The following is a 115343-nucleotide window of genomic DNA, read 5'->3' on the forward strand; positions in this document are numbered from 1 at the left end:
TTTTTAATCCAGACCATTGCAGCCTGTTTTGCAAGCAGTTCCTCTTTGCCCGCATATCCGCTCATCAGGATATTATCGTCAGGAAAAGAGGCTATCACCCTGCGATCCATGTCAAAATAGGGAATAGAGGTTGTGAAAACCGGGTTTCCACGATGGAAAACTGCAACTTCGTTAGGCATCCCATAAGTGAGGGCGTGGCCTTCATTCAGTTTCATCCTGAGCGCCGCTCCAGGAATTTCCAATTCTTTTTTAGCAAGGTCGCTTCCTATGTTTCGGAAGGGTAACTGAAACTCTTCTTTTTCATTTCCTTCTCCAATGCTAAGCATGCCGGTGAACAAATCAACCGAACGACCCCATGAAAGCACTGTACCTCCCTGTTTTACGAAATTGAGAATATTTTCAACTCCCTTTTTGCCCATGCCTTTTGAAAACGCCGGTTCATAGCGGGCTGGAGAATATGTTCCTTCCGAACCATATTTTCCTTCAAGCAGAACAGATTTGGCCTCATCAGTCAGAATAAGTACATCAAACTGATCCTTAAGATTTAAATCCTGCAATTCGCCGGGTCGTACAACAGTGTATGCAAGATGATAGGTATCAAAAAGATATCGTAGCCAGCCTGCATCCATTGCATGAAACCAGCTTTCAACAAGGGCGATGCGCGGAACTTCGAGTGTAGTGGTCTCGGGAATTTTATCGTCCTGGACAAGAACCGGGCTCACATCAAGCTTGCTGATAAAATCCTCCGAGCTTTTTCCCCGTTTGATTATAAAACTCCCGGCTGGATAAATAACTTCGCTATAAACAAATGGGCTTTTGGATCGCAAAACCTCCAGGCCTAGCTCATCAGCCATGAAAGCGGCCTTGTAACTTTCGTTGCTGTTAGCAGTAAACAAAATGTGGCTGTAGCGTTGTGGAACCAAATCCATAAGCTGAAAAGGAATTTTGTTTTCCAACATTTGCTTTTCAAATCCCCGAATTATGCTGTTAACTTCAACGGCTTCCAGCCCTTTATGCAGTGGCAGCGACCATGAAGTCACATCATAGGGTCGGATCATTTCGCCATCGGGTGTATAATGCCTGGCAGGGAATTTCTGGTTTTCCATCACTTCCTTAATAAAAGCCCTGTAAGGTTGTGCCAGCGGAATCACTATATCGCCTTTTTGATACATTCGTTTCTCAACTGCAATATCCTCAAGTAGATGATAGGTTTTTATGCCATGCTCGTCCATCAGGTTTACCAATGCCACCAATTCACTTTGGTCGTGCTGTTGCAAAGGCAAAATGTAATAGTGTGGCGCTTCCTGCTTGCCTCTTTCAATTTCCCGCCGCGTGTAGTCGTTCCTGAAGGTCAAAATCTCTTTCTTATGTATCGCAGCGGTATGCAGATAGCTGAAAGTGTTCGCACGTTCATACGCAATAATGTCACTCAGCCTCCACCAGCCACCAGGCCAGGGTTCGGGCATGTTAATGCTCTTCGCATATTCGCCAAGGCCTTTGCCAATGGTTCTGAACTCGTTTGGTTCAACATAAATAGGCGAAGCGGTATTTACTCCGGCAGCTTCCGAAAGCATGCCGATGACACCTTTCCAGATGCTCGTAGTGGTAGCGCCAGGCCAGTAATCATCGAAAAGGTAATTTACGGAAATGCCCTGCAAACCTTCATTTGTCATGTCAGTAAGGGCGCGCGATCCGAAAACACGCATCCAGTTCCAAATGGCTGCATCAATGTTTTCAGCAATAGGATCGCTGGGCGGAGAAACAAAATACCTGGGCCCGTTTGAACCCATCTGGTGCTTTTCGACCATTACCTGTGGGAACCATTCGGTGTTGTAGAAAGCAGCAACGGCTTTGTTCTCCTTCTGCGTCAGTGTGATAAAATCGCGGTTAATATTATGACCCACGTATTTATGGTAAACACCGGGAAGGGAACTGCCCTCGTAAGCTGTATTTTTTGTTTCATTGTAGTGTTCCACAATCATGTTCATTCCATCAGGATTGTGGCAAGGAACCATTACACAAACCGTGTTTTCAAGCATGAACCTGATATCCGGCGCATTGGAAGTAAGCAATTCGTAAGCAATTACCGGCGCTGCCTGTGAAGGCCCCACCTCATTGGAGTGCATGGAGAGTGTGAGATACACAAAAACTTTTCCATCGTTGATCATCGTTTCGCGCTCGCTTGCCGTAAGATCGCCGTTCATCGCCAATTCGCGGTTAATGACTTTTAGTTCTTCCAGCCGCTGAATATTTTCAACTGACGAGATAAACACAGCATACATCGGTTTTCCCAACCATGATTCGCCAATCTGCTCCACATGCATGTTGCCCGAAAGCCTGAACAGCCGCATCATATAATTGGTCAGGTCTTCGTAGTTGAAAAGCATTTTGTCTTCCCCGGGCTCGAACCCAAAATGTTCTTTGGGCGAAGGCAAAGCGGTTTGCGCTGAGGAAGAAAAGATAAACATAACGCATGCAAACATTACGAGTAATCTTTTTGACAAAGAAATTGGGAATAGACTTTTTGTCTTCATAGTGATACGATTTAACACTTTACTTAAATATATGCAGAGTGGGTAATAGGACTGAAAAGAATCGTTAAAAGTAGAATTTAATTTTTATCAAAGAAAATTTATCCTTTTATTTGTTTCAATGCTTCAACACGAGCTCTTAATTTTCAACTTCAGGATTATAATATGATTACCGAACCTGTTCTTGCGATTTCGACTGAAACATTCCTTCACCTTTTGTTGTTAAATTCTATGAAAAACAACGTTTAGGAATGAAAAAACCAAACCGACTACAGTCACTGATAACATTGATTTTCATCGGGACTTCTTTCGTTAACACATCAGCATTTTCATTTTACTCAAAACATACTGCCATGAACACCAATCCTGCAGCCGGAAAAATAATCTACGTTTACGACGCCCTCTGTGGATGGTGTTATGGCTTTTCGCCGGTGATAGATCAGCTTTATGATAACTTTGGCAATCAACTTGAATTTGAAGTAGTTTCCGGAGGTATGGTCACCGGTGAACGCATTGGACCGGTATCGGATATGGCAGATTATATAAGCAAGGCCTACATTGACGTGGAAAATGCTTCGGGAGTGAAATTTGGGAAAGTTTTCATTGATACAACGCTGTATCGTGATGATGTGGTTTTCTCTTCTGTGGAACCTGCCATTGCTTTATCAGTTTTTAAAACCTTGCAGCCTCAAAATGCAGTAAAGTTTGCTTCGGCAATACAAAAAGCCATTTATTTTCATGGTGCAGAACCTGCGCTTTTAGCCACATACGCTGATCTAGCTATGGATTTTGGGATAAACCGTGGAGAATTTCTCGAAAAAATGAGTGATCCAAAGTCTATAGCTCTTGCCGAAGCTGATTTCCAGCGATCGCGCACGCTTGGAGTCAATGGTTTCCCAACAACATTCTATGAAGATTCCAATGGCAATCTCGTTCAGCTCAGCCGCGGGTTTACAAGCTATGAGAAAATTTCTGCCCGCCTCAAACCCTTGCTTGAGGCTGAATAAATTCAATTCTTGATCTCAATCCGAAAAGTCATTTTTCACCACTGTTGCACTAATAACACTTAGGCTCACTAAGTGTAGTTTATCATTTTCTTTTAGTGATCGTTGACTCTTCGTGCCTTAGCGGTATTTTTCCTGGCGCACCAATGTTTTTCCTATCTTTACCCACTCATTATCTGAGCCTGCAACAGATATCCGGGTCATTTACTTGCCTTAAAACACTGAATAACGGCTTTCTATGAATTATAACTTCAATACAATTAACCATGAACAATTATCAACCTGATTTCGATCCGGCAAAAGTCCAGCGCTGGATCAGGAAACACCTGCGAAACGTGATCCTTATCCTGATCGTAGTTGTAGCAGGCCTCACTTCAGCCCGAACCGTTGGGCCGGAAGAAGAAGGTGTGGTGCTCATCTTCGGGAAATATAACCGGACGGTGCAGCCCGGCTTGAATTTTATCGCACCATTTGGGGTCGAAAAAATGTACAAGATACCCGTGCAGCGCCAGCTCAAACAAGAGTTTGGCTTTAGAACGGATACACCTGGAACCCGCACAACTTACTCAAAAGAAAATTTTTCGGATGAATCGCTGATGCTGACCGGCGATCTTAACCTTGCTGATGTAGAATGGGTGGTTCAGTACCGGATCAGTGATTCCTATCAGTACCTTTTCAGGGTTCGTAATGCGGAGAAAACCTTACGCGATATGGCTGAAGCTGCCGTGAGAAAAACTGTTGGCGATCGCACTGTGAACGAGGTGCTTACTGTTGGCCGTCAGGAAGTTGCATCCAATGTGGAAGTATTGCTTCAGGCCATGTGCACTGAATATGAAAATGGGATTCGTATTGACCAGGTGGTGCTTCAGGATGTGAACCCGCCGGAATCGGTCAAGCCAAGTTTTAACGCTGTGAACCAGGCACAACAGGAACGCGAAACACTGATCAATCGTGCCGAGTCGGAATATAACCAGGTAATTCCACGCGCCCGTGGCGAAGCCGAAGAAACCATTCAACTTGCAGAAGCATACGCTCTGAACCGTGTGAACCGTGCAACCGGCGAGGCTGACCGTTTCACATCAATTTATGAAGCCTACATCAAAGCTCCTGAAGTAACAAAAAAGCGTATTTACCTCGAAACCATGGAGCGTGTGTTGCCCAAACTCGAGAACAAAATTATTCTTGACGAAAGGGGCAACAACATACTTCCGCTTTTAAATCTAGGAACCACTAAAAAAACTGCCGAATGAAAAAGATATACATCCTCATCATCGCAATAGTTGTTATTGCTATAATAGTGATTGGAAGCGGGTTTTACATCCTTGATGAAACCCAGCAGGCCGTTGTGACCCAGTTTGGTAAACCTGTTGGAGAACCCAGGACAAAACCTGGAATGCAGTTCAAAGTTCCCTTTATTCAGAAAGTACAGTTTTTTGATAAGCGCTACCTCGAATGGGATGGCGACCCAAACCAGGTTCCAACCAAAGACAAGCGTTTTATCCATGTTGACACCTATGCCCGCTGGGAAATCACCGACCCCTTGCAGTTTTTTATCCGCTTGCGCGATGAGCGCTCGGCACAATCGCGGCTGGATGACATACTCGATGGTGAAACCCGCATAGCAGTGGCCAGTCATGATTTACTGGAAATTGTACGATCCACCAACCGTGAACCAGAAGTTGTTGAAGACTTTATGGAAGCATTGGAAAACCTGGAAGATATTAACGTTGGCCGCGATAAAATTGAGGCTTTGATCCTTCAAAAAGCAAACGAACGCACTACCGATTTGGGCATCCGTATTCTTGATTTCCGTTTCAAACGTATGAATTATGTAGAAGAAGTCCGCGATCGTGTTTATGATCGCATGATCAGTGAAAGGAACCGTATTGCCGATCAGTTTCGCAGCGAAGGGCAAGGCGAAGCCCGTAAATTGCTTGGCAACAAGGAACGCGACCTTGCCCAGATTCAGTCGGAAGCCGTTCGTGAAGCAGAACAGATACAGGGACGTGCTGATGCTGAGGCAACCAATATTTATGCTGCAGCCTATAACCGCAACCGCCAGACACGTGACTTGTACGATTTCCTGCGAACCATGGAAAGCTTTGAAAAATCACTGGATGATAAAACAACGTTGATCATCACAACCAACAGCGATTTTTATAAGTATTTGCAGAAGATTGATTAGGGGAAAGGCGAAGGCTGAGGCGAAGGAAAAGCAGGATTCAAAGGTTCGATGGTTCTTCTGTTCAAATGTTCTAATGTTCTATTGTTGGTTCGAGGTTTATAAGGTTTAGGAGTTTATAGGTTTAGTTTCGTTTGAGTTCTTTACTCGGTGCTCTACGCTCTTCGCGCTGTGCTTTTTTATTCAAAATTTAATATTTAAGATTCAGGGTTTGGGGTTCATAATTCAATTGTTCTATTGTCCCCACCTAATGAACATCGTTCGGGCCTGCATTACTCCATCACTCCCATCACTCCATTACACTACTATCTAACCAATCGACTATTTAACCAATTAACCATTCACTGCTCAACTACATCATTGTTCTAAGACTTTAAAAGCGCCCGCATCCGTTGTAGTAGAGTCGGGTGCGAGAAGTGAAAGAAAACATAGAGTGGGTGAGGGGTGAGGTTGCTGAGATTTTTACGGGTCAATTTTTTAAGTCCTTCGATTAATTCTTTTCCATATCCATATTTCGCTGCGAACCTGTCGGCCTGGTATTCTGCCTTACGGGAATACAGGTTCATAAAAATACCCAGCACAAAGGAAACCGGACTGTACAAAATACCAAAAGCCACCAGCCCGATATGAAAGGAGTGTTGCTCAACACCAAGCGCAGCGCTGAGTAAAGGACTATTGATAAAAAGCGAGAGAAGATAAAGCGTAGCCCCTGTTTGGATGATCGAAACTACAAGGTTGGTAAGCACGTGTTTTTTCTTGTAATGCCCTGTCTCATGCGCAAGCACGGCTACAATTTCATCATTGCCAAGGTCGTTGATCAGCGTATCGTAAAGAACAATCCGCTTTTTTGGCCCAAAACCCGTGAAGTAAGCATTGGCTTTGGTAGAGCGTTTTGAGCCGTCAATCACAAAGATATTTTTGAGTTTGAAACCGGCTTTATTTATGAAGCCTGTGATTTTCTCGCGAAGTTCGCCTTCTTCCAACGGCGCCTGTTTGTTAAACAAGGGTACAATCAGGTTTGAATAGAATAAGGTCATAAAAACTGTGAAAGCCGTAATCACAATCCAGGCATAAACCCAGAACAATTCCGGAACTTTAAGGTAAATATAGATAATGAGTGCCAGCAAACCGCCGCTAATAAGAATACCCAACAACCATCCTTTTAGTTTATCCAATATAAAAGTTCCCGGACTTGTTTTGTTGAACCCAAAGCGTTCTTCAATTACAAAAGTCTGGTAAACTGAAAATGGCGTTCCAATTAGATCTGAAGCAAACATCAGAATTCCAAAGAATAGCAGCGCCATGAGGATTGGGTTTTCGGTTATATTTCGTATGATTGCATCGAGCCACGGAAATCCTCCAGCCAGCAAAAAAACCATCAACACCACAAAACTGAAACTACCGGAAATAAAACCAAATCGGGTATTCACTTTTTTGTATTCCTGCTGTTTCTGGTATTGCTGCTGATCATAAATGCCCTGCAACTCTTCGGGAATGCTCGTTTTCCGATGCCTGTAATTCAAATAATCGAGCCACAAACCAAATATAAAATCGAAAACGAGAATGGCAATGATGATATAAAAGAGTCTTTCGGGAGACATTTTGTGCGTAGTTTAAGTTCCAAATTCCAAATCCCAAGCCCCAAGCCCCAGGGAAGTTCAAAGTTCAAGGTTCAAAGTTCAAAGTTGGCAGGTGGCAGTCGGCAGTTGGCAAAAGGGAAAGCATAATCCGAAATTATATTGGCAAACGATCAGTCAGACAGAAAATGCAAGTTGTCCGACCTGGTGGAAATCGGAACCGGAAATCGGAAATCCCAATACTCCGTCACTCCATAACTCCAACCAATTTCCCAATTAATCAATTAACTATTTGACAAATTAACCAATCAACGCCCCCATTACTCCATTACTCCATCACTCCACTAATCAACTAATTAACCAATTTACCAATTCCACACCGCATCACAGCATCACAACCCCTACTTAACGCTTCTAAAAACCTTGTTCCACCTGATCTTACCCCCGAACCAGGATTTATTCGGATCGAGCGAAAGCCAAACAAAAACTGCCTTGCCAACAATGTGGTCGTTCGGCACGAAGCCCCAGAACCTTGAATCGGCTGAATTATGGCGGTTATCGCCCATGAGCCAGTAATAGTCAAGCTTGAATTTGTAATACTCTGTTTCTTCACCATTGATAAAGATGCGGTTGTTGCGAACCTCGAGGTCGTTGAGTTCGTAAGCGGTTATGATTCGCTTGTAGATACTGATGTTTTCAACCGTGATGTTCACGCTATCGCCTGCTTTTGGCATGTAAAGCGGCCCAAAATTATCCATGTTCCAGTTGTAGCGGGCATCGAACGGAAATATGAATTCCTGGCGTTGTCCTGCAGGATGTACAATTTTCTTCACCTCAAGTACTTCAGGGTTATTGGCCAATTCGTCAGCAGCGTGCTGGCTCAGTGTAAGATAGTAATCTCCCGGCCCTGACATCATCACATCTTCGGTAATGTCAAGGCGATCGAGCAAACGGGTACTTAATCTTGCACCATTGGTCTTAACATAGTATTTCGATTGAGAATTGGCAGGGTTGTCTTGTGCAGCACCATTGATATGCACAACCTGGTCAATAATCTGCAACGTATCGCCCGGTAGCGCTATGCAGCGTTTTATATAATTTTCACGCTTGTCAACCGGTCTTGCAACTATCTCACCAAAATTGAATTCATCGGTATGCACGCGTTGCCTTCCATAATCTCTGATCAACGCATAATAGCTCTGGTTCTGAATTTTAAGCGCCACTGTATCACCGTCGGGATAATTAAAAACTACAGCATCGCCTCGCATTACTTCAGTCAGACCGGGAAAACGGTAAAAAGGCAGTTTAATCCACTCCACGTAAGATTTACGGTTTTGAGAAAGGGGCATGGTATGATGCACAAACGGGAAAGCAATAGGGGTATTTGGTATTTTGGGGCCATAACTTATTTTAGAAACAAATAGAAAATCGCCAACCAGCAATGATTTCTCCATGGATGATGTAGGTATCGTGTAGGCTTCGAACCAAAACATGCGTATGATGGTGGCCGCAATTACTGCAAAAAGGATGGCATCAACCCATTCCCTTACAACAGTTTTCTTAATTTCAGGAAGCTTTGATGGATGTGTGTAAATTTTATCTTTCGATCCAAGCCAGGGCAGCACTACTATGGGCAATATCACTCCGGCTGCCTGATGGTGCAGGCCACGCAAACCATAACATTTCAAGATTTCAACAATCATAAGCATCACCATGAAAACGTTGATAAACGGAAGCAAAATGAAAATATACCACCAAACTGGTTTATCAATTATTTTTAACCAGAAATAATAATTCACGAATGGAATTACAGAATAATATCCTTTGTAGCCGGCTTTTTCGTAGGTTGCCCAAAGTAACACAGGGAAGAAGGCAAAAAGAATCAAGAGTAGAGTTAATACGCTCATGGTTTTTTTATTTAATGTTCTGCGAAAATATAAAGTTATTGTTTACGGTCAGGGTTTAAAAGATCACTCATGCCAAAGCATCCCTTTTTGCCGATGATCCATTCCGCAGCCATTACGGCTCCCACAGCGAATCCTTTGCGGTTTTTGGCATCATGGTGGATTTCAATTTTATCAAACTCGAACTCATAGGTAACCGAATGTGAGCCGGTGATATTCCCTTCGCGGATGGATGTAATTGGAATTTCTGATTTGTCCGGTTCCTGTCCGGTCCAGCCTTTCTTATGTTCAATTTCTTTAATAATATCATCGGCAAGCCTTATGGCGGTTCCGCTTGGGGCATCGGCCTTTTGAGCATGATGTGCTTCTGTTATCGAGATTTCATATTCCGGGAAATCTTTCATGAGTTGAGCCAGCCGGTGGTTAAGCTCGAAAAAAATATTAACACCAATGCTATAATTGGGTGCATAAAAAAACGCCTGGTTCTTTTGAATACAAATATTTTTTATTTCGTCTATCCGGTCAAGCCAGGCAGTTGTGCCGCTCACAACGGGTAGTTTTTTTTCAAAGCACCGGAGTATATTATCGGGAGCGCTTGATGGAATACTGAACTCAATGGCAACATCTGCGGTCTGAAGCAATTCTGCTTGTTTCTCCCAATCTGATACGTCATCAATAAAAGCGACAATCTCATGTCCTTTTTCAAGGGCTGCAGATTCAATTTCCCTGCCCATCCTTCCGTATCCAATGATTGCTATTTTCATTTTATTTTTTGTTGATTTAGAGCCCTAAACTCCGCCTTGTCCTGATTCCTTTTTCTTTGCTTTAGCTCCGCCTTTGTCTCAACATATGCTCTTGTCTTTCCTTCGCCTTAGCCTCAGTCTTTGCCTTGTCTTTCACCTCAGCCTTAGCCTCAGAATTTCAAAGTCAACGCCAAACCCGAAACCTTCCTGGCCGCCAGCGGGTCATGAAGCAATGCAGGTTCCACCTTCAAACTGAGGTTCTCACCAATATCGTAATCAAATAAATGAGCATCCACTGAGGCATCAAGTATATTGATCAGATACAACACCCCAGCCAGGATATAACCTATTTCAAGGTTGCGCCTGTAAAGGTTTTTGCCACTAAGCAACTGTTGCTCATTGTAACGTCCGACGTAGTCATTATTTATTGGAACCGTATCCTTGTTTGCAACATAACGATATGCCTCCAGAAATTTTCGGTATTCCTTGGTATTTTCGCTGGTGATATAATAGAGTGCTCCAAAACCACCATATAAAATAGGTATTTTCCAGTACTTCCGGTTGTACGCCTGCCCAAGGCCTGGAAGAACCGCAGAATAAATGCTTGCTTTGCGCGGGGAATGTACTTTTTGAGGTTCGGCAATTGTGTCGTTTAACTGAGCGGAGACAAAAACGGGAAAAAGCACACAGCAAATTAATATTGAAAATGTTAGTCTTGAAAATGAACGTTTGAACCTCATGAAATGCCACAAGTTATCCTTGCTCAGGTATTGGTTCGCAACAAAAGTTGCCTTGTTTGATTTTTGCATCCGTGCGGATGAAAAACAGTTCATAAACAATTTGAAGTAATTATTTTTCCAGGATCATGGCAATGCGATCAATCTCTGCCTCATTCCGGAACTCAATAACGATGCTGCCTTTGCCTTTATTATCAATATTGACCTCCACCGGCGTACCGAAACGGCTGAAAAGCGAGTTTTTAAGATTTATTAACTTATCTGGTAATGCCCTGGTTGGTCGGACAGGCTTCAATATTGCTGGTTTGTCCAGGTTGCGAACCATTTCTTCTACCTGGCGAACCGATAGCTCGAGAGCCAGGATTTTCTCCAGGATGGCCAGTTGTTTTCCCGGGTCGCTCACATTAATAATAGCTCTTGCATGCCCCATGCTGATCTTATTGTCACGCAAAGCCACCTGAATTTCAGCAGGAAGTTTGAGCAAGCGGATATAATTGGTGATGGTGCTTCTGCTTTTACTCAATTTATCGCTGAGTTGCTCCTGGGTGATATGGCACTCATCAATCAAACGCTGAAAACTAATAGCGATAGCCAATGGGTTCAGATCCTGACGCTGAATGTTTTCAACAAGCGCCATTTCAAGCATTTGCTGATCATTGGCAACCCGAATATAGGCCGGGATTCTTTCGAGGCCAGCCATGATTGATGCCCGTAGCCTGCGTTCTCCTGATATAAGCTGGTAGCGGTCGTAACCAAGTTTCCGGACTGAAACTGGCTGGATAATTCCTTGTTCTGCTATGCTGTCGGCCAGTTCACGCAATGCGTCTTCTTCAAATTTATCGCGTGGCTGGAAGGGGTTGGCATCAATGTTTTCGATTTTAATTTCAGCAATAGCTCCTGCAACAAATTCGCCTGAAATATCTCTTGAAGTGATATCGGTGTCCGGACTTTCAAGGATGGCGTTCAAACCACGCCCAAGTGCACGTTTTTTAGTGTTCATCTTGAATTGGAATTTGTTTGTCAGCGTTTTTGATTGAGGTCATATCGTTTTTCTGAAGAATCTCTCTTGCAAGGTTCAGATAATTGATGGCACCGGTGCTGTTTACATCATGCATCATGATTGATTCACCAAAACTGGGCGCTTCGCTCAGGCGGATATTGCGGTTGATAACCGTATTGAACACCATTTGCTGAAAATGTGTTTTAACTTCTTCAACAACCTGGTTTGCAAGGCGAAGACGCGAATCGTACATCGTAAGCAATATACCTTCAATATCAAGTGCCGGGTTCAAACGAGCCTGAACTATCTTAATTGTGTTTAACAGTTTGCCTAAACCTTCGAGCGCGAAGTACTCACATTGTACCGGGATGATCACCGAATCTGCTGCTGTAAGGGCGTTTACAGTTATGAGGCCAAGTGATGGCCCGCAATCAATAATAATGAAATCATATTCTCTGCGAAGCTGATCGGTAACCTTGCGCATCATCTTTTCGCGGTTGGGCAGGTTGATCATTTCTATTTCTGCACCCACCAGGTCAATATGCGCCGGGATAAGATCAAGGAAGGGCGTATCGGTATTGAGGATGATGTTTTTTGGCTCAACTTCATCAATGATGCATTCGTATATGCTGGTTTTAATATTTTTCGGGTCGAACCCAATGCCTGATGTGGCATTGGCCTGGGGATCGGCATCAATGAGCAGTGTTTTGTATTCAAGCACAGCAAAACCTGCACCCAGGTTAATGGCTGTGGTGGTTTTTCCTACGCCTCCTTTTTGGTTGGCTATGGTAATTACTTTCCCCATTTGTGTTAGAGCTGCTTTTTCAGGTAGTAAATAATAAGTTGCTGATTGTCAATGCGTATTGAAGAAGTTCGACTTACAAAATTACAATAATAATGAAAGCCCCAAAGACAGGCTTTGCATTTGTTAATAAGTTTTCACATTGAGATTAGCTCAAGGAATTGCAGGGCAAATAGTTGTGAGTTTGTAGCGGATTAATTGTCGTCATCAGCTCCCAGGTCTTCGAATTCAATCCCGGATTTTAATTTCGGTGATTCCGGTTCCGGAGCATCAACAACTTCGGGCATGACGCCAGTTTCAATAAATTCAAGCGCTACGTTAAGACCGTCAATGAATTTCTGAAAGTCTTCCTTATAGAGAAATATCTTGTGTTTTTCGTAGAAGAACTTACCCTGGTCATTGTTAAAACGCCTTTTGCTTTCGGTGATTGTTAAATACTTTTCTTCTGAACGGGTTTCTTTAACATCGAAGAAGTAGGTTCTTTTTCCAGCGCGTACAGTTTGTGAAAAAATTTCTTCTCTTCTCTCGTTTTTCTCATTGTTATCCATCTCTTCCATTATGCGGTAATTTAATTACACAAACGACTTATGAGTAACGCAAAGGTAAAAATATTATTTTAGCCACAGTTTGTGGCATATTTTTTAAAAACCAAAGCCAACCGGCTCTGAAATAAATATTTATGATGTTTATTGATTCAAAGAGATCACGGTTTATGATTTATTCCCTACTTTTGCGGCCTGAAAATAGCACCCTAAGTGCGTTAGTTATTAATTTTATTTCATTGCATGTTAAGCAGAAGGCTGATCAGGGTTAAGGTAATGCAGGCATTGTATGCCTTTTTTCAAACAGAGGATAACGATTTGCCTGCTGCTGAAAAGCAACTTATCAGAAACATCGACAGGATATACGAACTCTACATCTGGCAGCTTGCCTTTCTTGTTGATTTGTTCAGTTATTTCAGGCAGCGTGCTGACGAAGCCAAACAGAAGTTTCTACCCACCGAAGAGGATCTCCACCCCAGTACAAGGTTTATTGATAATAAGCTGATTGCACAGCTTGAGGAAAGCAGGGATTTTCATAAGCAAATCGAGCGCTTTAAAGTAAACTGGGTGGACGAGAAGGAATTGTTTCGTGTAATGTATAATGATATCCGGGCAGGTGAGGAATACAAAAAATACATGACTGCAGAGAAGAGCAGTTACGAAGACGATCGCAGTATTCTTATAAAGCTCATCCGTGCTCAATTTTTTCCATCAGAATTGCTCCAGGGATTTTTTGAAGAACGCAATATCCATTGGGTCGATGATTTTGATACCGCCATGCTTATGGTGATGAAAACTTTGAAATCGCTTAACATAAAGCAGGATGCTACAGCGCCGCTTCCAGGATTGTATGAAGATGATGAGGCTGAAACCGAAGACAAGGAATTTGCGAGGAACTTGCTCCGAATAACGATTTTCTACAGTTCGGAATATGCAGAGATAATTTCGGCAAGGGCAAAAAACTGGGAATTGGAAAGGATTGCCATGCTTGACATTATTCTGATGAAGATGGCCATTGCCGAACTGGTTCAGTTTCCATCTATTCCTGTGAAAGTTACGCTGAATGAATACATTGAGATATCAAAGCAATACAGCACACCCAAGAGCAAGGTGTTTATCAACGGTTTGCTTGATAAGCTGATTGTTGAGTTCAAACAGGAAAATAAAATCAAGAAAACCGGAAGAGGGTTAATTGATAATTAAGCTTTTTATGACCCCGGAACCAGCCAGCCTGAAAAACCTGGTGGCCATAAAAATTGTAAATTTGCACAATTATAAAAAATATGAACTTCATTAATACCATACCTAAATTCTTTTCTCTTGCACTTGTTGTGGCTTTAATTGTATTGTCTTCCTGTGGCGGCAATTCTTCCGGCGAAGGCCGCTTGCCGACTGATCTGATCCAAAACCCACGCAGTGCGGAAGGGAACAAAGAAAACGTAGATATGCCTGCTTTTGAATTTGCCAAGGAATTTCATGATTTCGGTAGGATCATACAGGGAGAACAGGTATCATTTGGTTTCAAATTTAAGAATTCAGGCGATGCCATGTTGCTGATCTCAAGTGTGAGTTCTTCCTGCGGTTGTACAGTTGCATCTTTCCCCGATAAACCCATGAGACCGGGTGAGGAAGGTGTTATTACCGTAAGTTTCGATAGCCGCGGCCGCAGAGGTTCGCAGGTTAAAACAGTAACCTTGATGGCAAATACACAACCCAACACAAAGCAACTATCGGTTCAGGCTAATATAATCACACCTGAAACATCAAATTTCTGATCACAAATATTTTAACAGGAATACCTAACATAAACTAACCATTTTAGAACGCTTTAAATTAACACTTTAATTTCAATTTTATGAACATTACAACTTTAAACAGCATCCTTCTCATGACACCTCAAAGTTCAGAAGGAGGCGGAGGTTTTGGGTCTATGATCTTTCTCTTGCTCATCATTGTTATCTTCTACTTGTTTTTTATCAGGCCACAAATGAAAAGGTCAAAGGATCAGAAGAAATTTCGTGAGAACCTCAAGAAAGGTGACAAAATTATTACCATTGGTGGATTGCACGGAAAAATTGTTGAAGTACAGGAAACAACTTTTACTATTGAAGTAGCTGATAACTTGAAGCTCAGGGTTGAAAAATCGGCCATAGCTATGGATGGCACTGCACAAATCGCAGAACAAAAATAGTTTCAAACAAAACCTTACTGAAGTTGAAAACTGGTTTAGCAAACAATGCCGGAACTAATCCGAACCCTGCGAAAACAAGGTTTAGGAACCAGTTTTCAATCTTTTTTGTTTTTGTAGTTTTTTCTGCTACCGTTTGGGTGATTGCCAAACTATCGAAGGATTTCACTTCCGCGATAACTTATAACGTTGAATACGAAAATCTGCCAGCCGGTAAAACACTGGTGTATGCAAGTGATACAGCTATAACCGTTGGCCTCGATGCAAGTGGGTTTAATCTTATCAACTACCATTTATTCAAGAAGAAACCGGTTGTAAGCATTGATCTCTCAGGAATGAGATTATACCCTGATGGGATCAATTTCTACGGTTTACTCCTGACGTCAGGACTAACAGGAAAACTAGCCTCACAGGTGGGTTCGCACAATGAACTCATCTTTATCACACCCGATACCCTCAGGTTTGAGTTTAAGGCAGAGCATAGCCGGCGTGTGCCAGTTTTGCCAAGGGTTCAATATCAGTTGAGCGCCCAACACATGCTTTATGACTCAATACAGGTTGTTCCCGACAGCATCTGGGTTTACGGGCCACATGAAATTATTGATACATTATTCTTTGTGGAAACAAGTCTGCAGACCTTGAATGAAATCAATGAAAATCTGCAATTAAATCTTGCACTTCAGAAGAAACCTGATTTGCCGTTAACTTACTCGGATAACGAGGTAGAAGTAAGAATAAACGTCGAGAAATTTACTGAGAAATCATTCGATCTGCCCATCATCGTCAATTGCCCTGACAGCCTTTTTACATTGCGCGTTTTCCCTGAAACGGTGAAAGTACATTGCCTTGTTGCATTGAAGGATTATAAACGTATTGATCCTGCGCTGTTTGAGGCTGCTATTTTTTGCAGTCCGGGGGAACTGCAATCAAGCAACAAACTCCGTGTTGAGATCAGGCAGCATCCATCGTATGTTCGCATCGCCCGCATAGAGCCTGAGCGGGTTGAATACATCATGGTAAAAACCCTGCAGTAAACATTCTTCATGCTGAAAGTTGGCCTCACTGGAAATATCGGAAGTGGAAAAACCACTGTTGCAAAAATTTTCAGCATCCTTGGCACCGCAGTATTTAATGCCGATGAAGAAGCAAAAAAGCTGCTTAATGAACCCTCTCAACAATCCGGATTAGTTAACTATTTTGGCAACGACATTCTAGGTTCCGACCACAGAATAGACCGCACAAAACTTGCTAACCATATATTCAACAACAAGGGAGCGCTCAGTTTTATCAACCAACTGATTCACCCTTTGGTAAGGCAAAACTTCAGTGAGTTCTGCCACTTGCATAGCAATTATCCTGTTTGTATATACGAAGCAGCCGTAATCATTGAAACAGGCTTTTATAAACAATTGGATAAAATTATCCTGGTCACGGCGCCAGAAGAAGTACGCATTCAACGGGTCGTTCTGCGAGATCATACAAGCGCTGAACTTTTGGAACCGCGTATGAAAAACCAATGGCCCGAAGAACTTAAAATTCCACATGCCGATTACGTAATCAACAACGATGGCCTGACACCGCTTCTTGAGCAATGCCAGGCAATATTTGCTGAAATCTCCTAAGCTGATTTTCCTACGGCCGCCAGAATCTCTTGTTAAGTCTTCGCAACGGCCAATTTATTCCCAATAATTTTTTGCCATTTTTCAAGGAGTATCTGCTCTCCGTTCATGTGTAGGCTTGTTGATTCCTCGTAAAACTCCAGCCGGTAGGTGGTATGCATTGCATCGTTATGGATCAGTTTCAGGTCAAGGCGGTCTGTTACTGTTTCCTGGTGTTTTCCGTTTCCTGATTGATGCGTTTTCCTTTCAATGCTGCACTTTTCCAGCGTATTGAGGTCAACAACCATGACTTTCTCACCGGCTGGTTTATGAGCAAGGTAAAGCAATTTGTTGCTTTTCTCATCAACCCCAATACCATACATATTAGCCCAAAAATCGGATGTTGAGATTGAAAGTCCTTGGGTTGAAGCGGCTTGTTTAAATGATTTTGATAAAGTTCCTTTGCTTTTGTTTTGAGATCGCTGGATCAACCAAATTGGAACTATAAATAATGCAACAAAGAATAATCCTATAATAATTGAAGTAGTATCCATGATTAAGTGTATTAAATGTTATAAATATGAATCACTGCAACAGCATTAAAACCAATGCTGCAATGGGTGATCAGATGAAAAGAAAATTGTTTGTGTGAAACCGGGATGGAAAATTGCCTTATTTACCAGTGATAATCAAATGGGAAGATGATTGCTGAAATATTTAACTTGAGAAAGATCTGATCGCAAATCCCAAAATATTCAACTGCTGAATGCAACTTTCCATAGGTTTCGAGAGTAAAAGATGAAAAAGTTGGGCGAATCAGACGATTTTCAGTTACAGGTTTTTTGATGGAATGAAACGGGTTGATTTCGTTTTCCGGAAGCAAACAAGACTGGAAAATATTTTCGGGAGCGTAAATTATGGCCACATTGCGGTAATTATCCGGTGGGGTTACTGCTAAATCAATGGAAGTACTGCTCAAACCGTTTCGCAGTATTGATAGGAGTAAGATGATTACCAGGAATCCGGTGGTGAGAAATTGCTTCACGGCGCAAAATTACACTGAGATTTCACAGCTTTATCAGCTTACTGAAAATAAATTAAACGAACCTCGGATCTTTCTTCATTGGTAGTTTTTCCATTTTTTCCACTTCGAGGCTTGCGAAGCCGAATTCCTCTACTACTTTACCGCTGAGCAGATAAACGCCTTTGCCGCGGAAAGGAAACTTCTTAACAACCGGCGGAAAATGCACCGTATCAAAAAACTGTCCGCTGCGGTCGAAAAAAGTTCCGAAATGCATGATCTCTTTGCGAATGGTGCTTACGTATTTGATGCAGACGAAGGAGCCGGCAATTTGCACGCGTTTTCCTGTCTGCTTCGCAGTAAAATTCCAAATTCCAAATTCCAAATTCCAAGACCCAAGAGAATCCGACTTGTCCGCCGTGGTGGAAATCCGAAATCGTAAATCCGAAACTCCTTCTCCCTGTCTCCCTATCTCCTTTTCTCCTTGTCTTTCCTCATTCGTCCCTCGCCCCTCGTCCCTTGTTTCCAGCATCTCAAAATAACTCAACGTAACCGGAAAACCAAGCAACTCAATCTCATCATACGCATCCTCAATTTTGCTGTGTTCCAGTTCGGGCAGGGTGAAGGTTTTTTCCTCTTTTTCAAATAATGTGTTGCGGGATATTTTGGGAGTCGTATTTGCGCCAGCCATGTGGGCTTCCCATAATAATTGCTGTTTGCTTCTTTCTGTGAACCTGAAAGCGCCGGTGCGGATTAGTAAAAGCAACTGCTCTTTTCCCATCGGAACACGGTTCACAAAATCCTGAAGGTTTTTAAATCCCCCCTTTTTGACACGATCCTCTTCAATGCTTTGGGCCACTTTGCTTTCCAGATTCTGAATGTGAATAAAACCGGTGTAAATGGTCTGACCCGAAAGCGATGTCTTGTAATGGCTGTGGTTCACACAAGGCAGCTCAATCTTTGCACCACAACGTTTGGCTTCATTAAAATACACCCAGGTTTCGTAAAACCCGCCGAAATTATTGATGACGGCCACATGAAACTCATGTGGGAAATGAGCCTTCAAATAAAGGCTCTGGAAACTTTCCACGGCATAGCTCGCTGAATGCGCCTTAGAAAAGGAGTAGCCTGCAAACGATTCAATCTGCCGCCACACTTCCTGGGCGATGGCTTCGGAATGACCACGATCCTTGCAATTTACGAAAAAGCGGTCGCGGATGCGTTCAAATTCCTGTTTGGATCGGAACTTGCCACTCATGGCGCGGCGCAAAATATCGGCATCGGAAAGATCCAGCCCTGCAAAATGGTGGCAAACTTTCAGCACGTCTTCCTGATACACCATTACACCGAAGGTTTCCTTCAATTGTTCTTCCATCACCGGGTGTATGTATTTGAAAACGCCGGGTTTGTGGAAACGCTGGATATATTCTTTCATCATGCCCGAACGCGCCACACCCGGCCTGATAATGGAACTTGCTGCCACCAAAATGGGGTAGGTATCGCAACGCAATTTTTTAAGCAGGCCGCGCATAGCCGGACTTTCAATATAGAAGCAGCCAATGGTTTCGCCGGTTCGCAGTTGGTGTTTAATCTGCGGGTCTTTCATGAATTCATCAACCTTGTGCACATCCAAGGTGATGCCGCGGTTCTGCTGCACAATTTTCGCACATTCATCAATATGGCCCAGGCCGCGCTGGCTCAGGATATCCAGCTTTTCGAACCCAATGGCTTCGGCCACGTACATATCCCATTGCACGGTAGGAAAATTTTTGGGCGGCATATCGAGAGCGGTGTAACACGTAATGGGTTCTTCTGAAATCAAGACCCCGCCGGCATGGATGCTGCGGATGTTGGGAAAGTTGGTCATTTGTGTTCCCACAGCCATTATTTTATTAATAAGCTCGCCTTCCATGTTGGGATTTTTGCGATCCTCAACCAGATCGTCAATTTCGTTTTTGGGCAAGCCATACACTTTGCCAAGCTCTCTCAAAATTGATTTACCTTTAAATGTGGACATGGCTCCGAGCAAAGCAGTATGCTTATGCCCGTAACGCTTGAAGATATAATCCAGCACTTCGTCGCGCTCTTTCCAGGAATAGTCAATGTCAAAATCGGGTGGCGAGGTTCGCAGCGGGTTGATGAAACGCTCAAAATACAGATTAAGGGTGATGGGATCCACATCTGTAATGCGCAGACAATACGCCACAATGCTGTTGGCGCCGCTGCCACGCCCCACATGGTAAAAACCCCGCGACATAGAATAGCGGATAATGTCCCAGGTAATCAGAAAATAAGCCGAAAATCCAAGTTTATCAATAATATCAAGTTCATGTTTTACGCGGCGCAGGGCTTCTTTATTATGCGAACCATAACGGTAAGCCAGCCCATCCTTGGCTAGTTTCTCAAGTAGGATGCGATCGTCGTAACTACTGCCGGTAAATGTTTTTTTGTTTTTGACAATTTTGAAATCAAAGCTCAGTTCGCATTGCTCCAGCAATTTCTTTGCGTTGCTCAGCAGCTGCGGGTATTGGCTAAAAAGCCTTAGCGCTTCTGCTTCCGAAAGAAAAACTTCGTTTCGATTTGCAAGTTGCGAATCAGACAATTTGCTGAGCAAACAATTATTATCAATGGCCCGTAAATGCCGGTGTAATTCAAATCCGTCAGCATCGGCGAAAGTGATGTTATGCCATGCCAGCAGCTTTTCAGGATAATTGCGCAGGGGAGAGGTGAGGAATTTGTTCAGTTCGTAGTGGCAGATTCCGATGTATTCGTTGGGTTTTAGTTGTGATGCAGTGATACTGTGATGCAGTGATGCAGTATTGGAGTCCCGATGGCTATCGGGATGGAGTGATGAACTTTCAAGGGATGCAAGCCCCGAGGCACGAGGGGATGGCATCCCTGATTGACTTTGAATTTTGAATTTCAAATCTTGAATTTCAATTCTTGAATCTTGAATAAGAAACGAACTCATTGGATATACAATGAAAACCGCTTCGAACTCCGGCGCCCTCTCCGGCAGTTCCAGCCCATTGATGTTGAGCTCGCTAAGGAAATCGTTGATATCGCGGAAGCCTTGGTTGTTGCTGGCGATGAGGGTGTAGAGGTGGCGGCCTTCGTGGTGACAGCTTACACCGGCAATGGGGCGGATGCCGTACTCATTGCATTCCCGTATAAAATCTGTGATGGCCGACGTATTGTTGATGTCCGCCAGCACCAGTGTTTTCAATCCATAGGATTTTGCTCCCGCCACCAACTGTTCCACAGGCATGCTTCCGTAGCGCAGGCTATAATAACTATGAGCGGTAAAAAGCATGACGGTAACGATTAGATTGTAGTCAAAAGGCGGGATACAATGTAATCATTTTTACAGGTGCACGATGTTTTAGAAGAAAAATTTGTAAACCGATTTTGAATTTCAGCGTAATAACAACGTGTATAAAAATTAGCCACGAATGCACGAATGGATTGTCTTTATTCGTGCATTCGTGGCTACAAAACGGTAGGTTCAGACTGGAGAAAAGATGTAGTCCGTAGCCTTACGGTTTCAGATACCGACCAAGCCAGTCATGAACTTCTTTATACCAGAAAATTGAATTTTGTGGGGTCAGAATCCAATGGTTCTCATCGGGATAGTAAACAAGGCGTGCATCAAGCCCCCTGGATTTATATATCCCATAAACAAGCAAGGCATGTGCAACAGGAACTCTGTAATCTCCTTCGCCATGAATTACCATCATGGGCGATTTGAAATTTTGTGCAAACTCAGCAGGGTTGTGCGCATTCAGCTTGTCATAATCCTGCCAGGGCGTTCCACCATACTGGTAGCCGCGATTTCCGGAATAATCGGAGGCAAACTGCAGGTGCAGGTTATACACACCAGCATGATTGATCAGGCAGGCAAAGCGATCGGTTTGGCCGGCGATCCAGCTAACAAGATAGCCACCGTAACTTCCACCGGCAGCAGCCATTTTATTTTCATCTACTAATCCGCGATCTATCAGATAATCGGCGGCTTTCATCACGTCTTCAAATGGTTTTGTGGAATGCTCACCATGAATGCTGATGGCAAAATCCTGCCCAAAACTGGTGCTTCCATGAAAATTCGGCATTGCAGCTATATAACCTGGTGCAGCAAATAAATGAGCATTCCAGCGGAAATGAAAATAATCGCCAAAAGTACCGTGCGGGCCACCATGGATCAGCATCACCAACGGGTATTTTTTTGATGGGTCGTAATCCGGTGGATAAACAATAAACATTTGAACATCTGCATTGCCGGCTCCCTTGTAATAAACATCTTCCACCTTTCCCCAATTGGTATTACTGACTATTTCATCGTTATGCGAAGTCATTTTTACGGATTTGACGGTTTTCAGATCAACTTTGTAAAGTTCCGGCGGAGCGCTGATGTTATGATGGTTAAACACCAGATTGTTTGCACCGGCAAATGCTGCGCCGTTATTGGTTCCCGATCTGAAAATTTCTTTATGGTTCCCACCTGAAGCAGGAATACTGAAAATGGAATTCATGGCCTTGTCTTCGGCAATGAAATAGATGGTTTTATCATCTGCTGACCAGAACCATTGCTCACAACTGAGGTCTATGTGGTCTGACAAGCGTTTCATGGTTTTGGACTGTATATCGTAAACTGTCATCACCACCTTATCGGCATAAAAATGAGAAATTGCCTGTTGCCCGAACAGTAGATATTTCCCATCATTGCTGAACACGGGGCTTGAATCGCTTGCCTTGTTATCAGGCGTGATATTGGTCATTTCGCCGCTGCCGTCAGTATTGAGAAGGAAGATATCACTGTTTGTGTCATCATAAGGCGGTTCGGTAACATTCTGGCTCACAGCAATAATTTTCCCATCGGGTGAAATATCGTAAGAAACACCGCCCATCATATTGAAATAATTGGAAGTATTGGGCATGAGGTCGGTTACGGTTTTTGTGTTCACATCAATAGAAAACAAACGCGGATAATATCCATCGGTGAGCCAGCGATCCCAGAACCTATACATTGCATTCTCAGTGACTTTAGCCGTCACTTTGCTCTTTTTCTTTTCGTCTTGCAGTTTCTTCAGTTTGTCCCAATCACCGCCATATTCAGGAAGGATATTGGCTGCAAATGTTATTCGTTTTCCATCGGGGAACCATTTTGGCGCATAGATGCCCACCGGCAAATCGCTGACTTTTTGTGCCTCTCCGCCTGAAAGGTTCAGGATATAAAGCTGTGCTGGGCCATCATGGCGTCGGGAAACGAAAGCCAGCTTTTTCCCGTCGGGGCTCCAGGTAGGTGAGCCTTCTTTGCCGCTGAAAGTTAGTTGTTGCTGAGAACCGGTTTCATTATTCAGAATAAAAATATCTGTTGAAGATTTGTTTTCATCAGTATCGTATTCGGTTACGGTGAAGGCAGATAGTTTGCCATCGGGCGAAACCACGGGATTACCTACCCGTTTCATCTCCCACATTTTTTCGGCAGTGATGGTTTGCTTTTCCGGCGCATTTAAATCACTTGCCAACAAGGATGAAAATCCAATCGCGCTGAAGATGGCCATTATCAAAAAAATCGTTCTCATGTTTCTCATATTCTTTGATTTAGTTTTACGGAAATTGAATGATATCGTCTGAGAATACTTCTGGTAACGAAGCACGATTGCAAATTTAATAATTCTATGGAATCTGGCATTAAAGCGTCCTTGGAAGAGTAACTGGTGGCTCTGGCAGCCACGAACAAGTTTCAGCGAGGGAGGGTTCAATGAATCGTGAGAGCCATAAAATTTGATTTTCAAATCCTGAACACATTTTTGTAGTTTTACGGCATGAAAAATTTTGGCCCGGCATTCACTGCGTTAGTACTTATATCACTGCTGTTCAGTTGCCGTGGCCCGTTTGAGCAACTTGATGAAAACACCGTTTTCCGCTACAACGAATCGTCCAACATTACTTCTTTAGATCCTGCCTTTGCCCGCAATCAGGCCAATATCTGGGGTGTGAACCAAGTATATAATGGTTTGCTGCAACTCAATGATAAACTTGAAGTTGAACCCTGCATTGCTAAAAATTTTGAGATCTCCGAAGATGGAAAAACTTACACTTTCCATCTTCGAACCGATGTATATTTTCATGATTCACCATGTTTTCCGGCTTCGCAAGGCAGAAGGGTAGGGGCGGAGGATTTTGTTTACAGTTTTCGCCGGATTCTCGATCCGGCCGTTGCTTCGCCTGGAGCCTGGGTTTTCAGAAATGTGAAACTCATATCCAATGACCAACCTGCTATTCTTGCATTGAACGATTCAACGCTGGTAATCGAGCTTGAGCAAGCGTTTCCACCGTTTCCAGGATTACTAACCATGCAGTATTGTTCTGTAATCCCACATGAAGCCGTAAAATATTTTGGCACTGATTTTCGCAGAAATCCGGTTGGAACCGGGCCATTCCGCTTTGGGATGTGGAAAGAAGGGGTGAAATTGGTGCTTCTGAAAAACCCTTCTTACTTCGAAACCGAAAACGGAGAGCCTTTGCCATACCTCGATGCAATCGCTATCACTTTTGTTGTTGATAAGCACACCGCCTTTCTTGAATTTATCAAAGGCAAGCTTGATTTTATGTCGGGAATTGATGCCAGCTACAAAGATGAATTGCTCACACGTAGTGGCGACCTGAATCCCAAATACAACGATCGGATTCAAAAAATAACCCAACCATATCTGAACACCGAATACCTGGCTTTTCAGGTGAATCCTGAACTTGCGGTAAGTAAGGATAATCCGTTGATGATCAAGGAAATTCGACAGGCAATTAATCATGGGTTCGACCGCAAAAGAATGATGCGTTTTTTGCGCAATAATATTGGAGAACCAGGCCTTTTCGGGTTTGTGCCGCCTGGGCTTCCTTCTTTTGACAGCAACGCAGTGAAAGGATATAATTACAATCCTGTTCTTGCACGTGAACTTCTGGCAAAGGCTGGATATCCAAACGGACGCGGCTTGCCTGATATAACCATTGCAACCAACGCTTCCTATCTGGATCTGACAAGGTATATCCAGCACCAGCTAAACGAATTGGGCTTTAATATCTGCATTGATGTGAACCCGCCTGCAACTTTGCGCGAAATGATCGCACAGGCGCGCGTTCCGTTTTTCAGGGCTTCATGGATTGCCGATTACCCGGATGCCGAGAATTATCTGTCGCTATTTTATTCCCGGAATTTTACACCAGCCGGCCCTAACTACACTCATTTTAATTCCAAAGACTATGACCTGCTTTACGAAAAAGCAATGACTGAAACAATTGATAGTGTCCGCTACAGCTATTACAGACAAATGGATCAGATAGTTATGGATCAGGCTCCTGTTGTGGTATTGTATTACGACCAGGTACTGCGGTTCGCACAAAAAAATATTCGTGGACTTGGAAGCAATGCCATGAATCTGCTGGATCTGAAGAAAGTAAAGAAAACCCGGGTGAATTAAAAACTTAACAAACCAAACTTCAAACTATCAGAAAATTCTTCACTACTTTTACGGGCCGTAGATTCAGCAATTTGTTTTAATGTTTTTTGATCCAAAAACAAGCTGCAATAAGCCGGGGAACATACCATACTTACATTATCTGTTGTGAGATTTTTAAAAGAAATACGCCTGAAAATCGGATTATATTTTCTGCGGAAACATGCAGGGAAAATAATACGCGATAAAAAAACCATTGCTTTCGAAGAGATAACTTCCTTCGTTCTGTTCTTTGAAACCAACGAAGCCAGGGTTCCCCAGGCAATTGAGCAGTTTTCCCAGATGCTTGTAAAAGAAAATAAAAAGGTTTTCCAGGTAGTATATTTTACCGGCGACTTAAACCGCCTTGAGTATGGCCCACATGATAAGCGCATCATCCTGACTAAAAAAGACCTGAATCTCTTTTTAATTCCATCAAAAGAGATTCTTGAAAGCTTCGAATACATTGCAGCAGAATACCTGGTTGATCTTAATTTGACAGATTGTTTTCCGCTGCTTTACCTGGCTGCTATTTCATCAGCCCATTTGAAGGCCGGCATACAAAGCGATTTGCGATTTCCGTGGTATGATCTGATGATCAAGGACGAATCCAACGACCAGCAGGAGTTTACTCAACACCTGCTTCATTATATTAAGATTTTAAACCCACATTGACATGACCAATATTTTTAAAGGAACCGGGGTAGCGGTTGTAACGCCATTTCACAAACATGGAACCATTGATTTTGGCTCTTTGGGCAAATTATTGGAACACCTTATAGCAAATAAGGTGGATTATATTGTTGTAATGGGAACCACAGGCGAGTCGGTAACGCTCAGCAGGGATGAGAAAAATGCGCTTCTGCATTTTTGCATTGACACCATTAATAAAAGGGTTCCATTAGTGGTTGGAATTGGAGGAAACAATACACAGGCAATAATTGATACTATTAAAATAACCCCTTTTGATGAAATTGAAGGAATTCTGTCTGTTGCACCTTACTATAATAAACCTCAGCAGCGCGGACTTTACCTGCATTACAAAAACATTGCAAGCGCCTCGCCGGTTCCTGTTATACTTTATAATGTTCCAGGCCGGACCAGCGTTAATATGACTGCAGAAACCACACTCAAACTGGCGCATGACTTTGATAATATAGTAGCTGTGAAGGAAGCATCAGGCAACCTGGCTCAATGCATGGAAATAATTAAGAACCGCCCAAAGAATTTCCTGGTGATTTCAGGTGACGACATTCTTACACTGCCCATCCTTGCGCTTGGGGGCGACGGTGTAATCTCAGTTGTTGCCAACGCTTTTCCCGCTCAGTTTTCCGAGATGGTCCGCTTAGGGTTAAAGGGTGATTTTGTTAAGGCCCGTGCGATCCATTATCAACTTACCGGAATCATTGAAACCTTGTTTGCCGATGGCAATCCATCAGGGATTAAAGCAGCCCTGGCAATTCTTGGATTTATCCAGAACAACCTCCGGCTGCCTGTTGTCAAGGTCAATCAGATGGTGTACAAACAACTGGAAGCTCAAATACAGGAGTTTGTCAACTAGATTTTATCCTAGCTTAAAACTCAACTAAACATCACTCTCAACTACTCATTAAACACTTGACTATCGTTAAATTAACATTTTTATGAAAAAGTTTTTATCTCAAAAAATGGTATTGCTAATATTCAGCAGTTTTCTTTTTACATCACTGAATGCCCAGGACATTGCTTCACAGTTTGAAGCAAAAGGTGAAAAGTATTTCACTTTCCGAACCGTTTCCGACATTGAAATGACAAAACTCTCAGGTATTATTTCTATTGATAAAATCGTGGGTGATTCAATTATTGCCAATGCGAGCCTTAAGGAGTTCATGGCATTTCTTGAATTTGGTATTGAGTATAACTTTCTGCCACATCCAGCCGAACAAATTACTGATATAGCCAAAGGTTATGATGAAATAAAGGGTCTCAGCGATTGGAACTTTTATCCAACCTACGAGGGATATGTTGCACTCATGAACGACTTTGAAACTGATTTTCCTGCCCTTTGTGAAGTCCATAATATTGGAACCCTGGCAAGCGGACGCCAGCTATTGGTTGCCCGGATATCAAAAGATGTGGGAGAAGTAAATGAAAAACCAAGGTTCCTCTATACTTCATCCATACACGGGGATGAACTAACAGGGTTTGTCAACAGTCTTCAAATGATTGATTATCTGCTTTCCAATTACGGAAGCAATCCATACGTAACGCGGCTGGTTGATAGTATAGATATCTGGATCAACCCCAACGCAAATCCTGATGGCACTTACAAAGGCGGCAACCACACGGTATCAGGAGCGGTGCGCAGAAATGCTAACAATGTTGACCTTAACCGAAACTATCCGGACCCCGTTGCAGGCCCAAACCCTGATGGCAATGCATGGCAGCCGGAAACCGTCTTCTTTATGGATTTTGCAGAACAATACAAATTCAATATTTCCGCGAATATGCACGGCGGAGCAGAAGTTTGCAACTACCCCTGGGACACCTGGCAGCAATTAAGTGCCGATAATGCCTGGTGGGTTTACACCATGCGCGAATATGCCGACACGGTTCATGCCTTTAGCCCGCCACCTTACTTCCGTGGATTTGACTCAGGTATTACAAATGGCTATGCCTGGTATACAATCACCGGCGGACGCCAGGATTATATGAATTACTTTCATCAATGCCGTGAATTTACCCTCGAACTCACCAATACCAAAACACCTCCTGCTTCCCAGTTGCCAACATTCTGGAATTATAATTACCGTTCTTACTTTAATTATATGGAGCAATCGCTGTATGGGATTAGGGGAACAGTAACGAACTCAGTAACGGGCGCGCCAATCAGGGCCAGGGTTGAAATTATAGGCCACGATAACAACAACTCCTTTGTTTACAGCAGTGCCGAGGCCGGCAACTACCATCGCTTCCTTTTTGCCGGAACCTATTCCCTCACTTTTTCTGCCCCTTGCTACGAAAGTATAACTTTTCCCAATGTTTCGGTAAGTAACCGGGAAGTTACATGGCAAAATGTGGAAATGCTTGCTTTACCTCTGCTTGCAGATTTTGAAGCTAGTGCAACAACCATTTCGCCAGGTCAGCAAACAACATTTTCTGATGCAAGTTGTGGCAACATCACATCCCGAAGCTGGTATTTTGACGGAGGCAATCCAATGGTGTCAACTGCACAGAACCCAGTGATAACATACCAGAATGCAGGAGTGTATGATGTAATGTTGGTGGTGTCAAGCAGCACTGGTACTGACACCATCATCAAACACAATTATATAAAAGTTGCACCTTCGTTTAATATAGCCAACGGAACACATACTACCTGTCTTGCTAATTTTTACGACTCTGGTGGACCCAATGGCAATTACAGCAGCAATGAGAATTATACGCTAACTTTTCTTCCGGCCAGCAGCGGTGCAAAAATCAAGGTTGATTTTTCATTTTTCGATGTTGAGGCCAATGCCAATTGTGCGTATGATTGGCTGAAAATCTATGATGGAGCCAATACATCAGCTACGTTAATGGGAACCTGGTGTGGTAACAATTCTCCGGGATTGATTACTGCAACAAATGCCGGAGGCGCGCTTACATTCAGTTTTAAATCCGACAACTCGGTTAATAATGCCGGTTGGAAAGCATTTATTGAATGCGAACCTCTGGCTGTGCAACCAGTGGCAGATTTTCAGGCAAGTGTAACCCATATAACTGAAGGTGATACAATTATCTTTTCGAACCTTTCTTCAGGTTTTCCAACGAATCATTTATGGCATTTTGATGGTGGAACACCTGCCACGAGCACATTAAAAAATCCAATGGTCATTTACGATACGCCAGGATTATACTCCGTTACACTTGAAGTCAGTAATAACCAGGGAAGCGATACAAAAACTATCCAAAACTATATTCAGGTTGATGAAGGTGTAGGTATGGCAAGATTCAATTCAAGGCTTTCACTTAAAGTTTATCCGAACCCGGTTACTAATGGCATACTCCAAATTGAATCCAGCAATGATCTTGGAAATGTAGAACTGTTTTCTTTGATGGGTCAGAAAATAATTCATTTGGAAGTTGATTCACCCCGGATATTCATTGACGTTTCCTCGGTAACGGAAGGAATATACTTGTTGAAGGTTCAGAACACATTGGGAGTTGCAGTAATGAAAATCTACATTCTTTAATGTCCTGATCTGATCCCAAATTCAAAAATCAGCCGGAAGATAAGGGTGAATATGATGGCGAGTATAACATAAATCCATTCCAATCGGAGCACGATGGGTTTGTTGTCAAAATACATTTCAGGGAAATGATACCGTCTCATAAATATTGGCAGAATCACTAAGAGAGCAGTGAACGGAATCATTTGGTCTTCAAACGATGCCGGGATCCTTAGCAGCACGAGCATACCGAGGCCGATGATTGCAGGCAGTATCGCCTGAGCCAACAGAAAACGGTTGCGTGATTGATCGGGCAGGAAATTAAGATAGTAATTGGCAGAGATCAGTGTTGGCCTCGCGATTATAAACCCGCCAAAGAATAACATGAACAGCGAAACCAGGTTGGTGGTTAACCTGGCGGTGTCGTTGAGGTAAAGCCAGGTCACCACATGTCCGAACCCGGTATTGGTGAGGGTTCCAACAAACACTGAACCGAAAAAACCTGTCCAGCCATGAATAAAGCCCCATAAAAACACAAGCTTCAAAATACCATCAAGATCCATTACGCTGTAATATGCAACAAGGCAGAGCAAGGCAAGTATGAGGCTAATAACAGGCGCTCCCGAAAATGTTAGCTTTACCAGGTCGGCATTCCAGAAAGACTGCGGGATCATGAAATCAATACGATGATAATACCAAACAGTTGGTATTTCAAGCCCATTGGCGATGAGCACTGTTGTCAGATCCTTCAAAAACCAGATAATCAGGTATGCGATCAGAAAAAAGGCCAATGAATGCATGATTGCAATGAATGTTGCGCGCGTGTCGAGTTTATTCAGCATTTGGATAGTTTAACCGGGTGCAAAATTAGCCGCTTTATATGAGTTCGCAAAAATAACATTGCTTCATCGCCGTTGTTGTTAATTCTGTATGAATAAAGTATTAATTTTGCCGCATGTTTAAAAAAATCTTCGCTTTAGCTTTGTTAACCGGATTGATTGCCACTTCCTGCAGTAAATACCAGCGTTTGCTAAAAAGTACTGATTACGAAGAGAAGTATCAAAGTGCATTTGTTTATTACAATCAGGGCGATCATTACAGGGCTATTCAGCTTTTTGATCAGGTAATTCCCTTTTACAGGGGAACCGATCGTGCTGAAACCATTGCCTATCATTATGCTTACGCGCATTACAAGCAGAAGGATTACGTTCTTGCAAGTTTTTATTTCAAACGCTTCATCTCTACATTCCCCCGCAGCCAGTATGTTGAGGAATGCACATTTATGAGCGCCTATTGCAAATATCTTGACTCACCTAAGCATACCCTGGATCAAACCAACACCAGGGAAGCCATTGATGAACTCCAGCTTTTTATTAACAAATATCCGCAAAGCGAAAGGGTGAGCGAGGGCAATAAGTTAATTGACGACCTACGCTCAAAACTTGAGATCAAGGAAGTAGAAATTGCCCGGCTTTACTACAAAATGGAGAACTATACAGCAGCCATCACAGCTTTTAAAAATATTCTGAAAAACTTTCCTGATACTGATTACCGCGAGGAAATCATGTTCACCAAACTCAAGGCCCACTATGATTATGCATCAAAGAGTATAGACGAGAGAAGGGAAGAACGTTATAAGGAAGCCCTCGAAGCTTATGATAATTTCATTGCCCAATTCCCGGCCAGCAGTTATTTGCGCGAAGCAAACCAGATTCAGAAAAATGTGCTTCGGCAGTTAAGTTCACAAGCTAATCAATCAATACAATAATATGGATTATAAAAGATTAAAGGTTATTCCAACAACTGTTACACGCAACCTCTCCGATTTGCACGATCCAACCGGTAATATTTACGAATCGGTTGTTGTTTTATCCAAACGTGCCAATCAGATATCGCTGGAAATGAAAGAAGAACTTGATCGGAAACTATCAGAGTTTGCATCTCCTACCGATAATCTTGAGGAAGTTTTTGAAAACAGGGAGCAGATTGAAATTGCCCGCTTTTACGAACAACTTCCCAAACCTACACTCATTTCAATCAATGAGTTTATCAACGATAAAATCTACTATCGCAATCCCTTGAAGCAACTGTAGCATTTTATCCGGTTCGCACCAAATTACAACCTGATGTCACTGAAAGGGCGAAGGATTCTGATCGGTATTACTGGTAGCATTGCTGCCTATAAAATACCTTTGCTGATCCGTTTGCTTAAAAAATCCGGCGCTGAATTCAAAGTTATTATGACTGAAGCCTCTACTGATTTTGTGACCCCACTCACGATTTCAACGCTCTCAGAATCTCCGGTATTTATTGATCCATTTGATAAACGTACTGGTGTATGGAACAGCCACATTGAATTGGGAAATTGGGCTGATATCTTCCTGATCGCGCCTGTTTCGGCCAATACACTGGCAAAAATGGCGATGGGTATCGCTGATAATCTTCTGATGACAACCTATCTCGCGACCCGTTGCCCTGTTTTCTTTGCACCGGCAATGGACCTGGATATGTACAAACATCCGACAACTCAACGTAACATCGAAATTATCAGAACCTTTGGTCACCGACTGATTGAACCACGCGAAGGCGAATTAGCCAGTGGTTTGTGTGGAGCAGGCCGAATGGAAGAACCGGAAGAGATGGCAAAAATCATAGCAGATTTTTTTAAGCCGTTAAAATCATTTGAAGGAAAAAAAGTGTTGATCACTGCCGGGCCAACTTTTGAAAATATTGACCCTGTACGTTTTATTGGAAATTATTCTTCGGGTAAAATGGGATTTGCCCTTGCAGAAACCATGGCACAGAGAGGAGCAACGGTGACACTAATCTCAGGACCGATTCATTTATCAACAAATTCAAATGAGATAAACCGCATTGATGTTACTTCTGCTGAGCAAATGCTTGATGCCTGCCAGCAATATTCAGGACAAGCTGATATTATCATCATGGCTGCTGCAGTTGCCGATTACCAGCCTGTTCAAATGAGCGATCAGAAAATAAAGAAAAGCGAAAGTAATCTGAGTATTGATCTGAAACCGACTACTGATATACTGAGCCAGCTATCGAAAAACAGGAAACCCGGACAGATCATCGTTGGGTTCGCACTTGAAACTGAAAATGAGCTTGCCAATGCCCGCAAGAAGTTGCAAAATAAAAACGCTGACATTATCGTTCTAAACTCATTACGCGAACCAGGTTCCGGATTCAAAACTGAAACAAATAAAGTAAGCATCCTCGACCGTTCGGGTAATGTGAAGGAATACGACCTAAAAGCCAAATCTCAGGTGGCCGCTGATATTGCGGATTTTATTTATGATTTCAAGGCTTAGTTCTGCTATCCGAAAACGCATACATAACTCGTCCATTATGAAGAATTTAATAGTCATCCTGCTGGTTCTCATTAGCTTTTCATCAAAATCGCAGGAACTCAATATTACTGTTTCAATTAATTCGCAGCAACTGGAAGGCACTGATCAACGGGTGTTTCAAAACCTTCAGACAGCTATTTCTGAATTTATGAACCAGCAAAACTGGACGAGTTTTCAATATAAACCCGAAGAGCGGATTGAAGGTACGATAATGATCACACTTTCCGAGCGGGTTGCCAGCGATGAATTCAAGGGAAGGATCAATGTGATTCTACGTCGCCCGGTTTTTAACACCAATTATAACAGCATACTTTTTAACTGGGTTGACCGCGATTTTCACATCAAATATGTTGATCAGCAACCTCTGGAGTTTTCTGAAGGTTCCCATACTTCGAACCTGACGTCTATTCTGGCTTATTATGCGTATGTATTTCTAGGCTTCGACGGCGATTCGTTTGCCCGCTTTGGTGGAACACCATTTTTTGAAAAGGCGATGGCTGTGGTCACGGCTGCTCAAAATGCACCTGAGAGAGGCTGGAAAGCCTTTGAAAGCCAGCGTAACCGTTACTGGCTTATGGAAAATACACTCAACAGTGCTTATGGTCAAATACGGGAAGCCAACTATGTATATCACCGCAGGGGAATGGATGCGATGTCAGAAAATCTTGAAATGGGACGCCTTGCCATAACCGAAAGTCTTGAATTGTTGCAACGTGCTCACAGAAACCGTCCAGGACTGTTTGTGCTGCAACTTTTCATGGAATCAAAGCGCGATGAGTTTGTGAATGTTTACTCACAGGCAAGCCAGATGGACAAACCCAGGGCAGTGAATATCCTGAAAGAATTGGATCCTTCGCAGGCCTCAACATACGATCGCATTTTAACCACCAAAGAATAACACGGTTTTCGTTTCCGGTTCATGTTTTTCATAACTTCGCCGCTGCCATAATCTTATCCGCATGTTGCAGCAACTTACCATTGAAAATTATACGCTGATCCAGCAACTCTCTATCAGCTTCAACAATGGATTTACAGTTATTACCGGCGAAACCGGCGCAGGAAAATCAATCCTGATTGGTGCATTATCACTTATTCTGGGTCAGCGGGCCGATTCAAATGTATTGCTTGATAAAGATGCAAAATGCATTATCGAAGGGTTATTTTACGGAAAAGATTATAATCTGCGAAGCTTTTTTGACCACAATGACCTGGATTATGATGATTCAATAGTTATTCGGCGTGAGATTACACCTGCAGGTAAATCGCGGGCTTTCATCAATGATACTCCTGTGAACCTGAACCTGGTTCGCGAACTGGGTGAAAAGCTTGTCGACATTCACTCACAGCATGCCATTCTTGCCCTAAACGATCCTGCTTTTCAACTCAGCATCGCCGATGAATATGCAGGTCATAACAGCTTACTGAAAACCTATCAGGCAGAATATAAAGGTTTGCAATTACTGACAAATGATTTGCGACATCTGCAACAGGACGAGATAAATGCAAAAAAGGATCAGGATTATCTTAATTTCCAGCTAACCGAAATCAACAAGGCGCGCCTGCAACCAGGAGAAAAAGAAGAACTTGAAGAACAGCTGGAGGTTCAGACCCATGCTGAAGAAATAAAAACATATTTGCTTCAGGTAAAACATTTGTTTAGCAATGAGGAAAACAGTTTACTTGGCAAAATTGCTGAATCTGCGAGTCTTTTAAAAAAAGTAAGCGCATACTATTCTGAGGGTGCGAACCTCTTGCAAAGGTTAGAGTCGGTGTTTATCGAACTCAAAGATATTGACCAGGAAATCAACCAGCTAGAAACATCGGTGGTTTATGAACCCGAAAAGCTTGAGCAGTTAAACCAACGCTTAAGTTTAATTTATCAGCTTGAGCAAAAGCATCATGTTTCGGGCATTGAAGAACTGCTCAGGATCGCTTCTAAACTCAATGAGAAGCTGAACAATATTGTTTCGCTTGAGGATAAAATTCCTCTTGTAAAAGCCGAAATTGCTAAAAAGCTGGATCAATTAACTCTTCTGAACCAACAACTCAGCGCAGGAAGGCAGGCAACCACCCAACTGGTTTCAGATGAACTGACCACAATGGTCAGGCAACTTGGTATGCCTGATGCAAAAGTTCAGCTTATTATTGAACCGTTGCAAGAACCCGGTCCTGATGGTTCTGAAAAAGTCAAACTGCTTTTTAATGCGAACAAAGGTGGGAACCTCAAGGAAGTTTCGTCCATTGCTTCCGGTGGCGAATTATCAAGATTGATGCTGGCGGTAAAATACCTTTTGTCAAGCAAGAAGAAACTTCCAACCCTGATCTTCGATGAAATTGATGTGGGAATATCAGGCGAAATTGCGGCAAAAATGGGCTCGATGATGCTGAATATGTCCAAAACCCTGCAGTTGCTCACCATCACTCACCTGCCCCAGATTGCGGGCAAGGCATCAAATCATTTATTGGTTTACAAGGAATCCGGAGATCACGCAACACTTTCAAATATAAGGACGCTGAACCATGAGGATCGCATTTTGGAAATTGCGAAAATGCTTAGCGATGAGAATGTATCCGAAATTTCGATGATGAAGGCAAAGGAATTGTTGGAATGAAAACCATATATTCAAATAAGCGAATGTGATTTTTTGCTATTTTTACGCCCGCAAATCCTGTTTCATGACTTTACATTCATGATTATCTATTAGTGAATTAATACGAACACAATGGCAAACAATTTATTACAAGGGAAAAAAGGTTTGATTTTTGGAGCGCTCAACGAATTGTCCATTGCCTGGAAAGTGGCCGAACGCGCCCACGAAGAAGGCGCAAGCCTTGTTCTCACAAACACGCCCATCGCCCTCAGAATGGGAACCATTGACGAACTTGCCGAAAAAACTTCAAGTAAGTTGGTCGCCGCCGATGCCACCAGCGTCAGCGATCTGGAAGCTTTATTTGAGCAGACACTGGATCATTTTGGTGGAAAGTTTGACTTTGTACTGCATTCCATCGGCATGTCGCCCAATGTACGCAAGAAAATACCTTATCATGAAATCAATTACGAGAACTTCCTTAAAACAATGGATATTTCTGCAATATCATTTCACAAAATGATACAAACGGCCAAGAAGCTGGATGCCATCAACGATTGGGGTTCTATCGTAGGCCTTTCCTATATTGCTGCTCAACGAACCCTCTATGAATACAACGATATGGCCGATGCCAAGGCAGCGCTGGAATCCATTGCGCGTAGCTTTGGCTACATTTATGGTCGTGAAAAGAAAATCCGTATCAACACCATTTCACAATCACCAACGCCAACCACGGCCGGTTTGGGCGTAAAAGGATTCGGTGGATTGATGGATTTCACCGAACGCATGTCGCCCCTGGGAAATGCAACTGCGCTGGAATGTGCGGATTATTGTATCACTTTGTTCTCGGATCTGACCCGCAAGGTTACCATGCAGAACCTTTTCCACGATGGCGGTTTCAGCAGCATGGGTATGAGCGCAAGGGCCATGGAAATGTATAACAAAAGTCTGGAATGCAAGGACTGTCATGAGAATCCTTTGAATGACCCATCCGAGCCTGAATCCTGATTTGGGCGATTGCTTCCATCTTGCTATTTTTGCACCTTCTTCGAAACAAAATTCCACTAAAAAACAGACTATGAGTTTTCGCATTATCTGCCTGGCCAAACAGGTGCCTGATACACGAAATGTGGGTAAGGACGCCATGAAGGCCGACGGCACTGTTAACCGTGCTGCTTTGCCTGCAATTTTTAACCCCGAGGACCTTCACGCACTTGAACAAGCTTTGCGCATCAAGGACATGCATAAGGATGCGGAAGTAATATTGCTTACCATGGGACCCGCTCGTGCTGCCGAAATTATCCGTGAGGCAATGTATCGTGGTGCCGACAGGGGCTATCTGGTCACTGACCGCAAATTTGCCGGAAGTGATACACTGGCTACTTCCTATGTGCTTTCGCAGGCGATAAAGAAATTGGCTCCATACCACCTCGTGATCAGCGGGCGTCAAGCCATTGACGGCGACACAGCCCAGGTAGGTCCGCAAACGGCTGAAAAACTTGGAATTCCACAGGTTACTTACGCCGAAGAAATCATTTCACTAACTTACAAAGAAATTGTTATCAAACGCAGGCTGGAAAGGGGAGTGGAGACGGTGAAAGCGCCGCTGCCACTTGCAATTACGGTGCACAATTCCGCACCGCACTGCAGGCCAAGGGTCGGTAAACTTTTGATGAAATACAAGCATGCCCGCACCATTACTGAACTGCAATCGGAAATACGCGACTATACTGAGCTTTATCAGAACCGTCCTTACTTGCAGATTGATGAATGGGGTGTTGATGAGATTGATGCCAGCCAGGAATTTCTGGGTTTGTCCGGCAGCCCCACCAAGGTAAAGAAGATTGAGAATGTAGTGCTGCAACATAAAGAAACACAGGTCATCCATAACGATGAAGGCATTGAAGAACTAATGAAAAGCCTGATTGAAGCCCACATAATCGGATAAAATTTTAATAACTAAAATTACTTAAAGTGAACAGTGTTTTTGTTTATTGCGAAATAACAGAAGAAGGCCATGTTGCCGAAGTAAGCCTCGAACTGCTTTCAAAAGGCCGCAAACTTGCAAATCAGCTTAAAACAAAGCTTGAAGCTGTGCTGATTGGAAATGATCAGGTAAGCAAAGCTGCAGAATCAGTTTTTCCATTTGGTGTTGATGTGGCACATATTGCCATTGATGAACGCCTCTTTCCTTACCTCACGCTGCCTCATGCCGCAATCGTTTCCAATGTGTTCAAACAGGAACAACCCGATGTGGCAATCTTTGGTGCGACCTCAATCGGGCGCGACCTTGCACCAAGGATCGCATCAGCGTTGAGATGCGGGTTAACAGCCGATTGCACCAGCCTCGAAATTGGCGATCACACTGAAACACGTACGCAAAAGGAATTTAAAAACTTGTTGTATCAGATCAGGCCGGCTTTTGGTGGGAATATCATTGCCACCATCATCAATCCCGAAACCCGCCCGCAAATGGCTACCGTGAGGGAAGGGGTGATGAAAAAAGAAATTTTTGACGCAGAATATAAGGGAGAAATAAAGGAAATTGATGTGGCATCCATTCTCAGCAATGACGATTTCGTCGTGAGCATTATTGAGCGCCACATGGAAAAAAGCAAGATTGACATCAAGGGTGCGCAAATCCTCGTGGCCGGCGGATATGGAGTTGGTTCAAAAGCCAATTTCGATCTGCTCTTTCAGCTTGCCGATGTGTTGGGAGCGGAAGTGGCTGCTTCACGTGCTGCTGTTGATGCGGGCTTTGTTGAACACGAACGCCAGGTTGGACAAACTGGGATTACGGTTCGGCCAAAACTTTACATTGCTTGCGGTATTTCAGGAGCAGTGCAACACCGAGCCGGGATGGACCAATCGGGCCAGATCATTTCTATAAACACCGATCCGAACGCTCCGATCAATAGCATCGCTGATTATACTATCATTGGTGATGTGGCGGATATCATCCCAAAAATGATCAAATACTATCGCGCAAATTCAAAGTAATCAGGATCACAAAAATTAATTGAACGATGGCAAATTTTTTTAACGATAACGAACACCTGCAATTTCATCTCAATCACCCTTTGATGAAAAAAATAGTCCGGCTCAAGGAAAATGATTTCAAGGAAAGGGACGAATTCGACCATGCACCGCTGGATTTCGAAGATGCCATGGACAGTTATGAAAAAGTGCTTGAAATTATTGGCGAAATAGCCGGTGAAACCATACATCCCAATGCCGAAGGTGTTGACCGCGATGGCCCGGTGCTGCTCAACAACGAAGTCCGTTATGCAGCCGGAACTCAGGAAGATCACGAAGTGCTTGTAAAAGCTGGTTTGGTTGGCATGTCGCTGCCAAGAAAGTACGATGGCCTGAATTTTCCGATGGTTCCTTATGTTATAGCCGCTGAAATTGTTTCCCGTGCCGATGCAGGGTTCGCAAATATATGGGGCTTGCAGGACTGTGCTGAAACCATACACGAATTTGCCTCGGAAGAAATAAAGAACAAATATCTGCCGCGCTTTAACAAAGGCGCTACGGCAGCCATGATCCTTACCGAACCTGATGCCGGTTCCGACTTGCAATCGGTTCAGTTGAAAGCTACTTTTGATGAGAAAAAGAGCACCTGGTTTCTTAATGGTGTGAAAAGATTTATCACCAATGGCGATGCGGATATATCGCTGGTGCTGGCAAGATCAGAAGATGGAACCAGCGATGCCCGTGGCCTTTCACTGTTCGTTTACGACCGCAAAGAAAAAGCAGTGAACATTCGCCGGATTGAGAATAAACTTGGTATCAAAGGATCGCCAACCTGCGAAATGGTTTTTAACAATGCCCCGGCAACGCTTATTGGCGATACACGAATGGGCTTGATAAAATATGTGATGTCGCTCATGAATTCTGCCCGTCTTGGGGTTGGTGCCCAATCTGTTGGCATTGCTGAAGCCGCATACCGTGAAGCCTTGAAATATGCCTACGAACGCGAGCAATTTGGTAAACCTATAATCCAGTACCCGGCAATTTACGAATTGCTGACCATGATGCAGGCAAAGATCCATGCCACACGCACACTTCTATACGAAACGGCTCGATTTGTAGACGTTTACAAAGCTTACACATTTCTGGCCGAAGAGCGCAAACTGGATGCGGAAGAGCGAGTCGACCAAAAGTATTATTCCCGCAATGCTGATATTCTTACTCCCCTGGTCAAATTATTCGCCAGCGAGTATTGCAACCAGGTGACCTATGATGCTTTGCAAATTCATGGCGGAACCGGCTACATGAAAGATTTCCCGGTTGAAAGACTTTACCGCGATGCCCGGATCACAACTATTTATGAAGGCACATCACAGTTGCAGGTGGTTGCTGCAATAAGAGGTGTTGGTAACGGCGCTTATTTGAAGCTAATGCAGGAATATGCATCCAGGCCGGTTCACCCCGAACTTGATTACCTCAAAAATACGCTCTTGAAAATGACCGACCAGTTTGAAAAAACGGCTGCCCGTGTTACTGAAAGTGACGAAAACGAAATGCTTGATTTCCATGCACGCCGTCTTGTTGAAATGGCCGGAAATACAATCATGGGATATCTCTTATTGCTCGATGCCGAAAGAGATCGCAAGTACGTGCAGTCTGCAGAAATTTTCGTAAGAAAAGCCAGGGCCGAAAATGTTTCGGCCGTTAGCTTTATCAATAGTTTTGATTCAAAAGACCTGGGAGCTTACAAAAGGCTGAGTGATTTGTAATCTAGCCTTACTTTGATTCTACAGATTCTTTTACAACCGTTGTAATCTTCAGTTTTTCTTCCTCACCTTCATGGTCAACCAGGATCTGATCGCCTGATTTGGTCTTGGAAGAAATAATTGATTCTGCTAATTCATCTTCAATGTATTTCTGAATAGCTCTTTTCAGAGGCCTTGCTCCATACTGCGAATCCCATCCTTTTTCAACAATGAAATCTTTGGCTTTCTCTGTAACTTCAATGGAGTATCCCATTTGGTTCACACGTTCAAATAAATGTGAGAGCTCAAGGTCAATGATTTTATGAATTGCTTCGCGTTCAAGCGGATCAAAGATTACAATATCATCAATACGGTTGATAAACTCCGGCGCAAAGGTTTTCTTCAATGCATTTTCAATAATGCTGCGGGCATAATCAGAACTGGCGTCACGCCTTGAAGTTGTTGCAAAACCTACGCCCTGACCAAAATCTTTCAATTGCCGCGATCCGATATTGGAAGTCATAATAAGAATTGTATTCTTAAAATCTACTTTCCTTCCCAGGCTATCGGTAAGTTGTCCGTCGTCAAGAACCTGTAGTAAAAGGTGGAAAATATCAGGATGTGCCTTTTCGATTTCATCGAGCAACACAATGGAATAGGGTTTACGCCTTACTTTCTCAGTAAGTTGTCCGCCTTCTTCATAGCCAACATATCCGGGAGGCGCTCCTACCAGGCGCGATACGGCGAATTTCTCCATGTATTCACTCATGTCAATGCGAACCAGTGCATCGGTTGTATCAAACAAATATTTTGCAAGCACCTTGGCAAGGTGAGTTTTACCTACGCCGGTCGGACCCAGGAAAATAAATGTTCCAATTGGTTTGTTTGGATCCTTCAAGCCAGCGCGGTTACGCCTGATGGCTTTTACCACTTTCTTGATCGCTTCATTTTGCCCGATAACTGAATTTGCCAGTTCATCTTCCATTTTAACAAGGCGTTCGCTCTCGTTCTGAGCAATTCGCTGAACCGGAATACCTGTCATCATGGCAACCACTTCGGCAACATTATCTTCCGAAACTGTTTCGCGATGTATTTTTGAGTCCTCTTCCCATTGGCGTTTAGCATTTTCCAACTCATGCTGAAGTTTGCGTTCCATATCGCGAAATTCGGCAGCTTCTTCAAACTTTTGACTTCCAATTGCCCTGGTTTTCTTTACCTTAACTTCTTCTATCCGTTCTTCAATGGTGATTATTTCGCTGGGAACCCGGATATTTGTGATGTGCACCCTCGATCCGGCCTCGTCAAGCGCATCAATAGCCTTGTCAGGTAAATACCTATCGGTAATGTAGCGTTGTGTCAACGAAACGCATGATTTGATTGCATCATCAGTGTATTGAACCAGATGATGGTCCTCATACTTTTCTTTGATATTATGAAGAATTTCAACAGTTTCTTCCGGGGTTGTAGGATCAACCATGATCTTCTGAAAACGGCGTTCCAAGGCCCCATCTTTTTCTATATACTGACGGTATTCATCAAGGGTAGTTGCTCCAATGCATTGAATTTCACCACGGGCCAGTGCAGGTTTAAACATATTGGATGCATCAAGCGAACCTGATGCATTGCCTGCGCCAACAATTGTGTGGATTTCATCAATAAAGAGTATAATGTTCCTGTTTTTCTCCAGCTCGTTCAGCACCGCCTTCATGCGTTCTTCAAACTGGCCGCGGTATTTTGTACCAGCAACTATTGAAGCAAGATCAAGTGTAAACACACGTTTGTTGAAAAGCGCCCTGGAAACCTTTCGATTTATTATTCTCAATGCTAAACCTTCAGCAATGGCTGATTTTCCAACTCCGGGTTCACCAATAAGGACAGGGTTGTTTTTCTTGCGACGACTAAGTATCTGGGCAATTCTTTCCAGTTCTTTTTCCCTTCCAACAATAGGATCCAAACGACCTTCTTCAGCGGCACGCGTAAGGTCGCGGCCGAAATTATCCAAAACTGGTGTCTTTGATTTCGATTCAGTTGGTTTCTTTGCGCTTCCGCCAAATGCCCTGTCTTCTGGATCGTCATCGGCTGTATTGCCCGGGAGTTCAGAAAAAATGTCTGGTTTGATCTCTCCTTTGTCGTTGGCTATCATATTGGTCAATTCTTCTTTAATCACATGATAATTAATGCCAAAACGACTGAATGACTGTGAAACCACATTGTCTTCATCTTTCAGAATAGCAAGCAGAAGGTGTTCAGTTCCAATTACTTCGCTACTAAAAACCTTGGCTTCAAGGTAGGTGATTTTCAGCGCGCGTTCGGCTTGTTTTATGAGTGGCAGATTATCGTTGAGGCTGATCTTCTTGTTAGGGATCATCACAGCGCTTTCAATTGACTTGCGAAGTGATTGAAGATCTACTCCAAGGCCGTTGAGTATGTGTATTGCTTTGCCATCACCTTCCCGAATAATTCCTAACAGTAAGTGTTCAACCCCCACAGCATCATTGCCAAGCCGCATTGCTTCCTCACGACTGTATGTCAAAACGTCTTTTACTCGTTGCGAAAATTTTGCTTCCATTTATTTGTATAATATGTTAATTCCTTATAATCATCTGTTTAGCAATTATAGCAAATCAGGTGTTTGCAGTTTTGCCTAAGAGCAGTCATCCAATCAAACGCGATGCCATAATAGTAAAGGTTTTATAGCACTTTGCTATTTACCCGCGAAATTATAACAAAAATAGGCTGGCTATGTTTCATTTTCGCACTATAAGATTAGTCAGTTATCCACAATTTCGGAGAGATTCATTTTTGTCATGGTTTTCAGACACTCATTTTATGTCAAATTACAGTATTATCAACAATTTCCTGTTAATAAGATGCCCTATTTTGTTGCTTGGGGCAAAGAAATAAATCGTATCTTCGTAAACTCTTAGCGAACTTTGTAAGTTGCTAATTATAAGCAATTTAATTGGATTTTAATGCGCAACTGAAACGATTATACCAGGAGTATATTTTTTAATAACAGTATCAGCGAACGAACAGGCAATATGAGTGAAGAATTCAACCGAACAGGTGAAAAAATTGTAAAGGTCAATATTGAGAACCAGATGAAATCAGCCTACATTGATTATTCAATGTCGGTGATTGTGTCACGTGCCCTTCCCGATGTACGGGATGGCTTAAAACCCGTTCACAGAAGGGTATTATATGGAATGCTGGATTTGGGATTGCTCGCAAACCGGCCTTATAAAAAATCCGCAAGAATAGTAGGGGAGGTGCTCGGAAAGTATCATCCACACGGTGATACCTCTGTTTATGATGCGATGGTGCGTATGGCCCAGGATTGGTCACTGCGCTATCCACTGGTTGACGGGCAGGGTAATTTTGGTTCGATTGATGGCGATAGCCCTGCAGCAATGCGGTATACCGAGGCCAAGCTCAAAAAGATAGCTGAAGAGCTTTTATCTGATATCAACAAAGAAACTGTTGATTTTAAGCTCAATTTTGATGATACGCTTTACGAACCGGTTGTTTTGCCAACCCGTATCCCGAACCTGCTAATAAATGGAGCCTCCGGTATTGCTGTCGGTATGGCAACCAATATGCCACCACATAACCTAACGGAAGTTGTAAATGGAACAATCGCATTGATTGAAAATCCGGAAATCACCATCGCAGAACTCATGAAAATTATCAAAGGTCCTGATTTCCCGACCGGTGGTGTTATTTATGGCTACGATGGCGTGAGAGAGGCTTATGAAACAGGCAGGGGTAGGGTAGTGGTTCGTGGTGAAGCGAAGATTGAAGAGGACAAGAACGGGCGTGAAACAATTATTGTTACCTCGATCCCATACCAGGTTAACAAGGCTGAGATGATCCGCAAAACCGCAGATCTTGTCGAAGAAAGAAGAATTGAAGGAATTTCTGATATTCGTGATGAATCGGACCGACAGGGAATGCGCATAGTTTATGAACTCAAACGGGATGCCGTTTCTAACGTGGTTTTAAACAAGCTTTACCAATATACTGCGCTGCAATCGTCATTTAGCGTGAACAATGTTGCATTGGTCAAAGGAAGGCCAATGACTCTCAATCTCAAGCAAATAATTGTCTATTTTGTTGAGCATCGCCACGAAGTTGTTGTTAGGCGAACACGTTTTGAGTTACAGGAAGCAGAGAAACGCGCTCATGTGCTGGAAGGTTTGTTAATAGCGCTTGACCATCTTGATGAAGTTATCGCTTTAATTCGTGGCTCAAGGACTCCTGATGAAGCTAAAAATGGCTTGATGGGGCAGTTCGGGCTTTCGGAAATTCAGGCGAAAGCAATACTTGACATGAGGTTGCAAAGGCTTACCGGGCTTGAAAGGGATAAAATAAAAGAAGAATTTGAGGAGATAATGAAACAGATCGAGTACCTGAAAAGCATACTTGCTGATGAGGGGCTTCGAATGGAAATCATTAAAAACGAATTAATTGAGATTCGTGACAAATATGGTGATGAACCAAAAACTGATATTGTTTACACTGCTAAAGATTTTAGAATAGAAGATACCATTGCCGATGAAAGCATGGTTGTTAACATTTCGCATCTTGGCTATATTAAGAGGACTTCGCTGATGGAGTACCGGGTACAAAATAGGGGAGGACGTGGAGCCAAAGGCAGTGAAATGAGAAACGAGGATTTTGTAGAACATTTATTTGTTGCAACTGCCCATAATTACATTTTATTTTTTACTGAAAAGGGTAAATGCTACTGGCTTAGGGTTTTTGAAATTCCGGAAGGAACAAAAAATTCAAAAGGCAGGGCGCTGCAAAATCTGATCAATATTGAGCCGGGTGACAAAGTGAAGGCTTTCATTAATGTAAAGAATCTGAAAGATGAAGATTACATTAATAATAATTTTATAATCCTCTGCACCAAGAGGGGCATTATTAAGAAAACCTCATTAGAAGCTTACTCGCGCCCAAGGGTGAATGGTATTAATGCCATTACAATCAGGGAAAACGACGAGTTGATAGAAGCACGACTTACCAATGGGCAAAATGAGATACTTTTGGCTTCTAAAGCGGGTCGGGCAATTCGCTTCAATGAGCAAACCGTTCGGCCTATGGGTCGTAATGCCAGTGGAGTGAAAGGAATTACCCTTTTGTCTGCAGATGATGAAGTGATTGGCATGATTTGTATCGAAAACGGCAGGTATGATATCCTGGTAGTTTCAGCCAATGGTTATGGTAAGCGATCCAAGATAGATGACTACCGGATAACCGGCCGTGGAGGAAAAGGAGTGAAGACTATAAACATCACAGATAAAACTGGCAAGCTTATTGCTATTAAGGATGTTTTTGATGACAACGACCTGATGATCATAAGCCGCTCAGGATTACTCATAAGGCTACCGGTAGCATCACTGCCGGTAATCGGAAGGGCAACACAAGGAGTAAGGCTTATCAATCTGAAGGGAGTGGACAGCATCGCTGCAGTTACTAAAGTAGATAAAGAAGAGGATGAAAAAGTAGATGATGAAATCATTGAGAATCTGAATGAAACTGAAAATATAGCTGATGACTTGCAAACTGATATTAATATCCAAAACGAGTAAGCTTGTAATTAATAACCAAACGATGTAGATTTGCAACCAACATCGTCAACCTAAAAACTCAAAAACAATGAAAAGATTCGCATTATTGATGATTCTGGCCATTACATGCACTGTGGTCTTTGGCCAACGAAACAACCGAACTTCTGCTTTCAACGAATTACGCAATGGCAGGCTCGACCGCGCTAAAGAATACATTGACAAAACAGTTCAACATGAGCAAACGATTAAAGATGCCAGGTCATGGTTCTACCGCGGTAATATTTACCTTTCCATACACATGAGTGAGAATCCTGAATATAAAGCACTAGATGACAAGGCTTTGGATGAAGCACTTGCTTCTTACATTAAAGCACAGGAATATGATGAGAAAAAGGAATACTACACCGATATTTTAACAAATTTGTTCGTTATTAGTGAGCAATATTATAATTTGGGTGTCTCCAGCTACAATACCAACGACTATAAAGCAGCGATGAATGCATTTAAGCAATCGCTGGATGTTACAATCGCAATGGGCAGCCTCGATACTATGGCAATGTACAATGTTGGGCTTACCGCAGAAATTGCCGGCGAAACTGCTGAAGCTAAGAAGTATTACTCTGATTTGCTTGAAATGGAATTTGAAAATGCGGAAATTTTTGGCTCAATGGGAAGACTATACATGGCAGAAGGCGATACAGCAACTGCACTTACTTATATTAAGCAAGGAAGGGAAATATATCCTGACGATTTTAACCTGTTAATCAGCGAGATAAATATTTACCTGCTTACAGGAGATGTTGAAAGAGCTGTTGAAAACCTCGAACTAGCCGTTCAAAAGGATAGTACAAATCCGACCATATTCTTTGCTGTTGGTGTTGCATATGACCAACTTAAAAGTAAGCACCCGGAAGCCCCTGATGAGTATTTCTCAAAGTCTGAAAATGCCTATTTAAGGGCTATTGAACTCGATTCCTCGTATTTTGATCCCATCTATAACCTGGGCGCACTTTATGTTAATGCTGCTGCAGTTCTTATTGAAGAAGCCAACAAATTACCATTATCAGAAGATAAAGAGTATAATATGCTCATAGAAAAGGCAAATTTGAATTTGTCTGCATCATTGCCTCATCTTGAAAAAGCATTAGAACTCCAGCCAAATGATTTCAATACAATGGTTTCGCTAAAGGAAATCTATACCAGGCTTAACAAAATGGATAAATTACAGGAAATCAATCAAAAAATAAAAGAACATCAGGGGGAGGAACAATAGTTTCACCTCATAAGATTTTATATTCAAATAGAGAATCCAACAAGATTCTCTATTTGTGTATAAAATTTGTTATTTAACATAATATTAATTATAGGAATACTTTCAATACTTTGATGATTAATTAAATTGCTTCGTAAGTATTTCAAAAACAAGTAAAGGAAAGGCAGGTTTCAGAACACTTGTAAAAACCACTTTTGATGTGAAAAACTAAATATTAATGAAAATAATGAGATTCAGTAATTCATAGGTTTTATTACTTTACCGTCTAAACCAACAAAACAAAGTAATTATGAAAACATTTAAGGTAGTTTTAATAATTTTCCTTGCGGTTGCTATCACCGCAGTTGCCGTAGCATTCCTGTTACCGCGGGAAATAACGGTTGAACGGTCTGCTTTAATTCCTGCGTCGCAGGAAGTGGTATTTGAACAAGTCAATGTCTTGAAAAATTGGGAAAAATGGTCGCCATGACACGAAATTGATCCTGATATGATTATTACTTATGCAGGCCCGGAATTGGGTACAGGTGCATCATATTCCTGGACCAGTGATGATCCTGCTGCAGGAAATGGGAAACTTACTATTATTGAAAGTATTCCTTACAGCCTGATAAAGACCGAAATTGATTTCATGGAACGTGGCACTGCCAATGCAGAATACAGGTTTCATGCTGAAGAAGGCGGAACTATGATGACCTGGTCAATGAAAAGCGATATGGGAAATAATCCTATTGGCCGCTATATGGGATTGTTTATGGACAAATGGTTGGGCAATGATTTTGAAAAAGGAATGGCGAAACTCTAGACACTTACTGCCTCAGCACCTTAATAAAGAAGTGAATAGTCCTCTTTACGATTTCTTAGAAATTATAACCAACTGCAAACGTCAGAGGAACCTTTACCCCGGCATTTTGCGGGAATAAATTGCCATTTGAATAATGGCCGATTTTAAATTCCGCGCTCAATTTACGTGAAGGGCCGGCAAAGCTTCCTATTCCTAAATAGTCATGAAATGTAAATCGTGTGCCGGTGTCAATCCCATCAACCAGTGACTTAGATATATATGTTGGTCCAGCAACCGAGTAAAAGAAAAAGAGATCGGCTGGCTTGGTTCGCAATAAGGTGAATCTTAGAACAGGATAAACTGCCAGTGTGAAGAAACTGGTATGAGCACTTTCGGTTTCCCAATATGAAAGACTTGCTCCAAAGTCGAGTGAGAATATTTTGCGGCCATGAAAAACATTTCGCTGGTAGCTGGCTGAAATGCCCCTCTCCACATGAAGGTCGCCACCCCAAAAAACAGGAATGGCTCCTTCGGCAAAAAAAGCATTGACACCATAACCCGCAGCATTAGTAGTAAAACCGAGTGTTACCTGATTTATTGGCCAAATATATCCGGTATTTGAGTTCGCCAGTACCTTATCGGCGGTTAGTGGTCGCATATTATATTGGAAACCCGGCGAAATAAAAACAGTATGAGGTTGCTTCACTTTTCGGTTGGGCGGCGAGTAAACTCCATGAAGCGTTAAATCCCAGCTTCTGTTAAGATGATATTTCATACCTGTCCCTATCAATAAAGAGGCATAATTTGCATCTTTCACAATAGTTTCCTGGTTTATCCGGAAGCCATGCCGTGTAATGATTGAGAGGCCAAATTCTCCGGACATTATTAGGCTTTTATTAATAGGAAGTTGTGGCTTAAGCGTTAGTCCGGCAACGTTCATCCATACCGAATGTCTTGTTTGTGCACCATTTACATTGCGGTACACTACCCAGAGTACAGGCCGCATATAACTGATCTGCATTGCCAGATAGTCGTTGAAATGCCTTCCATACAGCATTAGCCTCACCCCTGTATGCGGCACAGATACTGACTCAGCCTGGAAGCCAGGCTCCAAATGCTGGTTCGAAAAAGGATAGTTGATACGACCGATATTAATGCTGAAATATGAATCAGCCAGAAAAGGTGGGTATTGAGCAGGGTTTCTTTGTGAAAAGCCCGTCAGGTTTATTAAGAACAGGAAACTAAAAATAATGGATCGCACAATAGTGGTCTGAGTCATGTTAGTGATGGTTTTATAAGTTATGTTGAGATGTTAGCGTAAAACTACCCTTTCATATAGCCTTGCAATTTCAACAGGCTCTTTGATCCGCTTCAATTCGTCTTCGAAAGCAGTTGTTGATTGTGTAAAAACTGAGATAGCCACATCAAGTAAGTGATTCACTTTTTCTTTTGCTTCAACTTCAGTGATCTGCTTCTGCTTGAGCAATTTCCTGTAATACCTGCTGGTTTTTTTTACTGAATTGAAAATAACAGGCTTGCCTACAACCACCTGCTGACCAGTGGTGGTTACATGACCTGAAACCATATAGCTATAGAGGTCGTGAAATACAGCATCTTTTTTACCGAGTTCTTCACCAAGGAAGTGAGATTTCGGGGTAATACTATTAAAAGATGAAATCATCAAGTCAACCCGGTTTTCGAAATAAAATACTCCATCGCCAGCTTCTTGTGCAAATCCTGCGGGTAGAATTGCAAAAAGCACTGTCACAAGTGTTGTGAGTGCAGACTGACACCGCCATCCGATAGCTTGACTCTGTTGCTTACTCATTAATATTGGGTCGTAACGGCTGATAATTCATAGATTATAATTCGGGCATAAAAATATACAAAACATTATTTCCTCACAACATTCTACCAATCTCTCCGTTGTTAGAGCGTTTTCTAAAATAACGAAGCCATGCATCAGATTTTTTATAAAAAATTAATATCTGGCGCTGCCAATGTTCAATAACTTGCGTATAATTGCGCGAAAATTTTTCATGCCGTACCATGAATACAAAGAAAAAAATCGTTGTAAGTTATGAAAACCTCGATTCTGAGGTTAAAATGGCTATTTTAAAGAAGTATCCTAATGGATATACGAACCACGTTTTCAAAGTTACCTTGCCCAATAATAACTTTTTTCACGCAATCACTGTTGATACCGACGATGCCAGCTACCTTGTAAAAGTAAAGGTAAAGCTTGATAAAGCAGACAAGCTTGAAGAAGATCTGTTCAACAATGAACTGGATAAGGTGTCTGATGACGCGGATACCGATAATGATACCGATACTCAGAATGATGTTGATGAATCCGGCAAAGCGGAGTAGCACACATGAGTGGCGGTAATAGGCTGGCCTCCAACAAAAAGGCTTATTTTTTCGCGTTGGTATCCGTGCTTTTTTGGTCTACGGCAGGATCCGCATTTAAGCTCACCCTTTTTTACCTTCATCCACATCAACTTTTATTTCTGGCAAGTTTCTTCTCATTCCTTGCACTGTTTATACTTTACGCTTTCACTAATAAGTTTAAGATTAATGAGTTGGCACAACCCATCCACCTGGCCAGGTCTGCTTTTCTGGGTTTCTTAAATCCATTTTTATATTATGTTGTCCTGTTTCGTGCGTATTCCTTACTTCCTGCGCAGGAAGCCGTTGCACTGAATTATTTGTGGCCGGTAGCACTTGTTTTGCTGTCCATTCCGTTGCTAAAACAAAAACTTAGCTGGATATCACTTCTTGCGATCCTGATTAGTTTTTCCGGAACTATTGTGATTGCAATGCGTGGTGATTTTTCAAGCTTTGTTTTATCTGACCCGTTAGGCGTTTCTCTCGCTGTTGGAAGTTCTCTGGTGTGGGCTTTATACTGGATTTTTAACATGAAGGATACGCGTGAAGCACTAGGCAAACTGGTGTTGAACTTTACCTTTGGTACGCTTTATATTACGATCCTGATTGTATTTACCTCCCCTACCCTATCGTTTGAATGGCAAGGTTTTGCCGGAGCCGGCTATATTGGGCTTTTTGAAATGGGTTTTACTTTTTTCTTCTGGTTATTGGCTTTAAAATATTCTGATACCACTGCCCGAATCTCAAATCTTATATTCCTGTCACCCTTTTTGTCGCTCATTTTTATACGGATTATTGTGAAAGAAACGATTATGCTTTCAACTGTTATTGGTCTGGTCCTCATTATCACCGGGGTGCTGATGCAGCATTACTTTTCAGAGAAAGTGGCCGTGCAAAAAAGCTAAGCAATTCCTATTATAGTTTCATCGGCCCTTAGCGAAACAAAACCATTAACTTTGCACCCCATGAACAAGAAACGTGTCGCATTTCATACACTGGGATGTAAGCTTAACTTCGCTGAAACATCCGGTTTATCGCGTGAACTTCAGGACGAATGCGATGTAGTAGATTTTTCTGAGCCTGCAGACTATTACGTGGTACAGAGCTGTGCAGTAACTGCAACTGCCGAGAAAAAATGCCGGTCAGCAATCCGTCAGGCACATAAAAGGAACCCGGGAGCTTCAATTATTGTTACAGGTTGCATGTCGCAATTGCGGGCCGAACAATTGGCCGGAATGGAGGGTGTAAGTCTGGTTTTAGGAAATGCTGAAAAGTTTCAGTTGAAAGAAATTATTCAGGAACAATCAGTTGAACCATCGGACAAGATAAGAACATCCAACATCCTTAAAGACAAAACATTTCATCCGTCTTATTCAGGTTCTGACCGGACAAGAACTTTTGTGAAGATACAGGATGGCTGTGATTATTTTTGTTCTTTTTGTACAATCCCGTTTGCCCGTGGCAGGAGCCGGAGTAACAGTATTGCAGAGACAATCAACTTTATTAAAACAGCCTTGCGTGAACAAGCACGGGAAATTGTACTTACAGGTGTGAACATCGGAGACTTCGGTAAATTGAACGATGAATCATTGTTTGGGCTTCTAAAAGAAATTGAGAACCTTAAACCAGAAGTACGTTTCAGGCTTTCTTCCATTGAACCAGATCTGCTCACCAAACAGTTGATCGAATTTGTCGCAGACTCTAAATGGCTTTTGCCACATTTTCATATTCCGCTTCAATCAGGTTCAGACACGGTGCTTAAAAGAATGAACAGGCGGTATCTTTCTGATATTTTTGTCAGCAAGCTAAACCTGATCAAGGCAAAGCTTCCGTTTGCCTGCATTGCTGCTGATGTAATTGTAGGTTTCCCTGGCGAAACGGAAGAAGAATTCCATGAAACCTTTTCACTTATTGAAGGCTTGCCCCTCTCCTACTTGCATGTTTTTCCATATTCGGAGCGACCCGGAACCAAGGCAAAGATGATGGATGACAAAGTCAGGCCAGAAATAATTCACGAGCGTGTGGGCAGTCTGATCCGACTTTCTGAAACCAAAAAGCTTGATTTTTTGAATTCCAATATTGGCAGGGTCGAAGAAGTACTTTTTGAAGCGGAAAATTCAAGTGGCAATATTGGCGGTTTTACAAATAATTACATCAGGGTGAGCGCTCCATTTCAGCATGAATTTATTAATAGTGTGAAAAAAACCCGGCTTACTTCCTTTGATAAAGATGGAATATTTGCGTTCGAACCGATATGACCGATCAAATGAGTGAAAAACTAGCACAAATCTATAACTATCTTTGCCAGCCTAAAACCTGCGATTTCTATTATTAACTAACTACTACCCCACGATGTACCCCCGAATCAGTGATATGATCAACGATCTTCTCGGCACCTCTATTAAATTACCGATTCAAACTTATGGCTTTTTCGTAGCAATGGCTTTTGTAGTAGGTGGTTTGATCTTAAGTCTTGAGTTAAGACGAAAGGAAAAAAACGGGCTTTTAAAGCCGCAGAAGAAGACTATCACCAAAGGCAAGCCTGCCAGTATCAGGGAATTATCGTTTAGCGGGATTTTGGGATTCTTACTTGGTTATAAAGGAGTAGACATGATTATGAACTATTCCGCTTTTGTGGATGATCCGCAAAGATTTTTACTTTCGGGAGATGGTAGTTTTTTAGGAGGCATTGCCCTGGCTGCTCTTTCGGTTTTTGCAACCTGGCGTGGCGCTGAAAAGGAGAAACTGCCAAAACCCAAAACTGAGGAAATTGAGGTGCGCCCTCATGAATTGACTACAACTTTTATGACCATTGCTGCCGCTGCTGGTATTGCCGGAGCTAAGCTATTCGATATCCTGGAAAATCCTCCTTCTTTCTTTGCTGATCCGATTGGCACAATATTTTCTTTTCAAGGACTCACTTTTTATGGTGGACTGATTGTTGCCGCCATCACAATTATCTGGTATGCACGCCATAACGGAATTCCATGGAGAGTATTGGCCGATTCCGCCGCACCTGCATTATTGCTCGGTTATGCGGTTGGTCGCCTGGGCTGTCAGATTTCGGGGGATGGTTGCTGGGGTATCGAAAATTTGAACCCTAAACCCGAATGGCTGGCATTTCTGCCTGATTGGGCCTGGGCATACGATTTTCCGAATAACGTAATCCGCGAAGGAGTTCCTATTCATAACTGCAGCGGTCAATATTGCCGCGTGCTCGAAAATCCGGTGTATCCCACGTCATTGTACGAAAGCACATTATCGGTGTTTTTCTTTGTCATCCTTTGGCTGCTCAGAAAAAAGATTTTAATCCCTGGAATGATCTTTTCCATTTACCTGATCATGAATGGTACAGCCCGTTTCCTGGTAGAAAAAATTCGTGTAAACCCACCCTATCATTTCCTTGGAATAGAAATTACACAGGCAGAAATTATTTCTACGACACTTATCCTGATAGGCGTGGCAGGGATGATCTATTTGTTTATAAGCAATAGGAAAATTACGCATAAATCGTAAAAGTCTTTTATAAAATGGATTACCAGCAACTAGAAACAATCTGTGCCAGTGCGTGCAACCTGATCAAACAAACAGGTTCTTATATCAAAGAGCAACTTGATGACCAGAATTCGGTTGAGTTTTTTGAAAAAGGCATCCACGATTTCGTGACCCATGTAGACAAGAATTCTGAACGCATGCTCATTGATGGCCTTTCTGAGATACTTCCTGGGTCAGGTTTTTTAGCTGAAGAAAATATTGCCAACACGGATCCAAAAGAATTTATGTGGATTATTGATCCGCTCGATGGCACAACCAACTTTATACATTCCATTCCCTTATATTGCATCAGCGTTGCCTTGAACCATAACAACCAGACTATTCTTGGGATAATTTATGAGATAAACATGCAGGAGTGCTTTTATGCATGGCATGGCAGTAAAGCATTCTTAAATGGAAAGGAAATTTTGGTTTCAACAACAGGAAACATGGATCATGCGTTGTTTGCAACAGGATTTCCTTACTATGATTACAGCCGCATAGCTCCATATATGGGTTTATTTTCATACCTGGTTCAAAATACATCCGGGGTGCGGCGCCTGGGTTCTGCGGCAGTTGACCTTGCATTTGTAGCCTGTGGCCGCTTTGAAGGTTTTTATGAATACGGACTGCATCCCTGGGATGTTGCAGCCGGTGCCTTTCTTGTAAAACAGGCTGGCGGAAAAGTATGCGATTTTAAAGGACAGGATAATTACATCCAGGGCAGGGAGATTATTGCCACCAATAGTGCTATCTTTAACGAGTTCATGGAATTGACAGGAAAATATTTTTAACAATTAACAATAATTGCAAAAAAAATGAAAAGTAGTGTTTTAACAATGCTTTTACTCATCGCTTCGGCACTTGGGAGTTTGGCTTCCGATGAGTCGGATCTGAGGACAAAAATTGACAGCGGGAAACTCATAAAAGTCTATAAATTTGATATTAAGGAACCGATAGCTCCTCCAGTCTGGAGGGCTACGCAGAAAGCGATGGATGAAGCCCACGAAAAACAAATGGATCTGATCCTAATTCATATGAATACCTATGGTGGAACGCTGGAAGCTGCCGATAGCATCAGAACACGCTTGCTGCAATCCAGTATCCCTGTTTTTGTGTTCATTGATAACAATGCTGCATCAGCAGGTGCACTTATTTCAATTGCCTGCGACAGTATTTACATGCGACCCGGCGCCAACATTGGAGCAGCAACCGTTGTGGATCAGTCAGGTGCAGCGTTGCCGGATAAATACCAGTCATACATGCGCTCGATGATGCGCTCTACAGCCGAAGCCAAGGGTCGCAACCCAGATATTGCACAGGCAATGGTTGATCCCAGGATAGTTATTGAAAATGTCGTAGATACCGGACAAGTGCTGACGTTTACTGCTTCGGAAGCATTGCTCAATGGTTATTGCGAAGGCAAAGCCGAAAGCATTGATGATCTGCTTACCAACATAGGAATTGAAGAATACGAGATTACCGAATTAGTGCTCACCGCCATGGATAGAGTCATTGGGTTCCTGATACATCCAATAGTCAGTGGCATACTTGTCATGCTAATAATCGGGGGCTTATATTTTGAGCTTCAGACTCCGGGTATCGGTTTCCCGATTGCGGCTTCAATTGTTGCTGCTTTGCTCTATTTCGCGCCACTCTATCTCGAAGGGATAGCGGCCAATTGGGAAATCCTCCTTTTTGTTATTGGTATAATACTAATAGCTGTTGAAATATTTGCAATTCCAGGTTTTGGTGTCACAGGCATTGCCGGGGTTATACTGGTGATGACTGGTTTGATCCTCGCTATGGTTGATAATATGGGCTTCAACTTCGGTGCTCAGTATTTTCATGAGATTGTTCAGGCATTTTTTATTGTTGTAATTGCTTCATTTGTTTCGTTAGTCAGCTCGTTTTATCTGAGCCAGAAACTCTTTACCACAACGGCATTTGGCGAATTAGCGCTGAGCACGGTTCAGAATGCCAGCGAGGGTTTCACCTCTGCAGATAAGAAGTATCGCAGTATGGTTGGAAGAAATGGGCTGTCGCACACAGTACTGCGCCCGTCAGGCAAAGTTATAATTGATAGTGAGATTTATGATGCAACTGCCGAAAGTGGTTATATCGAGAAAGGCGAAAACGTTATTGTTATCAAGCATGAAACGGCGCAGTTGTTTGTGAGGAAGTTTTGAAGCCCCAAGCCCCAAGCCTTAAGACACAAGACTCAAGAGACAAGACTCAAGATACAAGAGGCAAGAAACCAGAAAGAAAGAGCAGGAAACAAGGAACCCGGAACTTTGAACCTTGAACCAGCAACCTGTAACCAGCAACCATTAGGTGATAGCATTGCGTCCTAAAGCAAAGTTATCATAAGCCTTCGTATGCATGATGTCTGCAAAAATTTCAATTGCAGTATACACTTCCTCAAAAGTATTGTAAAGCGCCACAGGAGCCAACCTGATGATGTTGGGTGGTCTATAATCGGGAATGATGCCCCAGTCTTTAAGCGCCTTGCAAATCCTTAAAGCTTCGATATGTTCAATGGCAATATGTCCTCCTCTTTGCTCTGCTTTCAATGGAGTTGCGATCCTGAAACCATCGAAATGTTTCATTATTCTTTCCCTGAACAATGCCACTAGGTAATCGGTGAGCATTAAGGATTGGCGGCGAATGTTCGTGATGCCGGCTTCCAGCATGATCGTCATCGCGCCTTCAATGGGTGAAGTGCCAAGGATACCTGGCGAAGATATTTGCCAGCGTCCGGCATTGTCAGCAGGTATAAAGGTGTTGAGCATGTCGAATTGCTTTTCCTTATTGCATCCAAACCAGCCTGCCATCAAAGGGTCCTTGCCGAAATGCTTTTGGTTCGCATAAAGAAAAGCAGCACAGCCCGGACCGCCATTGAGGTACTTGTAACTGCACCAAATGGCGAAGTCAACCTCCCAATCATCAAAAAAGTGGGGAACAGCGCCTACTGAGTGGCTGCAATCAAATCCGATTGTAATACTGCGCGAATGGGCAGCTTTGGTGAGTTTTTTCATATCCAGGAGTTGACCGCTCCTATAAAGTACTGAGGGTAAAAAAACGAGTGCAATTTCATCATTCATTTGTTCAATGATGTCATCTTCGTCAAGCAAACCCTGATTGTTTGCTTTTACAAGAACCAGGTTTTTTGCAGGATCAACGCCTTTCAGCTTTAGCTGGCCTTGCAGTGCGTAAATATCAGATGGGAAATTTAACTCATCGACAAGTATTTTGACCCTTTTGCCTTGTGGCTGATAAAAACTGCTTACCAACGCGTGAATATTGATAGTTGTCGTTCCGGTGAGTACAACTTCATCAGACCTGGCTCCAACAAGTTGTGCAGCCATTGCTCCTATTTCTTCTGCGAACCAGAACCAGGGTCTCTTTCCGTGAAGCCAACCATCAATACCGAGGGTTTTCCACTCATCAAGAACCCTTAGCAAAGATTTTTCTGCATCAACGGAAAGCAAACCAAGCGAATTCCCATCCAGGTAAATTTTATCTTCAGGAAGATAAAATCTCTGTCGGAAGCTGGAGAGTGTGTTGTTTCGATCCAGTTCCCTTGCATGATCAATCGTAAGCGAAAAATCAATATTCATAGCTGATTTATTAAAAATGCAATTTATTGCTTTTGCGACCGCAAATGTAGGAAGAATGGAAATTTTTCCGCGTTAAGGGATCGCGAACCCGGATTTAGTCCTCGGTACTAACTGAGAAAGTCTGTCCATCCGGTGTGACTGCCTGAACCGAAGTTTGGTGGATGAACTCAATGGATAAATCATTGAAGATCGCTGCTTTTTCAATATTCACTACATGTCCGCATTTTTCAACCACCTCAAGTGTCTGGTTCTTAAACTTTTTTACCCGCTCTCTGATTGGTTCCAGAAACATATGGTCTTGCTCACCCATAACATACAGCACGGGAATGTCAACGTTGTCCTCATCCATCTTCTTCAGTTTTGAAGTAAGGCGGCTGGTTAGTTTGAACCAGCGGATAAATTCTTTACGGGCAAGTTTTTGAGCTTCTTTAACAAAAATATTTCTTGATTCCTGGGCTTCATCGTGCGGCATAATAATAAAAGCAAAAAATCTGTAAAGCCACATAAAGGGCATGATGTTGTGGAATAAGCGCCCCAGTTCTACAAAAAAGCGGGATTTAAAATTCAGACGGGTAATGGCGCCCACCATGATCATTGATTTCACATATTCTTTGTGAAGATCAGCCAGTTTATGAATGATAATCGTGCCCAGGGAAACACCAACAAAATGTGCCTGCCTGATGTTGAGGTGATCCAATACTTCAATAATATCAAGCGCGATGGATTCAAATGAGTAAACATTGCGATTCATTTCGGGTCCCTGAACAGAACGCCCGTGACCGCGAAGATCAATGAGCAAGAGGTTGAAATGCCTTAAGTATGACTGGATTTGTTTATACCAAACCACGGAGCTGCCTCCGGCACCATGGATGAATACCACCCACTCGTTGGAGCTGTCGTTCAAGTATGTTTTATGGTAGAGCATATTTTGAGTGTGCAAATTTAGTGCTATTTTTCCATTCTCAGGCTTGATGATTGGATGTTAGCATGAAAGGTAACATGAGATAGCATGGGTAAATACATTCAGAAGGAATCAAGGTTAGAGCAATTTGCCAGGCATGAGAATCATGCCCCCACCTGCTGATGTTAATTTCAGTGTGGAGTGTGCATGTTGAAATGGTTGGAGCGGAAAACGGGATTCGAACCCGCGACCCTCAGCTTGGGAAGCTGATGCTCTACCAACTGAGCTACTTCCGCAAATGTTATGTTGTTATTAATTCCCCCAGCCTGGAATCCGCCGCGGCGGACTACCAACTGAGCTACTTCCGCAATTTGTATCTTCGCATTGGAATAACTATCGCAAAATTAAGAAAAATGACTCCTTTAATACAAACACGCATGAAAAGTTTCGCTCAGGCATTTTCCGGATTATTATTGGTTTTCAAAACCCAAGTAAATGCCCGTATTCACCTGCTTGCTGCATTGGTTGTTATAATCCTTGGATTTTATTTCAGGGTAACAACCGAGGAATGGTGTATCCTCATTGTTTGCATTTGCGGCGTCATTGGCTTTGAAGTAATAAACACAGCTATTGAAAGACTGGCCGATGAAGTATCAGCTACGTATAACAAAAATATTGGAATCGTGAAGGATATTGCAGCCGCCGCTGTGCTTGTGGTTGCCATTAGCGCTGCTGCCATCGGGCTGTTGATTTTTATTCCGTATCTTGCGCGATAAATTCATTGCATCATGCTGATAGTTGCCGATAGTGGATCAACCAAAACAGATTGGAGGCTTTTTGACAAAAGACATGGGGTTCAGGAATTACAAACAATTGGTTTGAACCCATATTTTCTGACAGGAAGCGAAATAAGTTCAGTTCTTGAAAAGGAACTGCATCCTATTTTAAACAAGGCTGAAGTCAGTGAGGTCTATTTTTATGGGTCGGGCTGCAGCCACGCGGATAAGATCATGGAAATAGAAAATGCGCTTTCTGATTTCTTTTCGAACGCTAACATTATTGTTGAATCAGACCTCCTTGGAACTGCAAAAGCGCTGTGCGGGAACAAGCTCGGAATTGTTGCAATACTGGGAACAGGGTCAAACAGTTGCGTTTACGATGGTGAAAAAATCACAGATCAGTTGCTATCGCTGGGCTATGTTCTTGGTGATGAAGGTAGCGGGGCTGTGCTCGGCAAAAAAGTTCTGAAGGCTGCTTTATCAGGCAATATGCCTGAATCTTTATTAAAAGATTTTCAGGAAGCATTCTCAATCCGACCCGATGTGGTTCTTCAAAAAATATACCGCAAGCCTTTTCCGAACCGTTACCTGGCTTCATTTGCACCTTTTGCAACAAAGCACATGGCTGATGCATGGATGAATGCCCTGCTCAAAGAGCATCTTGTTGATTTTTTCAAAGAAATGGTAATGATTTATGATGGTTATAAAGAATACAATCTGAACCTCACCGGATCACTCGCATGGCATTTGCTTCCACTGATTGAAGAGCTGTGCAAAAAATATGAAATCCAACTCGGCAAGGTGCTGAAACAACCTATTGATGATCTGTTGAATTATCATCTGAGTCTTTATCAGGCTGGAAAGTAATTGCACCCGAATTAATGCAATAACGCTTTCCGGTTGGCTTCGGACCATCGTCAAAAACATGCCCGAGATGGCCGCCACAATTGGCGCAAAGCACTTCGGTGCGGATCATACCATGCGTCATATCCTTTTTATATTCAATGCTGCCTTTGCTTGCCGATTCAAAAAAGCTGGGCCAACCACAACCTGATTCAAACTTGGTATCGGAACGGAACAAAGCTGCCTCGCAACCCGCGCAATGATATACTCCGGATTCAAAATGGTTATCATATTCTCCTGTGAATGGCCTTTCGGTTCCTTTCTGGCGTAATATATTAAACTGCAGCGGCGTAAGCTTCTCGCGCCATTCGTTTTCTGTTAATTTCAATGGATCGGACATGGTTTTTTGGTTATTTGGATCACTTTTATGACTTCGGGCTTGACACGATGCGAGCAGTGGGAAAAGAATAATCAAAGCAAATAAAAACATAGAATAGGGTCTCGGAAGCATAAACATAAACCTGGATTTTTCTTAATTAACAAATACATACGAAGTTTGTTGAGAGAATTGTTAATTCAAAATGCCTCAAACAAGCTGATTCATTTTGTTACGAACGCATTTTTGAGTAGGTTTGCAACAAGCAACAAATATTTTACAAAGTGAAAAATCTCTCAATCTTATTCACAATTCTTGCAGGCATTTCAGTGATGATGTTTTCAAATTGTATAAACCGGCCTTCAGCATCTGATTTAAAATCAGTAAAACGACTGGAAGGCGATTGGGTCAGCACACCTGAGAGCGGCTTTTATGAATCCTGGATATTGAAGAATGATAAACAGATGTTTGGGCTGGGATTTTCAATGGATCAAACAGATACGCTCTTTAGCGAACAACTTGAAATATTTGCCAGTGATAGTGGCGTCTATTACAAAGCGCTGGTTCAAGGGCAGAATGAAGAATTGCCCATGTATTTCAAGCTCACTCATCAGGAGGATGACTCGCTGGTATTTTCAAACCCAGCGCATGATTTTCCCCGGTTCATTATCTATAAAATTTTCCATGAAGATAGCCTGAGGATTGATGTCCGTGACGGGATCGGAGAAACGTCAAAGGGTTTTCAATTGATAATGATAAAAATGGCCTGCTAGCTATGGATTTGTTGCTTATTTCAATTGCAGTTATTTTGTTGTTATTAGGGATTGTCGGTTGTTTGGTGCCGATGTTGCCCGGCCCTCCCCTATCTTTTGCTGCATTGTTGTTATTGCAATTCACTTCGCATTCACCATTTACTGAAGAATTCCTTATCATGTGGGGTCTTATCACTGCAGCTGTCACCGCAGTTGACTACTGGGTTCCTATATATGGTACAAAAAAACTTGGGGGAACCAAATGGGGTGTTTGGGGAGCCGCCATCGGGCTGATTATTGGCTTGTTTGTTTTTCCACCTTTCGGGATCATTACGGGCCCCCTGATCGGAGCGTTGCTGGGAGAATTAATTGCCGGTCAGGAATTTTCACGGGCGCTGAGATCAGCGCTTGGAACATTCGTTGGTTTTGTTGCCGGAACCATCATGAAACTTGTTGTATCGCTTATTCTTAGTTATCACTTTATCATAAACTTACGAACATGAGAAAATATAAATTAGGCATTGTATTAAGTGGTGGTGGCGCCAGAGGCATTGCGCACCTTGGAGTGCTTGATGCCCTTCACAAGCATGGAATTGAACCCGAAGTGGTTTCCGGGTCAAGTATTGGTGCCATTGTTGGTTGCTTCTATGCTGCTGGCGTTGAACCGTCATTTATCCTTGATGAAATTAAAAAGGAGAAACTGACCAGATTTTTTTCCTGGAGCTTTCCGTTGAGTGGCTTTCTTGATCTTGACTACATGCAGGAATGGTTTGCCAAGCATATCAGTGAAGACAATTTCAGAGCGCTCAAAAAGCCGTTTTTCATCTCAGTTACTAACCTTAACTCCGGTAAAAATGAGATAATCAACGAAGGACCTCTATTTGATTTTGTTATTGCATCTTCTACAATTCCGTTAATATTCAAGCCGCGGATTATCAACAATAATACTTATGTTGATGGTGGCATTCTCAATAATATGCCTGCCATTGCAATACGGGATTTTTGTGATACAATCATTGGAGTTAATATCAATCACAGCGGACCACTTGAGAAAATTCATGGAATGAAAGAGATCGTTGAAAGATCCCTTCGGCTTGCGATTGAAAGCAACATAAAAGAGAATATGAGAGTTTGCGATATAATGATTCAACCGGAAGAAATGAAAGGAATAAGCACCTTCGAATTTCGCAGGGCCGATGAGATTTACCAGATTGGTTTTGATGCTACCGAGGAAATGATGCCGGAAATTCGTAACAAACTTGGCCAAAGTCATTCAGAGATTTCCATTTAATTCCCATGAAGATCAGCTCTTCAAGTCGGCAATAAATTTAATCGTATCTACTCCATCAGCGTAATCCTCAAGCCCGGGTTGCTGGGTTTGACCAAAAGCAATCGTAGCAAACGGCAGTTTCATCTCACTTACAATACATTGGATCTGATCCTGGCATTCCTCAAGGTTTTGAACCAATTCATCCAGACTTTCATAAAACTCATAATTGAGCGTGGCCACCGGTGATGCAATTGCAGTTGAGTTTTTCAGGATCAAAAAACCATTATCAAGGAAAACACCCTGTTGCAAGTTGTACAATGCCATGTTATGCTTATAATTGTTCATATACGGTTCATGCTCCTTAACATAAGAAGATGCTTCAAAAGCCTTGATTAAGTTTGAAAAATTGTACCCTACAGGTACTAACAACTTTGAAATATTCCTGCAACCCAGCCCGAAATACAAAAAAACATCTTTTGCAAGTGCATCAAGCTGGTCTTGGGTTTCGTTTCCGAACAACACCGCCAAACCATTGCGGTTATTCCTGAAAATATGCGGCAAGCTGCTATAGTGATATTCAAAATACCGCAAGGTGTTATTACTGCCGGTGGCGATGATTGCTGTTGCATTTGCAATCGGTTCGCTAGTAAATTCAATTCTATCTTCAAATGAATTATCAATAGCAGACAAGATTTTCGCCAGTGCCGGAAGCAGGTAAGGATCATCGGAAGATAACTTTCCTGTAAAATTGGCTCCCGACATCAATACGCACAAAAAATCATGAAATCCCACTGCCGGGATATTTCCAGCCATAATCACACCAATTCTGATTCTTCGTTCTTCTGATGGTTCAATAATCTGGTACTGGTTTAACCATAAGTTCAGGTTCTGCTCCGTAAGCATCTGACCAATTGCTTGAATGGCATGTTCAATATGCTTTTTGGTGAACCAGGGATTATGCTCCAATGATTGCTCAATGCTGTCATTAAGAATCTTGTGCATGCCTGAATATTTACCCGCCTGTTTTGGTTCTTCCTGCAATTGAAAATGTTCGGTGATAAATTCACCAAGTAAGGTAAAGGCCTTTATGTTTTGATTGTGGTCTGACATTGCAATGAACCCGTTATAATTGTTTTGCTTGCAAAGCTAAGCATCATGAGCCAAAGCGCTTACATTTATTATCCTGGAATATGGCTGGCTGAAAAGAATTATCTTTTGAAGTTCCAATCGGTATTCACAGAAAACATATATTTTTGCTTATGGTTTGAAACGGCTAAAAAGCTCACATACATTTATAAACCCTTAATTTTTATTAGTCATGAAGAAACATAATTTTAATGCCGGGCCTTCAATCTTACCGCGCATCGCCATCGAAAACACTGCTAATGCAATTCTTGATCTTAACGGCAGTGGACTTTCCATTCTTGAGATCTCACATCGCAGTAAGGATTTTCAGGCCATTATTGATGAAGCAGTAGCCTTATTCAAAGAATTGTTGAATATTCCTGAAGGCTATCATGTGCTTTTCCTGGGTGGTGGTGCAAGCATACAATTCTGCATGCTGCCTTACAACCTGATGAAAACCAAAGCTGCCTACCTCGAAACCGGTGTTTGGGCGAAAAAAGCAATAAAAGAAGCCAAACTTTTCGGAGAAGTGAAGGTGGTTGGTTCGTCATCTGACAAGAATTTCAACTACATACCAAAGAATTATGAGATCCCGGCTGATGCTGATTACTTCCACTTCACATCTAATAATACTATTTACGGAACCGAAATTCATAACGACCCAGATTGCCCGGTTGTGATGGTTGCTGATATGTCGTCTGATATTCTGAGCCGCCCGATTGATATATCAAAATATGGGATTATTTATGGTGGCGCTCAAAAAAATGCAGGACCTGCCGGCGTTACTTTTGTAATCATCAGGGAGGATATACTAGGCAAAGTGGAAAGGGCAATCCCGAGCATGCTGGATTATAGAATCCATATTGCTGAAGGTTCAATGTTTAACACACCTCCTTGCATTTCAATCTTTACGGTGAAAGAAACCCTGAAATGGGTGAAAGAAATTGGCGGTGTTGCAAAAATGAAAGAAATTAACTGGGACAAAGCCAACCTACTCTACGGTGCCATTGATAACAGTAAAATGTTTGTAGGAACCGCCGAAAAAGAAGCACGTTCGGTTATGAATATTTGCTTCGTTATGAAAGAGCAGTACAAGGACAAAGAAGCTGATTTTATCAGTTTTGCGCAATCAAAAGGTATGATCGGCCTCAAAGGCCACCGCTCCGTTGGTGGTTTCCGCGCTTCGCTATACAATGCCATGCCAAAAGACAGTGTTCAGGCATTGATTGATGTTATGCACGAATTTGAAAAAATGCACTCTTAAACCTCTTTGCCAGATATTCCGGGTTGTATTTTTTGGGACAATTTTCAGTTAAAATGCTTCAAGTTTACAACCCGGAATTCTTATTTCATCAATTAAATTATTGATATTCAGCGAATAATACAAATTTGGTTTCAGCACTCTATTTCCCTATATTTGAACCATCATTTTTACTCATAAATAACATCTAAAAATACTCGTCATGACAAAAGTTTTAGTTGCTACAGACAAACCTTTTGCCCCTGTTGCAGTAAAAGGGATCAGAAAAATTATTGAAGTTGCAGGTTTTGAACTCGCCCTGCTCGAAAAATACACCGATCATAATGATCTTATCAACGCTGTTTCTGATGTTGATGCCCTGATCATCAGGAGCGACAATGTAAATCGCCAGGTAATAGAAGCAGCCAAGAAACTGAAAATCGTGGTTCGTGCCGGTGCCGGATTTGATAATATTGACCTTGCAGCTGCCACTGAAAACAAGGTGGTTGCCATGAACACTCCCGGACAGAATTCCAATGCAGTTGCCGAACTTGCATTGGGTATGATGGTATACTTTGCACGCAAACAATTCAACGGCTCGTCGGGAACCGAACTTCTGGGTAAAACCCTGGGCATTCATGCATATGGAAATGTAGGCAAATGTGTTGCCAGGATTGCCAAAGGCTTCAGTATGAAAGTGTATGCTTTTGATCCTTTTGTTTCCAGGTCTGAAATTGAAAAGGATGATGTAGAGTACATTTCAACGGTTGAAGAGCTCTATGCCAGCAGCCAGTATGTTTCATTGAACATCCCGGCCAATGCCAAAACCAAACAATCTATCAATTTTGAGCTTTTGTCAAAAATGCCCGAAGGTGCAATCCTTGTGAACACTGCCCGCAAAGAGGTGATTGATGAAGACGGATTGCTGAAAATGTTTGCCGAAAGAAAAGACTTTGGATATTTATCGGATATTGCCCCTGATTGCAAAGACAAGATCGAAGCTGAATTCCCAGGCAGGTCTTTTTTCACACCTAAAAAAATGGGCGCTCAAACATCCGAGGCGAACATCAATGCAGGCCTTGCTGCTGCAACACAAATTGTAAACTTCATATTACAAGGCGACGATACATTTAAGGTAAACTAACTTGAACATTACTATTCTCCGCTGGTTCATAAATCAATAATCTAAAACTATGGAAGCTGAACTCGACAGACCAATTTCTTTCTTCCGGTTCGAAGACCTAAGGGTCTATCATAAAGCTCTTGATTACATTGCCTGGGTGCATGAACGTGGAGCGAATTTTTATGATACCGATAAAGGCATTTTATCTACACGATTTTGTCATGCCGCCCAAAGCATCGGGCTGAACATCGCCGAAGGTTCCGCCAGAAACAAGAGCCAGTTCATCTACTACCTGAAGATGGGGAAAAGTTCGCTTCGCGATTGTCTGGTTTTTACATCCCTGGCGCGGCAGCTTGGCTATATAAACGAAGAGGAGGAAGAGTATTCGCGTTCGCAGCTCATGGAAATGACAAAAATGCTTGGCGCGTTGATCGGCTCACTGCAAAAGGCAGGCGGAGTAGACGAAGACCCGGATTAATTTTTATGAAAGCCGCTGATACGCGGCTTTTTTCTTGCTTTCCCATGCAATACGCTTGCTGCCGGGTTTACGGTTTCATTCCTTTTCGTACATTTGAACCCCAAATAATTTGTTGAAACAAATCTCAATCATTAACATCTAAAATCACTCTTTATGGCTGTATTGAAAGCATTCAAAGGCCTCAGGCCACCAAAGGAAATCGCAAAAGATCTCGCATCACGACCCTACGATGTGCTTAATTCAGTGGAGGCAAGGCAGGAAGCGGCAGGAAACGAGTACTCCCTGCTTCATATCATAAAACCAGAAATTGATCTGCCGGTTGAATTTGATATACACTCACAACCTGTGTACGACAAGGCAAAAGAAAATTTTGAGCTGTTCCGATCCAAAGGCTATTTGGTTCCCGACTCTGAAGCATATTTCTATATTTATGCCCAAACCATGAACGGGAAAACGCAATATGGTATCGTAGGCTGTGCGTCGGTTGAGGATTATCTGAACAACGTGATCAAAAAACATGAGCTCACCAGGCCCGATAAGGAAGAAGACCGCATGAAGCATGTTCGCATTACCAATGCCAATATGGAGCCGGTTTTCTTCAGTTATCCTGCACAAGCCGCCATTGACAAGATTGTTTCAGGTATCGTTCAGAACCAAAAGCCGGAGTATGATTTTGTTGCTGACGATGGTGTTGGACATCATTTTTGGGTGATCCGAGATAAAGCTACCAATGCAGCAATAACAACCCTCTTTGCCGGCGTGCCTTCCTTTTATGTGGCTGATGGCCATCATCGCACTGCCGCCGCCGCATTGGTGGGCAATGAGAAGAAAAAGAACAACCCCAATCATCAGGGCGATGAGGAATATAACTTCTTCCTTGCCGTGCTCTTTCCTGATGATCAACTTACAATTATTGATTACAACAGGGTGGTAACTGACCTGAATGGCCTGGACAGTGCAACGTTTCTCAAAAAACTGGAAGATGTATTTGTGGTCGAACCCAAAGGCACAACTACATGCGGGCCCGACCGTTTGCATAATTTCGGCATGTACCTCGATGGCAATTGGTATTCATTAACAGCAAAGCCAGGCACTTTCAACGATCTGGACCCGATTGGCGTGCTGGATGTAACAATACTCTCGCAAAAGGTGCTGGATGAAATCCTGGATATCAAAAACCTGAGAACCAGCAAGCGCGTTGATTTTGTTGGTGGCATCCGTGGCTTGGGCGAACTTGAAAAACGAGTTTACAGTGGCGAGATGAAAGCCGCTTTTGCCCTTTTCCCGGTTTCCATGCAGCAATTGATTGACATTGCTGACACCGGCAACATCATGCCTCCGAAAACAACCTGGTTCGAACCCAAACTGCGCAGCGGGTTGGTGGTGCATCTACTTGATTGATAAAAAGTTGGCAGTTGGCAATCGGCAGTTGGCAAACTTTCAAATGCTCTATACACCCTCAACCACTAAACTCTCTAAACTTCTAAACACCCTAAATCTCTAAACCCTCTAAACATTCTAAACCCTCTATAACAGATACTAAACCCTCAAAGAAATGGAATTCACAGAAATCGTCCTAAAAACCATCAGCGGCAAGCCCATGAAAGCAGGCGAAATAGATGAAAAAGCAGGAGTTGAAAAATCAGACATTGAAAAAGCGATCAAAAAACTGAAGAAAGAAGAAAAGATCTGGTCGCCCAAGGTTTGTTTCTACGATGTCCGTTAGAGACGCAATGCATTGCGTCTCTACTTTGAATATTGCCCCATTGGCTTTATAGGCGCTACACATTTTGACTAATTAAAAAAAGGCTGCCCAATTCCGGGTGGCCTCTTTTTTTGTTTTCATTAAGCCAGGCATATCAATCAGAGCCTGGTCACCAAGAGGTAATACTCTCCATCACGATCAATCCCGTCGTCATCACGGAAGCTACGCCTCAGTGAAGGATAGGTTTCCGAAATATACAGGCTTACCTGGAAGCCTTTGAAAACATCTTCGAGTTGAATGTTGTTTTGTTCGGGGCTCAACTGAATAGCACACCGTCTGATTTCACTAAGTAAAGGCTTTGAAAATTTTATCATAGGTTCAATGATTGAAGGGTTGGTTATTGGATGTTGACAATCTATTTCGATTTCATTTGAAATACCAAATACGCTAGCAAATATAACACTTGACCACAAAAAAGCAATAAAGCTGTAAATTGGCTAAATTTGCAGGCTAAAAGCGAATAAAATGAATGCCGCCGAAAATCTTAGCATACTAAAGAACGAAATAGCTGAGCATGTCAAAATCATCGCCGTTTCCAAAACCCACACCCCATCCGAAATCCTGGAAGTATACAATTCCGGTCACCGTTTATTTGGTGAAAACCGCGCACAGGAACTGATAGATAAGCAACCGCAACTTCCGGATGATATTCAGTGGCATTTTATAGGGCATTTGCAAACCAACAAAGTAAAATACATTGCTCCGTACGTGTCAATGTTTCACAGTATTGACAGCCTGAAATTATTAATAGAAATAAACAAACAAGCCAGCAAAAATCAGCGTGTGATTGATTGCCTGCTTCAATTCCATATTGCGCAGGAAGAAACTAAATTTGGCCTGAACCAGCAAGAAGCTGCTGAACTCCTGAACTCACAGGAATACAAATCCATGAAAAACATAAAGCTCAGGGGTGTGATGGGAATGGCTACTTTTACCGATGATATGGAATGGGTGAGGAAAGAGTTCAAAACATTAAAGGAATACTTTGTGTTTTTAAAAACAAACTACTTTGCTGCTGATGATGATTTCTCGGAAATTTCAATGGGCATGACCAGCGATTATATGGTTGCCATCGAAGAAGGCAGCACCATGGTTAGGATTGGAAGAGCGATATTTGGGGAAAGAGGTTGAAAGGGACGGGGGACGAGTGGCGAGGGCCGAATGTAGAATGAGGATTTACGAATGCAGAATGGAAGAGTGACGATATTACGGGCTGTTCTTTTGAATTTTGAATTTGAATTTTGAATTTTTAAATGGGATTGCTTGATATAATATTTTTCGCTGGAGGCTTTGCTCTGCTTTTATTCGGGGCACATTTTCTTGTTGAGGGTGGCAGCGCTTTTGGCAGGCGCCAGAAGATTCCTGATATTGTCATCGGCCTGACCATTGTTTCTTTCGGAACTTCCGCACCTGAAATGGTAATAAGCTTATTGGCTAGCGCTGAAGGAGCAACCGATCTGGCCATTTCCAATGTCATAGGCAGCAATATCTTTAACACATTTGTAATCATAGGTGTTGCAGCGGCCATTTATCCTATTACTGTCCGAAAAAACACACTTTTTAAGGAATTTCCGGGCAGCATGGTTGCATCATTGTTGCTGCTTTTATTTGCAACCTATATCACTTTTACCGGTGAACCAAGATCGCTCAGCTTTATTGATGGCTTTATATTTTTAGTGTTCTTTTCCGCATTTCTTTATTATAATCTACACATCACAAAAAAGAATAAGGAAACAGTTGAAATTCATGCAAAAACACTTAGCCTGGGTAAAAGCATAGCTTTTATTCTTTTGGGGCTTGTGATGTTGTTTTTTGGTGGACGCCTGGTTGTTGATGGTGCAATTAAAATTGCGCTGGAATTCGGTTTATCTGAACGTATTATCGGCCTTTCAATCGTTGCTGTTGCTACTTCGTTGCCGGAGCTGGTTACCTCAGCGGTGGCTGCTTTTAAAAGAAATTCTGATATCGCTATCGGAAATGCACTGGGTTCAAATATCTTCAATATTTTCCTGGTGCTTGGTGTTTCAGCCATTATAAGGCCGCTGCCAGCTGCTGATATGGGCCTTGACATCTGGGTTGCCATCCTTTCGAACCTGATCATCGTGGCTTTTGTATTGGTTTTCAGCCCAAAACTTAGAGTTATTAAACAATGGCAGGGCGGGGTGTTGATCTTGTTTTATATTGTTTATATGGTTTATACGTTTGCAGTGATGTAGGAGTTTTTAAAGGGTTCAAAGTTCAAGGTTCAAGGTCCGCAGGAAAATAAGACACAAGAATCAAGAGACAAGACACAAGAATCAAGAAACAAGTCACAAGAAATACGGAACCTGGAACCTTGAACTTTGAACCTGGAACCCGGAACGAGTAACCAGCAACCAGTCATTAATCAACAAACTACACTCCCGTGTTCAAAAAGATTGCCGGAACCGCATTTGCCAGATTTTTAAATACCCTGTTGGGCTTCGCCGTGGTGGTGGTTGCAGCACGAGCCTTTGGTGCCGAAGGCTACGGAACAATTGTGCTCGTTATCCTTGGAATAGCATTTATTCAACTGGTCAATAGCTTTGTTGGCGGGCCGGCGCTGGTCTACCTTGTTCCGCGTCACGATATTTCCAAACTCTTTATCCTTTCTTATGTCTGGGCATTGGTGGTATCAGTCGTTGGTGCAATCCTGCTGTATGTATTTTGCATGATACCCCCCGAATACCGTTGGGAAACCATGCTACTTTCCCTGATCTCAAACTGGGCTTCGGTGAACATGATGATACTGATTGGCAAGGAGAAAATAAAGCTCTACAATATGATCAGTGTGCTGCAAACCGCGCTGATCTATATTTCAATCATGGCTTTTATTTATGTACTCGACCACACTGAGGTAGATTACTACATCTATGCTTTATGTCTCGCCTACCTCTCTACTTTTTTTCTGAGCCTTGCCTCCATCAGACGTTATATTGTTTTTTCTGATCTCAATGAGATTGACCGGCCATTAAAGTCCATACTTCATTATGGCGGATTGATGCAGCTTGCAAGCATATTGCAATTTTTCAACTACCGCCTGAGCTATTATTTGTTGGAACGCTTTTATGATAAAGCTAGCCTCGGAAAATTTGCAGTCGGTGTACAGTTGGCCGAAGGTATGTGGTTGATCTCTAAAAGCGTTGCACTGGTTCAGTACTCAAGGATATCAAATGAACCCGGAAATACAGCTTACGCTAAAAACATCACACTGATCTTTCTTAAATTTACATTCATAGCCACTTCACTGATGCTGTTGGTTCTGATTGCACTTCCATCAGATGTTTTTGTGTTTATTTTTGGCGAAGGCTTTGCCCAGGTAAAGCCGGTTATTTTTTCTCTTAGTCCTGGAATCCTGACACTTTCCTCCAGCCATATTTTCAGTCATTATTTTAGCGGATCCGGTAAACCTCAGCACAATACGAAATCTTCAGCGCTGGGTTTTATTGTCGTGTTGGTATCTGGTTTCTTGTTGATCCCAAATCTAGGGCTGATTGGCGCCGGGATTGCGACCTCCCTCTCCTACATCACTATCTTTATCTACCAGTTGTATTGGTTCCGCAGGGAATCAGGCGCCTGTATAAGAGAAATGCTCATCACAGCAAGTGATTTGGATCGGATAAAAAAGGAGCTGAAAGCGGTTTTCTATCCTGATGTTTCTGAATAAGTCACACAGCCAGAACGTTACCGATTTTGCAGGAAATGATTTGTAGGAATATTCAGTTACAATTTCATTTATCCCTGCCTTAGTTCTTCGGGAGTTTCAATTTCAATTTCAAGCATGATTTCGCCATTTTCCAGGAGCCTGACGTAATACATTGAATCGTCAAAATGAGTAGCGTCGAAATTGTATTCAATGTTATGATGGCCTGGAGTGCAGGTATTGTTCCGGTATAATTCCCTGACAACAATATTATTGGCATCAAACATGGCAATGAGAATCGCGCTTCTCTCAAAAAGCTGATAGCGGAAACTACCCCTGATTGTGTACTTGAACAAAGATTCCGAGAAATAGTAATTCCTTGAATAATCGTCAGACCCGGCCTCAGAGGGTAAATCAACATTAAGTGTTTCGGCCAGCATTGTGGTGAGTTCTTCTACCAGCAGGGTATCGAATCCAGCGATCTGCTCCAATGTGCGATCACCAAAAAAAGACCACACAGCGCTTTGCGCTTCAATGTTGTACGAACCGTTTTTCTCAATCAGGCTTGTGAGCCGTTTGAGTTCTTCACTTGCCTCCGGTCCCATCTCATAGTTTATGCTTTCATCTGGTGGCATCAGGTCCGCATTGATGCACATAGCATAAACCGGCATGGTTCGCTCCTGGTTTGGCAATAAATCTACTAACAGTTCTTGGGTAACCACAAATTCCTGGTATTCCTTGTCGTCAGGAACCAGGATCTGGCCATTGGCAATTTTAAAAGTCTGTTTCAAATTTGAATCATTCCGGAGGGTAACCTTCAACGGTGTAATATAATGTGTGCTGTTTGAATACCCCATGAAAGCAAAATTGACATGCTCTGCCTGGGGAGGTGCGAATAAAGTTGGAACTTTGGAAAATTGAATGCTTGCGTAGGAAACCAAAACGCCTAACAAAATGAACGTTACTCTCATGGTAGCTGTATTTAAATGAATATTGATAGCCAAACACGGAGTAAAGTGTTATCTCATGCGGGAATTCTTCTTAATTTAAAATTGGTCAAAGGATAGCTAATAACGGATAAGGCGCCGTTTAATTGTGAAAATAATTTATGATTTGCCTCTTCTCTTATCAGTAAAATGCATCTGTATTACTTCCACGCACCCTATTTCCGGTTTCTTCCAAATGCCTCGAAGCTAAATTAGTTATACTACATGTGGAATGATAATACAAAATCTCAGAATTTTCAAATTTATCAGTAATTAGGTATTGCAATACCGTATTATTTATTTACCTTTGTCCCTTATTCAATGGTTAAAATAAAGCACATCAAATAAAACAATAGTAATATGAACTTTAAACCACATCAAATACCGATTTTAAGGAAAGTTATGTTGGTTCTCATTCTGACTTTCCTTGCACATACTACAAGCTACGCCTGCGAAGCCTGCAATCGTTTATTCTTGTCGAGGTTGTTAAGTGAGCAGCAGGAAGGCAGTTTGGTTTCGAAACAGCTTCTGGCCACCATTACTGCCCAGGAATTGGCTGTGGGCAACAACCCCGAGTGGGTCTCAAATATACTGGCGGAGAATTTATTAATAGCAAGCGATTACACTGAATCACTGAGCGATCTGGCAATTAATGCAAATCCGCAGGAAGAAACTGTTAATGCAGCTTCGCCACCGGCAAGACAGGATAGAACAAACGGAGATGCCAATTTTATTGATATAGTCAGGCGTGATGCCCGTTTATCAATACCGGAAACAAGCTATGTACCTCAAAATACGATACCCGACAAAAAGGTTAGGATCACATTGGAAGAAGGCGATAGTTATATCGGCAACGGGATCATTTACAAAGGTTTCACTATTGATGGCAAGATTCCCGGTCCAACAATTATAGTTGACGAGGGTGATATCGTAGAGTTTACCATAGTAAATGCCGGCGATATCCCTCACGGGGCATCGATTCATGCTGCTTATACACAAACTTCAAAATACCTTGGCAAAATCAATCCCGACGATAGCGCCACTATTGTTTTCAGGGCTACATTGCCCGGTGTATATATGTATCATTGCGCTCCCGGCGGACATTCCATCCCCATGCACATCATCTTCGGTCAGTATGGCATGATGGTGGTTCAGCCAAAAAAGAAATTTGAGCTCGAAAAAATTCTTAACAAGGAGCCGGATATTGAAATTTATCTTGTACAGCATGAATATTATGCAAGCGGAAAAGATGCTGTTGACGGACAAGGCAGGCCAATGTACACTGCATTTAACGGAAAACTGTTCCGCTATGTTGAGGAACCAATTGTTGGCAAGCCAGGCGATTATGTACGCATTAATTTCCTGAATGCCGGACCCAACCTGCTGTCCACTTTTCATATTGTCGGCATTGTATGGGATTTTGCTTATTGGCAGGGCAATCCGGATAATAAATTCGTCGGTGGGCAGTCAGTAACCGCCGGTCCATCCGATTCGTGGGTAGTAGAGTTCAGGCTTCCACCCGACGAAGGCGCTTTCCTGATGCTCTCACATGCCGTAGGCTCCACTGATCGCGGTGCCCTTGGATTGCTGGTTTGCGATAATAATGCAGAGGTTCAGAAAACAATACTATCGGATGGTATTTTATACACCGATGCTGAAATGGATGAATTCCGCGCAAAGTCTATTCGAACCATAACACCTTTTGGCGTTGGTTCGCCCGATGTGGATGTGCCGGTAGTGTATGGCAGCGAAACCAAAGAGGTGACCGTAAGGATTATTGGCAATTCGTATCATCCTAAAGTTATTCAGGTTGCGCCAGGAACCACTGTTAGATGGATCAATGAAGATGTTTTCACTTATATGGATGGGGAATTTTCAGGTGTTCACAATGCGTTGGTGAAAAGCGGCCCTGAGCGTTTTGCTTCTCCCCTGCTTGCTCATGCGGAGAGCTATTCGCAAGTGGTAACAAAGGAAGGCGAATATATTTACATGTGCACACCACATCCCTATATGGAAGGCCGGATTATTGTTGCCCAGGATGCAAGCAGTGATATGCGTTATGCTTCGGCAGGACCAGGTGCAAATACAACGTTGGTATGGGTTATTCTTGTTATTGCTGCACTTGCACTCATAGTTGGATTAATAGCTTTGATAAATAAGTAAAATAGATGCTAGTTTTGTAAAGCTAACTCCAGAGGCATGGATCGCTTTTTATTGTGATGCTGCATAGGGCTTTGCCAACTGCCAACCGCCAACTGTTAACTTTTCATTGTCAAAGGCATTATTAACCGGGCGTTTGAGATTATTAGGTTACTTTTGCAACCGGAAAATTTTTCACTTTTGCAATTCAGATGAATATAGTTTCGGTTGAGAACCTCACAAAATCTTTTGGCGAAAAGCTTCTTTTTGAAAACATAAGCTTTGGCATCGAGGCAGGCCAGAAAATTGCTTTGATATCGCGAAATGGAGCGGGCAAGAGCAGTCTGATAAGGATATTGACCGGAGAAGACACTCCCGATTCTGGAAGGGTTACTATTGGCAATGATGTCAGCATTTCTTATCTCCCACAAAATCCATATATGGATGAAGGTTCCACGATCCTTGATTACATTTTTGATGCTGAAGATGAACTCACAAAGACTGTAAGAGAGTATGAGCAAATCAGTCTGTCAACTGCTCATGGCCGGGAAATGCCCGATGAGCTGATCAACCGCATGGACGAACTGCAGGCATGGAATTTTGAAGCCCGGATCAAAGAAATACTTGGCAGGTTCGACCTCAATGATTTGAACCAAAACATCGGTACTCTATCGGGCGGAATGAGAAAAAAGGTTGCCCTGGCCAAGGCGCTGATAAACAAAGCCAGCCTGATCATCCTTGATGAGCCTACCAATCACCTGGATGTAACCATGATTGAATGGCTCGAAAACTATCTCGACCGCCAGAATTTGAGTATTTTCATTGTGACCCACGACCGCTATTTTCTTGATAAAGTGTGTAATGTGATCCTTGAACTGGACAATCAGACCTTGTATCGTTACAAAGGCAATTATGCCCGTTTTCTTGAGAAAAAAGCCGAACAGGCAGCCATTGAAAAGCTTGGCTTCGAAAAGGCAAAAGCATTGTATAGCACCGAGCTTGAGTGGATGAACCGACAGCCGCAGGCCCACGCCACCAAAGCAAAAGCCCGTGAGGAAGCATTCTTTAATCTTGAAGAAAAGGTGAAAGGGCGGCGAAGTGAAGATAAACCCCGTGAGTTTAATGTGCAGATGCAAAGGCTCGGAGGGAAAATCCTTGAACTGAATTATATCTCAAAAAAGTACGGCGACCAGCAACTACTGAGTGATTTTACGTATATTTTCAAGCGCGGCGACCGTATTGGCGTTGTGGGCAAAAACGGTTCAGGAAAATCTACCCTGCTGCGGATAATCATGGGTGAAACCAAAGCAGACACGGGAAAGGTTGTTATGGGTCAAACCGTGGAAATTGGTTATTTCCAGCAAGATGGGCTGCCCATAACCGGCGACAAACGCATTATTGAGATTGTTAAAGAAATCGCCGAACAGGTAGTGATGAAAAAAGGAAGCATGACGCCTTCCCAGTTTCTGACCTTCTTCAACTTCCACACCGATATCCAGTATAATTACTTCTCGAGCCTGAGCGGAGGCGAAAAGCGCAAACTTTACTTACTAACCGTTTTGCTGCGAAATCCAAACTTTTTAATTCTCGACGAACCCACCAACGACCTGGATATTGACACACTGAACAAACTGGAAGAGTTTCTTGAGAATTATGAAGGCTGCCTGATGATTGTTTCGCATGACCGCTACTTCATGGATCGCATGGTGGATCACATCTTTGCGTTCGAAGGCAATGGAAAGGTAAAGGATTATTACGGCAATTATTCTGAATACTACCGGCTTAAGCAAATCGAAGAAAAATCGCTAAAGTCGGTTCGGAAAGTAAACCCTGAAAAACTGGAAGCGCGACTGACCAGGTCTTCAAACAAGCCTTCCTACAAACAAACAAAAGAGTATGAAACGCTTACCAAAGAAATTGACGACCTTGAAACACAAAAAGCCGCACTTCTCCGCAAGCTGAACAATGGGGAGGGTTCGCCGTCCGAGTTGCAGGAATGGTCGTTACAACTTGGAGAACTAATCAGCCGTATTGATGTAAAGGCCGACCGTTGGCTCGAACTGAGTGAGATTGTGAATGAAGGGTAATTGAGAATGTAAAAGGTAGAATATTGAATTTGGAATTTTGAATTGATCTGTTATGGAAATCAAATTCTTAGAAATAAAAGAAGAAGACAGCCAGGCAATTTTAGACATGATGGCTGATTTCAATGCTATTGACAATTATCCGTTCGACCGGCAAAAATGCCTGGAAAACCTTAATATCCTTATCCGGGACAAACAAATAGGCCGAATATGGATGATTCAATCCGATGATGCTCCAGCCGGCTATATCGTGCTCACATTTGGCTTCAGCTTTGAGTATAAGGGAAGGATGGCAATGATTGATGAGTTTTACATCATTGAAAAATACCGCAACCTGGGTATTGGCCTAAAAACAATGGAATTCATCCATGCCACAGCAACAGAACTTGGAGTGAACACCATACTCCTCGAAGTTGAGAACCAAAACGAAAAAGCCAAACGTCTCTATTTCAAGCAGGGATATTCGGGCAAGGATAGAAGCTTGCTGACGAAATGTTTGAAAAACTCCTGAAATTCTTTTACAGCCCGGAATTGGTTTGTGCTTCTAATATTCGGAGCTATTCAGTGAGGGTCTGAACCGTTACTCCTGATTTCCTGATTCCCGTATCTTCTTATCCTTATGGGTTCCCGCAAAAATATCGAAGCAAACAAAACGGCATTCCAGTGGCCCGTTAAATACAACCAATTTTTTTGAAGGTTTTAGTCCAATATGCTTCAAAGCATAAAAATCGCTGCTGATCACCCATGCCTGATAGCCTTTAAAATTGCGTTTCAGGCTGTCGCCGATTGAAGAATATAAGGCTTTGATGTCGTGCTCTTCCAGCCTTTCGCCATAAGGCGGGTTGATAATGAGCATTCCAGGCGCTTCAGGCGGGGTGAATTCCTCCATGTGTTTTTTAATCAGCCTGATGTCTTTGTGCAAGCGCGCATTTTGAATGTTTTGCTTCGCAATTTCAATGGCCCTTGCTGAGCGGTCGGAACCAATGATTTGGAAATCGAAATCCGTCATCAGATCATCTGCCTTGCGAACCACATCCTTCCAGAGAGTTTCATCGTAGTCTTTCCATTTCATGAAACCATATTTGGTTCTGAAATAACCTGCCGGGATTTTCATGGCATTCATGGCTGCTTCAATAGGAATAGTTCCTGAACCACACATGCTGTCAACAAAATGACAATCGGCCTGCCAGCCGCTGAGCATGATCAGCCCGGCAGCAAGCACTTCATTGATGGGGGCTTTGTCAACAATGTCACGATAGCCACGTTTGTGAAGCGATTCGCCAGAACTGTCGAACAATACACTCACCTGATCATTGTTGATATGCACGTTGATGCGCAAGTCAGGATCTTCATTATCAATAGAGGGGCGTGCCCCGAAACGGTCGCGGAACTGGTCAACGATAGCATCTTTAGTTTTGTAAGCCACATATTGCGAGTGCGTAAAGCGATCTCCACTCACCACGGCATCAATAGCAAATGTTTTTTCAACGTCAAGATGTTCCTGCCAGTGAATCTTATATATCTGATCGTAGAGTTGTTTGTCATCAGCAGCGGTGAAGCTTGCCTCCGGTTTAAGAATGCGCAATGCGGTGCGCAGACAATAGTTAGCTTTGTACAGCATTTCCAGGTTGGCATCAAATGCAACGGCTCTTTTAATTGATTCAACATTCATGGCGCCAAGTGCAAGCAATTCAGTGGCGAGTACATTTTCGAGCCCGGAAGTAGTTTTGGCAATTAACCGGTAGCTTAAGTTTTCTTTTTCCAACAAAATGATTTTTTGCAAAGATAGGGCTGAAAAAGTTAATTTGAGTTCGATACAGCCAGCGTTTGATTTATCGGATCAAGCCTTCCACAATCAACGTCAGCATCACTCCTAGGTAAAACAAGTTAATAGCCAAAAATGCGAGTTTGGGTTTGGGTAGGTGGCTTACTCCTATCCACGTGCGGAATGAAATCAACAATAGAAACACCATCAGGAATATAATAATTGATATTGTAAGTGATGTGAAAACTCCGAAGAGTACAAGCAGTATTGCCGACATAGCGGTAGCTGCAACCCACATCAATGTCAGGTTCACAATCTGATGATTGCTAAACACCTTGCTGATACTCTTTAATCCTGCCGCTTCGTAATCTTTTCCCAGCAGCATAATAATCATCCAGAAATGTGGTATTTGACCAATGAAAAAGAAAAACGCTACCAGGATTATATGAAAGTCAAATACATAGCCACCGGCAGCCGTCCAGCCTATCACAGGTGGTATTGCTCCTATTACTGATCCGGGAACTACAGCAAAGGCAGTTACTTTCTTTAATGGTGTATAAACCAGGCTGTACCATAAAAGGTTGATCACTCCCAGTAACATTGGCATGAAACCATTGGTAAAAAGCAATGCGGCACCGGCTATTCCTAATAGAGCAGCAACCAAAGAAGCCTTTTTGACACTCACCCTGCCAGTAGGAATCGGCCTGTTGGCGGTTCGGGACATCAAGGCGTCAGTCCGTCGTTCGATGATATGATTTAATATTGAAGAGGAGCTTGCCATTAACAACACTCCGGCGCATACAATAAAGGTTTCAAAATTAACTGATCCTGAATAAAGCACAAAACCGGTAAACGCGCTCAACGTTACCGGTAATATAATATTAAGTTTGCAAAGTGTTTTCCAGTCTGCAATCTGGCTGTAGGTTACAGCTTTATTCATTCAATGATTTAATAAACTCAATGATGAGTTTGATTTCGTCTTCACTGATCTCATTCTCGTATGATATCATTTGTCCACGGCGATAACCTTTAACGATATCAACATCCGGTTCGTATATTGACTGGCGGATATACTCATCATCAACCACCTGTTCGCGCTCATTTCCATCTGTTATTACTATATGGCTTGCACCATAAATGCCTTTGAATGAGGGTCCCACCAATTTTGAACCATCCATAGAATGGCAGGCTATGCATCCCTTACCTGTTACAATCTGCCGGCCCAACAATGCAAGGTCGGTGTCCTCAGTAATTACAGGAACCAATCCTGTTGTATCAGAATACCATGCGAGGTACTCTTCCTGCGACATCACCACTACATCGGTGAACATAAAAGAATGCTGCAACCCGCAATATTCGGCACAAAACAGGTTGTAAGTGCCTTCTTTGGTGGCTTCGAACCAGGCGCGGTTGTTTTCGAGTCCGGGAACCATATCTTCTTTCAGCCTGAAGGCCGGGATATAAAGCGAATGCAATACATCCATAGCATTGAGGTTTAACCTTACCGGCTCATCAATAGGAACGTAGAGCCTGTCAGTTACACGGCCATTCTCATACTGGAATGAGAAATTCCACATACGGGCGTTTACTGTCACTTCCATGGCTCCTTCAGGCGGTCTTTTCATATTGATCCACCCTGCCCAACCGTAATAGAACATTAACAGCACAAGGAGAATTGGAATAGCCGTCCAGATAATTTCAAGGCTTGTATTTCCCTCAATCTGAACAGCTTTAGGATGTTTCTTTTCATCGTAGCGAAAGAGAAACAGAATAATCACTGCAGTTATTCCAATTAAAAAGAACAAGGAGATACCGATGGTTATGGCAAAAGCCGTATCAACTCCTTCAACAAATGTAGATGCACCTGAAAACATATCTTGTAGAATTAATTTTTAGTTTCAACAAACGGTTCAAAACAAGAAATCCAAATATCAAATAACAAAATCCAAAAATCTTTACTAATCCTTTGTCCAGAACATCTAATCTCTTTTTTTAGATTTTGGACTTTGAACTTTAACTTTCCCCCTAGGTTCTGAACCAATAATCAAAGAATGTTACGAGTAAGATCAGAAGAAATAAGATAAAAACCAGGGTAACCATAATTTTATAGAAAGCACTTTCAAATTTCAAATGCATAAACCAGGCCAGCACAATAAAGGCTTTTAAGCCTGCAATAAGCATGGCAGCAGTGGTATTCAAAGGTCCGAGTTCCAAACGGGTGATCCCAACGGTTATTGAAGTAAGAACCAGCAGTGCGGCAAGCACCATTAAGTGTGTGCGATAGCCTGTTACATGCGATTTATGTTCGCTCATAATTATACGGTTTAATGAATGAGATAAAACAATGGAAACAGGAAAATCCAGATAAGGTCAACCAGATGCCAGTAAAGACCGCCATTTTCAAGCAGGTAATAATTTCCGCTATGAATTTCACTTTTCTGAACCTTAAAAAGAATATATCCGATAAACACAACTCCAATGATTATATGCAATGCATGCAGGCCGGTCATAACGAAGTATAAGCCAAAAAACAGAATGGTGCCCTGGCCTAATTCGTGTAGAGAAGTTGTGTCGGGGAAAAAGCCATAGCTGATTTTTTCGCCCCATTCAAAATACTTGTTCACCATAAAAACTACTGCCAGGAAAATCGTTGTTCCCAGAAAAATCAGCGCCATCCGCCTGTCGTTCTTTTGAATGGCTGTAATAGACATAGCCATAGTCATACTGCTAATGAGCAGGATTACAGTATTTACAGTGCCTATCATTACATCAAGTTCTTCTCCGGCCAATTGAAAAGCAGCCGGGTTTCTGTAACGATACACTGCATACACAATTAATAGTCCACCAAAGAGCAATAGTTCGGTAAAAATGAACAGCCACATTCCAAATTTGGACGCTTCGTGCTCATCGTGACCATGCGCATGGGAAATGTTTGAATTCATATTTGAACGCGTTTAGTTATAATCATAGGGGCCTTTAGTAACTATTGGAATTTCATCAAAATTCTCAAGTGGTGGTGGTGTAGGAACAGTCCATTCCAGGGTTTTACCACCCCAGGTATTCATTACACTTGTTTTCTCACCATGACGGGCACTACGAATAAGATTCGTAATAATAATCAAAATACCGCTGATGAGAACTATGGCTCCAAAAGAGGAAATGATATTTCCGGAATGAAACTCAGCCAGATAATCGTAGTAACGGCGAGGCATACCCTGGATTCCAAGAATAAACATAGGAAGGTACAACGTGTTGAATCCAATAAAGAAAGTTAGCCAGCCAATGTTTGCCCAGGAGGCATCGTACCTTCTACCAAACATTTTTGGGAACCAATAATGAATTGCACCAAAAAAGGCAAAGCCGGTGCCACCAAATACAATATAATGAAAGTGTGCAACCACAAAATGTGTATCATGCACATGCACATTGATAGCCAATGAACCTAGCATAAGGCCGGATAAACCGCCGATCATAAATACCCAGAGGAATGATACCGCCCAAAAGAATGGCGTTCGCATGAGCAATGAGCCTTTGTGCATGGTACTGACCCAATTAAACACTTTTATAGCACTCGGAATGGCAACCAGGAAAGTGAGGAACGAAAAGGCAAATAAAGATACGCCGCTCATACCACTTGTAAACATGTGATGCCCCCAAACAAATGAGCCGATAAAAGCTATTGCCAGGGATGATATTACAATAACCTTGTAGCCAAAAATTGATTTACGGGAAAAGGTGGGAATAATCTCAGAGATCACACCCATGGCCGGCAAAATCATGATATAAACAGCCGGGTGGGAATATGTCCAGAAAAGATGCTGATAAAGAATGGGGTCGCCACCCAGGGCGGGATCAAAAATTCCAATACCCATCGTACGTTCAGCAATTATGAGCAAGAGTGTGATGCCAATGATTGGTGTTGCAAGCAATTGTATCCAAGCGGTTGCATAAAGCGTCCAGGGAAACAAAGGCATTTTAAACCAGGTCATTCCCGGTGCACGCATCCTGTGAATGGTTACGATGAAGTTAATACCTGTTGCAATGGATGAGAATCCCATAATGAAAGCCCCTGTTATTGCAGGCAATACATTGGCCTGGGTTTTGAAACTGTAGGGTGCGTAAAAAGTCCATCCTGTATCAGGAGCGCCATCTCCCATAAATTGTGAAAACAATACCACGATGATACCAATGATATAAAAATACCAGGAAGCAAGGTTCAGCTTCGGGAAAGCCACATCTTTAGCGCCCAACATCAATGGCAGGAAGAAGTTGCCAAACACTGCAGGCAATCCTGGTATTACAATCACAAAGATCATAATGATACCATGCAGTGTAAAAAAGCTGTTATAAGCTTGTGGTCCCATAATTGTTTTTCCGGGAGCGAAGAGTTCGATTTTCATCATGAGCCCAAGTATGGCTCCAACCACAAAAAAGGCCATTATGGTATATAGGTAAAGCAAACCTATGCGCTTGTGGTCGGTGGATAATATCCAGGCAAATATTCCCTTGTATTTGCCCCGATAATCCAGATAACTCACATCGTGATGTGTTGCAATTTGTTCATTCATAATTTATTATACTTTAGGTATGGGTTTTTTGGTTTTGTAACGGATTAAAAGAAACAGAAAAATAACTGCACTAAAAAACAGGATCAGTGTTCCTGCAATTTTAGTAATATCAAAAACATAGCGCTGGCCTGCGGGATCAAACGCATAACAATATGCCAGTACGCGTGAGATGGATGGCCCTGATTTGCCTTCTGCTGCTTCTACAACCGCCATTTTTACATCAAACGGTAAATAAAACACTCCTTGCAGGTAGCGTGTTATTTTCCCCTGCGGGCTCAGAACTATAATAGAAGCCGTGTGAATATAATCGAAGCCAACTTTTTTATATTTAAAACCAACTTGTTCGGTAAGGTTTATAGCATTGGTGCTGTCGGCAGTGAAGAAGCGCCAGCCATTGGGATCGAATTCCCTTTTTATCAGATAGAAATAATTGTTGCGTTTTTGTTGTGCCAGTTCGGTTGACTCGGTAGGATCGAAACTTATGGTCAGAACCTGGAAGTCCTTTCCGGGTATCATATCAGTTTTATCAACAACGTTGGCAATTGATTCCATAATCGGACTGCAAATTCCTGGACAACGATAGTATACAAGGTTGAGGACGGTTGGTTTATCAATGAGTGAGCGCAATGATACAGCCTGATTATTTTCATCAATAACCATAATATCTTCTGAAATATAAGTGTCGAGTTTTTCAACAACGCCTATTTCCGGTTGGCGCAGGTCTTCGTAAAGCTTTTGTTCCTGGGCTTTTGCACTCAGGATTATGATTGTTAAAAGAAAGAATAAAAGTTTAACCATTTTATTAAGTGTTTGTTTGTCAGTTAATTATTGGGGTTTATTTTACATCAACTTAATTCCTGTCATCTTTATCTCATGAGTCGTTAGATTCTTCTTTCTTATCCGTCAGACCGCTCAAAGCGGTCAGACGGGTATTGCACCAACCTCCACTTCTCCTTTTCTCCCCTTCTCTATGTCTCCCATTCTCAATTTCTCCTATTCTTCCTAAAAATGCCTGTGCTTGCTTTCCTCAAGGTAAGGGTGGTTCACCGGTATGAGTGGAATTTTGCTCAGATGGCTGAACACAAAGTACAGGTACAAGCCGATGAAACCTACAGTGCCTGAAATTTCAATTATCCCAAATTGCAGGATTCCAATACTACCCGGCATGATCTGAAGAAACAGGCTTATCCACATTCCAACAAGCAACAGCAAACTTATCGCAATCATCACAATCTTTGTACGGGCGAACTTATCATTCATAAGTGCCAAAAAAGGTATGGCAAAGTTCAAAGCAAAATCAAGGTAGAACAAGGTGCTCCATTCTCCCTGCGCCCTTGGAACGTAATACATGGTGGCTTCTGGTATATTGGCATACCATATCACAAGGTATTGTACGAACCATAAATAACCCCACACAATACTTAACCTGAACAGGTAGCGTGCGAAGTCGTTGCGGTGTGCTTCGTTCATTTGGGTAAGGTAACCCTGCTTCTGAAGCCATAACATTAACAGGATTATAAATGCGACTGCATAATAGATTGTTGCAAGCAGGTTTTTCAATCCAAACAAAGTGCTAAACCAATGTGCATCAATGCTCATAATCCAATCAATTGAAGCCATCGTAAAAGTGAATACGATAGCAAATAAAAAAGCACCAGCAGCTTTAACATGCTTATCAATGTGCAAGGTTCCTTCAATATCTTCGCGCAATGTGAGTTTACGCATCCACCATGCAATCCCAATCCAAAGGATAAAATATATGACTACCCTGATATAGAAGAAAGGTATGTTGAGATAAGGCGATTTATGTTGCAAAAGTTTATCATAAGCCAGAGCTTCCGGGTGGGTCCACTCATAAATGTAATGCATTCCAAAATAAAACAGGAACATTACAATCGCGCCTATTGGCAGCCAAACGCCTGCAGCCAGCGGGATACGCTGAAACATAGCAGACCACCCTGAATGGGTAACATACTGAACAGCATAGAAAAACAGTGCACCAATGGAGAGCATTATAAATAGGTAATTGTTGAGCAAGATGTTTGCCCATGCCCTTGCCGGGTTTGTTAAAAGACCGAAAATAATGCCTGCGAGGCCAATTACAATTAAAACTGCGAATAAAATTCGCCACCCGCGTTTAAAGTCAAATTTCAACTCCATGGATAATGCATTTATTTTTGTTGCTGAAGCACTTCTTCTACAAACATTACAATTTTCCAGCGATCATCGGGTCTGATCATTGATTCATGTGCACCCATTACACCCCAGCCTTTTGTGATCACATGATAAATCTCGCCTGAAGGTTTTGATAGTATGTCGCCTTCAACCAGGGTTGCTGGTCTGATTGGATATTTCCCGGAAGTATGCAGGAATCCATCGCCTGTTCCGCCAGCGCCATGACAATTCATGCAAAATATCGCATATAGTTCCTTGCCCTGCCCTAGCAATTGCTCATTCGGTGTGAATGGGTTTTCGAGTTCCAATCCTGCCAGTTCACGAGACTCAAATGAGGTATCATAAGGATAGGGTGTAAACCCGCGGGGAATGGAACCTTCGGGAGGTTCAAGCATCGTTTTATCATCAGGAAGTGCTGGATTATCGCTGAAGGTTTTGTAAGCCGGTGAGTGGAACATATCAGGAAAATATTCGTAACCTTTATCGTTTCGGCTACGATCGCAAGCAGATATGATCAGGGCAACAAACATTAGCGTTAGGATTGTGCGACCATTCATGGGTATGAGTCTTCGTAAAATTATAATTGATTTCATTTTTTAATCTATTCATACTTTATTTCAAGAGCACCATGCTGCATTAAAAGTGCCTCAGCCGAGGTAGCGTTTGCATCATTTTCATCTATCACAAGGAAAAATTTGTCGTCCATTGTACCAATACCTGGCATCTGGGCTTTTTTGCCTGGATACATTCCTGATATTCCAAGGAAAGTGAAAACCGATAAGGTTCCCGTAACCAGAATAGTAGCAAGATACATAATCACCACCATAGGCGGAAAGGAAAAAACTGGTTTTCCGCCATAAATGTGTGGGTAATCCACTACTGATGTATAATAAAGGAATGCGAAGGTTCCAAAAACAGTTCCAGCACCAAACAGAAATGACAGATGAGGAAGCCGAGAAGGCTTTGCGATCGCTGAAATTATATCATGGCTTGCAAATGGACCATAAACATCCCTGATCCTTACTTTCTTCTCGTTAAGCTTTCGTATGGTGTTTACAACCAGGTTTTCATCATCAAAAACGCCAATTATTGTTTTACTGCTCATAAAACCCCCTCGTTTTTTCGATTTTCATAACCAACCTTACTGATTCCTTTTACTTCATTGATAGCTATAATTGGTATAAACCTAACAAACATAAGCAATCCTGCAGAGAACAGTCCAAAAGTTCCCACATACAATCCAATATCTACAAGCGTAGGTGAATAACTTACCCAACTGGAAGGTAAATAGTCCTCTGAGAGTGATGAAACCAAAATCACAAAACGTTCGAACCACATGCCAATGTTGATAAATATGGAAATGATAAAAAGCCATACAATGCTGGTTCGCACTTTTTTAAACCAGAAAAACTGTGGCAGCACTGCGTTACAAATTACCATGATCCAGAATTCAAAAGCGAATGACCCGGTAGCCCGCGCGTTCAGAAAAGTATACATTTCATAGTTCACACCAGAATACCATGCAATAAACATTTCCATCAGGTAAGCCGATCCTATAATCAAACTTCCGTATTTCAGCACCTGTGAAATAAATTCCAGGTGCTTGTCCGTGACGAAGTCTTTCAGCTTAAACGCTCTACGAAGGAATATCATAATGGTTAGCACCATAGCAAAACCCGAGAAAATGGCTCCCACGAAAAAGTATGGTGGGAATATTGTTGTGTACCATCCTGGTATCACTGATACGGCAAAGTCGAGCGCTACAATTGAGTGAACCGAGATAACCAGAGGCGCAGCAAGTCCACCTAAAATCCTTGAAACTGTTTCGTAACGATTATATTGAAATACTGAGCCGCTCCAGCCCATCGAAAAGAATCCATAAATAGCTTTTTTTATTCTACTCGTGGTGCGATCACGGATGGTAGCTAAATCAGGAATCATCCCCAGGTACCATAGCGTAATTGACATAAGAAGATACGTGCTGATTGCCAGGAAGTCCCAGAAAAGTGGCGAGTTAAAATTTACCCATAAAGGACCGCGTGTGTTTGGATACGGTGCAATGAAAAATGCAAGCCAGGGTCGTCCCATATGCAATAATGGGAATAATGCTGCACACAACACGGCAAAAACCGTCATGGCCTCGGCAGTGCGGTTGATGGAAGCTGCCCACTTCTGCCTGAAAATGAGCAGGAAAATGGTGAATGCCGTTCCGGCATGCCCAATTCCAATCCACCACACAAAGTTTATAATATCCCAACCCCATGCAACAGAATTATTAATACCCCAGGTTCCCAATCCAAATGCTAACGTATTATACAATGCCCACGCACCGAAAAGCAGCGCCAGCGTGGCAAGGGTCATAGCAGCATACCACCATTTTGCTGGTTTTGATTCAATGGGAGCTGTAATTTCACGGGTAACATCAGCATAGGATTTATTTCCCGTTATCAAAACCCCTTTGAAATGACTTCTTATCATAAATTACTTTGTTTCAGATTTATGATTTACGAAGTACGATTTTAAAAATTCGTAAATCGTACATCGTAGCTTGTAATTATAGTTTGTTTCTAATCTTTGTTAAATATCCTACTGAAGGCAACGTATGCAACTCCTCAAGTACATGATAGTTCCTTTCGTCGCGGAATAGTTTCGACACTTCACTTTCAGGATTGTTGAGATCGCCAAAAACAAGCGCCTTGGTTGGACAGGATTGCATGCAGGCAGTTTTGATATCGCCATCACGTAATTGCCTGTTTTCAAGCTTTGCTATTAATTTCTTTTCCTGAATACGCTGTACGCAGAACGAGCACTTTTCAACCACTCCCCTTTCACGAACAGTCACATCCGGGTTTAACACCAGTCTGCCAAAAGCATCATTCATATTGTAATCAAAAGCTTTATTCCGGGCATACTCGAACCAATTGAAGCGCCGAACCTTGTAAGGGCAGTTTGTGATACAGTACTTTGTGCCCACGCAACGATTATAAGTAACCTGGCTGATTCCTTCATCACTGTGGGTGAGTGCTCCAACCGGGCAAACATTTTCGCAGGGTGCATTATCGCAATGTTGGCACATCATCGGCTGGTATACAACGCCTGGATTATCTGATTTGCCCGTATAATAGCGGTCAATTCGAATCCAATGCATGATACGGCGACGTGTAACCTCTTTTTTACCAACTACCGGAATATTGTTTTCAGCCTGGCATGCTACAACACAATTGTTGCAGCCGATGCAACTGTTCAGATCCACAGCCATAGCCCAGTGATGGGCTTCAAATTCTACTTCAGGATATAGCGTAGTTTTGTGCTTTTCATGATATTCATGAAGTTCATTTCCGGCCGTAGGATCAATAATCCAGTCGGGCAAGGTTGATTCCCTGACAATGGCCCGCCCTTCCATGTTGTGATGTGTTTGAGTAAGCGCTAAGGTGGTGATACTTCTGGCTTTTTCCGGTGCATCTATGGTTTTCGTAAAGGACTTGAAGCCATCAATATAATCTGCAAAACGATAAGCATTCAAGCCAACTCCCTCGGCAACCTTACCGGCATGGGTGCGTCCATAACCCACAGCTATTGATAAAGTTTGTGGAGCCTGACCGGGTTGCACTAACACTGCGATTTCTTCATCATTACCAATTCGGATAATGTCACCATTGAGAACACCGAGGTTTTCAGAATCTACCGGTGAGATGGCAGCAAAATTATCCCAGCAGACTTTTGTGATTGGATCGGGTAATTCCTGCAGCCACGGGTTGTTTGCATGGCGTCCATCGCCAATACCTGTTGATTCATATAATAATAGGTTCCAGCCATCACTATCTGCAATTTTTTCCAGAGCACCGGCATTCTGCATTGCTGAGGTGTTAAAAGTGGGGCTTCCACCTTGATCTGCAATAATTGTAAAAAATCCTTGTTGCAGTGAATCCTGCCAGAAAGCATTGAAGGAGGAATGCTTACTTTGGAGCTGGAATAATTTATTTTCCCAATTTTCTTTAAGAAAATCCTTGTAACTGGTTGAATTCCCTGACCACTGCAATAATGAATCCTGCATTTGCCTAGTATCAAATAAAGGAGTTATAACAGGTTGGATCACACCATAGACACCTTTAGCCGGAGCTACATCATCCCATGATTCAAGATAATGCGGTGAGGGTAGAACATAATCTGAGACTTCTGCGGTTTCATTGAGGGTAGAGGAAAGAGAGATTTTCAGCGAAACCTTTTCAAGAGCCTTTCTGAAAGTATCACCCGGAAAATCGTACATAGGATTCGCATCATGTACGATCAGAGTACTAACTTTTCCCTCTTCCATATCACGAACCAATTGCAGTAATTCGCTGTCTTTTCCCTGATAAAGATTAAGTGAGTTGGTAAAATCAATAGTGGTACCGTAACTGCCTGCCAAATGGTTTATGGCATTTACCAGGGATTGAATTTTCAGATCGTTGGTTCCCGAAACAATTAATGTTTTATTTCCATGTTTCTGAATTTGCTCACCTAATAATTTGGCGTGTGGATGAAGCTCAGAAGATTGATTTCCATTGAGGAAATTATAAACGTCCTGCAAAATCTGCAGTTCTTCCTGGGGTTTTATCGTAAACCGTTCGTCGGCATTTGAACCGGTAACTGACATACCGCTTTCAAATTGCAGGTGTAACGACATCGTTTTCTTTTCTTTACCAATTCGTCTGGTTTCAGAATACTGCCGGGCAAACACGATTGGCAATAACCAATTGGCAAGGAAATCGGCATTGAAACCCACAATAAGTTGCGCATTATCAAATCTGTAGAATGGTATTTCTTTGAGTCCAAAAGCCATATTATTGGCTTCACGCATTGCTGAATAGGAAATTGCATCATAGGCAATATGCTTTGCGTTCGGATAGCGTTCTATGAACCTTGAAATTACCTCCTTGCTTGAAGGGCTGATGATTGTTGAAGTAAGAATGACAATGTCGCCGTCATTTTCAGAAAGTTTTGCAATGATTTCCGCATCCGCATTTTCCCAGCTAATCTTGTTTCCTTTTGATAATGGATGCTGATATCGTCCGGCCGTATCGTAAAGGCCCAGCACTAATGCCTGCACTCGGGCGTGCGTTCCGCCACCGGAAAATGTTGAAAGTTCATTGCCTTCTATTTTAATTGGCCTGCCATCGCGAACCTTTACAAGTACAGGACAATAATCTTTACCATCGTAAAACGAGGAAGCATACCATGAAGCCATTCCAGGTGTAACTTCTTCGGGTTGATTCAGATATGGGATTGCTTTTTTTACAGGGCTTTCACAGCTAGAAAGAACGGCTGCGCTCATAAAGCTAAAACCGCACCATTTCAGGAAATCGCGGCGCGATGCTTTGTTCTCCGGGCTATCACCACCCAGCAATTCAAGTGCAGATATATTTTTGGTTTCATCTTGCCGAAGTGCTTCTGGCTTGCCGTTGTATTCATCAAGACTTTTCCAGTATTTCTTCATATAATTCAGGTTTCGGACTACTATATAAATTTGTTAAGTAGAGATTAATAATGACACTTCATACAATTAGTGCCTCCAACACGTGAAACGGTGACTGAATCAACTGATCCGGCTTTCAACTGTTCATGAAGTGCGTGAAACGATTTGTAATACTCGTTTTCAAAAAATGGGACTTTAGAATCGCGATGGCATTCAATACACCATCCCATGCTCAAATCTTCAACCTGCCTCACAATATGCATTTCTTCGATCGCGCCATGACATTCCGCGCAATCGAGCCCTGCAACATTAACATGCTGGGCATGACTGAAGAAAGTATGATCAGGCAACTTATGAATGCGAATCCAGCGAACAGGTTCGCCGGTTTTCTCAGCCCGGTGTATCTTATTAATTTCAAATGTTCCGCTGTTTGTGCCGTTTCGGATCACCACGTGGCAATTAAGACATACATTATTGGATGGGATACCGCCCGACACGCTGAAATCAGCGGTATAATGGCAATAGCGGCAATCAATCTGATTATCTCCGGCATGAATCTTATGAGAAAATTTAATCGGCTGATCGGGGGCATAATCTTGTGAACGGCCAATGCTTGTTGCTTCATCATAAACAAAACTACCGTGTACGCCAATACCTATAATGAGGATCACAATATGGATTATGCGGTTGCGTATTTTGCGTGTGATAACAAGATCCACAAAGGCCAGCAACATGAGCAAGCCAACAATCCAGAATGTGAAAGCGCGTATGGGATAAGGTTTTAATTCGCCTTTGCCTGTTTCAGCAACATAGGTGAAATAAGCCTGCAACAAGCGTTCCTCCTCTTCGGTTATACGCATACCTTTATGGTCTTCGAGCAAACGCATTGAAACCGGACTGTTCATCACATTGAGTATATCTGTTCCATCTTCTTCTAGCCATGCCTTAGCTAAATCATAAACGGAAGGATTCCAGTCAATTTCCAAGGGCATAGTTGTATAATGGCATGAAGAGCAATCGAAAGTGCCGCTCTCAAATGGAACCAATCCCATAAAAAGCCGCTGGCCAAGCCGCAGGTCTTTTTTGCTAAACTGTCCTTCTTCCTCTGCTGAATATCCAACTGTGCTGATTAAACACATCAAAAAGAAAAGATATAAGAATGTCTTGGGAATGCTAGTGTAATAGGGCTTTTGCTTTTTAGTTTTGTCTGCTTTGATCATACATCTATCTGTTACAATTAATGCAGGGCTAAAGTAAATAAAAAACCAATATCGCAACAATGAATGTTTAATTCAATTTAGGCAAATATAAAAAACGGATGCTTCGTTTCAAGTTTTTGTCATCCAGTGAGTTTTGAAATTTAGAATTTCAATGCTAATGCATATTTACATAACTTGATAAAAAATTGCTCTAATATTTTCATCTTAACAGCATCACATGGCCCATTTTGGTATTTACAATGGTTCGAAAAAGGGCGTAACCTTTGCTTTGATTAGCCATTAAACCGATTGTGTTTTATTATTTCCGAAAATCTTATTTTTGGCGCTCAAATAACGATTACATAAAACTTTCCTGAATTAAAACCTGACTGATGACGAAACCCCGCCGCTCTTTGTTGACCCGTTTTCTGAATCTTGTTGAAAAAGGAGGCAATGCCCTGCCCCACCCTGCAAGTTTGTTCGGGATACTGGCTTTGTTGGCCCTGCTGCTCTCTCTTATCGGCCACTGGCTCGACTGGACTGCCATTCACCCTGCTACTGGTGAGCAGGTTCACATTATTAATTTGCTTTCGAAAGAGGGTGTTCATCGCATCATCCTTGAAATGGTTCATAATTACACCAGCTTTGCCCCCTTGGGCATTGTAATGGTAGCGTTACTGGGGATCGGAATAGCGGAAAGCAGTGGGTTGATCAGTGCTGCCATCAGGTTATTGGTATTAAGGTCGCCAGGATACATGCTCACTTTTGTGATCGTACTTGCGGGCATTATTAGCAACATGGCTTCCGACCTGGGCTATGTACTTATTATTCCATTAGGTGGGATAATTTTTCATTCTGTTGGCAGGCATCCAATTGCTGGAATGGCTGCTGCTTTTGCAGGCGTTTCGGGTGGCTTCAGTGCGAACCTTTTTATCGGAACCATTGACCCACTGCTTGCAGGATTATCAACCGAAGCAGCCCATATTCTTGATCCGGAATACTATGTGCTTCCAACCGCGAATTATTATTTTATGGCGGTTTCTACTATTCTGATAGCGTTTCTTTGCACATGGGTTTCTGATAAAATTGTTGAACCAAGATTGGGAGCCTACGGCGGCGATGTGCCGTCTGAGCCACTTGAGCAGCTAAACCCAAAGGAGAAAAAGGCTTTAAGATACGTTCTGTTTGCTATTGCAATCTGGACAATTCTCTTGATTGCAGGTATTGCCCCGGAAAACGGATTACTTCGCGGCCCAAATAACTCTATACTGCACTCACCCATCCTGAAGGGATTTATTGCTTTCTTGTTTGTGATTGCCGCAAGCCTTGGAATTGTTTATGGATTCATAACCGGGAAGTTCAAAAGCGATGCTGATGTGGTGAAAGGAATGGTAGTCAGTTTTAAGACCCTGGCAGCTTTCCTTGTGTTGGTATTTTTTGCAGCTCAGTTTGTTGCCTATTTTCGATGGAGCAATCTAGGGCTGATCATTGCTATTGAAGGAGCCAGTTTTCTTCAACGCATTGATATCGGCATGATTCCATTGTTAATATTATTTATCCTACTCTCAGGTTTTATTAATTTGTTTATGGGAAGCGCCTCAGCCAAATGGGCTATTCTTGGGCCGGTTTTTATCCCCATGTTTATGTTGCTGGGATATTCACCTGAATTATCCCAGGCCGTTTTCCGTATTGGCGACAGTGTCACCAACATCATCTCTCCTATGATGAGTTTCTTCGCACTAATTATCGTATATTTTGAAAAGTACGAACCACGTTCAGGTATCGGTACACTTATTTCTACTATGCTGCCTTATTCGGTTGTGCTGTTTGTTGGATGGACCTTGTTGTTAATTGCCTGGACCTTGCTTAATATTCCTTTAGGTCCGGGCGCTGGAATTTATTATCCTTAATCCTGCCCAGCGGTTTGCCTGAATTGGCTTATTAGGATCAAATCCATATTAGCATTATGATGCCAAAACTTGCTCACTTCCATTCAAAATACATAGCGACTTGCGATTATTCTCTTTATTTTTGACACTTACAACAGCCAATCTTTAGAAAGCAGCAACCTGATATCCAACCCGGGATGTGACACCAGTATAAATCAATCTATCAATTAATAATAACTAAAAAAACACAAAATGGAAAAGAGCATCAAAGGAACCCGAACCGAACAAAACCTGCTAAAAGCTTTCGCAGGAGAATCACAGGCAAAAAACCGCTACACCTTTTTTGCCAAAGTAGCAAAAACAGAAGGTTATGAGCAAATTTCAGCATTGTTTCTTGAAACAGCCTCTCATGAAGAGATGCATGCAAAGCGATTTTTTGAGTTCCTCGAAGGTGGCATGGTTGAGATAACCGCATCCTACCCTGCCGGAAAAATCAGCACAACAGTTGAGAACCTCAGAGCTGCTGCCGAAGGGGAAAATGAAGAATGGACGCTCTTATACCCGGAATTTGCCGATATAGCTCAGGGAGAAGGTTTCACAAAAATTGCCACCTTATTCCGGTCAATTGCCAAAGTTGAAGTTGAACATGAAAAAAGGTTTCTGAAACTACTTAGCAATGTTGTAACCGGAAGAGTATTCGCACGTGAAGAAAAAGTGAAATGGTTCTGTCGCAAATGTGGTTTTGTTTATGAAGGAACCAAGGCGCTGGCTAACTGCCCGGCTTGCGCACACCCAAGAGCACACTTTGAGCTGCTTGTCGAGAATTATTGATGACCATTTCAGCAGGGCCATGGTATAAATGATAGGTTCATAAAGAGCAGATAGTACTAATCAGATTTCATTCTGAACTTCTGGCTCAATCATTATGGATCGGAAACAAATAATATAAATAGAGGTTAGAAAACCATTTAAGCTACTGTAGTGTTCATCTAGTGTTCATTTTTGTTAATATTGCACAAACACTGCAATAATGAGTTTAAAAGGAAATAAGTTCGGTGCCTTCAAAGGGGTTTTTACCCCTTCTATTCTCACTATTCTGGGTGTGATTATGTACCTAAGGCTACCCTGGATTGTTGGGGAAGCCGGCCTACTGGCAACCATCGGTATAATCCTGGTGGCACATCTCATCTCAGTAACTACGGGTTTAAGTGTTGCCAGCATTGCCACTAACAAACGGGTTGAAACCGGTGGCACCTATTTTATGATTTCCCGTAGCCTTGGCCTTCCCATCGGTGGAACACTTGGCCTGGCTCTCTTTGTTGGCCTTTCGTTCAGCGTAAGTCTTTATCTTATTGGTTTTTCAGAGACCTTCCTCACCGCATTAGGTCTTGAACCGAGCCTTTATAATATAAGGATTACTGGCACGCTGACGCTGCTGGCTGTAACCATCCTGACTTTCTTAAGTACTAGTCTGGCGCTGAAAACGCAGTTTATTATCCTCGCCGTAATGGCCCTTTCGCTGGTCTCTATCTTTTTCGGCAGGCATGAGTTTGCGCCTTCCGAACCCTTAATAGAATCTGCAACACGCACCTTGCCCTGGATCGCACTTTTTGCAGTTTTTTTCCCGGCTGTAACCGGTTTTGAAGCCGGTGTTTCAATGTCGGGTGATTTACGCGATCCCAAATCGTCAATACCAAAAGGAACGATATCTGCTATTTTTGTGGGCTTGATTGTCTATCTCGGACTAGCTTTTTTCTTTTCCTACACTGTTAATGGTGAATTGCTAAAAGACTCAACCGTACTTTACCAGATCTCTCTGTTTTCTCCCCTCGTTATTGCCGGAGTTTGGGGTGCAACACTTTCCTCAGCACTGGGAAGCATTTTAGGCGCCCCACGAATTCTCCAGGCAACGGCTATTGACAGGATCACACCCAAATTTTTCGCAAAAGGTTTTGGAGCCGGCAACGAACCAAGAAACGCGCTTTACCTGACTTTTCTCATCGCTTTTGGCGGGATCATGATCGGCGATTTGAACGTAATTGCCCGGATTGTTACTATATTCTTTATTATCACCTATGGTTTCCTGAACCTGACCTGCGCCATCGAAAATATTGCCGGATCCGATTTCAGGCCAAGTTTTAAAGTTCCGGCATGGGTGGGTTTTCTTGGAGCTTTTGCTTCATTTATAGTTATGATTCAGCTTGATGTAATAGCAATGCTGGGTGCAACTGTAATTCTTGGGGCATTATTTCTCATTTTGAAGCGGCGCGAACTTACCCTCCAATCAGGCGATACTTGGGGCGGCATTTGGTCCTCCCTAGTTAAAATGGGGCTTTACAAGCTTTCTGATCAAAAAGCTATTGAGAAGCACAACTGGAGGCCAAACATCATTTTATTCAGTGGCAGTGCCAGTTCAAGGCCTTATTTAATAAGCCTTGCAAGGTCTGTAGTGGGCAGGCTGGGTGTTTTCACAAATTTCGAACTCGTTGAAGAAAAGTCGGATCAGAAACATGTAACAAAATCGGGAGCAACCATAGCTACAATTGACAGCGAGGGGAAAAAGGTTTTTACCCGTCAACTTATTTGCAAAGATATCTATGAAGGAATGAACACCATAAGCAGCGTTTATGGTTTTACAGGTTTTGAACCGAATACAATATTGTTGGGCTGGGGTAAAACTACAAATGAACCTGAAAAATTTATTGACCTCATTGAGCACTTTTCGAGGACCGATTACAGCCTTGCATTGCTTGGCTTTGATAAAGAGAAAGGATTTGGAAATAAAAAGCGAATAGATCTGTGGTGGAATGAAGGCAGCAATAACCTTTATTTTGGCATAACCCTGTTAAAGTTCTTAACATCCGATTCTCAATGGCGGCGCGCAAAATTGAGGGTGCTCCTTATCAGCCATGACAGCAGCATCAGTGAGAAAGCTCACTATATTATTAGGCAGATTCTTGATGACAATCGCATTGACGGAAATATCAAAATCATTGAAAACAACATCGAAAAGAAACCTTATGATGAAATCATTCATTTCCATAGCGTGGAAGCTGACTTGACAATCCTTGATTTCGGTTTGGGCGGCGATGAACCTGACATGAAATCTTTCAATAACCTGAATAAAATTATTAAAGCTTCAGGCACATCGCTGATTATTAAGGCAGGAAATGAGTTTGATAGCCTCAGCATTCCGGTAATAAAAGGTATGATTTCCGCAAACGGGCCTATCCAGACTAAAGAACTAACAGTTCCATTGCCTGAACTCCTGCCTTATCCCAATAAAGAAATTTTGGCCAATGAGTTATATGTTGTGGCTGAAAGCTTTGAAGAAATGCACAGGCAATATGTTCTTCGCCCGCTGGCAGAAGTTGATGCCGCATTTAAAAATGCATTAAAATCGCTTGCAGACCTCAATGAATGGGCTATGTCCTCGATGGAGAAAGTCCTGAAACAAGAAGATCCTTTGACCCGTTCAAAAAGCTTTTCAAAGTTATATGGCGATTATCTTTTTAAAGCCGACCGGCTAATTATCTCATTGGAGAAAGAATTGCTACCCGCAATTCGTAATCATTTTACTACGGCCACTGCTGATTATCTAAGCCATGCTACCAAGCGACTTGAAAAAGTTCCCGAAAAGATTTCTGTAAGCTACAACCGGGCTGAATTTAAGATTAACAAATCTGATTTATTCCTGACCCGGTTAAGAAAATTCCGTTTACTGGCGATATCGAGACTTTCCAACCAAAAAGTGACCCACAAAACCCAGCTCAGACGAATTGAGTCTTTGTTTCTGGTTTCTAAAAGAAAAGAAACCAATTATGAGATTATTCGGGAGCTTGGTATTGCATCATTTTTATTTCTTAGTTCCCTGAGGCAGAACCTCACAGAAACCAATCAGATTATTCAAAACATAAATAATCACACCAATGATATTGTTTCGGCTTCTCTTGCTATGCAGGAAGCCAAAGATAAACAAACAGAACTTCTCAGACAGATTGGCGATCAAACAGGAAATGCTATAAGTTCATTATCACAGCATATAAGTTCAGAGCTTCAGCTAAGCCTTGAAAACATCAGCATTATGCTAGGTGATCCATTGTCAGTCAAAGGAATCAGGGCTCAGGAAAAGGATCTTGATAAATGGATTGCAACAAATAGTTTTTCTGCTGAATCGCATGAAGTGCTTGAAAAAAATCTGCTTTTCTATGTAAATAAAATTCATACTGAGTTTATTCTTCATTCCCTTAAAGCAAGGCTTAAGGCAAAGCTCTCGAAATACTTCGTGGATCTTGAAATTATGCTCGAAAACAAATTAGGAAAACCATTGCAGGGGATAAAAGATATCATCAGCGATTTTCAACATGAGTTTAATGAAAATCAGGCGAAGGAATTCTTCGATGTGCTAAAAGATCAGGAACCGATTAACCTTCATCTCTTTTTTGAGCTCTTCTTCAGGGACTTGCAATTAATGATTGCAGAACTGCCTTCTGAAATTATCATCACGCATCCGGATTTTATTTCAAGGATCGAAAAAAGAAACTTTGATGAGCACGAAGGTGAACTTGTTGAATTACGAAAGCAAACGAACCTTTACATTGGCCGTGATATGATCAATAAGCTCAGGATTGAGCTTGGCAACACAGAATCCAGCCTAGCTGAAATCCACGGAAACATCAGCGATATATTCCGGCTTGCAATTTTTAATATCGAAAATGTTGAAAAAAACAGCCACGGTGAGATCAGCAGTATTGAAAATAAGCGCATCAATGACCTCAATGCTGAGTTGCTTGAGCGTATAGATCAGCAACAAACCAAAGTAAATCAAACCTATTGGCAAACTATAGCAAATATTAACGCCCTGGCTGATTCATCATTTGAACCATTGGCTAATCAATTGTTAACCCATGAAGGAAAGGTCATAAAATCGCCGGTGCAAAAAAGCCGAAGCGAAGCAAAGATTTCTGAGCTTATGCTTAAGTTCAGGCGAAGTTTTCAAAAGCATTGGGTAAATATTCTCTATACCCAGAGCGAGGGATTGCTCTTTTTCAAAAAGATATCCAAAACCGAACCGGATCATAAATTTGTAAACCAGGTAGTTCATGAAATAATTGATACGCTGGTTCCGAACCCGGAAGTAGCGAGGGAAATCCCATACTATTATGCGAACCTTTTTGCAGGCAATTCAACAGTTAACAAAGAACTATGGGTAGGCATGAACAAACAACGCAACGAAGCAAAATCAGCCGTTGGAAGGTTTCGTAAAGGGTATGGAGGTGCGATCCTTATCACAGGTGAAAGGAACTCCGGAAAATCGAGCCTATCCAGGTTCATAGCTCGTGAAGTTTCGGTTGATAACAGGGTTTATGTGATCAGGGCGCCCAAAGCTGGTTCAGCAAAGCTTGAAGACTTGCATACTGCAATTCTGTCTGCCATAAACATCAACATGGAGCTCGATTATCTTCTTGATATCCAGCAAAGAGACATGATTTTTGTGTTCAACGACCTGGAATTATGGTGGCAAAGAACAACAGACGGACTTGAAGCAATTGAAGAATTGTTCAGGATAATCGAGAAATTCGGTAAAAAGCATTTATTCATTGTCAACTGCCGTAATTGGACCTATTATTTCCTGAACCGTTTTTATGGCCTCGAAAAGTATTTTCTTGCCCACATTGAATGCGAACCATTTGATGCACGTGAGTTAAAAGAAATGATTATGATTAGACATAAGGCTGGTGGCTTGATCTTTAAGATTAACAAAAAAGAAGAAAGCAATTACAGTCAGTATGATTATGCACAACTTTTTAATCGTTATTTTACACTTAGTGACGGAAATCCAGGATATGCTATCAGGGCATGGATCAACAATATTACCGGCATTAACGGTAAAACTATTGAATTGCGAAAGCCTGTTGTTCCTGATTCGAGCAGCCTGGCAAACCTGAGCCATGAAATGATGCTGGTAGTCCTTCAGTTTGTTTTGCATCGTAGGTTCACACCTGCAAAGCTTGCAGATGTATTGCACAAAACTGAGCAATATGCATCTATGATGATAGGCGATATGCATCGTGTTGGCCTTCTGGAAGAAAAATTTCCTGGGGTATTTGCGCTCAACATCGTATTAGAGCCATTTCTGGTGGAAGAGCTAAAACAAAAGAAGTTGCTCTGATACACAATGATACATTAATTTGATACAGACAAAATTATTGTTATGAAAAGCATTTTATACCTGGTTGCCGGCGTGGGGCTGTTTATTCTTTTTAACTTAAGCTTCATGTTATTGCAAAAACTGGCTTATAACAAAAAATCAGTCAGGCTTTTTCTGAGGGTTTTTCCAGTCATTGAGCTTGTTGCCTGGTTAGTTTTTGCCGTTTTTACGCTTAAAGGTCTGTTGAGTGAAATGGAAGGTTATCAGGAAATCATTATCGTTGTGGTTTCGATAATACTGATAACAATTGGCTGGTACTTTCTACGCGACTACATTGCCGGCACAATACTTAAAGTTGAAAATGCTTTTGCGGTGAACCAGCAGATTATTACTCCTGAAATTCATGGAACAATCAAGAAGGTGGGATACCGCAGTCTTGAAGTGGAAAGTGAGTCCGGGCAGTTTTCGAAATTACCCTACAGCCGCTTGTCAGGCCAGATTTTTAGCTTGCAGGCTCCCGCTGAATCAATTCTCAGTCACGAGCTCACTATGGAAATTCCTTCAACACAGAAGATTGAGAGCATCAAGGAGCAAATTGTAAAGGAACTGTTATTATTACCTTGGGTTTCGGTAAATCATACACCTGAAATAAAAACAATAAGTGAAACGAACGAAGTAATTACCCTGCGGATAATTTATAGCACATCAAATGAAAATCAAACCTCTGTCATCAATCAATACATAAGAAAACGATTCGAAGAAAAATGAGAAGGTTCTTACTTGTATCTGAACTTATTGTACTTTTTATCGGCGTGCCATTGCTGTTTTATTTTGATTGGATCCCCGGGCCAAAGTCCATTCCGTTGCTGCTTGCATTTGTTTATTGTTTGGCCGTTCTTCTCTTGGATAAGAATTTCGATCGCAAAAAACTCGGCGCTAATCGTTTTCGTGGTTTCAGATGTATCATGGTACGATTTTTCTTCACTGCCGCTTTGCTTACCGTTTACCTGTTGATCTTCGAACCCCAAAACCTCTTTGTTATTCCGAAGGAAAAACCCTGGCTTTGGGTGGCCATCATGGTTTTCTATCCTTTGTGGTCGGCCTTGCCGCAGGAACTTATTTTCCGTGTTTTCTATTTTCACCGATATCAGCAAATCATTCCGAACAAAAAACTGCTCTTGTTTCTGAATGCTTTTCTCTTTGCCTTCATGCATATTATTTTCAATAACTGGATTGCTTTATTCGGAGGTTTCATTGTTGGTATTTTTTGGGCACAAACCTATTTACGAAACCAATCTCTGCTCACTGTAAGCATTGAGCACGCCATTTATGGCAACTTTATTTATACCATTGGCCTAGGGCATTATTTTTATGTGCCTGATTTTTGATGATTTATCAGGATGCGAAAATTTTTCGATCCCAGTCAAAAACTAAGGCTGAACCATTGCCTCATTTGCCATAATACCAAAGCAGTTTTCAAACAAAACGCTACCAATTACTTTCAAAATATTTCACCTGAAGTTGTGATTATTTGCAATAAGGATTAATACCTTAACGTTAAGGATGCAATGACTGAGAGGGCAAAGGATTTTAGGGTTTTGACTTCATCGAACAAGCAAGACCATTAATATTTAATAATTATAACAATGAACCGGGAAAAAATCAGATTTATGAAAAGCTTATACCAAAACAAACTGGCAGCATGGCTGCCTGTAAACAGAATGCTTGTATTTGTACTTGCAGGGTTGTTGGCATTTGGCGGCACTTCCTGTTCGAGCCAGAAACGGCTTGCAAAAAAACATGCTAAGGAAGCACGATTGGCACAAATCGAACAGGCCAAAGCCGAACTGTTTGAAATTATCAACGACGATGGCTTTTTAGCGCTCGAAGTGAAAGAACGAAAACTACAGGCTGTTAAAGACATGAACCTTGATGATAAAGAAATAAACGATCTGATTATCAGGGCTGAAGAGAAACTTGCCCGCGACAGGGTTGAATACCTGAAGAAACAGGAAGAAGAAGCAAAACGTGCTGAAGAGGAACGTCTGGAGAGAATTCGTCTAGAACAGGAAAAAGCCACAAAATTTAGCCCGCTTCAGAATGCACTTGTTGGAGTTGCTGCGGCTTCCAACCTCCGTGATGCCAATAGCAGAATAAGTGATGCATTAAAATTGTTTGCCTCACCCGATGTTCCTGTACTGATTCTGATCAGTGAAGAAGGAGTTGTAAAAGATTACGACCGGCCAACTACAATCCAGAAATACCTGGAACTGTTAAAAGATCAGAAGCGATACAACAACGACATTGAAAGCGTCAAATACGATGCTGCCGGAAAAGTCACAGAACTTGAATTAAGAACAAGATATTAAAAACCCGAATAAAGATGAAAACAAGAATATTGCTGATTATCTTCATGTTGGCCTCACTACCGGTGGTACTGAAAGCCCAGGCTAATGATCTGAGCCCTGCACGCAAACAGGCGATTGATTCACTGGCGCTCGAAAAAGTCAGGGATCTGAGTAAGTATATTTCAATTGTTGGTAATAAAAACACTCCCTGGGCTGAGGCTAACCGGGTAATTGAACGCACCCTTGAATTGTTCGCCGATGGAAGCCAGATGGGTGTTTCATCATTGTACCGTCCCGAGATTGCATTCTATAGCGTTCGCGAATACCTTGAAAGGCTCATGGCCTTGAATTACGATAATGTTAAAATTGAATGGTATGATATTCATTATATCAGCGATCTTGAACGCCAACCCGATGGACGTTATGTTGGTGTGATAACCATTTACCAGATATTTGAAGGTACCGTTGGCGATAAAATGGTGTACCGCGATACAACCAAGAAAGACATCACAATTTATGTTGAACGCAAACAAACACAAATTGGTGGGCGGCTCATTGATTTCTGGGATGTACTTTTAGGCGATATCAGGGTCACTGAAACAACTCCATGATAAGGTTCGTTTTTTTTGCTTTCTTCTTGCTGCAATGCTTTGTGCTCTCAATGGCACAAAGCATTGATAGTTATTTGGGCGATGAAGCCACGCTTTATGCCCAGACCAAACAAGTAAACCAGTTTTTCAGACGCTTTAATGGCGAGGAAGGCTCAAACGGTCAACGCTATCAACTGAATGATCCCGATTATCGTGATGCTGCAGTGCGGAAAAAGTATCTCCAAATGATCTTTGACCTTGAGAGTCCTTATATTGATAAGACCCAGCGCCGCGATTTTATTGAGCAGGTTACAGCCAAATCTGATCCGCTGCTGTTAAACTTTCATACAGGCGATTGGTTTGCTGAAGTCACAACCAGGTTTATGTACTATGGCAGAGAAGAAAAAGTAACGCTGTTTCTAAAACTGGAAGAAGAAAACCACGGCTATAAATGGGTCATCACAAATTTATTCTTCAAACCTTTCCATGAATTATTTATTAATGAAGACGATGGCAAATTGCACTTTCTTCATCCGCTCAGTCATGAGCTTGATTTTATGAACCTGATCAAAGTGTTTAAGGAAACCCAAAAAGTGGCTAATTATGCAGCAAGTGGTTTTAAACCTGATTATCTCAGTGTGTTTCTTTATGAATTGAAAAGAAACAATTTAACTTTTCAAACTGTTTTAAACGTGAAATTCCATTTTTTCCAGGTTCCGGGATGGTATTTTGAGCTGTCGGATACACAGCGCAGCGGCCCGAACTCTGGATGGTTAATAAGTAGCTTGGTTGATATCAGTGAAATAAATAAAGACGATTTGTTGAAATACATATACTATGAATAGGGCATATTCTACCCTGTTATTTTCCTGCATCGTCCTGATGCTTTCTGCATATCCTGTTGAAATTTTCGGACAAGAAAAGACCTCAAAACCAACTTTGTCACAGGAAGATATGCTTGAATTCACCCGCCAGTCAGAGCAATTGGTGAGGTTTATGGAATATGCATTTAACTCAATTGGCGACCCCAACGTGAGCGCCAGGGAAAAAGATATTATAATCAATCAAAGTTACCTGAAGTTTTTTACCTCCAGCAAGGTTCAAATTGAAGACGATCTTGTTGAAGGTCGCTTTACAGTCACCAACAAGGAGGTGCAGGCCTACCTGAAAGATCTGGATTTTTTCTTTCAGAATGTTGAATTCACCTTTACGATTGAAGACATTTCCTATAATGTAAATGATAAAGGCCAGGTTTTCTTCATCGTTACCTCAACCCGAAACCTGAGTGGGAAAACAGTCGAAGGCGACTCCATTTATAACAACCAGGCCCGCTTCATCGAAATCAATCTTGATCGCGATAAACGCGATTTAAAAATAGCCAGCATATACACAACCAAGCTAAGCGAAAAAGAAGACATGCGTAACTGGTGGGCAAGCCTGGATTCCGATTGGCGGTTGTATTTTGCAAAAGGAACTATGATTAACGAAAACCTGCCACTGAAAGACATTGTCAGCTTTGAAGATGGCAAAATCCTGATCGAACGCTTCCATTCAACTGTAATTGAAGGTTATGTTATGGAAACACGTCGTGCTGATACGATGTTTTTGAATACCGGTGAAATCTATCGCGAAATAGGTCGGATATGGAAGATGGAAAGCATTGATATATCTGATTTTTCTTTTATTTCTGATCTCTCACCTCTTGCTAAATTATCCGAACTCAAAACCATCAATATCAGTGGTTCTCATGTTGATGATCTCACACCAATACGTAACCTTACCCGTCTTGAGAACCTGATAATTTCAAAAACCTTTGTTCAGCGTCTCGATCCATTGCGTCACGCGATCAACATGAAGTCATTGGATATCAGCAATACTACCATTAACGATCTGTCACCTGTAAGCGCGTTCCCATCTCTTGAACGCATCAATTTTGCCAATACGCTGGTTGAGGATCTCACAGCACTTACCGATTTGAGCTTATTGCGCGATATCCGGCTTACCAACACACCTGTGATGGATCTTAATCCCTTAGGTGGATTAATTAGCTGCATTGTACTTGATATTTCGAACACAAACATCAGCAGTATTGATGCACTCGGCGATTTACAATCCCTTGAAAGATTGCATGCCGATAATACTAAAATTACAGATCTTGAGGCGCTTACAAGCTTGTCTAACCTTCAGTACCTTTTAATTGAGGGAACCGGGATAAGCACTATTCAGGTACTTTCCGGTTTGCCATCACTTCAGCGTATTTATTGTGATCGAACTCCAATTACAAGAGAGGAAGCCAATAAATTTATGCAGGAAAATCCAAAGGTCCTGGTTATACATGAGTCAGAAGCACTTTCAACATGGTGGAATGGAGTTCCTCAATCCTGGAGAAATGTTTTCGGAAAATATGTTCCCTTATCCGAACCACCCACCCGCGAAGAACTGCACGAAGTTGCAAATCTTACTCTTATTGATATTAGCGGCAACAAGGAAATACTCAGCCTTTCACCACTTCAGAAGTTACTCGGGCTTAGGTCGTTGCTAGCGCGCGAAACGAATATCTTCACTATTGAAACCCTAAAGGAGAATATTGATTTAGTTGAACTTGATGTTTCTTCCACGCATATTCAAGACATTAAAGTGTTGGCGAACCTTCGGATTCTGGAAACAGTAAAGTTTGCTTATACCCCTGTGGATGATTTATCACCATTACAATCAAATTATCAACTAAAGCATCTTGATCTGGAATTTACCAATGTAGTTTCACTTTTACCAATCACTACCCACACTAATCTGGAAATGGTAATTTGTGATGGAATTCAGGTAAACGCGGAAGAATTGTCATTGATTTACGATGCGAACCCGCTTGTAACCGTGATCCACCAAACCGAATTTTTAACTGAGTGGTGGCAGAATTTACCTGAAGCCTGGGTAAATATTTTAAAGTCGCAGCTTACTATTGATAATCCACCAACAAAGTATGATCTGCATCGCATGATTGACCAGCATGAACTTGACATCAGCAATACCCGCGAACTTCAGGGTCTTAAGCACATTGAGTTATTCCACCGTTTACGGGTTCTTAAAATGACGGATTTACAGGTAACAGACCTTGCCTCACTCGGGTCACTCAGGAATCTTGAGGAATTGTATTGTTCAAATAATCCTATAAGCAGTCTTCAACCCTTAGGCCAAATGAATAAGCTCACGGTTTTGGATTGTTCAAATACAATGGTACGAAACCTGAATGATTTAAGAAACCTGCCAAATCTTAGAGTTCTAAATATTTCAGGAACTCAGGTTAGGAGCCTGAGGCCACTAAGCAATTTGCACTCATTACGTCAACTTGATTGCTACAATACAAAGATAATCAGCCTGATCCCACTCGAGAGCCTCAAAGGATTGGAACTTCTCAGATGCTATAATACCAATGTATGGCAATACTTTATTAACCGTTTTAAGAGAGCTGTTCCAGACTGCGAAGTTGTGTATTATTAGCATATTTCCTCAACCCGTTTCCTCAATACGGGGAATTTTTCCACGCTGCTTTTTTTCTCCTATTCTCAACACTTTGGTTCATTAACTATAAAGCCCTTATAAATAGTAGAGTAAAATAATAAATCTTGTCAAAAGGCAGGTTTGGCAAGGTTTTTATAATGATGATAGCATCGCACATTTCTAAAAAATACGGCCATGTTTGAATTATCAAAATACATTTTACTACAGTACAGTTTCGACGAATCACTATTCGGTAAGGAACTAAGAAAAATCCTTCTTTGGATGGGTGAAGAAAAAGATGAAGAAAAAATGAAGTTACGCGACTGGTGTGTTAACAATTATGGAAATACATACGGAAGAACAATTCGCCGTATTTTCAGAAGTGCAAATGCCAGCGCTTAATTAAAGATAGTAAGAATTGCTTTTTTCTGTTTTGTTCTCCTTTTGCAGCAGATAATGGGGTGATTATCTGCTGCTTTTTTTGTGCCGATTTGTAAATTATTGCTCAGGAAAAGGAAGTTTTGATGGCTGGGCGTTTATTTCTCGTTTTATCATATCCACATCTCTTTTTAGCTGTACAATGGTTTGCGTAAGTTCTTCCCGCGGAAGGTTTGGTTCAGGTACCTCTGAACTGATATAATGCACGAAGCGCCACATTTCCCGAATCTCTTTTCCATCAATCTCATAAGGTTCGTACAATGAGTTCAGTGAGTAAGCCCGTAGTTTACCTTCCGTTTTCAATAAATTCTGAACAATCTTAAAAACAAGTCCATCAGCAATTGTCAGGATGATATATGCCTGCCCGTCGCGAACCAGGTTCCAGTTTTGAATAAATTCACCTGTCACCATTGAGCCGTCGGGAATAGGCAGCATGGAATCACCAGTTATCTGAAAAGTCCGGTATTTCTTTTCCTTTGAAAGAAAAGGCAACTGAAAAGCTGGCAAGATCTTTATGTACTCAGGATCGGCAAAACCTGTAGCATAGCCTGCCGAAGCCTTTTCATTTACCAGTTCAATATTCTCTTCGTTGCCGGGATCAACCGTTGTTGTTAGAACCCTCAGGTTGCTTCCCGAATAAAATATATCATACCCCATTTCTATTTGCGACAGCTCACTTTCTCTCAACGCCGACAGGTTAACCTTCAATAAGGTGTCAACAGAGACTTTATAATACTTTGAAAATTCAATGAGGACATCAATTCCTGGCTCGGCAACCTCATTTTCGTAACCGCTCAGGGTGGAGCGTTTCATTTCCAGCGAAAAGGCTACATCTTCCTGGGTGCGGCCGCGGCGTTTGCGTAGTAATTTGATGTTATTGGCGAATTGCATGGCTTTAATGTATTTTACCAAGGTGATTAAAATTTTTAGGATCCGGTTGCTTTTAAGAAATAATGATTATATTGTCGTCAATAAATTGATTAAATACTGATCAAAGGTAATACATTGTTTAAACATTTATAAAAAAATCATAATTTTTTTTTCAAAAAAATGATGAATACAACATCCGGCAATACACTGCGTACCATTGTTCACATGGATCTTGACACATTTTTCGTGTCGGTTGAGCGACTGCAAAACAGCCGGTTGAATGGTTTGCCTGTAATTATAGGTGGAATGTCCGACCGCGGTGTGGTGGCAGGTTGCAGCTATGAAGCCCGTCATTTTGGTGTGCACTCGGCCATGCCTATGAAAATGGCACGCATTCTTTGTCCTGATGCCGTGTACATACGCGGCGACCTTGAAACCTACTCGCGTTATTCGCGCATGGTTACTGAAGTTATTGCCGAAAAAGCGCCAGTGTTTGAAAAAGCATCAATTGATGAGCACTATCTGGACATTACCGGAATAGATCGTTTTTTTGGATCCATGAAATGGACACACGAACTCCGGCAAAGCATCATGCGTAACACCGGCTTACCAATATCGGTGGGATTATCGGTTAATAAAACTGTTTCGAAGATTGCCACAGGCATGGCCAAGCCCAATGGTGAGTTACAGGTGCCCTTGCTACAGGTGAAGCCTTTCCTTGATCCGCTGTCAATCAGAAAAATACCGATGATAGGCGATAAAACTTATCATTTACTGCGTTCTATGGGCATTGCCACCATCCGCACATTAAGTTGTATGCCTCCTGAAATGGTTGAAAGAGTGCTCGGGCAAAATGGAATCGTAATCTGGAAAAAAGCAAATGGCATTGATCCAACGCCTGTTCAATCCTACTCCGAACGCAAATCAATCAGTACAGAAACTACCTTTGAAACCGATACTACCGATATTGCCATGCTTAACAGCCTGGTTACCGGGATGACTGAAAAGATTGCTTTTCAGTTGCGAAAAAAGCAAAAACTTACTTCCTGTGTTACTGTTAAAATCAGGTATTCAAATTTTGACACCCATACCATGCAGCAACGTATTCCATACACGGCGCTTGATCATATGCTTATACCGGTGGCAAAATCTTTGTTTGCCCGCGTTTATCAGCGTCGTATGCTTGTCAGGTTGATTGGGGTAAGGTTCAGTCATCTGGTATCGGGAATGCAACAGATCAATATGTTCGACGATACGCCGGAAATGGTAAACCTTTACCAGGCCTTGGATCGCATCCGCTTGAAATACGGAAAGCAGGCCATTGGAAGGGCCGTTTTTAGTTTGTAGCGTGCAGCAATGGAGTTTTACAAGCGATAGGTTTGTGGAACCGGTATTATCAATCAATCCGGCTTAAATACCTTACCGTTACCATTGATGGGTTATTGTGTTCTATCACCATGTTCGTTCCGGTAAACTCAACAATATACCAGGTTGAACTTTTACAGAACTCAGTTGCGAGAACCAGTTCATCTTCATTAACAACATAACTAAATGGCATTTCAGCTGTTGGATAAATCAATGAACCTGTTCCAGTGTTGTTTAATTGCATATAGGAATCGCATAGTTCCGTCATCGTTTCGCTTGTTTTTTCAAGACCGGAATACCTGGCATTTAGCTGTTTATCTATTTGCCAATGACCCACCACATCAACAGATGGAGTTTTACGGCATGCTGTAGAAAATGCAATCAGCATTAAGGCTAGTATTGTATATTTCACTATTTGATCCCCCGCCAACAGGCATTATAAAGGTGATTGGCTATGCGCCAATACACTAATGCAATCAGTATTTTATGAAGATTTTGCCCTCACAAACAGTCATCAGAAATTACAAATCTGATAACTGCATCCTAAAATTGCAATGGTTCGTAATAATAAAAGATTCTTCTGATTAATCTTAAACACTTTTTCAAGTGCTCAAACGAAGAATTCTCAAACTTTATACCAAATAACTTACATGCTGAATGTAAGCAACCTAGAATGGATTGAGGTTGTTTATCAGCACCAGAATGGGACAAAGTGCTTGAATTGAGGACAGGACAAGACAATGATCATTATTGGAAATACCAAAAACAAATAATCAATAGAAACAAAAGCAGTATAGGCAATTAGCTCTACTGTATGAAAAGTTATTAATGGTTTACCAATGTTATGGCTGTTTTGATCTAATGGTTAGAGTTTGGAACTACTATCAATCATGATTTCGCAGAGCACACTGGTACTATTCGATAGGCATTTGCTTTGCGAGGTAGCAGTTATCTCAAAAGTAACCGGACATCATCACCGGGTTGATATTCCTTTGGTTCATGCCCATATTTAAAAACCCGCATTGGACGTGCTCCAACCAGTTTTATAGAATCATCTTCGACCCAAAGTGCAGTAGCTTCGCGCAATCCGGCAACAATGATTTGCCTGTTGATTGCCATGAATTCATTAATGCGTTGTTCACGCGTTTCGCCACCGTGTCCCTGAGGATTAGCATCAAGATAGTGCGGGTTGATCTGGAATGGAACCAGGTTTAGGCAATCAAAGCTTTTGGGTTGAATGATAGGCATGTCATTGGTGGTTCGCAATGTAGGGCAGGCAACATTAGCTCCTGCGCTCCATCCCATAAAGGGAAGTCCGTCTTCAACGCGCTGCCTCAGGGATTCCATAATCCCTGATTGATGCATCATATAAACCAGATGGAAAGTATTGCCTCCTCCAATTGCAATGGCCCTGGCTTCTTTAACGGCATGAATTGGGTCTTTTTCTTTGTGAATTGAATAAATTTCCAATCCGAGAAGTTTGAAAACATTGTTGACCCTTTCTTCATAGATATCATAGGAAGCTGTCAGGCTTTCGGCAGAGAGGTTAACACCAGCCCATGGTATGAACAATATCCTGTTCACGTCAGTATTTGCCATAAAGTCAATGATGTGTTGCCGTGGCCATCCCAGGTATTCTTCACCGGCATTGGTTGAATTGCTAATGAGCAGAAGTTTCTTTTTCATGAATGTTGAATTTTATGAATAAACTAAACCATCGGTAATTGACTGCAGGTCTAAATGCCCGGCTAAGTTAATAAATTTTCAATGAAATTGGATCAACAATCTGGTTTTTTAGAAAACAAGCCCGGTACAATGTTTAGAACAGCCAGGGGAATCTGAATCCCAATCCTTTGCGATATGCCTTATTGAATGGTTTATACCACGGGTTACCGCCTGTGTATTGTTTTGGACTGGAAAAGGACTTAAAAAAACCTACTTCTGTTTTGTCTCTTGAACCTATTAAGAAGCCGACTTCTTGTAGTATTGCTTCTGTTTCAACAGATGACACGCCGGCTTCCCTGAGTAGCTCAAGCACTGCAAGTGCTTCATCAGATTTTTGTAGTTGAACGAAACGCCCCGCAACATACCAATTGAGGGCTGGATTAGCTTTTTTTACTGCATACCCGAGTATCGAAAACTGCTCCAGACCGAAATCTTTGAGGTTATCGTGTGTGGATATTTTTTCAGCGAGTTCTATGTATCGCAAACATGCTACGAAGTCATTCATTGCCAGTGTCCTGTTCGCTAATTGCAAGGATCGTTGAAACTCATAAGGTTGTTGATACTTGCTCAATAAAGTTTCAGCAGATGAAATTGACAATTTGCATGGCTTAAAACTGCCCACCTCTTTTAGCGCCGCGTTCAAAGTATCAGTCAATTGTATAAACATTTGTGACTTTGCCAACCTTTCGGCATGTTGCAAAACCTGGTCGAGGCGGGTTTGATGTTGAATACACTTAATGGCGAGGTAAGCATCGTAAATATCATTCAGACGAATTTGAGTAACTGTATCAGTAGTTAATCCATATTCCTCACTTCGTTGCAATGCCTTACTGTAAAGTTCAAAACCCTCATCGGTTTTTCCCTGGTTTATCAATACTACGGTTTCTCTGAGAATTCTGTTTATCACTTCCCGACCCGCAATAAGCGTAAGGCTGTCAACTTCGGGACTAGAATCTGTGACCTGTTTGCCTATAATACTCCGGATTAAGAGCAGTTTACGCATTGCTTCCTCAAAATACGCCACATCCATGTCCGATCTTGCTGCGCTAATCAGTTGCTTAACAAATCTTTGCTGGATTGTATGAAATGAATCACTATTGTCATCAGTTAAGCCTATTCCATACATATCGCTGCTGATAAATTGCACAAGATTGTGATACATGTTTTCGGTAACAGCCAATGGTAATGTATCCAGAGCCGAGGAAAATCCAATTAGCCTGCCTGCAAGCAACCCGTTCATTGTAACTGCTTTTTGCGAATGCCATGCAGCTGATGGAGTTATATTTATATCAGGTAGCATAACCCTGTTAAGGATTATCAGTGCTGAATCATAGCGTTTAGCCTCATTATATTTGACAGCTTCTACTACATAAGCATCAAATAGTTTCACCAGCATAATCATTACTTCGCCGTCGTGTATGATAAGATGCTTATTTTTGCGCTGATATTCACGGGCAAGAAAAACATATGAAGATCCAATGTCAGGTCTTTGCATCTCAATAGCCCGGTTCGCAACTGAAAGGTAAAACCCATATAACCCATGCTTGGCTTTTGACAATTCGAAATATGCATTGTCGTTGCACTCTATTTCTTCGAACGCTTCACAAAAACGTCCTGCATTTTCATGCAACACAACAGCTTTATTGAATTCTACTGCCTGAACATAATCGCTGGCCTTACGAAGCATTGCGTCATAAATTAACGAAAGCAATTGTGCGGACGCGTTCTCCTGCGAAAGTTCCGGGTAAATCTGCTGAGCCAATTGCCTGAAAATTTTTGCCTGCTGCTCAAATTCCTTTCCGGAATATTCTATAACTGTTAATTGGTTTATAAAGGGCGCTGCCGCAAAACCGGGCTCAGGATTGTCGTCAATATACCTGAGAATACCATTTATATATTGGAGAACGAGTGCATCTTCAGTTAAAGTGAGATAGATGCGATTATTTTTATTCAGCAATCCGTTGAATTCACGCATCAGATACGTATGGGTATTTGCTGCAAGTTCAAATCTTCGTTGCAATGCTACCGGATCGGCAATTCCGAGTGAAAGTTGTTCTGAGAAGTTTGCTTTACCAATATGCTTTAAAACACGGTCCACTTCAATGAGTGCCAGGAAGCATTGTGGAAGGAAGTCGTATTGCGTGCATTTAACTGATGCAAGCTGCTCTTGCACAATCTTTAAGAGGTAATCAGCTGCATAGTAATCGGCAATTTTCTGAACCCTGGATATGAGTTTTTGAACATCGGGTCTTTCATGGAAAAAGAACAAATTCTGCACTTCGAACCAGACTGTATCAACCTCCGGTGGAATCTGTACCTGGAACCTGATATGCGCAGAACTCCCTTTGCTTAACCTCAGCGACTGCTGCTTCTCATACAGCAAGGTATCATCGTTTGATGTTGTAAGCAGCACATCGGCATTGAAGAGGGCCGGTGCCAGAGCATCTGATATATCAAAACCTCTTAATGTAGCATCACCCCTTACGGTAGCATTGACAATCCTTAGCCTGGCCGTAACTTCATTATTTGCAGCGATAGTTGCATCACGGCTTATTTCGCACTGGAAAACCGAATTCAGATTGGCCGGGTTTGTTGCAAGTGCAGTTGCGTATTCTTTAAGAATTACTTGACCCAGGGGGTTTAACTTTTTATGCTCATCTGTTCCAATCTTTTGCAGATAATGACGGCCTCCCTTGTTGATTATTACGGGTTGTGAGTAAGCTGAACCGCATAGTGCCAGTTGAATACAAAGAAGGCAAAATGCACTAAAGGATTTCAAGGACATCGAAAAAACAAGGGTTAGTTTTGTACTATAATGTTTTAGCATAAAGGTTTGCAATCATAGCAGTAACGTCCAACCGGTTATTAAATTTTCAATGACACGAAATTACGTTACAGATTCTGGCAGGTATAAATTAAAAAAGTCTTGCAACCTTTGAGCTACAAGACTTATATGGCTTTTGGTGCCCGGAACAGGACTCGAACCTGCACATCCTTACGAATACTAGTCCCTGAAACTAGCGCGTCTACCAATTCCGCCATCCGGGCTTCTTAAACAAAAATAAACAGACTGAAACAAATAGTATATTGCTCACTGTTCATTTTGTATGAGTAATAGTAATGTGCCCAGGACAAGACTCGAACTTGCACGTCCTTGCGAACACCAGCCCCTCAAGCTGGCGTGTCTACCAATTTCACCACCTGGGCAGAACATCACAAAACAGACTGCTGTAGTATTTCCGTTTTGGGGTTGCAAAAATAAACTTTTTTATGCAATCTCCATACCTGCTATAAATTATTTTGATATTTTTGGGTGCTTCCAAACCTCACTAAACAACCTGCTATGTTTTCAGAAAAAGATCTTATCTCAATGCATTCCAAAGGCATCAATACATCGATTGTTGAGGCACAAATTGAAAACTACAAAACCGGTTTTCCTTTCATGCAACTTGTTGCGCCGGCAACCCCAAGCCATGGCATTTTCCAGCTTGATGAAAACCGGGTTCAGCAACTTGCCACGGGCTATCAGAATGCAATAAAAGGCCGTGAGATCATCAAATTTGTTCCTGCTTCTGGCGCTGCAAGCAGGATGTTCAAAGTTCTTTTTGAATTCAGGGATCAACTTTTAGCCAACTCCAATGCTCAAGTATTATTCATTGATAAGAGTTTTAACTCTGCCTATTATTTTTTCAACTACATTAGAAAATTTGCCTTTTACGATGATCTTGACGAAAGAATGCGTGCTGAAGGATTAAAGCTTACTGATGCGTTAAATGAAAATGGTTACATAGACATCCTCAATTATTTTTTAGATGAAGCTGGCCTTAACTATGCAAACATGCCCAAAGGCTTGCTAAAATTTCATGCTTACCATAACGAGCCCTCCCGCACCGCAATGGAAGAACATCTGGTGGAGGCAGCGCATTACACCTGCGATAGCAACGACGTTGCAACGGTTCATTTTACTGTTTCACCCGAACATCAGGAAGGCTTTGAATCATTGGTACAAGCTGTCAGGGAACGGTACGAACGCAGGTTTGGCATTCGCTATAACATTGGATTTTCTGCTCAGAAAACATCCACTGATATTATTGCAGTAGACATGAATAATAATCCTTTCCGGGAAAGCGATGGAAGTATTCTGTTCAGGCCCGGAGGGCATGGCGCGCTGATTGAAAACCTGAATGACCTGAAAGCCGATATTGTTTTTATTAAGAATATTGATAATGTAGTTCCCGATCGTCTCAAAGCCACTACTTATTTATATAAGGAAGTTATTGGAGCGTTGCTTGTTGAGTTACAGGAAGAGGTGTTCCGGATGTTGATATCGCTTGAAAATGATGACATCCGCGAAGAACGATTGATTGATATGGCGAAGTATTGTAACGAAAAGCTCAGCATCAGGTTGCCAGAAAACTTCCGGCTGCTGGATC

The 115343-nt window shown here is 42.1% G+C and carries 98 protein-coding genes and 3 tRNA genes (1 of these 101 running past the window's edge); 59 read left to right on the forward strand and 42 right to left on the reverse strand.

Going from position 1 to position 115343, the window contains the following annotated elements; all coding sequences use genetic code 11:
* The coding region (locus IH597_13680) for a hypothetical protein (protein ID MBE0663503.1) at nt 1-2534 on the reverse strand (2534 nt) is incomplete at its 3' end.
* Nucleotides 2535-2782: 248 nt separating this feature from the next.
* Here IH597_13680 and IH597_13685 point away from each other — a divergent pair.
* The 3 genes from IH597_13685 to hflC all read left to right on the forward strand — a co-directional run bounded on the left by IH597_13685 (nt 2783) and on the right by hflC (nt 5720).
* A complete protein-coding gene (locus IH597_13685) occupies nt 2783-3538 on the forward strand; it encodes a DsbA family protein (protein MBE0663504.1) in 756 nt (251 codons plus the stop codon).
* Between the two features lie 263 nt (nt 3539-3801).
* The gene (hflK, locus tag IH597_13690; GenBank protein ID MBE0663505.1) at nt 3802-4785 is read left to right on the forward strand and encodes an FtsH protease activity modulator HflK; all 984 of its coding nucleotides are present in this window, start codon (nt 3802-3804) and stop codon (nt 4783-4785) included.
* A complete protein-coding gene (gene hflC, locus IH597_13695; GenBank protein MBE0663506.1) occupies nt 4782-5720 on the forward strand; it encodes a protease modulator HflC in 939 nt (312 codons plus the stop codon). The genes hflK and hflC overlap by 4 nt, the downstream gene beginning before the upstream one ends.
* Nucleotides 5721-6082: 362 nt before the next feature.
* On the opposite strand, the gene IH597_13700 is transcribed toward hflC, so the two are convergent.
* The 7 genes from IH597_13700 to IH597_13730 all read right to left on the reverse strand — a co-directional run bounded on the left by IH597_13700 (nt 6083) and on the right by IH597_13730 (nt 13028).
* Entirely contained in the window at nt 6083-7318 is a 1236-nt protein-coding gene (locus tag IH597_13700) for a M48 family metallopeptidase (GenBank protein MBE0663507.1), read from the reverse strand.
* 377 nt (nt 7319-7695) lie between these two features.
* A complete protein-coding gene (gene lepB / locus IH597_13705) occupies nt 7696-8997 on the reverse strand; it encodes a signal peptidase I (protein ID MBE0663508.1) in 1302 nt (433 codons plus the stop codon).
* Nucleotides 8998-9236: 239 nt separating this feature from the next.
* Nucleotides 9237-9962 carry a 4-hydroxy-tetrahydrodipicolinate reductase gene (dapB, locus tag IH597_13710; GenBank protein ID MBE0663509.1) on the reverse strand — a complete coding sequence of 242 codons (726 nt, stop codon included), beginning with the start codon at nt 9960-9962 and terminating at the stop codon, nt 9237-9239.
* Nucleotides 9963-10111: 149 nt separating this feature from the next.
* On the reverse strand, nt 10112-10750 hold the full coding sequence (locus IH597_13715) for a hypothetical protein (GenBank protein ID MBE0663510.1): 639 nt from the start codon (nt 10748-10750) through the stop codon (nt 10112-10114).
* A 40-nt stretch (nt 10751-10790) separates the two neighbouring features.
* Nucleotides 10791-11678 carry a ParB/RepB/Spo0J family partition protein gene (locus tag IH597_13720; protein MBE0663511.1) on the reverse strand — a complete coding sequence of 296 codons (888 nt, stop codon included), beginning with the start codon at nt 11676-11678 and terminating at the stop codon, nt 10791-10793.
* Nucleotides 11668-12483, reverse strand: a complete 816-nt coding sequence (locus IH597_13725) for a ParA family protein (protein ID MBE0663512.1) — start codon at nt 12481-12483, stop codon at nt 11668-11670. The genes IH597_13720 and IH597_13725 overlap by 11 nt, the downstream gene beginning before the upstream one ends.
* A gap of 191 nt (nt 12484-12674) precedes the next feature.
* Entirely contained in the window at nt 12675-13028 is a 354-nt protein-coding gene (locus tag IH597_13730; GenBank protein ID MBE0663513.1) for a DUF3276 family protein, read from the reverse strand.
* A gap of 237 nt (nt 13029-13265) precedes the next feature.
* Between IH597_13730 and nusB the strand changes: the two genes are divergently transcribed.
* The 5 genes from nusB (at nt 13266) to IH597_13755 (ending at nt 16832) form a co-directional block, all read left to right on the forward strand.
* Nucleotides 13266-14225, forward strand: a complete 960-nt coding sequence (gene nusB, locus IH597_13735; protein MBE0663514.1) for a transcription antitermination factor NusB — start codon at nt 13266-13268, stop codon at nt 14223-14225.
* A gap of 80 nt (nt 14226-14305) precedes the next feature.
* On the forward strand, nt 14306-14797 hold the full coding sequence (locus IH597_13740) for a DUF1573 domain-containing protein (protein MBE0663515.1): 492 nt from the start codon (nt 14306-14308) through the stop codon (nt 14795-14797).
* 113 nt (nt 14798-14910) lie between these two features.
* Nucleotides 14911-15213: a preprotein translocase subunit YajC gene (yajC, locus tag IH597_13745; protein ID MBE0663516.1), complete on the forward strand. Its 303-nt coding sequence runs from the start codon at nt 14911-14913 to the stop codon at nt 15211-15213.
* A gap of 23 nt (nt 15214-15236) precedes the next feature.
* Nucleotides 15237-16244 (forward strand): YbbR-like domain-containing protein, encoded by a 1008-nt coding sequence (locus IH597_13750; protein ID MBE0663517.1) that lies wholly within the window; start codon nt 15237-15239, stop codon nt 16242-16244.
* Nucleotides 16245-16253: 9 nt separating this feature from the next.
* Complete coding sequence (locus IH597_13755; GenBank protein ID MBE0663518.1) at nt 16254-16832, forward strand: dephospho-CoA kinase; 579 nt, start codon at nt 16254-16256, stop codon at nt 16830-16832.
* A 32-nt stretch (nt 16833-16864) separates the two neighbouring features.
* Here IH597_13755 and IH597_13760 read toward each other — a convergent pair whose 3' ends face one another.
* From IH597_13760 to IH597_13775, 4 genes are all read right to left on the reverse strand, one after another.
* Nucleotides 16865-17362: a hypothetical protein gene (locus tag IH597_13760; protein MBE0663519.1), complete on the reverse strand. Its 498-nt coding sequence runs from the start codon at nt 17360-17362 to the stop codon at nt 16865-16867.
* Nucleotides 17363-17484: 122 nt separating this feature from the next.
* Nucleotides 17485-17853 (reverse strand): hypothetical protein, encoded by a 369-nt coding sequence (locus IH597_13765; GenBank protein ID MBE0663520.1) that lies wholly within the window; start codon nt 17851-17853, stop codon nt 17485-17487.
* Between the two features lie 52 nt (nt 17854-17905).
* The gene (locus IH597_13770; protein MBE0663521.1) at nt 17906-21142 is read right to left on the reverse strand and encodes a DNA polymerase III subunit alpha; all 3237 of its coding nucleotides are present in this window, start codon (nt 21140-21142) and stop codon (nt 17906-17908) included.
* A gap of 223 nt (nt 21143-21365) precedes the next feature.
* Nucleotides 21366-23420 (reverse strand): S9 family peptidase, encoded by a 2055-nt coding sequence (locus IH597_13775; protein ID MBE0663522.1) that lies wholly within the window; start codon nt 23418-23420, stop codon nt 21366-21368.
* Nucleotides 23421-23654: 234 nt separating this feature from the next.
* Here IH597_13775 and IH597_13780 point away from each other — a divergent pair, with 234 nt between their 5' ends.
* The 4 genes from IH597_13780 (at nt 23655) to IH597_13795 (ending at nt 29536) form a co-directional block, all read left to right on the forward strand.
* Nucleotides 23655-25307, forward strand: coding sequence for an ABC transporter substrate-binding protein (locus IH597_13780; protein ID MBE0663523.1), 1653 nt, complete (start codon nt 23655-23657; stop codon nt 25305-25307).
* Nucleotides 25308-25451: 144 nt separating this feature from the next.
* Nucleotides 25452-25997 (forward strand): hypothetical protein, encoded by a 546-nt coding sequence (locus IH597_13785; protein ID MBE0663524.1) that lies wholly within the window; start codon nt 25452-25454, stop codon nt 25995-25997.
* 1 nt (nt 25998) lies between these two features.
* Nucleotides 25999-26883, forward strand: coding sequence for a 4-hydroxy-tetrahydrodipicolinate synthase (locus tag IH597_13790; GenBank protein MBE0663525.1), 885 nt, complete (start codon nt 25999-26001; stop codon nt 26881-26883).
* A gap of 82 nt (nt 26884-26965) precedes the next feature.
* Entirely contained in the window at nt 26966-29536 is a 2571-nt protein-coding gene (locus IH597_13795; GenBank protein MBE0663526.1) for a PKD domain-containing protein, read from the forward strand.
* Here IH597_13795 and IH597_13800 read toward each other — a convergent pair.
* Nucleotides 29533-30354 (reverse strand): hypothetical protein, encoded by an 822-nt coding sequence (locus IH597_13800; protein MBE0663527.1) that lies wholly within the window; start codon nt 30352-30354, stop codon nt 29533-29535. The genes IH597_13795 and IH597_13800 overlap by 4 nt on opposite strands.
* Before the next feature lie 113 nt (nt 30355-30467).
* Here IH597_13800 and bamD point away from each other — a divergent pair, with 113 nt between their 5' ends.
* The 9 genes from bamD to IH597_13845 all read left to right on the forward strand — a co-directional run bounded on the left by bamD (nt 30468) and on the right by IH597_13845 (nt 40210).
* A complete protein-coding gene (gene bamD, locus IH597_13805) occupies nt 30468-31280 on the forward strand; it encodes an outer membrane protein assembly factor BamD (GenBank protein MBE0663528.1) in 813 nt (270 codons plus the stop codon).
* A 1-nt stretch (nt 31281) separates the two neighbouring features.
* Complete coding sequence (locus IH597_13810) at nt 31282-31605, forward strand: DNA-directed RNA polymerase subunit omega (GenBank protein MBE0663529.1); 324 nt, start codon at nt 31282-31284, stop codon at nt 31603-31605.
* A 33-nt stretch (nt 31606-31638) separates the two neighbouring features.
* Nucleotides 31639-32841, forward strand: a complete 1203-nt coding sequence (coaBC, locus tag IH597_13815; protein MBE0663530.1) for a bifunctional phosphopantothenoylcysteine decarboxylase/phosphopantothenate--cysteine ligase CoaBC — start codon at nt 31639-31641, stop codon at nt 32839-32841.
* A 37-nt stretch (nt 32842-32878) separates the two neighbouring features.
* Nucleotides 32879-33778 carry a DUF4835 family protein gene (locus tag IH597_13820; protein ID MBE0663531.1) on the forward strand — a complete coding sequence of 300 codons (900 nt, stop codon included), beginning with the start codon at nt 32879-32881 and terminating at the stop codon, nt 33776-33778.
* A gap of 61 nt (nt 33779-33839) precedes the next feature.
* The gene (gene recN / locus IH597_13825; GenBank protein ID MBE0663532.1) at nt 33840-35492 is read left to right on the forward strand and encodes a DNA repair protein RecN; all 1653 of its coding nucleotides are present in this window, start codon (nt 33840-33842) and stop codon (nt 35490-35492) included.
* Nucleotides 35493-35603: 111 nt separating this feature from the next.
* The gene (locus IH597_13830) at nt 35604-36476 is read left to right on the forward strand and encodes an enoyl-ACP reductase (protein MBE0663533.1); all 873 of its coding nucleotides are present in this window, start codon (nt 35604-35606) and stop codon (nt 36474-36476) included.
* 70 nt (nt 36477-36546) lie between these two features.
* Nucleotides 36547-37416, forward strand: a complete 870-nt coding sequence (locus IH597_13835; protein MBE0663534.1) for an electron transfer flavoprotein subunit beta/FixA family protein — start codon at nt 36547-36549, stop codon at nt 37414-37416.
* Nucleotides 37417-37442: 26 nt separating this feature from the next.
* Nucleotides 37443-38468 carry an electron transfer flavoprotein subunit alpha/FixB family protein gene (locus IH597_13840; protein MBE0663535.1) on the forward strand — a complete coding sequence of 342 codons (1026 nt, stop codon included), beginning with the start codon at nt 37443-37445 and terminating at the stop codon, nt 38466-38468.
* Between the two features lie 26 nt (nt 38469-38494).
* Nucleotides 38495-40210 carry an acyl-CoA dehydrogenase family protein gene (locus IH597_13845; GenBank protein MBE0663536.1) on the forward strand — a complete coding sequence of 572 codons (1716 nt, stop codon included), beginning with the start codon at nt 38495-38497 and terminating at the stop codon, nt 40208-40210.
* A 7-nt stretch (nt 40211-40217) separates the two neighbouring features.
* On the opposite strand, the gene IH597_13850 is transcribed toward IH597_13845, so the two are convergent.
* Nucleotides 40218-42755, reverse strand: coding sequence for an ATP-dependent Clp protease ATP-binding subunit (locus IH597_13850; protein ID MBE0663537.1), 2538 nt, complete (start codon nt 42753-42755; stop codon nt 40218-40220).
* A 472-nt stretch (nt 42756-43227) separates the two neighbouring features.
* Here IH597_13850 and gyrA point away from each other — a divergent pair, with 472 nt between their 5' ends.
* From gyrA to IH597_13870, 4 genes are all read left to right on the forward strand, one after another.
* A complete protein-coding gene (gene gyrA, locus IH597_13855; GenBank protein MBE0663538.1) occupies nt 43228-45780 on the forward strand; it encodes a DNA gyrase subunit A in 2553 nt (850 codons plus the stop codon).
* 67 nt (nt 45781-45847) lie between these two features.
* Nucleotides 45848-47032: a hypothetical protein gene (locus tag IH597_13860; protein ID MBE0663539.1), complete on the forward strand. Its 1185-nt coding sequence runs from the start codon at nt 45848-45850 to the stop codon at nt 47030-47032.
* A gap of 289 nt (nt 47033-47321) precedes the next feature.
* Nucleotides 47322-47501, forward strand: coding sequence for a hypothetical protein (locus IH597_13865; protein MBE0663540.1), 180 nt, complete (start codon nt 47322-47324; stop codon nt 47499-47501).
* 18 nt (nt 47502-47519) lie between these two features.
* Complete coding sequence (locus IH597_13870; protein MBE0663541.1) at nt 47520-47834, forward strand: SRPBCC family protein; 315 nt, start codon at nt 47520-47522, stop codon at nt 47832-47834.
* Between the two features lie 55 nt (nt 47835-47889).
* On the opposite strand, the gene IH597_13875 is transcribed toward IH597_13870, so the two are convergent.
* Both IH597_13875 and IH597_13880 read right to left on the reverse strand, forming a co-directional pair.
* Complete coding sequence (locus IH597_13875; protein MBE0663542.1) at nt 47890-49092, reverse strand: acyloxyacyl hydrolase; 1203 nt, start codon at nt 49090-49092, stop codon at nt 47890-47892.
* 33 nt (nt 49093-49125) lie between these two features.
* Nucleotides 49126-49641, reverse strand: a complete 516-nt coding sequence (locus IH597_13880; GenBank protein ID MBE0663543.1) for a hypothetical protein — start codon at nt 49639-49641, stop codon at nt 49126-49128.
* 221 nt (nt 49642-49862) lie between these two features.
* Between IH597_13880 and IH597_13885 the strand changes: the two genes are divergently transcribed.
* The 6 genes from IH597_13885 (at nt 49863) to IH597_13910 (ending at nt 55924) form a co-directional block, all read left to right on the forward strand.
* A complete protein-coding gene (locus IH597_13885) occupies nt 49863-50183 on the forward strand; it encodes a hypothetical protein (protein ID MBE0663544.1) in 321 nt (106 codons plus the stop codon).
* A gap of 5 nt (nt 50184-50188) precedes the next feature.
* The gene (locus IH597_13890; protein ID MBE0663545.1) at nt 50189-51106 is read left to right on the forward strand and encodes a DMT family transporter; all 918 of its coding nucleotides are present in this window, start codon (nt 50189-50191) and stop codon (nt 51104-51106) included.
* 60 nt (nt 51107-51166) lie between these two features.
* On the forward strand, nt 51167-52459 hold the full coding sequence (gene mtaB, locus IH597_13895) for a tRNA (N(6)-L-threonylcarbamoyladenosine(37)-C(2))-methylthiotransferase MtaB (GenBank protein MBE0663546.1): 1293 nt from the start codon (nt 51167-51169) through the stop codon (nt 52457-52459).
* Nucleotides 52460-52553: 94 nt separating this feature from the next.
* Nucleotides 52554-53717 (forward strand): prolipoprotein diacylglyceryl transferase, encoded by a 1164-nt coding sequence (locus tag IH597_13900; protein ID MBE0663547.1) that lies wholly within the window; start codon nt 52554-52556, stop codon nt 53715-53717.
* 14 nt (nt 53718-53731) lie between these two features.
* Nucleotides 53732-54529, forward strand: coding sequence for an inositol monophosphatase (locus tag IH597_13905; protein ID MBE0663548.1), 798 nt, complete (start codon nt 53732-53734; stop codon nt 54527-54529).
* 24 nt (nt 54530-54553) lie between these two features.
* Nucleotides 54554-55924: a nodulation protein NfeD gene (locus IH597_13910; GenBank protein MBE0663549.1), complete on the forward strand. Its 1371-nt coding sequence runs from the start codon at nt 54554-54556 to the stop codon at nt 55922-55924.
* Between the two features lie 141 nt (nt 55925-56065).
* On the opposite strand, the gene kynU is transcribed toward IH597_13910, so the two are convergent.
* The 3 genes from kynU to IH597_13925 form a co-directional block, all read right to left on the reverse strand.
* The gene (kynU, locus tag IH597_13915; protein ID MBE0663550.1) at nt 56066-57355 is read right to left on the reverse strand and encodes a kynureninase; all 1290 of its coding nucleotides are present in this window, start codon (nt 57353-57355) and stop codon (nt 56066-56068) included.
* A gap of 94 nt (nt 57356-57449) precedes the next feature.
* Nucleotides 57450-58280, reverse strand: coding sequence for an alpha/beta hydrolase (locus IH597_13920; GenBank protein MBE0663551.1), 831 nt, complete (start codon nt 58278-58280; stop codon nt 57450-57452).
* Nucleotides 58281-58476: 196 nt separating this feature from the next.
* A tRNA-Gly gene (locus IH597_13925) sits at nt 58477-58552 on the reverse strand.
* Nucleotides 58553-58693: 141 nt separating this feature from the next.
* Here IH597_13925 and IH597_13930 point away from each other — a divergent pair.
* Entirely contained in the window at nt 58694-59032 is a 339-nt protein-coding gene (locus IH597_13930) for a diacylglycerol kinase family protein (GenBank protein MBE0663552.1), read from the forward strand.
* A 12-nt stretch (nt 59033-59044) separates the two neighbouring features.
* On the forward strand, nt 59045-59902 hold the full coding sequence (locus IH597_13935) for an ATPase (GenBank protein ID MBE0663553.1): 858 nt from the start codon (nt 59045-59047) through the stop codon (nt 59900-59902).
* Here the strand turns inward: IH597_13935 and msrB are convergent.
* The gene (msrB, locus tag IH597_13940; protein MBE0663554.1) at nt 59850-60278 is read right to left on the reverse strand and encodes a peptide-methionine (R)-S-oxide reductase MsrB; all 429 of its coding nucleotides are present in this window, start codon (nt 60276-60278) and stop codon (nt 59850-59852) included. The two genes, IH597_13935 and msrB, sit on opposite strands and share 53 nt — an antisense overlap.
* A 260-nt stretch (nt 60279-60538) precedes the next feature.
* On the opposite strand from msrB, the gene IH597_13945 reads away from it, so the two are divergent.
* The 3 genes from IH597_13945 to IH597_13955 are packed head-to-tail and all read left to right on the forward strand — an operon-like array spanning nt 60539 to nt 62297.
* Nucleotides 60539-61027, forward strand: coding sequence for a hypothetical protein (locus IH597_13945; protein MBE0663555.1), 489 nt, complete (start codon nt 60539-60541; stop codon nt 61025-61027).
* A 2-nt stretch (nt 61028-61029) separates the two neighbouring features.
* On the forward strand, nt 61030-61509 hold the full coding sequence (locus tag IH597_13950) for a DUF456 domain-containing protein (protein ID MBE0663556.1): 480 nt from the start codon (nt 61030-61032) through the stop codon (nt 61507-61509).
* Nucleotides 61506-62297, forward strand: coding sequence for a patatin-like phospholipase family protein (locus tag IH597_13955; protein MBE0663557.1), 792 nt, complete (start codon nt 61506-61508; stop codon nt 62295-62297). The genes IH597_13950 and IH597_13955 overlap by 4 nt, the downstream gene beginning before the upstream one ends.
* Nucleotides 62298-62309: 12 nt before the next feature.
* Here the strand turns inward: IH597_13955 and IH597_13960 are convergent, their stop codons facing one another.
* Entirely contained in the window at nt 62310-63386 is a 1077-nt protein-coding gene (locus tag IH597_13960; protein MBE0663558.1) for an acyl-CoA reductase, read from the reverse strand.
* 208 nt (nt 63387-63594) lie between these two features.
* Between IH597_13960 and serC the strand changes: the two genes are divergently transcribed.
* The 5 genes from serC (at nt 63595) to IH597_13985 (ending at nt 67968) form a co-directional block, all read left to right on the forward strand.
* On the forward strand, nt 63595-64665 hold the full coding sequence (gene serC, locus IH597_13965) for a 3-phosphoserine/phosphohydroxythreonine transaminase (GenBank protein MBE0663559.1): 1071 nt from the start codon (nt 63595-63597) through the stop codon (nt 64663-64665).
* A gap of 199 nt (nt 64666-64864) precedes the next feature.
* Complete coding sequence (locus IH597_13970; GenBank protein MBE0663560.1) at nt 64865-65785, forward strand: 3-phosphoglycerate dehydrogenase; 921 nt, start codon at nt 64865-64867, stop codon at nt 65783-65785.
* A 49-nt stretch (nt 65786-65834) separates the two neighbouring features.
* Nucleotides 65835-66242, forward strand: coding sequence for a four helix bundle protein (locus tag IH597_13975; protein ID MBE0663561.1), 408 nt, complete (start codon nt 65835-65837; stop codon nt 66240-66242).
* Nucleotides 66243-66395: 153 nt separating this feature from the next.
* Nucleotides 66396-67643, forward strand: coding sequence for a DUF1015 domain-containing protein (locus IH597_13980; protein MBE0663562.1), 1248 nt, complete (start codon nt 66396-66398; stop codon nt 67641-67643).
* 154 nt (nt 67644-67797) lie between these two features.
* Entirely contained in the window at nt 67798-67968 is a 171-nt protein-coding gene (locus tag IH597_13985; GenBank protein MBE0663563.1) for a MarR family transcriptional regulator, read from the forward strand.
* 137 nt (nt 67969-68105) lie between these two features.
* Here the strand turns inward: IH597_13985 and IH597_13990 are convergent, their stop codons facing one another.
* On the reverse strand, nt 68106-68321 hold the full coding sequence (locus tag IH597_13990) for a hypothetical protein (GenBank protein ID MBE0663564.1): 216 nt from the start codon (nt 68319-68321) through the stop codon (nt 68106-68108).
* A 151-nt stretch (nt 68322-68472) separates the two neighbouring features.
* Here IH597_13990 and IH597_13995 point away from each other — a divergent pair, with 151 nt between their 5' ends.
* From IH597_13995 to IH597_14005, 3 genes are all read left to right on the forward strand, one after another.
* Entirely contained in the window at nt 68473-69138 is a 666-nt protein-coding gene (locus tag IH597_13995; GenBank protein ID MBE0663565.1) for a YggS family pyridoxal phosphate-dependent enzyme, read from the forward strand.
* A 122-nt stretch (nt 69139-69260) separates the two neighbouring features.
* Nucleotides 69261-70223 (forward strand): calcium/sodium antiporter, encoded by a 963-nt coding sequence (locus tag IH597_14000; GenBank protein MBE0663566.1) that lies wholly within the window; start codon nt 69261-69263, stop codon nt 70221-70223.
* 188 nt (nt 70224-70411) lie between these two features.
* Nucleotides 70412-71692 (forward strand): polysaccharide biosynthesis C-terminal domain-containing protein, encoded by a 1281-nt coding sequence (locus IH597_14005; protein ID MBE0663567.1) that lies wholly within the window; start codon nt 70412-70414, stop codon nt 71690-71692.
* Nucleotides 71693-71760: 68 nt separating this feature from the next.
* On the opposite strand, the gene IH597_14010 is transcribed toward IH597_14005, so the two are convergent.
* Complete coding sequence (locus IH597_14010; protein MBE0663568.1) at nt 71761-72639, reverse strand: hypothetical protein; 879 nt, start codon at nt 72637-72639, stop codon at nt 71761-71763.
* A 417-nt stretch (nt 72640-73056) separates the two neighbouring features.
* Between IH597_14010 and IH597_14015 the strand changes: the two genes are divergently transcribed.
* From IH597_14015 to IH597_14025, 3 genes are all read left to right on the forward strand, one after another.
* On the forward strand, nt 73057-74817 hold the full coding sequence (locus IH597_14015) for a multicopper oxidase domain-containing protein (GenBank protein ID MBE0663569.1): 1761 nt from the start codon (nt 73057-73059) through the stop codon (nt 74815-74817).
* Between the two features lie 188 nt (nt 74818-75005).
* Nucleotides 75006-76880, forward strand: a complete 1875-nt coding sequence (locus tag IH597_14020) for an ABC-F family ATP-binding cassette domain-containing protein (GenBank protein MBE0663570.1) — start codon at nt 75006-75008, stop codon at nt 76878-76880.
* A 52-nt stretch (nt 76881-76932) separates the two neighbouring features.
* A complete protein-coding gene (locus IH597_14025) occupies nt 76933-77388 on the forward strand; it encodes a GNAT family N-acetyltransferase (GenBank protein ID MBE0663571.1) in 456 nt (151 codons plus the stop codon).
* A gap of 69 nt (nt 77389-77457) precedes the next feature.
* Here IH597_14025 and IH597_14030 read toward each other — a convergent pair whose 3' ends face one another.
* The 13 genes from IH597_14030 to IH597_14090 form a co-directional block, all read right to left on the reverse strand.
* Nucleotides 77458-78549 carry a hypothetical protein gene (locus IH597_14030; protein ID MBE0663572.1) on the reverse strand — a complete coding sequence of 364 codons (1092 nt, stop codon included), beginning with the start codon at nt 78547-78549 and terminating at the stop codon, nt 77458-77460.
* Between the two features lie 160 nt (nt 78550-78709).
* Complete coding sequence (locus IH597_14035; protein MBE0663573.1) at nt 78710-79582, reverse strand: protoheme IX farnesyltransferase; 873 nt, start codon at nt 79580-79582, stop codon at nt 78710-78712.
* Nucleotides 79575-80516 (reverse strand): cytochrome c oxidase subunit II, encoded by a 942-nt coding sequence (gene coxB / locus IH597_14040; GenBank protein ID MBE0663574.1) that lies wholly within the window; start codon nt 80514-80516, stop codon nt 79575-79577. Before coxB ends, IH597_14035 begins: the two co-directional genes overlap by 8 nt.
* 151 nt (nt 80517-80667) lie before the next feature.
* Complete coding sequence (locus tag IH597_14045) at nt 80668-80955, reverse strand: cytochrome C oxidase subunit IV family protein (protein MBE0663575.1); 288 nt, start codon at nt 80953-80955, stop codon at nt 80668-80670.
* Between the two features lie 11 nt (nt 80956-80966).
* Nucleotides 80967-81584, reverse strand: a complete 618-nt coding sequence (locus tag IH597_14050) for a cytochrome c oxidase subunit 3 family protein (protein ID MBE0663576.1) — start codon at nt 81582-81584, stop codon at nt 80967-80969.
* Nucleotides 81585-81596: 12 nt separating this feature from the next.
* Nucleotides 81597-83210 (reverse strand): cbb3-type cytochrome c oxidase subunit I, encoded by a 1614-nt coding sequence (locus tag IH597_14055; GenBank protein ID MBE0663577.1) that lies wholly within the window; start codon nt 83208-83210, stop codon nt 81597-81599.
* 6 nt (nt 83211-83216) lie between these two features.
* Nucleotides 83217-84008 carry an SCO family protein gene (locus tag IH597_14060; GenBank protein MBE0663578.1) on the reverse strand — a complete coding sequence of 264 codons (792 nt, stop codon included), beginning with the start codon at nt 84006-84008 and terminating at the stop codon, nt 83217-83219.
* 204 nt (nt 84009-84212) lie between these two features.
* Nucleotides 84213-85370 carry a hypothetical protein gene (locus IH597_14065; GenBank protein MBE0663579.1) on the reverse strand — a complete coding sequence of 386 codons (1158 nt, stop codon included), beginning with the start codon at nt 85368-85370 and terminating at the stop codon, nt 84213-84215.
* A gap of 11 nt (nt 85371-85381) precedes the next feature.
* Nucleotides 85382-85978 (reverse strand): cytochrome c, encoded by a 597-nt coding sequence (locus tag IH597_14070; GenBank protein MBE0663580.1) that lies wholly within the window; start codon nt 85976-85978, stop codon nt 85382-85384.
* A gap of 8 nt (nt 85979-85986) precedes the next feature.
* Nucleotides 85987-86490 (reverse strand): DUF3341 domain-containing protein, encoded by a 504-nt coding sequence (locus IH597_14075; protein MBE0663581.1) that lies wholly within the window; start codon nt 86488-86490, stop codon nt 85987-85989.
* Nucleotides 86487-87863, reverse strand: a complete 1377-nt coding sequence (gene nrfD / locus IH597_14080) for a polysulfide reductase NrfD (protein MBE0663582.1) — start codon at nt 87861-87863, stop codon at nt 86487-86489. Before nrfD ends, IH597_14075 begins: the two co-directional genes overlap by 4 nt.
* A 76-nt stretch (nt 87864-87939) precedes the next feature.
* On the reverse strand, nt 87940-90861 hold the full coding sequence (locus IH597_14085) for a TAT-variant-translocated molybdopterin oxidoreductase (GenBank protein ID MBE0663583.1): 2922 nt from the start codon (nt 90859-90861) through the stop codon (nt 87940-87942).
* A 44-nt stretch (nt 90862-90905) separates the two neighbouring features.
* Nucleotides 90906-92060, reverse strand: a complete 1155-nt coding sequence (locus IH597_14090; protein MBE0663584.1) for a cytochrome c3 family protein — start codon at nt 92058-92060, stop codon at nt 90906-90908.
* Between the two features lie 371 nt (nt 92061-92431).
* Here IH597_14090 and IH597_14095 point away from each other — a divergent pair, with 371 nt between their 5' ends.
* The 10 genes from IH597_14095 to IH597_14140 all read left to right on the forward strand — a co-directional run bounded on the left by IH597_14095 (nt 92432) and on the right by IH597_14140 (nt 106914).
* Complete coding sequence (locus IH597_14095; GenBank protein ID MBE0663585.1) at nt 92432-93949, forward strand: AbgT family transporter; 1518 nt, start codon at nt 92432-92434, stop codon at nt 93947-93949.
* A 231-nt stretch (nt 93950-94180) separates the two neighbouring features.
* Complete coding sequence (locus IH597_14100; GenBank protein ID MBE0663586.1) at nt 94181-94759, forward strand: rubrerythrin family protein; 579 nt, start codon at nt 94181-94183, stop codon at nt 94757-94759.
* Between the two features lie 199 nt (nt 94760-94958).
* A complete protein-coding gene (locus IH597_14105) occupies nt 94959-100100 on the forward strand; it encodes an amino acid permease (GenBank protein MBE0663587.1) in 5142 nt (1713 codons plus the stop codon).
* Nucleotides 100101-100142: 42 nt separating this feature from the next.
* The gene (locus IH597_14110; GenBank protein ID MBE0663588.1) at nt 100143-100847 is read left to right on the forward strand and encodes a mechanosensitive ion channel; all 705 of its coding nucleotides are present in this window, start codon (nt 100143-100145) and stop codon (nt 100845-100847) included.
* Complete coding sequence (locus IH597_14115) at nt 100844-101467, forward strand: CPBP family intramembrane metalloprotease (protein ID MBE0663589.1); 624 nt, start codon at nt 100844-100846, stop codon at nt 101465-101467. Before IH597_14110 ends, IH597_14115 begins: the two co-directional genes overlap by 4 nt.
* Before the next feature lie 282 nt (nt 101468-101749).
* Nucleotides 101750-102448 (forward strand): hypothetical protein, encoded by a 699-nt coding sequence (locus IH597_14120; GenBank protein ID MBE0663590.1) that lies wholly within the window; start codon nt 101750-101752, stop codon nt 102446-102448.
* 14 nt (nt 102449-102462) lie between these two features.
* Nucleotides 102463-103038 carry a hypothetical protein gene (locus tag IH597_14125; protein MBE0663591.1) on the forward strand — a complete coding sequence of 192 codons (576 nt, stop codon included), beginning with the start codon at nt 102463-102465 and terminating at the stop codon, nt 103036-103038.
* Entirely contained in the window at nt 103035-103862 is an 828-nt protein-coding gene (locus IH597_14130; GenBank protein MBE0663592.1) for a hypothetical protein, read from the forward strand. The genes IH597_14125 and IH597_14130 overlap by 4 nt, the downstream gene beginning before the upstream one ends.
* Nucleotides 103855-106512: a leucine-rich repeat domain-containing protein gene (locus IH597_14135; GenBank protein ID MBE0663593.1), complete on the forward strand. Its 2658-nt coding sequence runs from the start codon at nt 103855-103857 to the stop codon at nt 106510-106512. Before IH597_14130 ends, IH597_14135 begins: the two co-directional genes overlap by 8 nt.
* 195 nt (nt 106513-106707) lie before the next feature.
* Nucleotides 106708-106914 (forward strand): hypothetical protein, encoded by a 207-nt coding sequence (locus IH597_14140; protein ID MBE0663594.1) that lies wholly within the window; start codon nt 106708-106710, stop codon nt 106912-106914.
* Between the two features lie 96 nt (nt 106915-107010).
* On the opposite strand, the gene IH597_14145 is transcribed toward IH597_14140, so the two are convergent.
* Nucleotides 107011-107841 (reverse strand): LexA family transcriptional regulator, encoded by an 831-nt coding sequence (locus IH597_14145; protein MBE0663595.1) that lies wholly within the window; start codon nt 107839-107841, stop codon nt 107011-107013.
* 162 nt (nt 107842-108003) lie between these two features.
* Between IH597_14145 and dinB the strand changes: the two genes are divergently transcribed.
* Entirely contained in the window at nt 108004-109167 is a 1164-nt protein-coding gene (gene dinB / locus IH597_14150; GenBank protein ID MBE0663596.1) for a DNA polymerase IV, read from the forward strand.
* A 49-nt stretch (nt 109168-109216) separates the two neighbouring features.
* On the opposite strand, the gene IH597_14155 is transcribed toward dinB, so the two are convergent.
* From IH597_14155 to IH597_14175, 5 genes are all read right to left on the reverse strand, one after another.
* Nucleotides 109217-109573 carry a hypothetical protein gene (locus IH597_14155; protein MBE0663597.1) on the reverse strand — a complete coding sequence of 119 codons (357 nt, stop codon included), beginning with the start codon at nt 109571-109573 and terminating at the stop codon, nt 109217-109219.
* Nucleotides 109574-110133: 560 nt separating this feature from the next.
* Nucleotides 110134-110871, reverse strand: coding sequence for a dipeptidase PepE (gene pepE, locus IH597_14160; protein MBE0663598.1), 738 nt, complete (start codon nt 110869-110871; stop codon nt 110134-110136).
* 133 nt (nt 110872-111004) lie between these two features.
* Entirely contained in the window at nt 111005-113737 is a 2733-nt protein-coding gene (locus IH597_14165; protein MBE0663599.1) for a hypothetical protein, read from the reverse strand.
* Between the two features lie 134 nt (nt 113738-113871).
* Nucleotides 113872-113958 (reverse strand) — tRNA-Leu (locus IH597_14170).
* Between the two features lie 75 nt (nt 113959-114033).
* Nucleotides 114034-114117 (reverse strand) — tRNA-Leu (locus tag IH597_14175).
* A 136-nt stretch (nt 114118-114253) separates the two neighbouring features.
* On the opposite strand from IH597_14175, the gene IH597_14180 reads away from it, so the two are divergent.
* Nucleotides 114254-115343, forward strand: the 5' portion of a protein-coding gene (locus IH597_14180) for a DUF4301 family protein (protein MBE0663600.1). Its footprint extends 464 nt past the window's final position; only the first 1090 of its 1554 coding nucleotides appear in the window; the start codon lies at nt 114254-114256; its stop codon lies off the right edge, out of view.

The sequence above is a fragment of the Bacteroidales bacterium genome, from assembly GCA_014860575.1.
Lineage (GTDB): Bacteria > Bacteroidota > Bacteroidia > Bacteroidales > JAAYJT01 > JAAYJT01.

What these genes read in the sequence shown, in the direction of transcription:
- IH597_14110 (MBE0663588.1), top strand. Translation starts at nt 100,143, where the DNA reads ATGAAAAGCATTTTATACCTGGTTGCCGGCGTGGGGCTGTTTATTCTT.
- IH597_14075 (MBE0663581.1), bottom strand. Translation starts at nt 86,490, where the DNA reads ATGAGCAGTAAAACAATAATTGGCGTTTTTGATGATGAAAACCTGGTT.
- IH597_14125 (MBE0663591.1), top strand. Translation starts at nt 102,463, where the DNA reads ATGAAAACAAGAATATTGCTGATTATCTTCATGTTGGCCTCACTACCG.
- IH597_14025 (MBE0663571.1), top strand. Translation starts at nt 76,933, where the DNA reads ATGGAAATCAAATTCTTAGAAATAAAAGAAGAAGACAGCCAGGCAATT.
- serC (MBE0663559.1), top strand. Translation starts at nt 63,595, where the DNA reads ATGAAGAAACATAATTTTAATGCCGGGCCTTCAATCTTACCGCGCATC.
- IH597_14130 (MBE0663592.1), top strand. Translation starts at nt 103,035, where the DNA reads ATGATAAGGTTCGTTTTTTTTGCTTTCTTCTTGCTGCAATGCTTTGTG.
- lepB (MBE0663508.1), bottom strand. Translation starts at nt 8,997, where the DNA reads ATGATTGTTGAAATCTTGAAATGTTATGGTTTGCGTGGCCTGCACCAT.
- IH597_13960 (MBE0663558.1), bottom strand. Translation starts at nt 63,386, where the DNA reads ATGTCAGACCACAATCAAAACATAAAGGCCTTTACCTTACTTGGTGAA.
- IH597_14030 (MBE0663572.1), bottom strand. Translation starts at nt 78,549, where the DNA reads ATGAATGTTGAATCAATTAAAAGAGCCGTTGCATTTGATGCCAACCTG.
- gyrA (MBE0663538.1), top strand. Translation starts at nt 43,228, where the DNA reads ATGAGTGAAGAATTCAACCGAACAGGTGAAAAAATTGTAAAGGTCAAT.
- IH597_14000 (MBE0663566.1), top strand. Translation starts at nt 69,261, where the DNA reads ATGGGATTGCTTGATATAATATTTTTCGCTGGAGGCTTTGCTCTGCTT.
- IH597_14060 (MBE0663578.1), bottom strand. Translation starts at nt 84,008, where the DNA reads ATGGTTAAACTTTTATTCTTTCTTTTAACAATCATAATCCTGAGTGCA.
- IH597_13880 (MBE0663543.1), bottom strand. Translation starts at nt 49,641, where the DNA reads ATGAGTAAGCAACAGAGTCAAGCTATCGGATGGCGGTGTCAGTCTGCA.
- dinB (MBE0663596.1), top strand. Translation starts at nt 108,004, where the DNA reads ATGAATACAACATCCGGCAATACACTGCGTACCATTGTTCACATGGAT.
- IH597_14145 (MBE0663595.1), bottom strand. Translation starts at nt 107,841, where the DNA reads ATGCAATTCGCCAATAACATCAAATTACTACGCAAACGCCGCGGCCGC.
- IH597_14045 (MBE0663575.1), bottom strand. Translation starts at nt 80,955, where the DNA reads ATGAGCGAACATAAATCGCATGTAACAGGCTATCGCACACACTTAATG.
- IH597_13720 (MBE0663511.1), bottom strand. Translation starts at nt 11,678, where the DNA reads ATGAACACTAAAAAACGTGCACTTGGGCGTGGTTTGAACGCCATCCTT.
- IH597_13730 (MBE0663513.1), bottom strand. Translation starts at nt 13,028, where the DNA reads ATGGATAACAATGAGAAAAACGAGAGAAGAGAAGAAATTTTTTCACAA.
- IH597_13865 (MBE0663540.1), top strand. Translation starts at nt 47,322, where the DNA reads ATGAAAACATTTAAGGTAGTTTTAATAATTTTCCTTGCGGTTGCTATC.
- hflC (MBE0663506.1), top strand. Translation starts at nt 4,782, where the DNA reads ATGAAAAAGATATACATCCTCATCATCGCAATAGTTGTTATTGCTATA.
- hflK (MBE0663505.1), top strand. Translation starts at nt 3,802, where the DNA reads ATGAACAATTATCAACCTGATTTCGATCCGGCAAAAGTCCAGCGCTGG.
- IH597_14085 (MBE0663583.1), bottom strand. Translation starts at nt 90,861, where the DNA reads ATGAAGAAATACTGGAAAAGTCTTGATGAATACAACGGCAAGCCAGAA.
- IH597_13955 (MBE0663557.1), top strand. Translation starts at nt 61,506, where the DNA reads ATGAGAAAATATAAATTAGGCATTGTATTAAGTGGTGGTGGCGCCAGA.
- IH597_14010 (MBE0663568.1), bottom strand. Translation starts at nt 72,639, where the DNA reads ATGAGAGTAACGTTCATTTTGTTAGGCGTTTTGGTTTCCTACGCAAGC.
- IH597_14065 (MBE0663579.1), bottom strand. Translation starts at nt 85,370, where the DNA reads ATGGAGTTGAAATTTGACTTTAAACGCGGGTGGCGAATTTTATTCGCA.
- IH597_14090 (MBE0663584.1), bottom strand. Translation starts at nt 92,060, where the DNA reads ATGATCAAAGCAGACAAAACTAAAAAGCAAAAGCCCTATTACACTAGC.
- IH597_13935 (MBE0663553.1), top strand. Translation starts at nt 59,045, where the DNA reads ATGCTGATAGTTGCCGATAGTGGATCAACCAAAACAGATTGGAGGCTT.
- IH597_13830 (MBE0663533.1), top strand. Translation starts at nt 35,604, where the DNA reads ATGGCAAACAATTTATTACAAGGGAAAAAAGGTTTGATTTTTGGAGCG.
- mtaB (MBE0663546.1), top strand. Translation starts at nt 51,167, where the DNA reads ATGAACAAGAAACGTGTCGCATTTCATACACTGGGATGTAAGCTTAAC.
- IH597_13755 (MBE0663518.1), top strand. Translation starts at nt 16,254, where the DNA reads ATGCTGAAAGTTGGCCTCACTGGAAATATCGGAAGTGGAAAAACCACT.
- IH597_14100 (MBE0663586.1), top strand. Translation starts at nt 94,181, where the DNA reads ATGGAAAAGAGCATCAAAGGAACCCGAACCGAACAAAACCTGCTAAAA.
- IH597_13725 (MBE0663512.1), bottom strand. Translation starts at nt 12,483, where the DNA reads ATGGGGAAAGTAATTACCATAGCCAACCAAAAAGGAGGCGTAGGAAAA.
- IH597_13985 (MBE0663563.1), top strand. Translation starts at nt 67,798, where the DNA reads ATGGAATTCACAGAAATCGTCCTAAAAACCATCAGCGGCAAGCCCATG.
- IH597_13790 (MBE0663525.1), top strand. Translation starts at nt 25,999, where the DNA reads ATGACCAATATTTTTAAAGGAACCGGGGTAGCGGTTGTAACGCCATTT.
- IH597_13775 (MBE0663522.1), bottom strand. Translation starts at nt 23,420, where the DNA reads ATGAGAAACATGAGAACGATTTTTTTGATAATGGCCATCTTCAGCGCG.
- IH597_14140 (MBE0663594.1), top strand. Translation starts at nt 106,708, where the DNA reads ATGTTTGAATTATCAAAATACATTTTACTACAGTACAGTTTCGACGAA.
- IH597_13800 (MBE0663527.1), bottom strand. Translation starts at nt 30,354, where the DNA reads ATGCTGAATAAACTCGACACGCGCGCAACATTCATTGCAATCATGCAT.
- msrB (MBE0663554.1), bottom strand. Translation starts at nt 60,278, where the DNA reads ATGTCCGATCCATTGAAATTAACAGAAAACGAATGGCGCGAGAAGCTT.
- dapB (MBE0663509.1), bottom strand. Translation starts at nt 9,962, where the DNA reads ATGAAAATAGCAATCATTGGATACGGAAGGATGGGCAGGGAAATTGAA.
- IH597_13900 (MBE0663547.1), top strand. Translation starts at nt 52,554, where the DNA reads ATGTACCCCCGAATCAGTGATATGATCAACGATCTTCTCGGCACCTCT.
- IH597_13870 (MBE0663541.1), top strand. Translation starts at nt 47,520, where the DNA reads ATGATTATTACTTATGCAGGCCCGGAATTGGGTACAGGTGCATCATAT.
- IH597_13885 (MBE0663544.1), top strand. Translation starts at nt 49,863, where the DNA reads ATGAATACAAAGAAAAAAATCGTTGTAAGTTATGAAAACCTCGATTCT.
- IH597_13810 (MBE0663529.1), top strand. Translation starts at nt 31,282, where the DNA reads ATGGATTATAAAAGATTAAAGGTTATTCCAACAACTGTTACACGCAAC.
- IH597_13950 (MBE0663556.1), top strand. Translation starts at nt 61,030, where the DNA reads ATGGATTTGTTGCTTATTTCAATTGCAGTTATTTTGTTGTTATTAGGG.
- nrfD (MBE0663582.1), bottom strand. Translation starts at nt 87,863, where the DNA reads ATGATAAGAAGTCATTTCAAAGGGGTTTTGATAACGGGAAATAAATCC.
- bamD (MBE0663528.1), top strand. Translation starts at nt 30,468, where the DNA reads ATGTTTAAAAAAATCTTCGCTTTAGCTTTGTTAACCGGATTGATTGCC.
- IH597_13820 (MBE0663531.1), top strand. Translation starts at nt 32,879, where the DNA reads ATGAAGAATTTAATAGTCATCCTGCTGGTTCTCATTAGCTTTTCATCA.
- IH597_14095 (MBE0663585.1), top strand. Translation starts at nt 92,432, where the DNA reads ATGACGAAACCCCGCCGCTCTTTGTTGACCCGTTTTCTGAATCTTGTT.
- IH597_13715 (MBE0663510.1), bottom strand. Translation starts at nt 10,750, where the DNA reads ATGCAAAAATCAAACAAGGCAACTTTTGTTGCGAACCAATACCTGAGC.
- IH597_13930 (MBE0663552.1), top strand. Translation starts at nt 58,694, where the DNA reads ATGAAAAGTTTCGCTCAGGCATTTTCCGGATTATTATTGGTTTTCAAA.
- yajC (MBE0663516.1), top strand. Translation starts at nt 14,911, where the DNA reads ATGACACCTCAAAGTTCAGAAGGAGGCGGAGGTTTTGGGTCTATGATC.
- IH597_13905 (MBE0663548.1), top strand. Translation starts at nt 53,732, where the DNA reads ATGGATTACCAGCAACTAGAAACAATCTGTGCCAGTGCGTGCAACCTG.
- nusB (MBE0663514.1), top strand. Translation starts at nt 13,266, where the DNA reads ATGTTAAGCAGAAGGCTGATCAGGGTTAAGGTAATGCAGGCATTGTAT.
- IH597_13920 (MBE0663551.1), bottom strand. Translation starts at nt 58,280, where the DNA reads ATGCTCTACCATAAAACATACTTGAACGACAGCTCCAACGAGTGGGTG.
- IH597_13685 (MBE0663504.1), top strand. Translation starts at nt 2,783, where the DNA reads ATGAAAAAACCAAACCGACTACAGTCACTGATAACATTGATTTTCATC.
- IH597_14165 (MBE0663599.1), bottom strand. Translation starts at nt 113,737, where the DNA reads ATGCTAAAACATTATAGTACAAAACTAACCCTTGTTTTTTCGATGTCC.
- IH597_14155 (MBE0663597.1), bottom strand. Translation starts at nt 109,573, where the DNA reads ATGCTGATTGCATTTTCTACAGCATGCCGTAAAACTCCATCTGTTGAT.
- IH597_13700 (MBE0663507.1), bottom strand. Translation starts at nt 7,318, where the DNA reads ATGTCTCCCGAAAGACTCTTTTATATCATCATTGCCATTCTCGTTTTC.
- IH597_14050 (MBE0663576.1), bottom strand. Translation starts at nt 81,584, where the DNA reads ATGAATTCAAACATTTCCCATGCGCATGGTCACGATGAGCACGAAGCG.
- IH597_14135 (MBE0663593.1), top strand. Translation starts at nt 103,855, where the DNA reads ATGAATAGGGCATATTCTACCCTGTTATTTTCCTGCATCGTCCTGATG.
- pepE (MBE0663598.1), bottom strand. Translation starts at nt 110,871, where the DNA reads ATGAAAAAGAAACTTCTGCTCATTAGCAATTCAACCAATGCCGGTGAA.
- IH597_13740 (MBE0663515.1), top strand. Translation starts at nt 14,306, where the DNA reads ATGAACTTCATTAATACCATACCTAAATTCTTTTCTCTTGCACTTGTT.
- IH597_13910 (MBE0663549.1), top strand. Translation starts at nt 54,554, where the DNA reads ATGAAAAGTAGTGTTTTAACAATGCTTTTACTCATCGCTTCGGCACTT.
- IH597_14070 (MBE0663580.1), bottom strand. Translation starts at nt 85,978, where the DNA reads ATGAAATCAATTATAATTTTACGAAGACTCATACCCATGAATGGTCGC.
- coaBC (MBE0663530.1), top strand. Translation starts at nt 31,639, where the DNA reads ATGTCACTGAAAGGGCGAAGGATTCTGATCGGTATTACTGGTAGCATT.
- IH597_13760 (MBE0663519.1), bottom strand. Translation starts at nt 17,362, where the DNA reads ATGGATACTACTTCAATTATTATAGGATTATTCTTTGTTGCATTATTT.
- IH597_13875 (MBE0663542.1), bottom strand. Translation starts at nt 49,092, where the DNA reads ATGACTCAGACCACTATTGTGCGATCCATTATTTTTAGTTTCCTGTTC.
- IH597_13975 (MBE0663561.1), top strand. Translation starts at nt 65,835, where the DNA reads ATGGAAGCTGAACTCGACAGACCAATTTCTTTCTTCCGGTTCGAAGAC.
- IH597_13995 (MBE0663565.1), top strand. Translation starts at nt 68,473, where the DNA reads ATGAATGCCGCCGAAAATCTTAGCATACTAAAGAACGAAATAGCTGAG.
- IH597_14115 (MBE0663589.1), top strand. Translation starts at nt 100,844, where the DNA reads ATGAGAAGGTTCTTACTTGTATCTGAACTTATTGTACTTTTTATCGGC.
- IH597_14105 (MBE0663587.1), top strand. Translation starts at nt 94,959, where the DNA reads ATGAGTTTAAAAGGAAATAAGTTCGGTGCCTTCAAAGGGGTTTTTACC.
- IH597_13780 (MBE0663523.1), top strand. Translation starts at nt 23,655, where the DNA reads ATGAAAAATTTTGGCCCGGCATTCACTGCGTTAGTACTTATATCACTG.
- IH597_13850 (MBE0663537.1), bottom strand. Translation starts at nt 42,755, where the DNA reads ATGGAAGCAAAATTTTCGCAACGAGTAAAAGACGTTTTGACATACAGT.
- IH597_14055 (MBE0663577.1), bottom strand. Translation starts at nt 83,210, where the DNA reads ATGAATGAACAAATTGCAACACATCACGATGTGAGTTATCTGGATTAT.
- IH597_13970 (MBE0663560.1), top strand. Translation starts at nt 64,865, where the DNA reads ATGACAAAAGTTTTAGTTGCTACAGACAAACCTTTTGCCCCTGTTGCA.
- IH597_13990 (MBE0663564.1), bottom strand. Translation starts at nt 68,321, where the DNA reads ATGATAAAATTTTCAAAGCCTTTACTTAGTGAAATCAGACGGTGTGCT.
- IH597_13980 (MBE0663562.1), top strand. Translation starts at nt 66,396, where the DNA reads ATGGCTGTATTGAAAGCATTCAAAGGCCTCAGGCCACCAAAGGAAATC.
- IH597_14035 (MBE0663573.1), bottom strand. Translation starts at nt 79,582, where the DNA reads ATGAATAAAGCTGTAACCTACAGCCAGATTGCAGACTGGAAAACACTT.
- coxB (MBE0663574.1), bottom strand. Translation starts at nt 80,516, where the DNA reads ATGTTTTCAGGTGCATCTACATTTGTTGAAGGAGTTGATACGGCTTTT.
- IH597_13770 (MBE0663521.1), bottom strand. Translation starts at nt 21,142, where the DNA reads ATGCTTTTTACCGCTCATAGTTATTATAGCCTGCGCTACGGAAGCATG.
- IH597_14015 (MBE0663569.1), top strand. Translation starts at nt 73,057, where the DNA reads ATGTTGGTTCTCATTCTGACTTTCCTTGCACATACTACAAGCTACGCC.
- IH597_13835 (MBE0663534.1), top strand. Translation starts at nt 36,547, where the DNA reads ATGAGTTTTCGCATTATCTGCCTGGCCAAACAGGTGCCTGATACACGA.
- kynU (MBE0663550.1), bottom strand. Translation starts at nt 57,355, where the DNA reads ATGAATATTGATTTTTCGCTTACGATTGATCATGCAAGGGAACTGGAT.
- IH597_14020 (MBE0663570.1), top strand. Translation starts at nt 75,006, where the DNA reads ATGAATATAGTTTCGGTTGAGAACCTCACAAAATCTTTTGGCGAAAAG.
- recN (MBE0663532.1), top strand. Translation starts at nt 33,840, where the DNA reads ATGTTGCAGCAACTTACCATTGAAAATTATACGCTGATCCAGCAACTC.
- IH597_13845 (MBE0663536.1), top strand. Translation starts at nt 38,495, where the DNA reads ATGGCAAATTTTTTTAACGATAACGAACACCTGCAATTTCATCTCAAT.
- IH597_14120 (MBE0663590.1), top strand. Translation starts at nt 101,750, where the DNA reads ATGAAAAGCTTATACCAAAACAAACTGGCAGCATGGCTGCCTGTAAAC.
- IH597_13890 (MBE0663545.1), top strand. Translation starts at nt 50,189, where the DNA reads ATGAGTGGCGGTAATAGGCTGGCCTCCAACAAAAAGGCTTATTTTTTC.
- IH597_13795 (MBE0663526.1), top strand. Translation starts at nt 26,966, where the DNA reads ATGAAAAAGTTTTTATCTCAAAAAATGGTATTGCTAATATTCAGCAGT.
- IH597_13860 (MBE0663539.1), top strand. Translation starts at nt 45,848, where the DNA reads ATGAAAAGATTCGCATTATTGATGATTCTGGCCATTACATGCACTGTG.